The sequence below is a fragment of the Methylorubrum pseudosasae genome (assembly GCF_029504475.1).
Taxonomy (GTDB): Bacteria; Pseudomonadota; Alphaproteobacteria; order Rhizobiales; family Beijerinckiaceae; genus Methylobacterium; species Methylobacterium extorquens.
The window spans coordinates 3639901-3751891 of the sequence record NZ_JAQGDU010000002.1 but is presented as its reverse complement, the minus strand read 5'-3'; the positions used below and the strand labels follow the sequence as shown (position 1 = coordinate 3751891).

102 protein-coding genes and 12 pseudogenes (2 of these 114 running past the window's edge) are annotated in these 111991 nt (G+C 69.3%); 62 read left to right on the top strand and 52 right to left on the bottom strand.

The genetic code is table 11. The annotated features are described in order from the left end of the window. Positions 1 to 30, bottom strand: partial view of a 2-dehydropantoate 2-reductase gene (gene panE / locus M2437_RS18700; protein ID WP_253388336.1) — the start only. The gene continues 909 nt to the left of window position 1, outside the view; the window shows 30 of its 939 coding nt (coding positions 1–30); its start codon is at positions 28 to 30; its stop codon lies off the left edge, out of view. Between the two features lie 206 nt (positions 31 to 236). On the opposite strand from panE, the gene M2437_RS18695 reads away from it, so the two are divergent. Both M2437_RS18695 and M2437_RS18690 read left to right on the top strand, forming a co-directional pair. Then, a complete protein-coding gene (locus tag M2437_RS18695) occupies positions 237 to 1121 on the top strand; it encodes a hypothetical protein (RefSeq protein ID WP_253388335.1) in 885 nt (294 codons plus the stop codon). Positions 1122 to 1444: 323 nt separating this feature from the next. Beyond that, complete coding sequence (locus M2437_RS18690; protein ID WP_253388334.1) at positions 1445 to 2290, top strand: hypothetical protein; 846 nt, start codon at positions 1445 to 1447, stop codon at positions 2288 to 2290. A 528-nt stretch (positions 2291 to 2818) separates the two neighbouring features. On the opposite strand, the gene guaB is transcribed toward M2437_RS18690, so the two are convergent. Further along, positions 2819 to 4309, bottom strand: a complete 1491-nt coding sequence (guaB, locus tag M2437_RS18685) for an IMP dehydrogenase (protein ID WP_003602509.1) — start codon at positions 4307 to 4309, stop codon at positions 2819 to 2821. A 263-nt stretch (positions 4310 to 4572) separates the two neighbouring features. Between guaB and M2437_RS18680 the strand changes: the two are divergent. The 11 genes and pseudogenes from M2437_RS18680 (at position 4573) to M2437_RS18630 (ending at position 17421) form a co-directional block, all read left to right on the top strand. After that, positions 4573 to 5740: pseudogene (locus M2437_RS18680) on the top strand (FtsW/RodA/SpoVE family cell cycle protein). Further along, positions 5737 to 6846 (top strand): undecaprenyldiphospho-muramoylpentapeptide beta-N-acetylglucosaminyltransferase, encoded by a 1110-nt coding sequence (gene murG, locus M2437_RS18675; RefSeq protein WP_253388333.1) that lies wholly within the window; start codon positions 5737 to 5739, stop codon positions 6844 to 6846. The pseudogene M2437_RS18680 and the gene murG overlap by 4 nt, the downstream one beginning before the upstream one ends. Before the next feature lie 141 nt (positions 6847 to 6987). Then, the gene (murC, locus tag M2437_RS18670) at positions 6988 to 8394 is read left to right on the top strand and encodes a UDP-N-acetylmuramate--L-alanine ligase (RefSeq protein WP_003602503.1); all 1407 of its coding nucleotides are present in this window, start codon (positions 6988 to 6990) and stop codon (positions 8392 to 8394) included. A gap of 3 nt (positions 8395 to 8397) precedes the next feature. Continuing rightward, entirely contained in the window at positions 8398 to 8937 is a 540-nt protein-coding gene (locus M2437_RS18665; protein ID WP_253388332.1) for an endonuclease domain-containing protein, read from the top strand. Then, on the top strand, positions 8934 to 9863 hold the full coding sequence (gene murB / locus M2437_RS18660; protein ID WP_253388331.1) for a UDP-N-acetylmuramate dehydrogenase: 930 nt from the start codon (positions 8934 to 8936) through the stop codon (positions 9861 to 9863). The genes M2437_RS18665 and murB overlap by 4 nt, the downstream gene beginning before the upstream one ends. A 43-nt stretch (positions 9864 to 9906) precedes the next feature. Next, complete coding sequence (locus tag M2437_RS18655) at positions 9907 to 10830, top strand: D-alanine--D-alanine ligase (RefSeq protein WP_003602499.1); 924 nt, start codon at positions 9907 to 9909, stop codon at positions 10828 to 10830. Beyond that, on the top strand, positions 10797 to 11735 hold the full coding sequence (locus tag M2437_RS18650) for a cell division protein FtsQ/DivIB (RefSeq protein WP_253388330.1): 939 nt from the start codon (positions 10797 to 10799) through the stop codon (positions 11733 to 11735). The genes M2437_RS18655 and M2437_RS18650 overlap by 34 nt, the downstream gene beginning before the upstream one ends. A 62-nt stretch (positions 11736 to 11797) precedes the next feature. Next, positions 11798 to 13120: a cell division protein FtsA gene (gene ftsA / locus M2437_RS18645; protein WP_003602496.1), complete on the top strand. Its 1323-nt coding sequence runs from the start codon at positions 11798 to 11800 to the stop codon at positions 13118 to 13120. 205 nt (positions 13121 to 13325) lie between these two features. Then, on the top strand, positions 13326 to 15083 hold the full coding sequence (gene ftsZ, locus M2437_RS18640; protein ID WP_015823226.1) for a cell division protein FtsZ: 1758 nt from the start codon (positions 13326 to 13328) through the stop codon (positions 15081 to 15083). A gap of 349 nt (positions 15084 to 15432) precedes the next feature. Next, on the top strand, positions 15433 to 16380 hold the full coding sequence (gene lpxC / locus M2437_RS18635) for a UDP-3-O-acyl-N-acetylglucosamine deacetylase (RefSeq protein ID WP_253388329.1): 948 nt from the start codon (positions 15433 to 15435) through the stop codon (positions 16378 to 16380). A gap of 165 nt (positions 16381 to 16545) precedes the next feature. After that, complete coding sequence (locus M2437_RS18630) at positions 16546 to 17421, top strand: outer membrane protein assembly factor BamD (protein ID WP_004447588.1); 876 nt, start codon at positions 16546 to 16548, stop codon at positions 17419 to 17421. Positions 17422 to 17686: 265 nt separating this feature from the next. On the opposite strand, the gene M2437_RS18625 is transcribed toward M2437_RS18630, so the two are convergent. Further along, entirely contained in the window at positions 17687 to 18673 is a 987-nt protein-coding gene (locus tag M2437_RS18625) for a glycosyltransferase family 2 protein (protein WP_253388328.1), read from the bottom strand. 166 nt (positions 18674 to 18839) lie between these two features. Here M2437_RS18625 and recN point away from each other — a divergent pair, with 166 nt between their 5' ends. Beyond that, positions 18840 to 20540, top strand: coding sequence for a DNA repair protein RecN (gene recN, locus M2437_RS18620; protein ID WP_253388327.1), 1701 nt, complete (start codon positions 18840 to 18842; stop codon positions 20538 to 20540). A 55-nt stretch (positions 20541 to 20595) separates the two neighbouring features. Here the strand turns inward: recN and M2437_RS18615 are convergent, their stop codons facing one another. From M2437_RS18615 to M2437_RS18595, 5 genes and pseudogenes are all read right to left on the bottom strand, one after another. Further along, a complete protein-coding gene (locus M2437_RS18615) occupies positions 20596 to 20889 on the bottom strand; it encodes an RNA polymerase sigma factor region1.1 domain-containing protein (protein WP_012254285.1) in 294 nt (97 codons plus the stop codon). 83 nt (positions 20890 to 20972) lie between these two features. After that, entirely contained in the window at positions 20973 to 21245 is a 273-nt protein-coding gene (locus tag M2437_RS18610) for a YiaA/YiaB family inner membrane protein (protein WP_004447596.1), read from the bottom strand. Positions 21246 to 21276: 31 nt separating this feature from the next. Continuing rightward, on the bottom strand, positions 21277 to 21969 hold the full coding sequence (locus M2437_RS18605) for a PspA/IM30 family protein (protein ID WP_253388326.1): 693 nt from the start codon (positions 21967 to 21969) through the stop codon (positions 21277 to 21279). A 141-nt stretch (positions 21970 to 22110) separates the two neighbouring features. Then, a pseudogene (locus tag M2437_RS18600) lies at positions 22111 to 24430 on the bottom strand (FdhF/YdeP family oxidoreductase). A 102-nt stretch (positions 24431 to 24532) separates the two neighbouring features. After that, entirely contained in the window at positions 24533 to 25609 is a 1077-nt protein-coding gene (locus tag M2437_RS18595; RefSeq protein ID WP_253388324.1) for a hypothetical protein, read from the bottom strand. A gap of 345 nt (positions 25610 to 25954) precedes the next feature. Between M2437_RS18595 and dnaK the strand changes: the two genes are divergently transcribed. From dnaK to M2437_RS18575, 4 genes are all read left to right on the top strand, one after another. Then, positions 25955 to 27874 carry a molecular chaperone DnaK gene (dnaK, locus tag M2437_RS18590; protein WP_003603957.1) on the top strand — a complete coding sequence of 640 codons (1920 nt, stop codon included), beginning with the start codon at positions 25955 to 25957 and terminating at the stop codon, positions 27872 to 27874. A gap of 251 nt (positions 27875 to 28125) precedes the next feature. Next, a complete protein-coding gene (dnaJ, locus tag M2437_RS18585) occupies positions 28126 to 29283 on the top strand; it encodes a molecular chaperone DnaJ (protein WP_003603955.1) in 1158 nt (385 codons plus the stop codon). Positions 29284 to 29441: 158 nt separating this feature from the next. After that, a complete protein-coding gene (locus tag M2437_RS18580; RefSeq protein ID WP_003603953.1) occupies positions 29442 to 30098 on the top strand; it encodes a class I SAM-dependent methyltransferase in 657 nt (218 codons plus the stop codon). A gap of 265 nt (positions 30099 to 30363) precedes the next feature. Next, positions 30364 to 30690, top strand: a complete 327-nt coding sequence (locus M2437_RS18575) for a hypothetical protein (protein ID WP_076643438.1) — start codon at positions 30364 to 30366, stop codon at positions 30688 to 30690. 26 nt (positions 30691 to 30716) lie between these two features. On the opposite strand, the gene deoA is transcribed toward M2437_RS18575, so the two are convergent. From deoA to M2437_RS18555, 4 genes and pseudogenes are all read right to left on the bottom strand, one after another. Beyond that, positions 30717 to 32027: a thymidine phosphorylase gene (gene deoA / locus M2437_RS18570; protein ID WP_253388323.1), complete on the bottom strand. Its 1311-nt coding sequence runs from the start codon at positions 32025 to 32027 to the stop codon at positions 30717 to 30719. Beyond that, positions 32024 to 32812, bottom strand: a complete 789-nt coding sequence (gene deoC / locus M2437_RS18565; protein WP_253388322.1) for a deoxyribose-phosphate aldolase — start codon at positions 32810 to 32812, stop codon at positions 32024 to 32026. Before deoC ends, deoA begins: the two co-directional genes overlap by 4 nt. Before the next feature lie 9 nt (positions 32813 to 32821). Next, positions 32822 to 33635: pseudogene (locus tag M2437_RS18560) on the bottom strand (purine-nucleoside phosphorylase). After that, positions 33625 to 34038, bottom strand: a complete 414-nt coding sequence (locus M2437_RS18555) for a cytidine deaminase (RefSeq protein WP_253388320.1) — start codon at positions 34036 to 34038, stop codon at positions 33625 to 33627. The pseudogene M2437_RS18560 and the gene M2437_RS18555 overlap by 11 nt, the downstream one beginning before the upstream one ends. A gap of 144 nt (positions 34039 to 34182) precedes the next feature. Between M2437_RS18555 and M2437_RS18550 the strand changes: the two genes are divergently transcribed. Next, complete coding sequence (locus tag M2437_RS18550) at positions 34183 to 34407, top strand: DUF2093 domain-containing protein (protein ID WP_003607557.1); 225 nt, start codon at positions 34183 to 34185, stop codon at positions 34405 to 34407. Between the two features lie 82 nt (positions 34408 to 34489). Here the strand turns inward: M2437_RS18550 and lpxK are convergent. The 3 genes and pseudogenes from lpxK to M2437_RS18535 form a co-directional block, all read right to left on the bottom strand. Further along, positions 34490 to 35474 (bottom strand): annotated as a pseudogene (gene lpxK / locus M2437_RS18545) (tetraacyldisaccharide 4'-kinase). Positions 35475 to 35481: 7 nt separating this feature from the next. Further along, a pseudogene (locus M2437_RS18540) lies at positions 35482 to 36787 on the bottom strand (3-deoxy-D-manno-octulosonic acid transferase). Then, entirely contained in the window at positions 36784 to 37533 is a 750-nt protein-coding gene (locus M2437_RS18535) for a lysophospholipid acyltransferase family protein (protein ID WP_253388317.1), read from the bottom strand. The pseudogene M2437_RS18540 and the gene M2437_RS18535 overlap by 4 nt, the downstream one beginning before the upstream one ends. A gap of 236 nt (positions 37534 to 37769) precedes the next feature. On the opposite strand from M2437_RS18535, the gene M2437_RS18530 reads away from it, so the two are divergent. Beyond that, entirely contained in the window at positions 37770 to 38717 is a 948-nt protein-coding gene (locus M2437_RS18530; RefSeq protein WP_015951378.1) for a metallophosphoesterase family protein, read from the top strand. 15 nt (positions 38718 to 38732) lie between these two features. Here the strand turns inward: M2437_RS18530 and M2437_RS18525 are convergent, their stop codons facing one another. Then, on the bottom strand, positions 38733 to 39209 hold the full coding sequence (locus M2437_RS18525) for a response regulator (protein ID WP_003606671.1): 477 nt from the start codon (positions 39207 to 39209) through the stop codon (positions 38733 to 38735). Positions 39210 to 39591: 382 nt separating this feature from the next. Here M2437_RS18525 and M2437_RS18520 point away from each other — a divergent pair, with 382 nt between their 5' ends. After that, positions 39592 to 40431, top strand: coding sequence for a cold-shock protein (locus tag M2437_RS18520; protein ID WP_056500028.1), 840 nt, complete (start codon positions 39592 to 39594; stop codon positions 40429 to 40431). A 127-nt stretch (positions 40432 to 40558) separates the two neighbouring features. Further along, positions 40559 to 40804: a hypothetical protein gene (locus tag M2437_RS18515; protein ID WP_253388316.1), complete on the top strand. Its 246-nt coding sequence runs from the start codon at positions 40559 to 40561 to the stop codon at positions 40802 to 40804. A gap of 28 nt (positions 40805 to 40832) precedes the next feature. Here M2437_RS18515 and M2437_RS18510 read toward each other — a convergent pair whose 3' ends face one another. Next, positions 40833 to 42242 carry a leucyl aminopeptidase family protein gene (locus M2437_RS18510; protein WP_253388315.1) on the bottom strand — a complete coding sequence of 470 codons (1410 nt, stop codon included), beginning with the start codon at positions 42240 to 42242 and terminating at the stop codon, positions 40833 to 40835. A gap of 97 nt (positions 42243 to 42339) precedes the next feature. Between M2437_RS18510 and M2437_RS18505 the strand changes: the two genes are divergently transcribed. The 4 genes from M2437_RS18505 (at position 42340) to M2437_RS18490 (ending at position 46579) form a co-directional block, all read left to right on the top strand. After that, on the top strand, positions 42340 to 43188 hold the full coding sequence (locus tag M2437_RS18505; RefSeq protein ID WP_253388314.1) for a tetratricopeptide repeat protein: 849 nt from the start codon (positions 42340 to 42342) through the stop codon (positions 43186 to 43188). Positions 43189 to 43373: 185 nt separating this feature from the next. After that, entirely contained in the window at positions 43374 to 43679 is a 306-nt protein-coding gene (gene rpmB / locus M2437_RS18500; RefSeq protein ID WP_003599321.1) for a 50S ribosomal protein L28, read from the top strand. Between the two features lie 113 nt (positions 43680 to 43792). Further along, on the top strand, positions 43793 to 44722 hold the full coding sequence (locus M2437_RS18495; RefSeq protein ID WP_003599320.1) for an AEC family transporter: 930 nt from the start codon (positions 43793 to 43795) through the stop codon (positions 44720 to 44722). Positions 44723 to 44875: 153 nt separating this feature from the next. Further along, a complete protein-coding gene (locus tag M2437_RS18490) occupies positions 44876 to 46579 on the top strand; it encodes a lysine--tRNA ligase (protein ID WP_253388313.1) in 1704 nt (567 codons plus the stop codon). A gap of 147 nt (positions 46580 to 46726) precedes the next feature. Here the strand turns inward: M2437_RS18490 and M2437_RS18485 are convergent, their stop codons facing one another. Beyond that, positions 46727 to 47335: a ribosomal maturation YjgA family protein gene (locus tag M2437_RS18485; protein WP_277570364.1), complete on the bottom strand. Its 609-nt coding sequence runs from the start codon at positions 47333 to 47335 to the stop codon at positions 46727 to 46729. On the opposite strand from M2437_RS18485, the gene prfB reads away from it, so the two are divergent. After that, positions 47298 to 48426, top strand: a protein-coding gene (prfB, locus tag M2437_RS18480) for a peptide chain release factor 2 (protein WP_003599313.1) whose coding sequence is annotated in 2 segments (ribosomal slippage) — positions 47298 to 47366 and positions 47368 to 48426 — 1128 coding nt in all. Because the reading frame shifts where the segments join, the coding sequence is not laid out codon by codon here. The two genes, M2437_RS18485 and prfB, sit on opposite strands and share 38 nt — an antisense overlap. A 144-nt stretch (positions 48427 to 48570) precedes the next feature. On the opposite strand, the pseudogene M2437_RS18475 reads toward prfB, so the two are convergent. Together M2437_RS18475 and M2437_RS18470 are read right to left on the bottom strand one after the other, a co-directional pair. Beyond that, positions 48571 to 49750 (bottom strand): annotated as a pseudogene (locus tag M2437_RS18475) (M23 family metallopeptidase). Positions 49751 to 49924: 174 nt separating this feature from the next. Further along, positions 49925 to 50392: a peroxiredoxin gene (locus M2437_RS18470; RefSeq protein WP_003599311.1), complete on the bottom strand. Its 468-nt coding sequence runs from the start codon at positions 50390 to 50392 to the stop codon at positions 49925 to 49927. A gap of 150 nt (positions 50393 to 50542) precedes the next feature. Here M2437_RS18470 and M2437_RS18465 point away from each other — a divergent pair. Next, positions 50543 to 54005: pseudogene (locus M2437_RS18465) on the top strand (hypothetical protein). Between the two features lie 598 nt (positions 54006 to 54603). Next, complete coding sequence (locus M2437_RS18460; RefSeq protein WP_056456250.1) at positions 54604 to 55680, top strand: fatty acid desaturase; 1077 nt, start codon at positions 54604 to 54606, stop codon at positions 55678 to 55680. A 60-nt stretch (positions 55681 to 55740) separates the two neighbouring features. Here the strand turns inward: M2437_RS18460 and tyrS are convergent, their stop codons facing one another. Then, entirely contained in the window at positions 55741 to 57012 is a 1272-nt protein-coding gene (gene tyrS / locus M2437_RS18455) for a tyrosine--tRNA ligase (protein WP_253388309.1), read from the bottom strand. 140 nt (positions 57013 to 57152) lie between these two features. On the opposite strand from tyrS, the gene M2437_RS18450 reads away from it, so the two are divergent. Continuing rightward, positions 57153 to 58286 carry an anhydro-N-acetylmuramic acid kinase gene (locus tag M2437_RS18450; RefSeq protein ID WP_253388308.1) on the top strand — a complete coding sequence of 378 codons (1134 nt, stop codon included), beginning with the start codon at positions 57153 to 57155 and terminating at the stop codon, positions 58284 to 58286. A 9-nt stretch (positions 58287 to 58295) separates the two neighbouring features. Next, positions 58296 to 58877 (top strand): annotated as a pseudogene (locus tag M2437_RS18445) (DUF3578 domain-containing protein); the annotation flags it as partial. Positions 58878 to 58913: 36 nt separating this feature from the next. On the opposite strand, the gene M2437_RS18440 reads toward M2437_RS18445, so the two are convergent. Continuing rightward, the gene (locus M2437_RS18440; protein WP_253388306.1) at positions 58914 to 59207 is read right to left on the bottom strand and encodes an addiction module antidote protein; all 294 of its coding nucleotides are present in this window, start codon (positions 59205 to 59207) and stop codon (positions 58914 to 58916) included. Then, complete coding sequence (locus M2437_RS18435; RefSeq protein ID WP_003599302.1) at positions 59204 to 59506, bottom strand: type II toxin-antitoxin system RelE/ParE family toxin; 303 nt, start codon at positions 59504 to 59506, stop codon at positions 59204 to 59206. The genes M2437_RS18440 and M2437_RS18435 overlap by 4 nt, the downstream gene beginning before the upstream one ends. Positions 59507 to 59627: 121 nt before the next feature. Between M2437_RS18435 and aroC the strand changes: the two genes are divergently transcribed. Both aroC and ribB read left to right on the top strand, forming a co-directional pair. Then, entirely contained in the window at positions 59628 to 60728 is a 1101-nt protein-coding gene (aroC, locus tag M2437_RS18430) for a chorismate synthase (RefSeq protein WP_253388305.1), read from the top strand. Positions 60729 to 60856: 128 nt separating this feature from the next. Further along, complete coding sequence (gene ribB / locus M2437_RS18425; protein ID WP_182567991.1) at positions 60857 to 61936, top strand: 3,4-dihydroxy-2-butanone-4-phosphate synthase; 1080 nt, start codon at positions 60857 to 60859, stop codon at positions 61934 to 61936. A gap of 105 nt (positions 61937 to 62041) precedes the next feature. Here ribB and M2437_RS18420 read toward each other — a convergent pair whose 3' ends face one another. Further along, positions 62042 to 62971, bottom strand: coding sequence for a histone deacetylase family protein (locus M2437_RS18420; RefSeq protein ID WP_277570416.1), 930 nt, complete (start codon positions 62969 to 62971; stop codon positions 62042 to 62044). Positions 62972 to 63024: 53 nt separating this feature from the next. Then, positions 63025 to 63273 carry a hypothetical protein gene (locus M2437_RS18415; RefSeq protein ID WP_253388303.1) on the bottom strand — a complete coding sequence of 83 codons (249 nt, stop codon included), beginning with the start codon at positions 63271 to 63273 and terminating at the stop codon, positions 63025 to 63027. Between M2437_RS18415 and M2437_RS18410 the strand changes: the two genes are divergently transcribed. From M2437_RS18410 to M2437_RS18380, 7 genes are all read left to right on the top strand, one after another. Next, positions 63272 to 63910, top strand: coding sequence for a L,D-transpeptidase (locus M2437_RS18410; protein ID WP_253388302.1), 639 nt, complete (start codon positions 63272 to 63274; stop codon positions 63908 to 63910). The genes M2437_RS18415 and M2437_RS18410 overlap by 2 nt on opposite strands. 172 nt (positions 63911 to 64082) lie before the next feature. After that, positions 64083 to 64541 carry a hypothetical protein gene (locus M2437_RS18405; RefSeq protein WP_056456390.1) on the top strand — a complete coding sequence of 153 codons (459 nt, stop codon included), beginning with the start codon at positions 64083 to 64085 and terminating at the stop codon, positions 64539 to 64541. Positions 64542 to 64768: 227 nt separating this feature from the next. Further along, positions 64769 to 66772: an acetyl-CoA carboxylase biotin carboxylase subunit gene (locus tag M2437_RS18400; RefSeq protein WP_253388301.1), complete on the top strand. Its 2004-nt coding sequence runs from the start codon at positions 64769 to 64771 to the stop codon at positions 66770 to 66772. Positions 66773 to 66960: 188 nt separating this feature from the next. Further along, positions 66961 to 67392: a gamma-glutamylcyclotransferase family protein gene (locus tag M2437_RS18395; protein WP_056456234.1), complete on the top strand. Its 432-nt coding sequence runs from the start codon at positions 66961 to 66963 to the stop codon at positions 67390 to 67392. Between the two features lie 273 nt (positions 67393 to 67665). Further along, on the top strand, positions 67666 to 67950 hold the full coding sequence (locus M2437_RS18390) for an acylphosphatase (RefSeq protein WP_253388300.1): 285 nt from the start codon (positions 67666 to 67668) through the stop codon (positions 67948 to 67950). A 101-nt stretch (positions 67951 to 68051) separates the two neighbouring features. Next, positions 68052 to 68765, top strand: coding sequence for a DUF599 domain-containing protein (locus M2437_RS18385; protein ID WP_253388299.1), 714 nt, complete (start codon positions 68052 to 68054; stop codon positions 68763 to 68765). Beyond that, complete coding sequence (locus M2437_RS18380; RefSeq protein ID WP_003599281.1) at positions 68755 to 69018, top strand: DUF3253 domain-containing protein; 264 nt, start codon at positions 68755 to 68757, stop codon at positions 69016 to 69018. Before M2437_RS18385 ends, M2437_RS18380 begins: the two co-directional genes overlap by 11 nt. Positions 69019 to 69025: 7 nt before the next feature. On the opposite strand, the gene M2437_RS18375 is transcribed toward M2437_RS18380, so the two are convergent. The 4 genes from M2437_RS18375 to epmA form a co-directional block, all read right to left on the bottom strand. Beyond that, positions 69026 to 69823, bottom strand: a complete 798-nt coding sequence (locus M2437_RS18375; RefSeq protein ID WP_253389645.1) for a YdcF family protein — start codon at positions 69821 to 69823, stop codon at positions 69026 to 69028. Positions 69824 to 69886: 63 nt separating this feature from the next. Next, complete coding sequence (locus M2437_RS18370; protein WP_015951400.1) at positions 69887 to 70510, bottom strand: glutathione S-transferase family protein; 624 nt, start codon at positions 70508 to 70510, stop codon at positions 69887 to 69889. Next, positions 70507 to 71568 carry a lysine-2,3-aminomutase-like protein gene (locus tag M2437_RS18365; protein WP_253388298.1) on the bottom strand — a complete coding sequence of 354 codons (1062 nt, stop codon included), beginning with the start codon at positions 71566 to 71568 and terminating at the stop codon, positions 70507 to 70509. The genes M2437_RS18370 and M2437_RS18365 overlap by 4 nt, the downstream gene beginning before the upstream one ends. Beyond that, positions 71565 to 72623, bottom strand: coding sequence for an EF-P lysine aminoacylase EpmA (gene epmA, locus M2437_RS18360; RefSeq protein WP_253388297.1), 1059 nt, complete (start codon positions 72621 to 72623; stop codon positions 71565 to 71567). Before epmA ends, M2437_RS18365 begins: the two co-directional genes overlap by 4 nt. A gap of 123 nt (positions 72624 to 72746) precedes the next feature. Between epmA and efp the strand changes: the two genes are divergently transcribed. After that, positions 72747 to 73313 (top strand): elongation factor P, encoded by a 567-nt coding sequence (gene efp / locus M2437_RS18355; RefSeq protein ID WP_003599274.1) that lies wholly within the window; start codon positions 72747 to 72749, stop codon positions 73311 to 73313. Between the two features lie 176 nt (positions 73314 to 73489). Here the strand turns inward: efp and M2437_RS18350 are convergent, their stop codons facing one another. Further along, positions 73490 to 74476, bottom strand: coding sequence for a heparan-alpha-glucosaminide N-acetyltransferase (locus M2437_RS18350; RefSeq protein WP_253388296.1), 987 nt, complete (start codon positions 74474 to 74476; stop codon positions 73490 to 73492). A gap of 423 nt (positions 74477 to 74899) precedes the next feature. Between M2437_RS18350 and M2437_RS18345 the strand changes: the two genes are divergently transcribed. The 6 genes from M2437_RS18345 to M2437_RS18320 are packed head-to-tail and all read left to right on the top strand — an operon-like array spanning position 74900 to position 81253. Continuing rightward, on the top strand, positions 74900 to 75445 hold the full coding sequence (locus M2437_RS18345; protein WP_003599271.1) for a cold-shock protein: 546 nt from the start codon (positions 74900 to 74902) through the stop codon (positions 75443 to 75445). Further along, a complete protein-coding gene (locus M2437_RS18340) occupies positions 75442 to 75972 on the top strand; it encodes a DUF192 domain-containing protein (protein WP_015951404.1) in 531 nt (176 codons plus the stop codon). The genes M2437_RS18345 and M2437_RS18340 overlap by 4 nt, the downstream gene beginning before the upstream one ends. A 5-nt stretch (positions 75973 to 75977) precedes the next feature. Then, positions 75978 to 77726: a magnesium chelatase subunit D gene (locus tag M2437_RS18335; RefSeq protein WP_253388295.1), complete on the top strand. Its 1749-nt coding sequence runs from the start codon at positions 75978 to 75980 to the stop codon at positions 77724 to 77726. Positions 77727 to 77734: 8 nt separating this feature from the next. Next, on the top strand, positions 77735 to 78640 hold the full coding sequence (gene bchO, locus M2437_RS18330) for an alpha/beta fold hydrolase BchO (RefSeq protein WP_373691151.1): 906 nt from the start codon (positions 77735 to 77737) through the stop codon (positions 78638 to 78640). A 44-nt stretch (positions 78641 to 78684) separates the two neighbouring features. Further along, positions 78685 to 80211: a phytoene desaturase gene (locus M2437_RS18325; RefSeq protein WP_253388293.1), complete on the top strand. Its 1527-nt coding sequence runs from the start codon at positions 78685 to 78687 to the stop codon at positions 80209 to 80211. Then, entirely contained in the window at positions 80192 to 81253 is a 1062-nt protein-coding gene (locus M2437_RS18320; RefSeq protein ID WP_253388292.1) for a phytoene/squalene synthase family protein, read from the top strand. The genes M2437_RS18325 and M2437_RS18320 overlap by 20 nt, the downstream gene beginning before the upstream one ends. 76 nt (positions 81254 to 81329) lie before the next feature. Here the strand turns inward: M2437_RS18320 and ureG are convergent, their stop codons facing one another. The 8 genes from ureG to M2437_RS18280 all read right to left on the bottom strand — a co-directional run bounded on the left by ureG (position 81330) and on the right by M2437_RS18280 (position 88085). Then, positions 81330 to 81944, bottom strand: coding sequence for an urease accessory protein UreG (gene ureG, locus M2437_RS18315; protein WP_003600229.1), 615 nt, complete (start codon positions 81942 to 81944; stop codon positions 81330 to 81332). A gap of 15 nt (positions 81945 to 81959) precedes the next feature. After that, positions 81960 to 82634, bottom strand: a complete 675-nt coding sequence (locus M2437_RS18310) for an urease accessory protein UreF (protein ID WP_253388291.1) — start codon at positions 82632 to 82634, stop codon at positions 81960 to 81962. Further along, entirely contained in the window at positions 82627 to 83118 is a 492-nt protein-coding gene (locus M2437_RS18305; protein WP_253388290.1) for an urease accessory protein UreE, read from the bottom strand. Before M2437_RS18305 ends, M2437_RS18310 begins: the two co-directional genes overlap by 8 nt. Before the next feature lie 3 nt (positions 83119 to 83121). After that, complete coding sequence (gene ureC / locus M2437_RS18300; protein ID WP_253388289.1) at positions 83122 to 84834, bottom strand: urease subunit alpha; 1713 nt, start codon at positions 84832 to 84834, stop codon at positions 83122 to 83124. Positions 84835 to 84909: 75 nt separating this feature from the next. Beyond that, the gene (locus tag M2437_RS18295; protein ID WP_253388288.1) at positions 84910 to 85815 is read right to left on the bottom strand and encodes a DUF1003 domain-containing protein; all 906 of its coding nucleotides are present in this window, start codon (positions 85813 to 85815) and stop codon (positions 84910 to 84912) included. Positions 85816 to 85897: 82 nt separating this feature from the next. After that, a complete protein-coding gene (locus tag M2437_RS18290) occupies positions 85898 to 86458 on the bottom strand; it encodes an HD domain-containing protein (protein ID WP_253388287.1) in 561 nt (186 codons plus the stop codon). Further along, positions 86455 to 87075: an urease subunit gamma gene (locus tag M2437_RS18285; RefSeq protein ID WP_253388286.1), complete on the bottom strand. Its 621-nt coding sequence runs from the start codon at positions 87073 to 87075 to the stop codon at positions 86455 to 86457. The genes M2437_RS18290 and M2437_RS18285 overlap by 4 nt, the downstream gene beginning before the upstream one ends. 80 nt (positions 87076 to 87155) lie before the next feature. Beyond that, positions 87156 to 88085 (bottom strand): urease accessory protein UreD, encoded by a 930-nt coding sequence (locus M2437_RS18280; RefSeq protein ID WP_253388285.1) that lies wholly within the window; start codon positions 88083 to 88085, stop codon positions 87156 to 87158. A gap of 209 nt (positions 88086 to 88294) precedes the next feature. On the opposite strand from M2437_RS18280, the gene M2437_RS18275 reads away from it, so the two are divergent. Beyond that, entirely contained in the window at positions 88295 to 88813 is a 519-nt protein-coding gene (locus M2437_RS18275; protein WP_253388284.1) for a flavin reductase, read from the top strand. 158 nt (positions 88814 to 88971) lie between these two features. On the opposite strand, the gene M2437_RS18270 is transcribed toward M2437_RS18275, so the two are convergent. Continuing rightward, positions 88972 to 89220, bottom strand: a complete 249-nt coding sequence (locus M2437_RS18270) for a hypothetical protein (RefSeq protein WP_056118279.1) — start codon at positions 89218 to 89220, stop codon at positions 88972 to 88974. Positions 89221 to 89477: 257 nt separating this feature from the next. Here M2437_RS18270 and M2437_RS18265 point away from each other — a divergent pair. Then, positions 89478 to 89732, top strand: a pseudogene (locus M2437_RS18265) (hypothetical protein); the annotation flags it as partial. 100 nt (positions 89733 to 89832) lie between these two features. On the opposite strand, the pseudogene M2437_RS18260 reads toward M2437_RS18265, so the two are convergent. Further along, positions 89833 to 91198, bottom strand: a pseudogene (locus M2437_RS18260) (8-oxoguanine deaminase). 379 nt (positions 91199 to 91577) lie between these two features. Here M2437_RS18260 and M2437_RS18255 point away from each other — a divergent pair. Beyond that, the gene (locus M2437_RS18255) at positions 91578 to 92198 is read left to right on the top strand and encodes a hypothetical protein (RefSeq protein ID WP_253388282.1); all 621 of its coding nucleotides are present in this window, start codon (positions 91578 to 91580) and stop codon (positions 92196 to 92198) included. Positions 92199 to 92274: 76 nt separating this feature from the next. Here the strand turns inward: M2437_RS18255 and M2437_RS18250 are convergent, their stop codons facing one another. Then, complete coding sequence (locus tag M2437_RS18250; RefSeq protein ID WP_003600212.1) at positions 92275 to 92508, bottom strand: hypothetical protein; 234 nt, start codon at positions 92506 to 92508, stop codon at positions 92275 to 92277. A 555-nt stretch (positions 92509 to 93063) separates the two neighbouring features. Here M2437_RS18250 and M2437_RS18245 point away from each other — a divergent pair. Both M2437_RS18245 and M2437_RS18240 read left to right on the top strand, forming a co-directional pair. Further along, positions 93064 to 94077 carry an NAD-dependent epimerase/dehydratase family protein gene (locus M2437_RS18245; protein ID WP_253388281.1) on the top strand — a complete coding sequence of 338 codons (1014 nt, stop codon included), beginning with the start codon at positions 93064 to 93066 and terminating at the stop codon, positions 94075 to 94077. Between the two features lie 233 nt (positions 94078 to 94310). Continuing rightward, positions 94311 to 95630 (top strand): annotated as a pseudogene (locus tag M2437_RS18240) (UDP-glucose dehydrogenase family protein). 55 nt (positions 95631 to 95685) lie between these two features. Here the strand turns inward: M2437_RS18240 and M2437_RS18235 are convergent. Continuing rightward, positions 95686 to 96030 (bottom strand): hypothetical protein, encoded by a 345-nt coding sequence (locus tag M2437_RS18235; RefSeq protein WP_003600209.1) that lies wholly within the window; start codon positions 96028 to 96030, stop codon positions 95686 to 95688. A gap of 558 nt (positions 96031 to 96588) precedes the next feature. Between M2437_RS18235 and M2437_RS18230 the strand changes: the two genes are divergently transcribed. Together M2437_RS18230 and M2437_RS18225 are read left to right on the top strand one after the other, a co-directional pair. Beyond that, on the top strand, positions 96589 to 96816 hold the full coding sequence (locus M2437_RS18230; RefSeq protein WP_012254349.1) for a hypothetical protein: 228 nt from the start codon (positions 96589 to 96591) through the stop codon (positions 96814 to 96816). Between the two features lie 310 nt (positions 96817 to 97126). Continuing rightward, a complete protein-coding gene (locus tag M2437_RS18225; RefSeq protein ID WP_012254350.1) occupies positions 97127 to 97399 on the top strand; it encodes a hypothetical protein in 273 nt (90 codons plus the stop codon). 70 nt (positions 97400 to 97469) lie between these two features. Here M2437_RS18225 and ilvA read toward each other — a convergent pair whose 3' ends face one another. Next, the gene (gene ilvA, locus M2437_RS18220; protein WP_253388280.1) at positions 97470 to 99002 is read right to left on the bottom strand and encodes a threonine ammonia-lyase, biosynthetic; all 1533 of its coding nucleotides are present in this window, start codon (positions 99000 to 99002) and stop codon (positions 97470 to 97472) included. A gap of 100 nt (positions 99003 to 99102) precedes the next feature. Then, positions 99103 to 99678, bottom strand: a complete 576-nt coding sequence (locus M2437_RS18215) for a PilZ domain-containing protein (RefSeq protein WP_253388279.1) — start codon at positions 99676 to 99678, stop codon at positions 99103 to 99105. Positions 99679 to 100116: 438 nt separating this feature from the next. Between M2437_RS18215 and M2437_RS18210 the strand changes: the two genes are divergently transcribed. Next, on the top strand, positions 100117 to 100335 hold the full coding sequence (locus M2437_RS18210; protein WP_015823292.1) for a SlyX family protein: 219 nt from the start codon (positions 100117 to 100119) through the stop codon (positions 100333 to 100335). Positions 100336 to 100370: 35 nt separating this feature from the next. Further along, positions 100371 to 100679: a porin gene (locus tag M2437_RS18205; RefSeq protein WP_253388278.1), complete on the top strand. Its 309-nt coding sequence runs from the start codon at positions 100371 to 100373 to the stop codon at positions 100677 to 100679. Between the two features lie 21 nt (positions 100680 to 100700). Here M2437_RS18205 and dksA read toward each other — a convergent pair whose 3' ends face one another. From dksA to M2437_RS18190, 3 genes are all read right to left on the bottom strand, one after another. Further along, a complete protein-coding gene (gene dksA / locus M2437_RS18200) occupies positions 100701 to 101120 on the bottom strand; it encodes an RNA polymerase-binding protein DksA (protein ID WP_003600201.1) in 420 nt (139 codons plus the stop codon). A 253-nt stretch (positions 101121 to 101373) separates the two neighbouring features. Next, complete coding sequence (locus M2437_RS18195) at positions 101374 to 102393, bottom strand: hypothetical protein (RefSeq protein WP_253388277.1); 1020 nt, start codon at positions 102391 to 102393, stop codon at positions 101374 to 101376. A gap of 1 nt (position 102394) precedes the next feature. Then, positions 102395 to 103768, bottom strand: coding sequence for an MBOAT family O-acyltransferase (locus M2437_RS18190; RefSeq protein ID WP_253388276.1), 1374 nt, complete (start codon positions 103766 to 103768; stop codon positions 102395 to 102397). 387 nt (positions 103769 to 104155) lie between these two features. Between M2437_RS18190 and M2437_RS18185 the strand changes: the two genes are divergently transcribed. Then, complete coding sequence (locus tag M2437_RS18185; RefSeq protein WP_003600195.1) at positions 104156 to 104452, top strand: GCG_CRPN prefix-to-repeats domain-containing protein; 297 nt, start codon at positions 104156 to 104158, stop codon at positions 104450 to 104452. A 44-nt stretch (positions 104453 to 104496) separates the two neighbouring features. Here M2437_RS18185 and M2437_RS18180 read toward each other — a convergent pair whose 3' ends face one another. Further along, positions 104497 to 104937 (bottom strand): flagellar assembly protein FliX, encoded by a 441-nt coding sequence (locus M2437_RS18180; RefSeq protein WP_012254358.1) that lies wholly within the window; start codon positions 104935 to 104937, stop codon positions 104497 to 104499. Between the two features lie 254 nt (positions 104938 to 105191). Between M2437_RS18180 and M2437_RS18175 the strand changes: the two genes are divergently transcribed. The 4 genes from M2437_RS18175 (at position 105192) to M2437_RS18160 (ending at position 107703) form a co-directional block, all read left to right on the top strand. Continuing rightward, positions 105192 to 106334 (top strand): flagellar basal body P-ring protein FlgI, encoded by a 1143-nt coding sequence (locus M2437_RS18175; RefSeq protein WP_003606663.1) that lies wholly within the window; start codon positions 105192 to 105194, stop codon positions 106332 to 106334. A gap of 26 nt (positions 106335 to 106360) precedes the next feature. After that, positions 106361 to 106720, top strand: coding sequence for a rod-binding protein (locus tag M2437_RS18170; protein ID WP_253388275.1), 360 nt, complete (start codon positions 106361 to 106363; stop codon positions 106718 to 106720). Continuing rightward, entirely contained in the window at positions 106710 to 107189 is a 480-nt protein-coding gene (locus M2437_RS18165) for a hypothetical protein (protein ID WP_253388274.1), read from the top strand. The genes M2437_RS18170 and M2437_RS18165 overlap by 11 nt, the downstream gene beginning before the upstream one ends. A 337-nt stretch (positions 107190 to 107526) precedes the next feature. Further along, on the top strand, positions 107527 to 107703 hold the full coding sequence (locus tag M2437_RS18160) for a hypothetical protein (protein WP_003606666.1): 177 nt from the start codon (positions 107527 to 107529) through the stop codon (positions 107701 to 107703). Positions 107704 to 107930: 227 nt separating this feature from the next. Here the strand turns inward: M2437_RS18160 and flgH are convergent, their stop codons facing one another. The 4 genes and pseudogenes from flgH to flgF form a co-directional block, all read right to left on the bottom strand. Then, a complete protein-coding gene (gene flgH / locus M2437_RS18155; protein ID WP_003606667.1) occupies positions 107931 to 108683 on the bottom strand; it encodes a flagellar basal body L-ring protein FlgH in 753 nt (250 codons plus the stop codon). A 56-nt stretch (positions 108684 to 108739) separates the two neighbouring features. Then, positions 108740 to 109786, bottom strand: coding sequence for a flagellar basal body P-ring formation chaperone FlgA (gene flgA, locus M2437_RS18150; RefSeq protein WP_253389644.1), 1047 nt, complete (start codon positions 109784 to 109786; stop codon positions 108740 to 108742). Between the two features lie 14 nt (positions 109787 to 109800). Then, positions 109801 to 110592, bottom strand: a complete 792-nt coding sequence (gene flgG, locus M2437_RS18145) for a flagellar basal-body rod protein FlgG (protein WP_003606772.1) — start codon at positions 110590 to 110592, stop codon at positions 109801 to 109803. A gap of 26 nt (positions 110593 to 110618) precedes the next feature. After that, positions 110619 to 111360 (bottom strand): annotated as a pseudogene (gene flgF, locus M2437_RS18140) (flagellar basal-body rod protein FlgF). Between the two features lie 260 nt (positions 111361 to 111620). Between flgF and fliL the strand changes: the two are divergent. Next, on the top strand, positions 111621 to 111991 hold the 5' portion of the coding sequence (gene fliL / locus M2437_RS18135; protein WP_003606770.1) for a flagellar basal body-associated protein FliL. It continues 148 nt past the right edge of the window; only the first 371 of its 519 coding nucleotides appear in the window; it begins with the start codon at positions 111621 to 111623; its stop codon lies off the right edge, out of view.

Here is a 111991-nt window from a genome sequence, read left to right as displayed (position 1 = left end):
CGCGCCGGCTCCGACCACGAGAATCCGCATCGTCCTCCCTTTCCTGTTGCGTCCTCACATACGCCGAAGCCTCGCCGCCCGCACCCCGCCGAAAAGAGGATGCGGCTGGTGATTTTCGAGACGTCGGCGTGCCGCGCGCCACGAAGGAATCGTAACGATCCCGCGGCAAAGCTTGAGTCCACCAGACGGCCCCTGCATTCCGCACCGGCGATTGCTGGCTTTTGCGGATTTCACTCATGCGCACCCTGCCGACCCTCGCCGTTCTGGCGGCCGGACTACTTCCCGGCCTGTTCGCACAACCCGTCTCGGCCGCGGAACGCCAGCCTTTCGAAGTGGTGAAGGGTTGGGAAGTCGAGCGGACGGTCGGCGATACCAGTGCCAATCCTTGCATCATGACCCACGCCTACGAGGACAAGGACGACAACAACGCTGCCAATGCGGTCGTCTTCGCTCTTCGGGATTCCACGGCCGTGATGGTGCTGGTCTATCAGGGCTGGGACTTCGACAAGGAGCAGTCGGTCAAGGTGCCGCTGTTCCTCGACAAGAAGCCGATCAAGGTGAAGACGACCTGGATCGGCGACGGGAAGACCCTGCGCACCCAGCTGCCGGACAGCGTCGTTCCCGATCTGCTCGCGGCTAAAACCGTGATCCTGCGCTTCGAGGACAGCGACGCCGATTTCCGGATCCCGGATTTCGCGGCGGGCTACGAGGCTCTGCGGCGCTGCGATGCCACGCCGGCCAAACCCGCCGCGGTTGCGGCACCGCAGGCTGCCCCCGTCGGGCCCCCCGCGCCGTCGCAGCAGCGAATCGCGGCTTACGTGATCGGGGTGTCCGTGCAGCGCGTGCTGAAGGATTGCGACGTCCCCTCCACCGGCAAGCAGCGCGCCGGGGTGGAAGCGAGGATGGCCGCGCTCCAGCCGGAGATGGCACCGCTCGAAGCGCAGGTGCGCAGCGAATTGAAGCGCAACGGCGAGTCCTGCCCCGCGGCGGACAAGCAGGCGGACTTCCAGGAGATCCTGCGGAAGTTCGTCGAGCTGAGCCCCGAAGAGTTGGTCGCCGCCCTGGAAAAGCAGCCCGCGCCGGAGAAGAGCCCGAATACCCCGTCCGATTCGAAGCTGTAAGTCGGTTGCCACTCGATCGAAGCGGGACTGTATCACTCAGTCTGCGCAGCAGATGTGCCAAGCCAAATCCGCGCTCCCGAAAGGATCGACCGGATTTGGCATGAGGTTTCGCGACCGCAAATACCGTCCGGGGTTCGGCGCGACGGCGTGCCGAGCCCGCGGGTCGGACGAAGACCGTCTTCGCCTCTGCCCATAAAACGCTGTGAGAGACGCCGGCTTCGAGGCTGGTTGCGCCGGCGGGCTGCGGCTAGGCTTCCCCGGCCGGCTGGCCATCCCGCATTCCGCGGGCGGCGGGGGCCGGCCGTCCCCGCGGGAGTGTTCGCGTGCGCCTCTCACCCGTCACGGCAGCGATGCTGGCGACGCTCCTCGGCGGCCCGCTCGCCGCCGCGGACCGCGCGCCGTTCGAGACCGTGCGCGGCTGGACGGTGGAGCGCCGCGGCAGCGAAACCGGTTCCCCCGCCTGCCGGATGACCCACACCGAGAAGGATGCGCAGGGCGAACTCGCTGGCGTCGTGATCGTCTCAATCGATCGGGGCGGTCTCGCCCTGGCGGTCGCCGACCGGAACTGGGATTTCTCGGCGGGCGACCGGTTCAGCGTGCCGATACTGCTTGATGGAAAGCCGGCCGGCGCGACGCTGATCTGGACCGGCGATGGTCAGATCCTGCGCACGGCGTTTCCGGAGACGATCGTGCCGGCTCTGCTGGACGCGCGGACGCTGTCCCTGCGGTTCGCGGATGGCGATAAGCCGCTCGTGGCTCCCGATCTCGCCGCCGCTGTCGCCGCCCTGCGACGCTGCGCCGCGGCCCCTTCGAACGGGCCAGCGGTCGCCGCCGCACCGCCGCTGCCGCCGCGGGCACGGATGGCCACCTATACGGTCGGGCTGGCCCTGCAGGGGGTACTGCGGTCTTGCAGCGTAACGGCAACCGATGCGCAGCGCGCCGCCGTCGATACGAAGATGTCCGCGCTCCAGCCCGAAATGGCACCCTACGAGGCGGCGATGCGGGCGCAGGTCACGCAGTCCCGCGGCTTTGCCTGCCCCACCGCCGACAAGGATGCGGAGTTTCAGGAGGCTTTGCGCCGATTCATCACCTTGAGTCCGGACGAGTTCGCGACGGTGATCGACCAGCAAGCGGAAGCCGCCCCGGCGGTCTCGACCGTGAAACCGTAGCGTGTTGTCGAAGCGACTTCGCGCGGTTTGATCTACATCATTGAGCGTGCAGATACGGTTGTGAGAGGCTTCGGTTGCACCAGCCGAAGTCGCCGCTCGAGTTCCGGAGCGTCGGCGGACCCTCGCGGCTCGATGCATTCCTCCCAAGACTTCTCTCCGCGGCCACCCCCAGGCCTGCGGAGACTTTTTGCGGCCCGCGAGACTTTCACGGCCGAGATTGATCTTTATTAAAACGCCAAACCCTGGATTGCCCTACGCTTGTTGTCTCGCGGAGACCGACCATGGGGCGCATCCGTTCTCCGGACCCGACGGCAGCACAGGACCGCGCCGTCGCCGCCACGCTCTGCGTGCTGGTCTTCCTGGAATGTCTAACCCTGGTCGCGAGCCTGATCTGGCTCTAAGTGCCTCTTACGAGACGCCCGATGCGCCGCCGTGCCCGGAACGGAGACGATCGCTGATCGGGCGTTTCGTAAGGCACGCTGAATGCAGCGCCGCGCGATTCCCGAACGGAACCGCGCGGCTCCATCATCAGCGGCTGGGATAGTTCGGGCTCTCGCGGGTGATCGTCACGTCGTGGACGTGGCTCTCGCGCAGGCCGGCATTGGTGATGCGCACGAACTGCGCCCGCTCCTGGAACTCCGGCACCGTCGGGGCGCCGACATAGCCCATCGCCGCGCGCAGGCCCCCGGCGAGCTGGTGCAGCACCGCCGCGACCGGACCCTTATAGGGCACCTGCCCCTCGATCCCCTCGGGCACGAGCTTGTGGGTGTCGTTGACCTCGGCCTGGAAGTAGCGGTCAGCCGAGCCGCGCGCCATTGCGCCGACCGAGCCCATGCCGCGGTAGCTTTTGTAGGAGCGACCCTGGTAGAGGAACACCTCGCCCGGCGCCTCGTCGGTGCCCGCCAGCAGCGAGCCCAGCATCGCCACCGAGGCACCCGCCGCGATCGCCTTGGCGAGATCGCCCGAGAACTTGATGCCGCCATCGGCGATCACCGGCACGTCGGCGCCGTGCGCCGCCTCGACCGCTTCCATGAGCGCCGTGAGCTGGGGCACGCCGACGCCGGCGACGATGCGGGTGGTGCAGATCGAGCCCGGTCCGATGCCGACCTTGATCGCGTCGGCACCTGCATCGATCAGGGCGCGGGCGCCCTCGGCGGTGGCGACGTTGCCGGCGATGATCTGCACGGCGTTGGAGAGCTGCTTCACCCGGGCGACGCTGTCGAGCACCTTGCGGGAATGGCCGTGGGCGGTATCGACCACCACCACGTCGCAGCCCGCATCGATCAGGCGCTCGGCCCGCTCGAAGCCGGCATCGCCCGTAGTGGTCGCCGCCGCGACCCGCAGCCGGCCCTGCTCGTCCTTGACGGCGTTGGGATAGGTGACCTGCTTCTCGATGTCCTTGACGGTGATGAGGCCGATGCAGCGGTAGTGGTCATCGACCACGAGCAGCTTCTCGATGCGGAATTGGTGCAGCAGCCGCTTGGCCTCGTCCTGCGTCACGCCCTCGCGCACGGTGATGAGCCGGTCGCGCGTCATGAGCTCGGCCACGGGCTGGCCGGCATTGGTTGCGAAGCGTACGTCGCGGTTGGTCAGGATGCCGACGAGCTTGCCGCGCGAGCCGTTGGGACCGCGCTCGACCACCGGGATGCCGGAGATCCGGTTCCGTTTCATCACCTCGAAGGCGTCGGCAAGGGTCTCGTCGGGGTGGATGGTGATCGGGTTGAGCACCATGCCCGACTCGTACTTCTTGACGAGACGGACCTGCTCGGCCTGCTCGGCCGGCTCGAGATTGCGGTGGATGACGCCGAGACCGCCGTTCTGCGCCATGGCGATGGCCATCGGCGCCTCGGTCACGGTGTCCATCGCCGAGGCGATGATCGGCATGTTGAGCCGGATCGTGCGGGTGAGGCGGCTGGCGATATCGACCTCGCCCGGCATCACCGAAGAGGCGGCGGGGCGCAGCAGCACGTCGTCGAAGGTCAGGCCCTCGATGATCGAGTCAGCGCTGATACGGGCCATGGAAACCAACTCCGGAGACGAGTGTTGCGCCGGGCCGGAAGGTCGCGGCCAGCGGGATCGGGTTGGCAGGGGCCAGTATCATGGGCGCCCCGCGCACGCAAAGCCGCCGCATCCATTCGCGGTGCATGGCTGACCGGCAATCGGCAACGCCCGGCCGATCTCGTCGCGAACCGCAAGACACCATTAACCCTTACGTTCCACCATCCGGGCTGGCCATCCGCGTCTCTTCGCGGGACCGGCCGGCTGGAGACGAGCCCCTCGCCATGATGTCGCGCGCCGAACGCAGCCCCCTCGCGGATTGGTGGTGGACGGTCGATCGCGGCCTGCTTGCGGGCCTCGGCTGCCTGATGGTGGCCGGTCTCGTCTTCCTGATGGGCGGCGGACCGCCGGTGGCCGAACGCATCGGCCTGCCGACCTTCTACTTCCTCAACCGGCAGGCGATGTATCTCGCCCCCACCGTCCTGCTCATCATCGCCGTGTCGTTCCTGTCGGTGCGCCACATCCGGCGCTTCGCCCTGGTGACGTGGCTGCTCGGCGTGGTGCTCTGCATCCTGGCCGGCAAGTTCGGCCCCGAGATCAAGGGTGCGCACCGCTGGATCCAGTTCGGCTCCTTCGGCCTCCAGCCGTCGGAGTTCGTGAAGCCCGCCTTCGTGGTCGTCACCGCCTGGGCCTTCTCGGAGGGCGCCAACCGCCGCGACATGCCCGGCGTCATCTTCGCGTTCATGCTGCTGCCGATGACCATCGTGCCGCTGATCCTCCAGCCGGATTTCGGCCAGACCATGCTGATCACGATGGTGTGGTGCACCCTGTTCTTCGTCGCCGGGCTGCACTGGTTCTGGGTGGCGGGTCTCGGATTTGCCGGCATCGTCGGCGTCTTCACCGCCTACACCTTCCTCCACCACGTCCGCGAGCGCATCAACCGCTTCATGGATCCCGAATCGGGCGACAGCTTCCAGGAGGTCTGGTCGCGCGAATCGTTCAATTCCGGCGGCTGGTTCGGCACCGGCCCCGGCGAGGGCGTGGCCAAGCGCCACCTGCCCGACGCGCATACCGATTTCATCATTCTCGGTGACCGGTGAGGAATTCGGCGTGCTGGTCTGTCTGGGCCTCGTGGCACTCTTCGCCTACATCGTCATCCGCGGGCTGAAACTCGCGCGCCGCACCGACGACACCTTCACGAGGCTCGCCATTACCGGTCTGACGACGCTCTTCGGCCTGCAGGCCTGCATCAACATGGCGGTGAACACGCAGCTCATGCCGGCCAAGGGCATGACTCTGCCGTTCGTCTCCTACGGCGGCTCCTCGCTGATCTCGCTGGCGCTCGGCATGGGCTTCCTCGTGGCGCTCACCCGCAAGCGTCCCCGCACCACGGCGGTCAACCAGCGCCCGCCCGGCACCATGCCCTCGGCCGTTCCGGGACTGATGCAGTGACCGTCTTCACCCCCCTGGTTCTCGTCTGCGCGGGTGGCACCGGCGGTCACCTGTTCCCGGCCCAGAGTCTCGCCTACGCCCTGAAAGATCGCGGGATTCGCGTCGCGCTCGCCACCGATGCCCGCGTCGATTCGATCGCGGGCGATTTCCCGGCGGAAGAGATCATCACCATCGCCTCGGCCACGCCCTCGGGCCGCTCGGTGCTGCGCCGGGCCGGTGCCGTCGTCACGCTCGGGCGCGGCTTCGGTCAGGCCGCCCGCGCCGTGCGGCGGCTCAACCCGGCGGCGGTCGTCGGCTTTGGCGGCTACCCGACCGTGCCGCCGATGCTGGCGGCGCAGCTGCTGCGGGTGCCGACCATCCTGCACGAGCAGAACGCGGTGATGGGCCGGGCGAACGCTTTCCTCGCCAAGGGCGCGCGCGTTATCGCCACCGGTTTCAAGGAAGTGCGCGGCGTGCCCGAGAAGGCGACCGCGCGCCGCGTCCATACCGGCAACCCGATCCGCCCCGCGGTGCTGGCCGTGGCCGAGACGCCCTATCCGTCCCTCGATGCGGACGCGCCGCTCCGGCTCCTCGTGTTCGGCGGCAGCCAGGGCGCCCGCGTGATGAGCGAGGTGGTGCCGGCAGCGATTGAAAAGTTGCCGCAAGACCTTCGCGCCCGCCTCCACCTCGTGCAGCAGGCGCGGCCCGAGGATCTGACCGCGACGCAGAACCGCTACCTTGCCATGGGGCTCGGCGGGATCGAGGCGGCCCCCTTCTTCAAGGATCTGCCCGGCCGCATGGCGAGCGCCCATCTCGTGGTGGCGCGCTCCGGCGCCTCGACGGTCTCCGAACTCGCCGCCATCGGCCGGCCCGCCATCCTCGTGCCGCTGCCCGGAGCGCTCGATCAGGATCAGGCGGCCAACGCCGCGACACTGTCCCAGATCGGCGCCGCGCTCTCGATTCCGCAGAGCGCCTTCACTCCCGATCGGCTCGCCGCCGAGTTGGTGGATCTGTTCGAAGCGCCGCGGAAATTGACCCAGGCCGCCGCTGCAGCCAAAACCGCCCGCATCCTCGACGCGGCCGACCGCCTCGCCGCGCTCGTCGCCGAGACGGCGGCCGCGACCTGAAATCAGCGGCAAGCCCGAACGGCTTGCCGCGTCCGGCCGACGGTCGCCCCGCACGCGCGGAGTTCGACGATCTGTGATCGTCGGATTCCGGAACGAGACGGCCGGGGCTCGTCAGCGCCCCGGACTCAAAAGGTTTTCGATATGAAGTTGCCCGAAAAGCTCGGCCCCATCCACTTCATCGGCATCGGCGGCATCGGCATGTCCGGCATCGCCGAGGTCATGGCCAATCTCGGCTATACGGTGCAGGGCTCGGACGCGAACGACAACGCCAATGTCCGCCGGCTGGCCGAGAACGGCATCCGCACCTTCGTCGGCCACCGGGCCGAGAACGTCGAGAACGCGGCCCTCGTCGTGGTCTCCACCGCGATCCGTCGCGACAACCCGGAGCTGATCGAAGCCCGCGAGCGCCGCCTGCCGGTGGTCCGCCGCGCCGAGATGCTGGCCGAGCTGATGCGGTTCAAGTCCTGCGTCGCGGTGGCCGGCACCCACGGCAAGACCACGACGACCTCGCTGGTCGCCACCCTGCTCGACGCCGGCAACCTCGACCCCACCGTCATCAACGGCGGCATCATCAACGCCTACGGCACCAATGCCCGCATGGGCGCCGGCGACTGGATGGTGGTCGAGGCCGACGAATCCGACGGCACCTTCCTCAAGCTGCCGGCGGATGTCGCCATCGTCACCAACATCGACCCCGAGCATCTCGACCATTTCGGCTCGTTCGAGGCGATCAAGGATGCCTTCCGGCGCTTCATCGACAACATCCCGTTCTACGGCTTTGCCGTGATGTGCATCGACCACCCGATCGTGCAGGATCTGGTCGGCCATATCGAGGACCGGCGCATCATCACCTACGGCGAGAACCCGCAGGCCGACGTGCGCCTCATCGACATCGACCTGAAGGGCGGCCAGAGCCGCTTCCGGGTGATGATCCGCGACCGCCGCCCCGGCTTCCGCATGGAGATCGAGGATCTCGTCCTGCCGATGCCCGGCCGTCACAACGCGCTCAACGCCACCGCGGCTTTGGCGGTGGCCCACGAACTCGGCGTGCCGTCGGATGCGATCCGCAAGGCGCTCGCCGGCTTCGGCGGCGTCAAGCGCCGCTTCACCCGCACCGGCGAGTGGAACGGCGCGACGATCTTCGACGATTACGGCCACCACCCGGTGGAGATCCAGGCGGTGCTGCGCGCGGCCCGCGCCTCGACCGACGGCCGGGTCATCGCCATCGTGCAGCCCCACCGTTACACCCGGCTTCAGTCGCTGTTCGAGGATTTCTGCACCTGCTTCAACGACGCCGACACGGTGATCGTCGCCCCCGTCTACGCGGCGGGCGAGGCGCCGATCGAAGGCATCGACCGCGATTCGCTGATTGCCGGCCTCAAGGCCCGCGGCCACCGCGACGCCGTCGCCCTGGAGCGCCCGGAGGATCTGGCCCGCCTCGTCGCCGGACGCGCCGGCTCGAACGACTACGTCGTGTGCCTCGGCGCCGGCACGATCACCCAGTGGGCCTACGCGCTGCCGGGAGAGCTGGCGGCTTTGCAGGGGTGAGATGTGCGCTCCGCGGACGACGAGCGGAGACAGTTTCGCACACGGCTTCGGCACGACCAGACCGAGGCCGAACGCCGCCTCTGGCTTCGTCTCCGCGACCGCCGTCTCGCCGGCTTCAAGTTCGTCCGGCAGGAGAGCATCGGCTCCGACGTGGCGGATGTCTGCTGCCGCGAGGCGAGGCTGATCGTCGAGCTCGACGGCAGCCAGCATGCAGACAGTGCCTATGACGCCGCAAGAGATGCGTGGTTGATCGAGCGCGGCTACCGAGTCTTGCGCTTCTGGAATGCCGAGGTCATGAGCAATACCCTTGGTGTGCTCGACACGATCCTCGCCGCGCTTCCCCCCTCTCCCCGCACACGGGGAGGGGGTCGCGACGACCTCGTCGTCGGCGCGACGAGCCCGCAGGGCGATGGTGAGGGGGCTTCTCAAGCGGAGCCTCCTCCTGATCCGCCCCCTCACCCTCGGCTGCCGCCTCGCTTTGCCGACGACGAGGTCGGCAAAGCCCTCTCCCCGCCTGCGGGGAGAGGGGGGAAACGGATATGACCGAGCACTCCCTCATCGACGCGATCCGCGCCGCCGCGCCCGATCTTCGCGGCCGCCTCCTCGAAAATCAGTCGCTCGCCGACCTGACGTGGTTCCGCGTCGGCGGGCCGGCGCAGGTGCTGTTCAGCCCAGCCGACGAGGCGGATCTGTCCGCCTTCCTCGCCGCCCTCGGTCCGTCCGTGCCGGTCACGGTGATCGGGCTTGGCTCGAACCTGATCGTGCGCGACGGCGGCATTCCCGGCGTGACGATCCGGCTCGGCGGAAAGGCCTTCGGCTCGGTCGAGATCGACGGCGAGACGATCCGCTCCGGCACCGCAGTACCCGACATGCGGCTCGCCAAGGCGGCGGCGGAAGCCAGCCTCGACGGGCTCGCCTTCTTCCGCGGCATCCCCGGCTCCGTCGGCGGCGCGCTGCGCATGAACGCCGGAGCGCATGGCGGCGAGACCACCGACGTGCTGGTCGAGGTCCGCGGCATCGACCGGAAGGGCGAGGTCCGCCGCTTCACCCATGCCGAGATGGGGTTCCGCTATCGCCACTCCTCGGCGCCGGACGACGTGATCTTCACGGGCGCGACCTTCCAGGGCCGCCCCGGCAACCGCGAGGCGATCGAGGCGGAGATGGAGCGGGTGACCGCCGCCCGCGAGGCCGCCCAGCCGATCCGCGAGCGCACCGGCGGCTCGACCTTCAAGAACCCGGAGGGCGGCAAGGCCTGGCAGCTCATCGACGCCGCCGGCTGCCGCGGATTGATCCGGGGCGGGGCCCAGGTCTCCGAGATGCACTGCAACTTCCTGATCAACCGCGGCGGCGCCACCGCCGCCGACATCGAAGGGCTCGGCGAGGAGGTGCGCCGCCGGGTGCGCGAGCATTCGGGCTTCGAGCTGCACTGGGAGATCAAGCGCATCGGCGTCGAGGCCTCGCCCGCCTGATCGCTCTGCCCCCGGAATCGACCTTCGCCTACGGAGCCCCACCATGTCCAAGCACGTCGCCGTCCTGATGGGCGGCTGGTCTTCCGAGCGGGAAATCTCGCTCCGCTCCGGCAATGCCTGCGCCGAGGCGCTGGAAGGGGAGGGGTATCGCGTCACCCGCGTCGATGTCGGGCCTGACATCGCGACGGTGCTGACCGAGCTGCGGCCCGACGCGGCGCTCAACGCGCTCCACGGCCCGGCCGGCGAGGACGGCACGATCCAGGGCCTCCTGGAGATCCTGAAGATCCCCTACACCCATTCCGGCGTGCTGGCCTCGGCGCTCGCCATGCACAAGGAACGTGCCAAAACGGTCATGCGCGCGGCCGGTGTGAGCGTTCCGGAGGGCCGGGTCGTTAACCGTCATGATGCGGCGAAGTCACACCCGTTAACCCCTCCCTATGTCGTGAAGCCGATCGCCGAGGGCTCCTCCATGGGGGTCATCATCGTGCGTGACGAGCGCTCGCATCCGCCCCAGATTCTCGCCTCCGACGAGTGGGTCTACGGCGAGGAAGTCCTTGCAGAGACTTACGTTGCGGGCCGCGAGCTGACCTGCGCGGTGCTGGGCGACAGGGCCCTCGGAGTGACCGAGATCAAGCCCGTCTCGGGGGAGTGGTACGACTTCGATGCGAAGTACGCCGGAGGGGGGTCGATCCACGTCCTCCCCGCGGATCTTAAACTAAATATTTACCAGCGTGTCCAAGAGTTGGCGTTAACGGCGCATCAAGCACTGGGATGTCGTGGCGTCAGCCGTGCCGACCTTCGTTACGACGACACGCCGGGTGGAACCGGCGCTCTCGTCGTCCTCGAGGTCAACACGCAGCCAGGGATGACCCAGACGAGCCTTGTGCCGGAGATCGCGGCCCACGCAGGCCAGAGTTTCGGTGAACTCGTCCGATGGATGGTGGAGGACGCTTCTCTCAACCGCTGAACGCAGCCGGTAACCCCGGCAGCGGCGGGATCCTTGCGGGGCTGCGGCTCCCGAAGATCCTCAGGCGGTTCTCGTCGGCACGTCGGCTCCGGCCGGCGGTACCGATCGAGGCACGCGTGCCGCGGCTCGCGGGCACGGCGCTGGTCGCCGGGCTTGCCGGCACCGTCGCGCTGACCGGCTTCGTCATGAGCGGGCGCTATGATAGCTTCGTCGCCGAGAATGGCCGGCCGCTCGACATCCTCGCGCGGATCGCCGGCTTCGGCGTCGAGCGGGTGACCATCACCGGCCTGTCGCGGATGTACGAGCGCGAGGTGCTGAGCACCGCCGGTATCGACTGGCGCTCCTCCGTGCCGTTCGTCGACGTCGACGGGGTGCGTGATCGCCTGCTTGCCGAGAAGCTGATCGCCAGCGCCTCCGTGCGGAAGCTCTACCCCAACGAGATCGTCATCAATCAGGTCGAGCGCGAGCCCGCCGCGCTCTGGCAGCAGAACGGCGAGATCCAGGTGATCGCCGCCGACGGCAAAGTGATCGATGACCTGCGCGACGAGCGCTACGTCAACCTGCCGCTCGTCGTCGGCGCGGGCGCCAACGAGCGCCTCAAGGAATATCTCGCGCTGATCGAGGCGGCCGGTCCGCTCGGATCGCGCATCCGCGCCGGCACCTACGTCTCCAGCCGGCGCTGGACGCTCAAGCTCGACGGCGTCGACATCCGCCTGCCCGAGGCCGACCCCGCCGAGGCGCTCGCTCGGCTGGTGCGGCTCGAGCGGGAGAGCAAGATTCTGGAGAAGGACATCATCGCGGTGGACCTGCGCATGGCCGACCGCGTCGTGGTGCGCCTGACCGAGGAGGCTGCGGCCGCCCGGGCGGAGAGCCGCAAGAAGCCGAAAAAGGGGACCGCGACATGAGCGCGTTCCGCCCCGCCGCACTCTCTTCCGTGCCCTGTCGCGTATCCGCCGAGTAGCGTCCGATGCAGACCCATCACGGCCTCACGCCGCGCCTGAAACCGCTTTCCGCCCGCCGGAGCGCGACGATGTCGGTCCTCGACATCGGCACCAGCAAGGTCGTCTGCCTCATCGCCGAGCTGCAGCCGGCCGAGGCGATGTCGACGCTGCGCGGGCGCACCCATCTCGCCCGCATCATCGGCATCGGCCACCAGCGCTCGCTCGGGCTCAAGGGCGGCGCCATCGTCGATCTGGAGGCCGCCGAGGGCGCGATCCGTCAGGCGGTCCACGCCGCCGAGCGGATGGCCAAGGCCGAGGTCCAGTCGGTCATCGTCAACATTTCCGGCGGGCGCATCGCCTCGCAGCATTTCGAGGCGCGGGTGAACGTCCGCTCCGGCACCGTCACCGGCTCCGACGTCGAGCGGGTTCTGGAGACCGCGAGCGCCCACGGCGTCAGCCCCGGCCGGGCGGTGCTGCACGCTCTGCCGACCGGCTACGCGCTGGACGGGCAGGGCGCGGTGATCGACCCGTCCGGAATGATCGGCAACGCGCTCGGCGTCGATCTCCACGTCGTCACCGCCGAGGCGGCCGCCGCGCGCAACCTGATGCTGGCGGTCGAGCACTGCCATCTCGGCGTTGATGCGGTGATCGCCACGCCCTACGCCGCCGGCCTCTCGGCGCTGGTGGACGACGAAGCCGAACTCGGCTGCGCCGTCGTGGACATGGGCGGCGGCACCACCAGCGTCGGCGTCTTCATGGGCGGCCACCTCGTCCATTGCGACGCGGTCGCGGTCGGCGGCCACCACGTCACCATGGACATCGCCCGCGGGCTCTCGACCCGTGTCTCCGTCGCCGAGCGGCTGAAGACCCTCTACGGCTCGGCCATCGCCACGGCCTCCGACGAGCGGGACATGATCGCCGTGCACGGCGTCGGCGAGGACGAGGGCGAGGCGCCCGGCCACGTGCCGCGCTCGCAGCTCGTGCGCATCGTCAAGCCGCGGGTCGAGGAGGTTCTCGAACTGGTGCGCGACCGCCTGCGCAATGCGGGCTTCGGCGCTCAGGCCGGTCGCCGGGTGGTGCTCACGGGCGGCGCGAGCCAGCTCGTCGGCATGCCGGAGACGGCCCGCCGCATCCTTCAGGGACAGGTCCGGATCGGGCGCCCGCTCGGCATCCGCGGCCTGCCGGAAGCCGCCAAGGGGCCCGCCTTCTCGGCCTCGGTCGGCCTGCTGGTCTACCCGCAGGTGGCGCATGCGGAGCATTTCGAGCCGCGGGGGCAGGGCGCCTTCGCCGGCACGGGAACGGACGGCTACTTCTCGCGGGTCGGTCGCTGGATCCGGGAAAGTTTCTAGAGCGATGTCGCGCGGCGGGTTTCCGCTTCGCGTGAAGACATCGCGCTAAAACAACGACTTGGAGGCGTCCCCGACCTGACGGGACGGGGAACGGCTCCAACAGAACGACCCCGCGCCGCCGCGAGGCCAGCGCGGGACAAGCAAGACAGGGCAGGCGTCACAAGGCGTCGTTCAGGCAATCGAAAGTCACGAAGGGTTCGACCACATGGCCATCTCTCTTCAGGCTCCGGACATCCGGGAACTCAAGCCCCGCATCACGGTGTTCGGCGTCGGCGGCGCGGGCGGTAACGCCGTCAACAACATGATCGAGTCGGGGCTGCTCGGCTGCGAGTTCGTCGTGGCCAACACCGACGCCCAGGCGCTCACCTCCTCGAAGGCCGAGCGCGTGATCCAGATGGGCATCGGCGTGACGCAGGGCCTCGGCGCCGGCTCGCACCCCGAGGTCGGCTCGGCCGCCGCCGAGGAGGTGATCGACGAGATCCGCGATCAGCTCTCGGGCGCGCATATGGCCTTCATCACCGCCGGCATGGGCGGCGGCACCGGCACCGGCGCGGCCCCGGTCATCGCCCGCGCGGCGCGTGACATGGGCATCCTGACGGTCGGCGTCGTGACCAAGCCCTTCCAGTTCGAGGGCATGCGCCGGATGCGGACGGCCGAGGCCGGCATCCAGGAGCTTCAGGCGGCGGTCGATACCCTGATCGTCATCCCGAACCAGAACCTGTTCCGGGTCGCCAACGAGAAGACCACCTTCGCCGACGCCTTCGCGATGGCCGACCAGGTGCTCTACTCGGGCGTCGCCTGCATCACCGACCTGATGGTCAAGGAAGGCCTGATCAACCTCGACTTCGCCGACGTGCGCGCGATCATGCGCGGCATGGGCAAGGCGATGATGGGAACCGGCGAGGCGTCCGGCGAGAACCGCGCCAACCGCGCGGCGGAAGCGGCCATCGCCAACCCGCTCCTCGACGACGTGTCGATGAAGGGCGCCCGCGGCCTGCTGATCTCGATCACCGGCGGCTCCGACCTCACCCTTTACGAACTCGATGAAGCCGCCACCCGCATCCGCGAGGAGGTCGATTCGGATGCCAACATCATCCTCGGCGCCACCTTTGACGAGAGCCTCGACGGCATCATCCGCGTCTCGGTGGTCGCCACCGGCATCGAGCCGGCGCTGATCTCGGCCGATTCCCCGAACAACCCGGAAATCGCCCAGACCGAGCAGCGCATCGCCGAGGTCGCCGAGCGTCTGCGCTCCGAGGCCCGCGCCCGTGCCTCCGCCGCCCTGAGCCCCGCCTCGACGCATCAGGCGGCGCAGCAGAACGGCCATCAGCCGTCGCACCGCCCCGGCCCCGAGCCGCTGCTCGCCCCGAACGCCGGCCCGCGGGCCATGCTGTCGGAGCCGGTGGCGCCGGAGCCGATGCGTGCCGAGCCCGCCCCGGCGATGCACCACCACGATGTCGTGCTGACCCAGGCCCCGGCCCGCGCCGCCGTCCCGGCTTACGAGCAGCCGGCCCCGGCCCAGGCCCAGGAGCCCGCCCAGGCCGCGAACGGCCCCTACGTGCCGCCGCGTCCGCAGCTCGCCCGCCCGCCGCGCATGCCGCAGATCTCGGACCTGCCGCCCCACACCCAGGCGCAGATCCTCAAGAGCCGCGGCGAGGAGCCCCAGCCGGAGCCGAACCAGGATTCCAAGCGCATGACCCTGCTGCGCCGGCTCGCCACGGTCGGTTTCGGCGGTCGCCGCGAGGAAGCCGAGGCCGCTCCGGTGCCGGCGCCCCGCGCCGCCGCTCCGGCTCCAGTCGCCGCGCCCCGCGTCGAGCCGGCCCTGCGGGCGCCCGCGCCCCAGGCGCCGCAGTACCGCCCCGCTCAGGGCAATCTGGACGCGCAGGGCCGTGCCCTGCCGCCGCGGATGATGGAAGACGACCAGCTCGAGATCCCGGCCTTCCTTCGCCGTCAGGCGAACTAAAACCTGGATTGCCTGTGGATCGATGGGGGCAACTCGGCCTCCATCGACCCTCATTGGGGTATTTCGGCCACAGACCCGGAACCGCAAGGTTCCGGGTTTAGCTACTTGTTAAGACCCTGATCAGAAAATGCTTTTCAAAGATCGTGGCGAAACCGTGGCTGTAACAGATCGTAAGAATCCGTGATTTGGCCGGCCTGATTGCCACAGCTATACACGCTTCCGGAACGACAGAAGGCGCGGCCGGTCGATGACTGCCAGCGCTCGCAGGGGCTTCAAGCAGCGGACGGACTTTCTCATACCGCCCCCCGAAACGGGGTGCGCGGGAAGGATCCTGGCCGAGGGCTAAGGTATGCGGACGAACCAACAGACAACACTCAAAACGTCCGTGACGCTGACCGGAATCGGAGTCCACTCCGGCAACCCGGCGGAGATCACGCTCCACCCCGCCAAAGCCAACCACGGTATCGCCTTCCTCCGGACGGGCACGACCACCGGCAACGACCGGATCATCAAGGCCCACTTCGCCTGCGTCTCCGCCACCGAGCTGTGCACCGTCATCGGTGACGTCGAGACCGGCGCCGTCGCCACCATCGAGCACCTGATGTCGGCCCTCTACGGGCTCGGTGTCGACAACGCTCTGGTCGAGATCGACGGCCCCGAGATGCCGATCCTCGACGGCAGCGCCCGCCTCTTCGTCCAAGCCATCGACAGCGTCGGCCTGGCCCTCTGCGGCGCCCCGCGCCGCTGGATCAAGGTGCTCCAGCCCGTCCGCATCGAGGCCGGCCGCGCCTTCGCCGAACTCCGCCCGATCGACCGCGGCTTCCGCCTCGACGTGGAGATCGACTTCGAATCCCCGGTGATCGGCCGCTCGCGCAAGGCGATGGACCTGACCCCGGCCGCCTACCGCCGTGAGATCGCCCCCGCCCGCACCTTCGGCATGATGAAGGACGTGGAGCGCTACTGGAAAGCGGGCTTCGCGCTCGGCGCCTCCCTCGACAACACGGTCGCCGTCGGCGAGACCGCCATCGTCAACCCGGAAGGCCTGCGCTTCGCGGACGAGTTCGTCCGTCACAAGTTCCTCGATGCGGTCGGCGATCTCGCGCTGGCCGGTCTGCCGCTCCAGGGTGCCTACCGCTCCTATTGCGGCGGCCACCGCATGAATGTCGGCATCCTCGAAGCCCTGTTCGCCGACCGCGCGAACTACGCCATCGTCGAGGGCCAGGGCACCCGCCGGGAGACCGCCCGCGCCGACTTCGGTGCCGGCCTGGGGCTCGCCGCCTTCGCCGCCGAACTGTAACCCGGACGCCACATCGGCCCTCGATCCACGTCGCAGGCGGAATACCTTAAAGGTTCCCTACGTCCTGCCGTTTTGACGCCCGAATCGACCGCCAACCGTAAAAGCCTGCGCGTAGGTCGCGCGCCGCTCCTCAAGCGGCCGGGCCTGACAGGGAAATTGACCGCGATGCCTGTGACCTTCCCGACCCGTGGCGCGATGGCGGCCGTGCTCCTCAGCCTGGGCATCGGGCTCGGCGGCTGCGATGCCCTCGATCCGACCAACCTCTTCGCCGAAAAGTACAAGCCCGAGGCGATCCCGGATACGCCCGCGGACAAGCTCTACAGCGAGGGCTTGGCGAAGATGGAAGACAGGGATTACGAGAACGCCGCCAAGCAGTTCGACCAGCTCGACAAGCAGTACACCTATTCCGACTGGTCGCGGAAAGGCCTGCTGATGACGGCCTACGCGAACTACGAGGGCGCGAAGTACGACGACGCCATCAACGCCTCGAAGCGCTACCTCCAGCGCCACCCGGCGAGCAAGGACGCGGCCTACGCCCAGTACCTGATGGCGATGTCGCAATATAAGCAGATCCCGGACGTGACCCGCGATCAGGAGCGCTCCGAGCGCGCCCTCATCGCCCTCCAGGAGCTGGTGCAGAAGTACCCGACCTCCGAATACGCCGCCGACGCCAAGGCCAAGATCCAGATCACCCGCGACCAGCTCGCCGGCAAGGAGATGGAAGTCGGCCGCTTCTACCTCGAGAAGCGCGCCTTCCCGGCGGCGATCAACCGCTTCCGCGACGTGGTCAGCAAGTACCAGACGACCCGCCACGCCGAAGAGGCGCTGGAGCGTCTGGTCGAGGCCTACATGGCGCTCGGCCTCACCGGCGAGGCGCAGACCGCCGCGGCCGTGCTCGGCCACAACTTCCCCGACAGCCCCTGGTACCAGGATGCCTACAAGCTCCTGCAGACCGGCGGCCTGGAGCCGCGGGAGGAGAAGTCCTCCTGGATCAGCAAGATCTACCGCGGCGTGATCGGGCGGACCGCTGCTGCGGAGTAGGACCTCCTCACAGCGCTTGCGCGAAACAGGCGAAGCCTTCGAACAGCGTCCCGGATCTGAGATCCGGGACGCTGTTTTCGTTTCCGTCCCTCCGCCGTCTCCGCGACGCGGAGTTGACTGCGAACCGTTCGGAGATGGTGCGCCGCAGATCGCTTGGCGGACGCTCGCGATGGCGGCGGACGAACCTCGGCGTCCGAGACGGAGCCAGCGCCATCACGCCGGACGGATCGGGCTTGGCCTCGGCCTTGGGCCGGGCGAGCACGCTTCAAATGAGCCGGTTGATCCGCCGCTCGATTCGCTCGGAATAGGCCCTTGCCACGGGCAACGCATCGGTAAGTTCGCCGTAGCGGGTGCACACCTCCGAGAGGAATCCGACGAGCGCCCGGACCGACTGCATCTCCGGATCGTTCGGGGGCGTATACCGAAGGGGACCGCCGCGGTAATCCATCGGGTCGTGGATGGCGCTTCTTTCCTCGTTCTTTCTCTCGAGGAACCCGTCGGACCTCAGCAGCGTCTCGGGATGGTCTCTGAGAAGCTCGAACGGTCCGCGGTAATGGGCCGAGAAGCCCCGATCCTGGCAGGCCTGCCCGGCGGTGAGGATCTTCGCCCACCCTCTCACGAATTTGGTGACGTACTGCGCCGCGTTGCGCTCGGAGAAATGTGCGATCCAGAGACGCCGCTCAGCGACCACCGTGCCGCGGCTGCCCTCCGGCAGATGCACGTCATGCTGTCCCTCCAGCACGAGGCCCTTCTCCTTCGCCAACCGCCAGCTCGCGATGATCTTGCCGTCGCTGGCGATCTCCGTGCGATGGGTGATGCGGCGCGGGACGAGGTTTTCTCCTGCATCATCTCGGGTCGTATAGTTGTAATGAGCCCAGGGAACCCGGACGGCGACGACGTTCCCGCCGGCGTTTTCCAGCTCTTGGAGGTAGTTCCGCAATCCTCCCGGCAGCTGACGCTCGTCGTAGAACTCGTCGCTGTCGAGACAGGCGACCCAATCCGCGTCGTGCCGGTCGACCGCCTCGTTGTAGAGCCAGTTGTTCATGTCCCGCTCGGAGAAGCAGATCGACGGCGACTGATAGACCGTGAGCGGAAGCCCCTCTTCGGCGAGTTTTCGGATGATTTCGACCGTCCCGTCCCGGCTGCCGTTGTCGAGAATGATGTGATGATCGACGAAGGCCGTCGCGTGCCGAATGAACGCCTCGATGACATCGACCTCATCGAGCACCCGGCTCACCGCGACCACACGCATGCAATGGCTCTCCAGACGCCTTCAGCCGGATGAACGAAGCGGCCTGCCGCGGGGCCGCCGCGCGGCCGATCGTCGGTCGCGGGTCCCACAGCACTTTCCGGATGAAGTCCTCTCCGCTTACGGCTAAACCCGCGCACAATCCAATAAGGGGCTCTGGCGCCGCTTCATGCTCGTCCAGCTCGCGATCCGCGACATCGTTCTGATCGACAAGCTCGAATTGACCTTCTCCGGGGGGCTCACCGTTCTGACGGGCGAGACCGGTGCGGGCAAGTCGATCCTGCTTGACGCGTTCGCCCTGGCGCTCGGGGGGCGCGGCGATGGCGGTCTCGTGCGGCAGGGGGAGGCGCAGGGCGGCGTCACCGCCGTGTTCGACGTGGCCCTCGACCATCCCGCCCGCGCCGTCGCGGCGGCGGCCGAGATCGACACCGACGGCGACCTGATCCTGCGTCGCACGCAATTCGCCGACGGGCGCACCCGCGCCTTCGTCAACGACCAGCCGGTCGGCGTGCAGACCATGCGGGCGATCGGCACGGCGCTCGTCGAGATCCACGGTCAGCACGACGACCGGGCCTTGGCCGACCCTACCACCCATCGCAGCATCCTCGACGCGTTCGGCGGGCTTCAGGGTCCGCTCGCGCAGGTAGCCTCGGCCGCCAAACGCGTGCGCGCCGCCCGCTCGACGCTCGCCGAGCAGCGCGAACGCGTCGAGGCCGCGCAGAAGGAAGCCGACTTTCTCCGCCACGCGGTGGAGGAACTGGGCGTCCTCGATCCGCAGGCCGGCGAGGAGGCCAAGCTCGCCGAGCGCCGCACGTTGATGCAACAGGGCGAGAAGGTCGCCCGCGAGTTGAACGAAGCGCTCGACCTCGTCGGCGGCTCCGGCTCGCTCGTGCCGCATCTCTCCTCCGCCGTGCGCCGCCTGGAGCGGCGTAGCGCCACGGTGCCGACCCTGGTCGATCCGAGCATCGCCGCCCTCGATGCGGCCCTCGTCGCGCTGGACGAGGCACGCGCCGCCCTCGATGCCGCGGTGCTCGCCGCCGAGTTCGATCCGCGCGAGCTGGAGCGTGTCGAGGAACGGCTATTCGCCCTGCGCGCCGCCTCGCGAAAATATTCGGTCCCGGCCGACGACCTCGCCGACCTGCGCAGCCGCTACGATGCGGACGTGGCCGCCCTCGATGCCGGCGAGCAGGCGCTTGCCGGGCTCGAAGCCGAACTCACGGCGGCGGAGGCGGCCTATGCCCAGGCCGCCAAGCGGCTCGGCGATGGGCGCCGCAAGGCGGCCAAGGCGCTCGATGCCGCAGTGCAGGCCGAGTTGCCGCCGCTGAAGCTGGAGGGCGCCCGCTTCATCACGCAGATCACTGTGGACGAAGCCTCGCGCGACGCCGCCGGCACCGAGCGGGTCGAGTTCTGGGCGCAGACCAATCCCGGCACCCGTGCCGGCCCGATGATGAAGGTTGCCTCCGGCGGCGAGCTGTCCCGCTTCATGCTGGCGCTCAAGGTTGTGCTCGCCGGCAAGGGCTCGGCGCCGACGCTGATCTTCGACGAGATCGATACCGGTCTCGGCGGCGCGGTGGCCGACGCCATCGGCGCGCGGCTCGGCCGTCTCTCGGAGCAGGTTCAGGTCGTGGCCGTGACCCACGCGCCGCAGGTCGCCGCCCGCGCGGTGACGCATTTCCGCATCGCCAAGGACAGTGTGAAGGGAAAGGCGGCCAAGGGCGCGGAGAAGAGCGCCGAGCGGGTGACGACCCGCGTGGTCGGGCTCGCGGCGGAAGCGCGCCGGGAAGAGATCGCCCGGATGCTGGCCGGCGCCACCGTCACCGACGAGGCGCGCGCGGCGGCGGCACGACTGCTCCTGGGAGCCGAAGGCTGAGCCTTCGACGCATCGTCTCGTCCCAAAAGCCGGCGACCACCCTTTGGGACGGTGCCTAATCGCCCTCGTCGAGTTCGATCCCGTATTCCGCCAGCACCCAGAAGATCGCTTCCAGATCGTCGGCGGTCACGTCGCGCGGCGGCAACGCCTCTTCGAGGTCGTCGTAGGTCAGCGAGCGGCGGCGCTCAGCGTCCGCCTTGGCGAGCAGGCGATCGACCGTCATGCGGATGTCGGCCGGCAGGGCATCGTGGCTCGGCAGCACGATCCCGCCGGCCGGGCGCAGGGCGTCGCTGAGCAAGCGATCGATGATCGCCTGCCGTCGCGCGTGAGCTCCGTCCGAACTGTCCATGCCACGGAATATGGACCGTCGCGGGCGCGCGTCGAGTCTCCCGAGGCCGCCGTCTTAAATGACTCCTTGCATGGCTCCTTGCGTCACTCCTTGCCGACCGACATCAGCAGGCGCTCGGTGCGGGCATCCTCCAGGCGATTGACCATGCGGCGGCCCTCATGGACGTCGCGGAGCGTCTTGGTGGCAGTGATGCAGGACTGGACCAGCATCACCGTGCCCATGGCAAGATAGCCCTTCATCCAGAAGTCGAGGGGCATGAAAAGGATGCCGAAACCGACGAGTGCGGCGGAGGCGACGAAGGAGGCTTGGGTGAACACGACCCAGGCGCCGGTATGCTGTGCAGTCTCTTGGGACATGGCTGAATTCCTTGGAACGCGGGAGGGCGGATCAGACGGAAGCGGTGCGGGCGGCCTCGGCGCGGCTTCGCAGGCGGGCGAGCACGTCGTCGGAGGAGGGGCGCGTCCGGGGCCCGAAGCCCTCCCGTTCGAGGCGCTCGGCAAGGGTCTCCTCGGGCGTCTCGATCGCGGCCAGCGCGTCGTCGGTATCCGTTGCCTCGGCCTGGATCCGCTGAAGCCGGGCCAGCGTCGCCTCGGCCTCCCGCAACGTCGCGCGATCGCGCACGCCCTCCGTCCGGCGCAGACGCCGGACCGCTTCGGACGCCGCCGCGACCCGCCGCCCGCGCTCCAGGGCCGCCTGTCGCCGGGTCGCGTCGGCGAGCACCGCGCGCATCCGGACCACCTCGGCCGCGAAGGTCGCCCGTGCGGCGCGCAGAGCGTCCCGCTCAGCCTCAAGGCTCGTGATCGCCTCGGCCGCCTCACGGGCCAGATCCTCGCGGCCCGCCGCAAGCGCGGCCACGGCGCGGGTCTCCAAGTCGGCGGCGCGGGCCTCGACCTGCGTGAGACGCCGCGCCTCCGCGCTGTCCCCGGCCATGGCCGCGGCCAGCATGCGCCGGCCGCGCTCCAGATCGGCGGCGGTCTCGCGGATCTGCTGATCGAGCACGAGGAGGGCGTGGCGGTCGTGGACCTCCTCGCAGGCTTGGGCGGCAGCGCCGCGGGCGAGGGTTCGCAACAGCGTCAACATGGCAGCACTCCGAGGGCGTGACCGCGTCGTCACGCCCCTAGGGATGAGCCTGTTTTGCACAGCGTACAAGTGATGATTTGCACGTCGTACAATCTTGATCGCCGTCGGGCGCCGAGCCGGCGGAGCCGGACGAGCCCCTGCTCAGTCCCTCACGGCCAATGGCGCCGCCTTGGCGATCCGCACGGGAATCGCCTTGGCCGCCGGCACCTTGGCCTGGGCATCATGGTGCCAGAGCGGGATCAGCACGTTCAGCTCCGGGTAGTAGCCGGCGCAATTGCCGGCGGGGATGTCGTATTTGACGATCCTCAGGCCCTTCACCTCGCGGGCGAACTCGTCGGCAGCCTCGGTCACGACATCGACGGTCTCACCATCGGCGAGTTGCAGCCGCTCGATGTCGTTCTCGTTCATGAACAGCACTTGGCGGGTGCCTTTCACCCCGCGGAAGCGGTCGTGATAGCCGTAGATCGTGGTGTTGAACTGGTCGTTCGAGCGCAGCGTGATGAGGTCGAGCACGTCGCGCCGGTCGCTCTTCATGTCCGGGTCCATGTCGAGCCCGTCCGGTGGCACGATGAAGTTCGCCTTGCCGGTGGGCGTCTCCCATTTGCGCTCGCGCGCGGCGATCGGCTTGTGCTGCCCGCCGGGCTCGAACAGGCGCGCGTTGAAGTCCTTGAACTTCTCCGGATAGGTCGCCTCGATGGCGTCGCGCACCCGCGCGTAATCGCCGACCCAGGCGTTCCAATCGACCTTGGGGTTGGCCGGCAGCGTCGCCTTGGCCAGTTGCGCCACGATCCAGGGCTCCGAGCGCACATGGTCGCTCACCGGCCGGGCGACGCCGCGCGAGCCGTGGAAGCAGGAGGTCGAGTCCTCCATCGACACGGCCTGCGGCCCGCTCGCCTGTTCGTCCGTCCACCTCGATCCGGCCGAGGCAGGGCAGGATGTAGGCGACCTCACCATGCACGAGGTGGGAGCGGTTGAGCTTGGTCGAGACCTGGACGGTGAGGCGCAGCGAGCGCCACGCCTCCTCCATCCGCTTCGTGTCGGGCACCGCGCGGATGAAATTTCCGCCGAGCCCAACGAAGGCTTTCACCTTGCCGGAGAGAACGCCTTCGCAGGTCTCGACCGTGTTCATCCCCTTCTCGCGGGGCGGCTCGAAGTCGTACATCTCCTTGAGTTTATCGAGCGGCACCAGCGACGGCTCGTCGGCGATGCCGACGGTGCGCTGGCCCTGCACGTTCGAGTGGCCGCGCACGGGGCAGATGCCGGCGCCGGGCCGCCCGATATTGCCGCGCAGGAGCAGCAGGTTGACGAACATCTGCACCGTCTCGGTGCCGCGGCGGTGCTGGGTCAGGCCCATCCCGTAGATGCCGATCACCGCCCGCGCGCGGGCGTAGACGGCGGCGGCCGCCTCCATCCCCTCGCGCCTCAGCCCGGACTTGGTCTCCAGCGCCGGCCATTCGAGCCGGTCGCAGAACTTCTCGAACTTTTCGAAGCCGTGGGTGTGCTCGGCGATGAAATCGATATCGAAAACGCGCGGGCGCCCTTCCGCCTGCGCCTCTCGATCCATGGCGAAGAGCGCCTTGCAGATGCCGCCGAGCGCCGCGATGTCGCCGCCGGCCTTCACCTGATGGTACTGAGTCGAAATCTGCGTCGAGGAATGGGTCAGCATCTCGACGGGCGATTGCGGGTTGGTGAACCGCTCCAACCCGCGCTCCCGCAGCGGGTTGAAGGTGATGATGGGCACGCCCCGGCGGCGGGCGTCCTGCAGCGGGTGGAGCATCCGCGGCGAATTCGAACCGACATTCTGTCCGAAGAACAGGATCAGGTCGGTGGTCTCGAAATCCTCCAGCACCGTCGTGCCGACGGGGACGCCGATCGATTGCGGCAGCGCCTTCGAGGTCGATTCGTGGCACATGTTGGAGGAGTCGGGCAGGTTGTTGTTGCCGTACATGCGCGCGAACAGCGCGTACATGTAGCTCGTCTCCAGCGAAGCCCGACCCGACGAGTAGAACACGGCCGAGGTCGGGTCCGTCTCACGCAGAGCCTTCAGCTCGCGTCCGATCTCCGCGAAGGCCTCCTCCCAGGAGACGGACACGTAGCGGTCGCGCTGCGGATCGTAGCGCAGGGGGTGCGTGAGCCGACCCTTCTCCTCGAGGTCGTAGTCCGGCCACGTCAGCAAGTCGGTGACCGAGTGGCGCTCGAAGAAGTCGGGGCCGATCCGCTTGCGGGTCTGTTCCCAGGCGGTCGCCTTGGCGCCGTTCTCGCAATACTCGAACGTGGACGGCTTGGCCGGCTTCGACCATGCACAGGACACGCACATGAAGCCGCCCGGCTTGTTCTGCTTCATCAGCATCGCCGCGCCGGAAGCCGGGATCTCCTCGCGGGTCAGGATGTCGATGAGCGAGCGGGCCGACCCCCATCCGCCGGCCGGGTCGGTATAGGCTTCGATCTTCTCGTCGGGCATGGCCAGGCTCGCTTCGCGTGAACCTCCGGCCAACATCCGCGCCAAACGCAGAGTTCCGCCCGTGCGACGATGCCTACGGCCCTGTGAGAAGCGCCACGCGGCCTATTGGTCGGCGAACGGTTCCGCCCCCTGGGCGTCGGGGTTCATCCCCTCCACCGGCGCACGGCTGCGGCGGGGTCGTGCCGGAGCGTTCGCCGCCGTCGGCGTCGTGGTGTTGGCGCCGAGCCGGGTTGCGAGCGCGATCGCCCGCGCCTCGGTGAAGCGCAGGTGACAATAGCCGTGCGCGCCCTCGCGGGCATAGGTCCGGCAGGCCTGCTCGCGGTCGGAGGAGAACGCCGCCTGCTCCTGCACGATCGGGCGGACGTCGCCGCCCCGGGCCCGCTGCGTCATGATCTTGTAATTGTCCCGCACCGCCTTGTCGGCGACGCCGCGGGCGGTGTCGAACTCGCCCGCCTGCGAGAGCAGCGCGGCGGCGTTCGGTCCCCACAGGCCTGACGGCGTCGTCTCGCAATCCGCCGCCGTGAAGGTGCAGGCCGACCCCGAGCCGAGCGGCGTGGCGAGCACGCTGCCATCGAGAATCTCGAAGCGCAGCGGGCATTCGGCGCTTGCCGTCGAGAAGCGGGAGACGCCCTGCGCGCGGCCCTCGGCGCTCAGCGGCATCGGCCTGCCGCCGTCGAGCTTGACCGTGCAGTTCTCGGTCGGCTGCGAGATCTTGGTACCCGGCAGCGTCATCTGGGCGGTAAAGGCCGAGCCGCTCCGCTCGATCTTCAGTGATCCGTTCAGCCCGTTCAGCAGCAGGTCCTGACCCGCGACGTTGTCCTCGGCCGGCACCCGCAGCACCACGGGCTGGCGGGGCTGGGCCGGCGCGCTCGGCCGCGTCTCGGCGCCTTCGCCCGGTACCGGAGCGCCCGGCTCCATAGGCTGCGGCGGCGGCTGGACGGGCACGTTGCGCGGCGGCTGCGGGGGACGGGCCGCCCGCCCGATGCCGAACAGCTCCTCGAAGAAGTTCTGCGCCCGCGCCGGGGTGGCCGGGACCACGGCCAGGCCGGCGAGCACGAGCAACGCCCCCGTCGCGACGCGCCACGGGCGAGGCTTCTTCGCGAAAACCCTTTCGGACACGGGCAGGAACATCAGGCGGTCGGCCTCCCGGTTTGCCGCCACTTCACGGGCGGTATGCATGAGCCATATGCCGGTGTCCTAGCACGTCACCCGTGGCGCGGACGTGGCAGCCTGGCAACAAACAAGCCTTCCTCTCGGTGTCGCGCCTCGAAAAGCGGCCCCGGCGCGGCGAAGGATGACGTCCGCCCCTCAACCGTTGGGCGCCGTTCTTGCGGCCGTTCTTGCGGCGGCGTAGCCGTCTTCTTATATGCGGCGGGACACGGGACGAGGCCTGGGAAGCACAGCCCGCCAGGGCGATGCGCTTCGGACCATCCCGTTCTCAAACCAGACGTTTTCAACCGCCATGGGTCGAGCTGCTTCGGGGCTCGGCGGTCTGCTTGAAAAATCCAACAGAGGGATCCCACCATGGGTAAAGTGATCGGTATCGACCTCGGCACCACCAATTCCTGCGTGGCCGTCATGGAAGGCACGCAGCCGCGGGTCATCGAGAATGCGGAAGGCGCCCGCACCACCCCGTCCATCGTCGCCTTCACGGACGACGGGGAGCGCCTCGTCGGCCAGCCCGCCAAGCGGCAGGCCGTGACCAATCCTGAGCGCACCTTCTTTGCGATCAAGCGTCTGATCGGCCGGACCTACGACGATCCGCTGACGCAGAAGGACAAGGGCCTCGTGCCCTACAAGATCGCCCGCGGCGACAACGGCGACGCCTGGGTCGAGGCCGACGGCAAGAAGTATTCGCCCTCGCAGATTTCCGCCTTCACCCTTCAGAAGATGAAGGAGACGGCCGAGTCGCATCTCGGCCAGCCGGTGACCCAGGCCGTCATCACGGTGCCCGCCTACTTCAACGACGCCCAGCGTCAGGCCACCAAGGATGCCGGCAAGATCGCCGGCCTCGAAGTGCTGCGCATCATCAACGAGCCGACGGCGGCGGCGCTCGCCTACGGCCTCGACAAGAAGAAGGCCGGTACCATCGCGGTCTACGACCTCGGCGGCGGCACCTTCGACGTGTCGATCCTTGAGATCGGCGACGGCGTGTTCGAGGTGAAGTCAACGAACGGCGACACCTTCCTCGGCGGCGAGGACTTCGACAACCGCGTGGTCGAGTATCTGACCGCCGAGTTCAAGAAGGAGCAGGGCATCGACCTGACCAAGGACAAGCTCGCCCTCCAGCGCCTCAAGGAGGCCGCCGAGAAGGCCAAGATCGAGCTGTCCTCGGCGACCCAGACCGAGATCAATCTGCCCTACATCACCGCCGACGCCTCCGGGCCGAAGCACCTCGCGCTCAAGCTCAGCCGCGCGAAGTTCGAGTCGCTGGTCGATGACCTCGTCCAGCGCACGATCGAGCCGTGCCGCAAGGCGCTCAAGGATGCCGGCGTCTCGGCCTCCGAGATCGACGAGGTCGTGCTCGTCGGCGGCCAGACCCGCATGCCCAAGGTGCAGGAGGTCGTGAAAGCGTTCTTCGGCAAGGAGCCCCACAAGGGCGTCAACCCGGACGAGGTCGTCGCCATCGGCGCCGCGGTCCAGGCCGGCGTGCTCCAGGGCGACGTGAAGGACGTGCTGCTGCTCGACGTGACCCCGCTCTCGCTCGGCATCGAGACGCTGGGCGGCGTGTTCACGCGGCTCATCGACCGCAACACCACGATCCCGACCAAGAAGTCCCAGGTCTTCTCCACGGCCGAGGACAACCAGAACGCGGTCACCATCCGGGTCTTCCAGGGTGAGCGCGAGATGGCGGCGGACAACAAGCTGCTCGGCCAGTTCGATCTCGTCGGCATCCCGCCGGCGCCCCGCGGCATGCCGCAGATCGAGGTGACCTTCGACATCGACGCCAACGGCATCGTCAACGTGACGGCCAAGGACAAAGCGACGAACAAGGAGCACCAGATCCGCATCCAGGCCTCGGGTGGCCTGTCGGACGCCGACATCGAGAAGATGGTCAAGGACGCCGAGGCCAATGCCGAGGCGGACAAGAAGCGGCGCGAGCTGGTCGAGGTGAAGAACCAGGGCGAGAGCCTGATCCACGCCACCGAGAAGTCGGTGTCGGAATACGGCGACAAGGTCTCGGCCGCCGACAAGGGTGCAATCGAGTCCGCCATCACCGCTCTGCGCTCCGCGCTCGAGGGTGAGGACGCCGAGGGCATCAAGGCCAAGACCAACGACCTGATGCAGGCCTCGATGAAGCTCGGCGAGGCGATGTACGCCGCCTCCCAGACCGAGGGTGCACCCGGCGCCGACGGTGCCGCGTCCACGGACGAGAAGAAGGACGACGTCATCGACGCCGACTTCCAGGAAGTGGACGAGAACGAGCGCAAGAAGCGCGCGTAAGTCCGCAAGGACGGTTCGGGAGCGGTGCGCCAGCGCCGCTCCCGATATTATTTTCATCGTCATCGGCGCGGACGGCTTGATCCTCGGGCAAGGCTCGGGGATCAACCATGCCGGGCATCCGATAGAAGCGAAGGTCGATCCGGCCTGTCCCGTTCGAGTCGGGAGGCGGATCGCGGCGCGGCCACAATCCGGCAGGAATGCCGGTCAGCGAGCCGGCAGCCGACGCGAACGAGAGGCTCCAGGGGCCGGGAATGTCGAAGCGGGACTATTACGAGGTCTTGGGCGTCGCGAAGACGGCCTCGGAGAGCGAGCTGAAGGTCGCCTTCCGCAAGCTGGCCATGGTGCATCACCCAGACCGCAATCCCGGCGACAAGGAAGCCGAGATCAAGTTCAAGGAAGTCAACGAGGCCTATCAGTGCCTCTCCGACGGCCAGAAGCGCGCCGCCTATGACCGGTTCGGTCACGCCGCCTTCAGCCAGGGCGGTGCGGGCGGCCCCGGATTCGGCAACGAGTTCGGCGACTTCATGTCGGACATCTTCGAGAATTTCTTCGGGGACGGGCGCGCGGCACCTGGCGGCGGGGCGGGGCGCGGGCGCGGCGGCGCACCGGGCCGTGAGCGTGGCTCGGACCTGCGCTACAACCTCGAAATCAGCCTCGAAGAGGCCTTCGCGGGCAAGACCGAAACCATCCGCATCCCGACCTCAATCGCCTGCGAGACCTGCTCGGGGACGGGGGCCAAGGCGGGCTCGAAGCCGCGCACCTGCTCGACCTGCGGCGGCTACGGCCGGGTGCGGGCGGCGCAGGGCTTCTTCGCCATCGAGCGGACCTGCCCGAACTGCCACGGCCGCGGCGAGGTGGTGGACGATCCCTGTACGGCCTGCTCCGGCGCGGGTCGGGTCAACCGCGAGCGCACGCTGTCGATCAACGTGCCGGCGGGCGTCGATGACGGGCTGCGCATCCGTCTCGCGGGCGAGGGCGAGAGCGGCATGCGCGGCGGGCCGGCGGGCGACCTCTACGTCTTCCTCTCGATCAAGCCGCACCCGTTCTTCCAGCGCGACGGAGCCGACCTGTTTTGCCGTGTGCCGATCTCGATGGTGACGGCCGCTCTGTCGGGCGAAATCACCGTGCCGGTGATCGACGGCTCGCAGACGCAAGTGCGCATCCCGGCCGGCACGCAGACGGGCAAGCAGTTCCGCATCAAGAGCAAGGGCATGCCGGTGCTGCGCTCGCGGGAGGTCGGCGACCTCTACATCCAGGTCTCGGTGGAGACGCCGCAGAACCTCACCAAGCGCCAGCGCGAACTGTTGCAGGAGTTCGACCAGAGCGCCTCGGACGAGAACCACCCGGAGAGTGCCGGGTTTTTCTCGAAAGTGCGTGACTTCTTCGTGAGCGGCGCGACGCGGGCGTGATCGCTCACGGCGGATGGGATCAAACCCCGCCTTCCACCGGTTATGACCGCGGCCCGCCGCCTCGGTCCCACGCCCAGCCCATTACGGCGAAGCTTGACTGCTTACGGGTTTTCGTCGTCTAGCCTGTTCGATCCATGATGAGCCGAGGACCTTCGGACGTGCCGCCGCTTCGCCGTTCCAGTGCCCGCGCCGTCTCCGCCGCACGCACTGTCCGTGAGCGCAAAGATCCCTTGGAGGACGAGGCGCGCTTTCTGCGCTCCTGGTTCGAGCGTCCGCTCGTCACGGGCGCGGTGACACCCTCGGGACGGATGCTCGCGCGCACCATGGCCGCCTATGCCGACCCGAATGTCAGCGGCCCCGTGATCGAGCTTGGACCGGGCACCGGCCCCGTGACCGAGGCCCTGATCCGCCGCGGCTTTGATCAGGACCGGCTCGTCCTCGTCGAGTTCAATCCTGATTTCTGCACGCTGCTGCGCCGCCGCTTCCCCGGCGTGACCGTGATCTGCGGCGATGCCTACCGGATCCGCGAGACTTTGCGCGACCGGCTCGGCAGCCTCTGCGCCGCCACGATCTCCAGCCTGCCCCTGTTCACCAAGCCGCTGGAGCAGCGGTTCGAATTGCTGCAAGGCGCCCACGACCTGATGCATCCCGGTGCGCCCTTCGTGCAGTTCACCTACGCCGTCGTGCCGCCGATCCCGGCGAAGTGCGAGGCGGGCAGCTACACGGCGAGCCGCTCCAACCGCGTCTGGCTCAACCTGCCCCCGGCCCGCGTCTGGGTTTATCGGCGTCCGGAGCCGAAGGCCGGCACGGTCTGATTCTGGTCACTTCGCGAGGCCGAGCCGGGAAGAGCCGGCTTCACCGCACCAGAACATCTTTGAAAAGCCGCTGACCTTATCCGGATGTTCTCGGGCGCATGTCCGGTGCAATCCGGACGATTCGGCCTAGCTTTCCAAGTGTGTCCGCTGGGCTCGAACGGACTTGTTTCCGATTGTTCGGATCGTGCTCAGTGCGCGTTCATCCGCTGGCTCCTAGCTTCGTCATCAAGGCTGTTGGGACAGCCCGATGAACGGAGGTCACACGATGTCGGACACATCCTTGGGGCGTCGAACCCGCTTCGCCTTCGCTGCACTGGCCCTGATGGCCGGTGGCCTGTTCGGCGCGAGCGCCGCCAACGCTGCTCCGCTCGCGCCGGCTCCGGAAGCGGCTCTCGCCTCGGAGGCGACGGTCGAGACGGTGCAATGGCAGCACCACCATTTCGGCCACCGTCACCATCCCCGCCACTGGGGTCACCGCCACCACCATCACGGCCATTGGGGGCATCACCGCCGTCACTGGGGCCACCGCCATCACCATCACGGCCACTGGGGCCACCACCGACGGCACTGGGGCCACCGCCATCACTGGTAGGGCGTGAAGCGGGTGAAGCCGCTCTTTCAGCCCAAGCGCTCCCCTACGGCCTTGCGCGGCTCCGGTGGCGTTGCGCCGATCCGATAGGCCGCCCGGAGCGATGCCGCCGCCCACTCGGCGGCGGCCTCGTCCGCGGCGTGGACGAGGCCGATCGGATCGTTCGGTGACAGTTGGTCGCCCGGCCGCGCGAGGCCGGTGAAACCGACGCGGGCGTCGATGGCGTCCTGCGGCCGGGTGCGCCCGCCGCCGAGGCCGATCACCGCGAGCCCGATGGCGCGGGTCTCCACCGCCTCCACCACGCCCGCTTCCTGCGCCGGCACCGGCCGCACGACCGGCGCCCGGGGCAGGTGCCGGTCCGCCGCCTCGACGAAACCGCCGGGGCCGCCCAGCGCCGCCACCATCCGCGCGAAGGCCTCGCAGGCCCGGCCCGATTCGAGCGCCGCCGTCAGCCGCCCCTCCGCCTCCGCGATGTTTGCAGCCAGCCCCCCGATCACCAGCATCTCGGCAGCCAGCGCCATCGTCACGGCGTGGAAGCGCGGTTCGCGGGCGCGACCGGTGAGGTAATCGACGGCATAGGCCACCTCGACCGCGTTGCCGGCGCAGGAAGCCAGCGGGGCATCCATGTCGGTGATGAGCGCGCGCGTGCGCAGGCCCGCCGCGTTGGCAACCGTCACGATGCTCTCGGCGAGCGCCCGCGCATCCTCGCGACGGGCCATGAAGGCGCCGGAGCCGGTCTTCACATCCATGACGAGGCCCTGGAGCCCCGCCGCGAGCTTCTTCGACAGGATCGATGCGGTGATGAGATCGAGCGATTCCACCGTCCCGGTGACGTCGCGGATCGCGTAGAGGCGCCGGTCGGCCGGCGCGAGCTCGGCGGTCTGGCCGATGATGGCGCAGCCGGCCTCGGCCGTGACCTTGCGGAACCGGTCGAGGCCCGGCGTCACGTCGTAGCCGGGAATGCTCGCAAGCTTGTCCAGCGTGCCGCCGGTATGCCCCAGGCCGCGGCCGGAGATCATCGGCACGTAGCCGCCACAGGCCGCGACCATCGCGGCGAGCGGAAGGCTTACGGTGTCACCGACGCCGCCGGTGGAGTGCTTGTCGAGGACGGGGCCGGGCAGATCCCACGCGAGTACCGTCCCCGAATGCGTCATGGCGCGGGTCAGCGCCACGCGCTCGTCGAGCGAGAGGCCGCGGAAGAACACCGCCATGGCAAACGCCGCGGCCTGCCCCTCGGTGACCTGATCCTGCGTCAGCCCCTCGATGAAGCCGGTGATGTCGGCCTCCGACAGGGCATGTCCGTCGCGCTTGTCGCGGATAATCTCCTGGGGGAGCCTCATCGGGCAGCCTCTCCGGCGCGCGGGAGTTCGACGCGGACAAGTTCGGCGTGGAGCGCGCTGGCGCCGAGGCGGAAGGTGTTCGGGCTCGCCCAATCCGGCCCCATGATCCGGTCGGCGAGCGCGAGATACGCGGCGGCGTCCTCGACCCGGCGCAGGCCGCCCGAGACCTTGAGCCCCACAGGCCGGTCGCCACCGTGTGCGCGGATTGCCTCCAGCATGATCTCGGCCGCCGGCAGCGTCGCCGAGACCGCGGTCTTGCCGGTGGAGGTCTTGATGAAATTGGCCCCGGCTTCGAGCGACAGGCGGCTCGCCTGCGCGATCAGGCCCGGGTCTTCGAGTTCGCCGGTCTCCAGGATCACCTTGAGAAGCCGGTCCGCGCAGGCCGCGCGCACGGCCTCCACCATGGCGCGGGCGCTCTCCGCGTCGCCCCGCATCAACGCGCGATAGGGCAGGACGAGGTCGATCTCGTCGGCGCCGTCCGCGAGCGTGGCCTCGGTCTCCGCGACCGTGCGCGCCACCGCCTCGCCGCCCTCCGGAAAGTTGACGACGGTGGCGACCCGAACGCTACTTCCGCGAAGCCCACGGACGGCATCGGCGACGAAACGCGGCCAGACGCAGACCGCCGCGACCCCGCTCGCGCGGGCCTTGCCGCACAGCTCTTCGACGGCGGCGGCGGTGCAGGCGTCGCTCAGATCGGTGAGATCGAGCAGCGACAGGGCGCGTCGCGCCAGATCCGCCCTGACTCGGGCCGCATCCTGCGGGGTGAGGGGGGCTGAAGCGGTCATCCGTGTTCCCTATGCTTCGGGCAGCCGGCCGACGAAGCCGGCAGCCAGCCGGGCGAGATCCGGCCCCGGCGCGGGCGGCGACCGCCTTGGTTTCGGCATGGTGCGGGTCTCCGCCCGCGATCCCCGCCGCGAGGTTCGTCACCACCGAGATCGCCGCCACCGGCATGCCGAGGAACCGGGCGATGATCGTCTCCGGCACGGTGGACATGCCGACGAGGTCGGCGCCGAGAATCGCGGCCATGCGCACCTCGGCCGGTGTTTCGAAACTCGGGCCCGAGAACCATGCGTAGACGCCCGTAGGCAGCGGCAGCCCGATCGCCTCGGCCGCCGCACTCAGGTGAGCGCGCAGGCCCGGATCGTAGGCCTCCGTCATCGGCACGAAGCGGGCGTCGCTCGGCTCCCCGATCAGGGGATTGAGGCCGGACAAGTTGATGTGGTCGGCCAGCATCACGAGGCGGCCAGGGCCGATCTCCGGGCGCAGCGAACCGGCGGCGTTGGTGAGCAGCAGACGCGCAGCGCCGAGCGCCCGCGCGGCGGCGAGCGGCACCCGCATGGCGGCCGCGTTGCCGGTCTCGTAGGCGTGGGTCCGTCCCTCGAACACGAGCACCGGCCGCCCCGACAGGCGCCCGCGATGCAGCCGGCCGCCATGGCCGCTCACGCCGGGGGCGGGAAAGCCGGGAATCGCCGCGTAATCGAGGCTGACGCGATCCGCGACCGCCTCGACCAGGGCGCCGAGCCCGGTCCCCGTCACGATCGCCAGGGCATAGGGCCCGGAGAAGCCTGCCGCGCGCAGATGGGCGATGGCCGCGTTTTCAGGTGTCATGGACGAAATGCTCCGGGCCGAAGGAGGCGGGCAGCAATTGCTCCAGCGTGTGGCGCGCCCGCGCGCCGTCGGGACCGGCCGAGACGATCGGCGTATCGGGACCCGCGAATTCCCGGATGCGCTGGCGGCAGGCGCCGCAGGGCGTCACCGGGGCGGGACTGTCGGCCAGGACGAGGATCGCCCGGATCTGCCGGCCGCCGGCCGCGATCATCGCGGCGATGGCGCCAGCCTCGGCGCAGGTGCCGACGGGGTAGGCGGCGTTCTCGACGTTGCAGCCGGCATGGACGCCGCCGGCGTCATCCACCAAGGCGGCGCCGACGGCGAAGCCCGAATAGGGAGCATGGGCCCGTGCGCGCACGGCGGTGGCCGCCGCGAACAGGGCGTCGAAATCGGGCTCGGTCACGGATGAGGCCTGAGCGGTTCGCGGTGCATCCTGCGGTTTGGCCCGAGGAAAGGGGCCGTGTCGAGGGGGCAACGGTCGACAGAGGCGCGCACGGCTTCTAAGGCAGGCCGAGCGCGCGCGGGCGCGGCACCGGGAGCCCACACAATGCTCGGACGCTACGATCGGGGATCGACCGGCGGCGAAGCCAAGGTCGAGTACGGCGACGGCACCATGCGGGTGGTCAAGCCCGGCACCTACGTGCGCTGCGCCGTGACCGGCGAGCCGATCGCCCTCGACGCCCTGCGCTACTGGAACGTCGATCGCCAGGAGGCCTATGCCACCCCCGAGGCGGCGATGCAGCGCCTCAAGGAGACCGGCGCGGCGCGTTGACGGCAGGACGGGCCGTCCGCCGCCCGACCTCGACCGACGGGGTCGGACCGCCTTCGGTTCCTGCCGGTGAACGGCGCCCGCGTCAGGCGTGCGGGAAGGCCGCTGCGAGCTGTTGGCGAAGACGGGTTTCGTCGGCAAAAGCGAGGGCGACCCGCAGCACCGCCACCGCCGCACGCGCCTCGGCCGGCAGGCGCACCGCATCCTTCTCCGTCGTGACGAGGCTTGCGCCCTCGCGCGCAGCAAGCGCCGACAACGCCACCCAATCCCCCAGCCGATAGGGATGATGGTCGGCGAAGGCCCGTTCCGCCACGATCTGGGAGCCCAGGCCCCGCAGCGTCTCGAAGAACTTCTGCGGACGGCCGATCCCGGCAAAGGCGACGACGCGGCGACCGGCCCAGTCCGACCCGGCTTCGGGAACGAGACGGGCACGGTGGACCGGCAGGCCGTGGCTTTCCGCCTCGGCCGCCGCCGCCTCGCCGGGGCCGCCCTCGCCGACCAGCACGAGGCCGGCGACGTGGGACCATTGCCGGGCCAGCGGCGCGCGCAGCGGTCCGGCGGGGAAGGGCAGGCCGTTGCCGAGGCCAGCGCCCGCATCGATCACCGCGAGCGCGAGCGTCTTGGTCAGGCTCGGATTCTGCAGGCCGTCATCCATGACGATCACGTCGGCACCGGAGGCGGCGCAGAGGCGGGCGCCGGCCGGGCGGTCGCGGGCGACGATGGTGGTCGCCACCTGCGCCAGAAGCAGCGGCTCGTCGCCGACTTCCGCCGCCGCGTGCCGCGCGGGATCGACGATCAGCGGACCGGCGAGCCGGCCGCCATAGCCCCGGCTCAGCAGGGCGGGCGTCCGGCCGAGATCGCGCAGCAGGCGGACGAGAGCGAGGGCCGTCGGCGTTTTGCCGGCGCCGCCGAGGGTGAAGTTGCCGACGCACAGGACGGGGCAGGGCGGTGCCGCGCCGGGCCGGTCCATCGCGGTTGGCGGTCAGGCCGCCATAGACCCGGCCGGCGGGGGCCAGCAGCCGGGCGAGCGGATGCGTGGGCGGCCGGGACCAGAAGCCGGGCGGACGCATCGCGGCCTCAGTCGCGCTCGCGCGCGGAGAGCTTCATCTGCGCGACGTAGGGTTCGAGCACCGCGAAAGTGCGCGCCACTGCGCCCTCGAAGGGCAGGAGCGCGGCCTGGCCCTTGGCCCACATCGCCGCCAGCGCGCGCGGGTCGGCGACCAGTTCGCCGACGGCTTTCTGAAGCTCCGCCTCGTCCGCGACCCTGCGCGCGCCGCCCGTGGTGTCGAGCGCGCCGTAGGGTTCGTGGAAGTTGTGAACATGCGGCCCATGCAGGATCGCGCTGTCCAGGCGCACCGGCTCGATCGGGTTCTGGCCCCCGTGCGGCACCAGCGAGCCGCCGAGGAAGACCAGGGGGCAGAGCCGGTAGAACAGGCCGAGTTCACCGATCGTATCGGCGACGTAGAGGTCGATCGAGGGCAGCGGGCGCCCGCCCTTGGCGCGTCGGCTCACCCGTAGGCCGGCGGCGGTGGCAATCCGCGCCGCCTCCTCGCCCCGGCGCGGATGGCGCGGCACGATCACCGTCAGCAGGCGCGGGAACCGCGCCTTCAGGCCGGCATGGACACGGGCGACGACCTCGTCCTCGCCGGCATGGGTGCTGGCCGCGACCCAGACGGGCCGATCGCCGATCATGTCGCCGAGATAGGAGAGTTGCTGCGAATCGGCGGGCGGCACGGCCGAATCGTATTTGAGATTGCCGACGACGTTGATGCGCGGCGCGCCGAGCCGGGCGAAGCGCTCGCCGTCCTCGCGGGTCTGGACGAGGCAGACCGCGATCCGCGCTAGCAGCGCCCGAGCGGTGTCGGGCGAGCGCGTCCAGGCCTTGAACGAACGCTCCGACATCCGGCCGTTGACGAGCACCAGTGGGATGCCCCGGCGGTGCAGCGACACGATGGTGTTGGGCCAGATCTCGCGATTCGGCGACGATGGCGAGATCGGGCTGCCAATGCGCGAGGAAGCGCTCGATCCAGCGCGGCGCGTCGAGCGGCATGTATTGATGCACGGCGCCGGGGGGCAGGCGCTTGCTCAGCAGATCGGCGGCGCTGCGCGTGCCGGTGGTGACGAGAACCGAGCAGCCGCGGGCGATCATGCCCTCGATCAACCCGACGAGGGAAAGCGCCTCGCCGATGCTCGCCCCGTGCATCCAGACGAGATGGCCCACCGGCCGCGCCCGGCCGGGCAGGCCGCGACGCTCGGACAGCCGGACCGGATCCTCCTTGCCCCGGCGCGAGCGCCACGCCAGCAGCCCGGCCACGGCGGGTTCGCCGAGATAGAGGCCGTAGCGGTAGGCGCGCAGGGCGACGGGAAGCTTCGGGACCCTCACGCCGGACTGCCCTGCGATGCGGGAGCGGACATGCCGCCGACCCGGTCCGGCCGGCCGACGAGGGTGTAGGCCCGGTCGTGGACGCGGTTCAGCTCTTCTTGCACCCGCTGCCGCAGGGCATCGACCTCCTCGGGCGTGACCTCGCGGGGGACGAAGGTCGCCTCGCCGAACACCATGGCGCCGCGGCCGAAGGGCAGGCCGAGGCAGGCCCGATCCCAGGAATTGAAACGGATGTGTCGGCTCGTCACCACCGCCACCGGAACGATGGGCGCGCCGGAGAAGCGCGCGAGCAGGATGATACCGGCGTCGCACACGCGGGAGACCTTGGGCACGTCGGCCGAAAACGCGACGGTCTCGCCGCCCTTCAGCGCCTTGACCATGGCCCGCAGACCCTCGGCGCCGCCCTTGGCGCGGGCGTCCTTGACCGCGCGACCGCGGGCGCCGGAGGCGCGCATCACCCGCACCCCCATCCGCGTCAGGGCCATGGTGTTGATGTTGCCGTCGGGCGAGCGGGAGATGATCGTGGCGACCCGGTCCTGCGGACGGCTCATGAACGAGATCATGATGTGCTGGCCGTGCCACATGGCCGCGATGAACGGGCCGAACGCATCGAGCCGCGCATAGGCGTCTGCCGGCTCCAGGGTGAAGCGGTTGGTGCGCCGGACGAGCCGGAGATAGCCCGAGGCCAGATGGCTGAGCGCCCACTGGACACTCGGCTTGCGGCCGATGGTCTTGATCAGGCCCATGGGTTCTGACCGCTCTGTCCCGATTCGCTTTTCGACCGACCGTCGGCCTCCCGCGCCGACATGCGGGGTCGGCGGCTGTCTAGACCCGACCGTACGGTGGACGCAACGGAGCCGCTCTCAGATATTAACTTGTGTTATACGAAGCCAGCAACGCAAAGCCAAGTCGGCATCGGGGTTGATGCCGCAGGATGCCGGATATTGACGCCGGCCCGCGTTGCCGCGATGCGGGGTCGCGTATGTTCCGTCTTGCTCATCTCACCGATCCCCATGTCGGACCGCTGCCGCGGCCGCGTCTGCGCCAGCTTCTCAGCAAGCGGGCGGCCGGCTACGTGAACTGGCGTCGGGGCCGCAGCCGCCACCACGACATGGACCTGCTCGGCGCCCTCATCGCCGACCTGCACGGCCAGGGCGTCGACCATGTCGCCTGCACCGGTGACCTGTGCAATCTCGGCCTTCCGGACGAATGGGAGAGCGCGCGGGTGTTTCTCGAAGCGCTGGGTCCGGCGGACCGCGTGAGCTTCGTGCCGGGCAACCACGACGCCTATGTCCGCGGCTCGCTGGAGGGGCTGCTCGCCGCCTGCGGCGGCTGGACCGAGGCCGACGACGGGCAGATCCGCCTCTTTCCCTATCTGCGGCGGCGGGGGCCGCTCGCCCTGGTGGGCCTGTCCTCGGCGATCCCGACCAAGCCGTTCGTCGCGAGCGGCCGGCTCGGGCCGGTGCAGATCGAGGCGGCCGAGCGCGTGCTGCGCGACCTCGCCACAGCGCCGGATCGGCCCTGCCGCGTGGTGATGATCCACCACCCGCCCCATCCGGGCGGGGCGGCCTCGGGACGCGAATTGAAGGATGCGGCCGCCTTCGCCGCGATGATCGGCCGGGCCGGGGCGGACCTGATCCTGCACGGGCACAACCATGTCGGCACCGTGGCGCGGATCACCGGTCCCGACGGGCGTCCGGTGCCGGTGGTCGGCGCGCCCTCGGCCTCGGCGCGCACGCTGCTGACCAACCGGCGCGCCTCCTACTACCTCTACACGGTCACGCCGGGTGAGAACGGCTTCCGGATCGCGGTGACCGAGCGCGGTCTCGACGAGGCCGGCGGCATCGGCGAGCTATCGGGCTTCGACATCGAGACACCGCCCGCGGACCGGATCGGACTGGTCCATCGGCGGCGCCAGCGCCATACCTGAGCCGACCCGGTCGGGTCAGAGCGCACCCATCTTCGACAGGCCGTTGGCCCGGGGCAGGGGACGCAGCAGGCTCTTCACCTGGGAGAACGGCCGCGGCCGGTTGATCACCTCGTCGAGGCGCGACCACAGGGTCTTGGGCGAGAACGGCTTGGAGATGATCTCATTGACGCCCAGCGCGATCGCCCGATCGACCACGTTGCGGCGCGGCTGGGCCAGCATGAGGATGATCGGCACGGTCGGCGAGGGCGAGGTGGCCGGGGTTCTGGCGAGCCGGATAAACTCCTCGCCCGACAGGATCGCCAAATCCCAATCGATGATCGTGAGGTCGGGCTTGCTCTCGGCTAGCACACCGAGCGCTTCGGCCCCGTCAGGCGCCTCCAGCACGCGCTTGATGCCGACGCGCATCAGCATGTCGCGCACGATGCGGCGGATGTAGAGGCTCTCGTCCACGACGAGGGCGGAGAGATCCGGAAAGGTCGGAGTTGCGATCATCGGCAGCCGGCGCCCGGCTCGAATCCGGGCCGTTTCGCGGCGAAACTAACCCCGTTGGGTTTGCGTTTTCCTAAAGCGCGGCCGAGTGCGCGGGAATCAGAAGCGAGAATCGTCCCCCTCTGCCTCCCCTGCGTGCAAGCGTGATTCGGAACGGACGGGATCCCAAAGGGGGGTACGTACGCAGTTTCACCGCGAAAATGCGGAGCCTACAGCACGGATCGGTTAGAAGAACCTTGCGGTATGGGCGGGATTGCGTCAGACCTGAGGCATCGCTCCCGGTAGCCGCAGCCGGGGGGATGATAGTGCGGCGCGTCGGCTGTCTCGAGATAGCGCGCACGCGGTATTCGAGACTTGGCGGGCGGACGGTTTTTGCGAGCTTTCAATGGGACGTGGTCGTGATTTCAGGGGGCCGCAGAAGCGCGGCTTCGACGAGGGTGGTTCCGAGCCGCGTTGGCCCGATGAACTGCCCCCGAGCGGTGGTGACCGCTTCGGCGGCGGCGGTAGCGCCGGCGGCAACCGCTTCGGCGGCGGTGGTGGTGGTTACGGCGGCGGCGGCGGTGGCGGCTTCGACCGCGGCCCGGCGCGCGCAGCGGCTGCACCGACGGGACCGGAGCGTGATGCGACGGTCAAGTGGTTCAACAAGGAGAAGGGCTTCGGCTTCGTGGAGCTCGGCGACGGCTCCGGCGATGCCTTCCTCCACATCCGCGCGGTCGAGGCCGCCGGTCACGACGACCTCCTTCCCGGCACACGCCTGACGGTCCAGACCGCCCAGGGCCAGAAGGGCCCGCAGGTCACCGCAGTGAACAGCGTCGACACCTCCACGGCCGAGGCGGCTCCGCCCCGGCGCGAGGCCCCGCGCTTCGGCGGCGGCGGTGATCGCTTCGGTGGTGGCGGCGGTGGCGACCGCTTCGGCGGCGGCGGCGGCGACCGTTTCGGTGGTGGCAGCCGTGATCGCTTCGGCGGCGCGGGTGCTGGCGGCGGTGGCGGTGGACGCTTCGCTTCCGGCCCGTCGGTCGAGATGACCGGCACCGTGAAGTGGTACGACCCGGCCAAGGGCTTCGGTTTCGTCTCGGTGAACGACGGCGGCAAGGACGTATTCGTGCACCGTTCGGCGCTCTCCCGCGCCGGCCTCGACTCGCTGGCCGAAGGCCAGCAGGTCACCCTCGGCGTGGTCGAGGGCCAGAAGGGCCGCGAGGCCTCGAGCATCACCGTCGAATACTAATCGACGCGGGCCGCCCGGCGGCCCGAACGGAAGCTTACGAAACGGCGGCCTCAGGGCCGCCGTTTTCGTTTGTCGGGTTGGCCATCTCGGCTGGCTTCGGCCGGCAACGACGATGAGGGGAAACGCGATGCGTCGGACCGTCAGTGCGCTCGGCCTGCTCCTCCTGGGCACGGCACCCGCCGCGGCGGAGGATTTCTCCGGCTTCTACGCGGGGGTGAATGCGGGCTGGACGTTCGAACGTGGTGGTGACTGGGATCTGTCCGTACCGGGGGCACCGGGGGCGACCAAGCCGGAGGAGGGGCTTCCGCCGAGTGTCGCACGGGTTCAGGAGCGGCAGTTGCCGGCTCCCGCGCATCCGGCCGGGCGCCGCTGAACAGCGAGCGCCGGCCCCTTGAAGGCCGTCAGACGTCGCGGCCGTACCGCTCGGCCACCAGGGCATAGGCGAGGCGGGCGGTCTGGACCTCCCCGCCCTCCGGCCGGCCCGGCTTGGTCGAGGGATTCCAGCCGTAGAGGTCGAAATGTACGTGCGCCTGGGTCCGGCGCACGAAGCGGCGCAGGAACAGAGCGGCGGTGATCGCCCCGGCAAAGCCACCGCCCGGCGCGTTGTTGAGGTCGGCGATCTTCGAATCGAGCAGGCTCGCATAGGGCAGGTGCAGGGGCAGGCGCCAGACCGGATCGTTGACGCGCAGGCCCGCTTCCGCGACCGCATTCGCCAACCCCTCGTCCTCGGTGAAGAAGGCCGGCAGATCGGGACCCAGCGCCACGCGGGCGGCGCCGGTCAGCGTCGCGAAATCGAGGATGAGGTCGGGCGCCTCGGCATCGGCCAGCGCCAGCGCGTCGGCAAGGATCAAGCGCCCCTCCGCGTCGGTGTTGCCGATCTCGACGGTGAGCCCGGCGCGGGAGCGGATCACGTCGCCGGGCCGGAAGGCATCGCCGGCAATGGCGTTCTCGACGCTCGGCACGATCAGCCGCAGCCGCACGGGCAGGCCGGCGCCCATGATCATCTCGGCCGCCGCCAGGGCCGCGGCAGCGCCGCCCATATCCTTCTTCATCAGCAGCATGTTCGAGGCCGGCTTGATGTCGAGCCCGCCGGTGTCGAACACGACGCCCTTGCCGACCAGCGTCACGCCAGGCGCGTCCTCGGCCCCCCAGGTGAGATCGATGAGGCGGGGCGCCCGCGGCGAGGCGGCGCCGACGGCGTGGACGAGAGGAAACTCTTTCTCGAGATCCGCGCCGACGGTCACGGAGACCGTCGCCTCGAACCGCTCGCCCAGCGCCCGCACGGCGGCCTCGACTTCGGCCGGTCCGAGATCGTTCGCCGGGGTGTTGACGAGGTCGCGTCCAGCCGCGACCGCAGCCGCGAGCCGTTCGATCGCCGCCACGTCGATTCCGTCCGGGGCGACGAGGCGTGGGCGTGGCTCGCCCGGCTTGCGGTAGCGCTCGAACCGGTAGCTGCCGAGCAGCCACGCCAGCGCCGCCTCGCTCTCATCGAAACCGTCGGAAGGCTCGAACCGGTAATCGCCCGGGGGCAGGGCGCCCGGCAGCTTTCCGGCGAGAAAGCGGTCGCGACCGCCCGCCTTCGCGTCACCCAGGCCGAACAGAACGCGGCCGAGCCCGCCGTCGTCGCCGGGTAGGAGGGCGACGCGACCGGCCTTGGGGGCAAAGCCGGTGGCGTCGGCAAAGCTGCGCTGGAGCGGGGGCAATCCGGCGGCGACGGCGCCCCATCCTTCCTGCGTCACGCAGCGGATCGGGACGGCATCCGCGCCTGCATCGAGAAGGGAGGGGCCGTGCTGCGAGAGAGGTGCGGACATGGAAAATAAGCTTAACCGGCCATTAGGGTTAACGCTCTATCACCCCGCCATCGGTACGGCGCAAGCGCCGGCCGTGGCATTGGGGGGAGAGGACACCATGACCGGCATTTGCAGCGCGGCTCCGAGCCAGCCTGGAATGGTCCGGACACGCCGTCTGCTCGCCCTGGCCCTCGTCGGCCTCGGGCTGGCCGGCTGCCAGAGCCGCTCGCCCGAGACGACCGGCTCGATCGGCGGCCTCAACCTGCTCGGCACGAACCGTGCCGAACGCTCGCCCCGCGCCGAAATCGATGCCCTGGCAGCGCGCTACAACGCGGACCCGAACGACGTGCGCGCCGCCATGCGCTACGCCGCGGCCCTGCGCGCGACCGACCAGAAATCACAGGCCGTGGCGGTGCTGCAGCAGGTCGCCCTGCGCAACCCGAAGGACAAGGTGGTGCTCGCCGCCTACGGCAAGAGCCTCGCCGATGCCGGCCGCTACCAGGAGGCTAACGAAGTCCTTCAGAACGCCCACAGCCCGGCCCAGCCCGATTGGCGCGTGCTCTCGGCGCAGGGGATGGTGGCCGACGAAATCGGCGACCACGCCAGGGCACAGAACCTTTACGACACCGCCCTCAAGATCGCGCCGAACGAGCCGCGGATCCTGTCGAATCTCGGCCTGTCCTACGCGCTCTCCCGCCGCCTCGACGAGGCCGAGACGACCCTGCGCCTCGCCGTGGCCCAGCCGAAGGCCGATGCCCGCGTGCGCCAGAACCTCGCCCTGGTGCTCGGCCTCAAGGGCCGCTACGACGAGGCGGAGCAAGTGCTGGCCCAGGATCTCGGCCCGGCGGAAGCGGCGGCCAACATGCGCGAGATGCGCGCCATGGCGGCCCGCCGCGCGGCACCGAAGACGGCCCAGGCCGCCGCTGCGACGCCGGGGCGGCAGCTCGCACGGTCGGCGATCCAGTAAAGCCGGGATCTTGGCCCGCCGACCTTGACGAAACCGGCGCATCTCCCCTATAGGCTCGCCACTTCCATCGGACTCCGCCGGTATCGATTGTCGCGAGGGTTCGACGCCCTCGGCGCGAGAGCCGTGTGGCATTGCCGAAACGCTTCAGCGCCGAGACCCGGCCTAACGTTGACAGGACTGTAACGATGTCGCGTCGCTGCGAACTCACGGGCAAGGCCGTTCAGGTCGGTCACCTCGTGAGCCACTCGAACCGGAAGACCAAGTGCCGGTTCCTGCCGAACCTCTGCAACGTCACGCTGCAGTCGGACACCCTCAACCGCCGCGTCCGCCTGCGGGTGACCGCCCACGCGCTCCGCTCGGTCGAGCACCGCGGCGGCCTCGACGCCTTCCTCGTGAAGGCTCGTGAGATCGAGCTGTCGCAGACGGCCCGCCTGCTCAAGCGCGAGATCGAGAAGAAGATCGCCGAGCCGGCCACGCCCGCCGCCGCGTAAGTCTTGTCGGGCCGGCTCGCGGCCCGAACGATCGTCCAACCGAATCAGAGAGGCCACCGGATGCGCGAATCGCGCCCGGTGGCCTTTTCCGTTCGACAGGGTCCCCCCGGCCGATGACGGCGCTCACCCTCATCATCCCGATCTTCGGCCTCGTGCTGGTCGGCTGGCTCGCCTCGCTCACCAAGATCATCTCGGAGCGGGTCGGCGACGGGCTGTCCGAATACGTCTTCTCGCTCGCGGTGCCGGCGCTCATCGTCTCGACGCTGACGCGGCCGGGCCTGTCGGGCGAGATCGCCTGGGGCTACTGGGCGAGCTATTTCGGCGGGGCCGCCATCGCCTGGGCCACCGGCTCGCTGATCGGGCGCCGGACCGAGGGCGTGGATCGGCGCGGCGCCGTGCTGCACGGCTTTGCCGCGAGCCAGTCGAACACCGTCTTCGTCGGCGTGCCGATGATTCTCCAGGCCTACGGCGAATCGGGCGCCTTCCCGCTCTTCATGCTGCTCGCCGTCCACCTGCCCTTGATGATGGGCGCGGCGACCTTCCTGATCGAATCGGAGGGCGGGCGCCCCATGGGCCAGCGGCTGAAGGCGCTCGGCCTCGCGCTCGGCAAGAACCCGATCTTCCTGGCGCTTGCCGTCGGCATGGCGATGAAGGCCGCCGGCCTCTCCTTTTCGGGCATCCCGAAGGCCCTGGTCGATTCGCTGGCCGGCACCGCCTCGACCTGCGCGCTGATCGCGCTGGGAGCCGGCCTCACCCGCTACAAGGTGCTGCACGACCTGCGCGGCGCGAGCATCGTCGCGGCCTTGAAGCTCGGCCTGCACCCGCTCGCGGTCTATCTCCTCGCCTTCCACGTCTTCACCATGCCGCCGGCCTATGCCGGCGTCGCCGTGCTGTTCGCGGCGATGCCGGTGGGCATCAACGCCTACCTGCTGGCCGTGCGCTACAAAAGCGAGCAGGGCTTGGTTGCCGCCGCCGTACTGGTCTCGACGCTGGCCGCGACCGCCACGACGGTGGGCTGGCTGATGCTGCTCGGGCGCGGATAGTTTTTCGGACTTCGCTCTCAAGCGGGATCTCGGGTCGTCGCATAGGATGGCTGCGTTGACCCCGGCCCCCTCGCTCCATAGGTTGCCCGCTCTTGCGCCCCGGCCCGAATGGCCGGCGCGGCACTTGTCCAGACCCCGAAAAGCTTGCTTGTGATGTCCGCGCCCCTCCGCCTCGACCCCGACATTCTGGAGGCCGCTGCCTCCGCCGCCGCCTGGCCGTTCGAGGAGGCGCGCAAGCTCGTGGCGCGGCTGGAGCGCAAGCCCAAGAGCGAAGTTCTGTTCGAGACCGGCTACGGCCCCTCGGGCCTGCCGCATATCGGCACCTTCGGCGAAGTGGCCCGCACCTCGATGGTGCGCCACGCCTTCCGCGTGCTGACCAAGGACGCTGTGCCGACCCGGCTAATCGCCTTCTCCGACGACATGGACGGGCTGCGCAAAGTCCCGGACAACGTACCGAACCGCGAGCGGCTGGCCGAGGCGTTGAACCTCCCGCTGACCCAGGTCCCCGACCCGTTCGGCACGCATGACAGCTTCGGCGCGCACAACAACGCCGAGCTGCGCCGCTTCCTCGACGCCTTCGGCTTCGACTACGAGTTCCGCTCGGCCACCGAGTGCTACAAGGCCGGCATCTTCGACGACACGCTGCGCCTCGTCTTGGAGCGCTACGAGGCGGTGATGGCGATCATGCTGCCCTCGCTGCGGGCCGAGCGCTCGGCGAGCTACTCGCCGTTCCTGCCGATCCACCCCGTCACCGGCCATGTCATGCAGGTGTCGATCGACGAGGTGCGCCCGAGCGCCGGCACCATCGTCTGGCGCGATCCGGCGACGAACGAGGTCTACGAGACGCCGGTCACCGGCGGCCACGTCAAGCTGCAATGGAAGCCCGACTGGGCGATGCGCTGGGTCGCGCTCGGCGTCGATTACGAGATGGCCGGCAAGGATCTGATCGATTCGGTCAAGCTCTCGGGCCAGATTGCGCGCGCCCTCGGCGCCGAGCCGCCGGAGGGGTTCAATTACGAGCTCTTCCTCGACGAGAAGGGCCAGAAGATCTCGAAGTCGAAGGGCAACGGCCTGACCATCGACGAGTGGCTGACCTACGCCACGCCCGAGTCGCTCGCGCTGTTCATGTACAACAAGCCGCGCGAGGCCAAGCGCCTGTTCTTCGACGTGATTCCGCGCAACGTCGATGAGTACGACAACTTCCTCGGTCGGTTTGCCGGCCAGGAAGCCAAGCACCGGCTCGGCAACCCAGTGTGGCATCTGCATGCAGGCGCGCCGCCGGCCGTCGAGACCATCGACGAGGCCGGCACCACGCTCTCCTTCGGCATGCTCTTGAACCTCGTGGCGGTGGCCAATGCCGAGGACGAGGCGGTTTTGTGGGGCTTCATTCGCCGCTACGCCCCGAATGTCGGGCCGGAGACGCATCCGCGGCTGGCCGGCCTCGTGACGCGGGCGCTCGCCTATTACCGGGACTTCGTGCGGCCGCAGAAGCAGTACCGCGCCCCGACCGAGGAGGAGGCCGCGGCCCTGCGCGACCTGTCCGAGACGCTCAAGGAGCACGAGGCCTCGACCGACCCGGAGGCGCTGCAGGCGATCGTCTACGAAGTCGGCCGGCGCCACTTCCCCGACCTGTCGGGCAAGGCCAAGAGCCCGGACGGGCGGCCCGGCGTCTCGAAGACGTGGTTCGCCTCGATCTACAACGTGCTGTTCGGCGAGGCGCAGGGGCCGCGCTTCGGCTCGTTCATCGCGCTCTACGGCGTGGCGGGCACCCGGGCGCTGATCGAGAAGGCGCTGAGCGGCGCGCTGGTGGCCGAGCACGCGGCCTTCCTCGAGAGCCGCAAGGCCGCCGCGGCCTAAGCAGGGGTGGGGCCGATGCGGAGGATGCGGGCGTTGGCTGGCATCCTCCGCACCCTCGCTGCCCTGATCGCGCCGAACCGGGCGGTGGTGCGGGCCGTGTCGGGAGGCTAAAGCCATGCCGATCGGCTCGTCGCCGGCCACCTCACATCACGAAAAATCAGCCGGTCGGCGAGAGATCTTCGCGCGAGGCGGCTCGAAATCGATCTCCGCGACGCCCGGCATCGCCAGCGCATCGGCAACGTTCTGCCGCCCGTCGAGCCGCCGTGCGCTCCAATCAAGCACCGACGCCAGCCCGATGCCGACGGCATAGGCCGCGACGTTCCACGGTGAGAAGACGCGGCCGAGCAGCAACTGCCCCGCCAGCGTCAAGCGGAACGTGTCGAGCCCCGGGGTGTGGACGAGGCGGAACAGCTCGACCAGCACGGCAACGATCAGGGCGATCGCCGCCAGCCGCGCGACCGGGGCGGCGGGCCGGGCAAGGGCGACGAGCCCGTAGACCATCGCGCCCCACAGGACGGAGCCCGCATACTTCACGACCTCCTTCGGTAGGCCGAGCGGTAGATAGCGCACGCCTACGCCTGCCGCGATCACGGCGAGGATGGCGGCGAGCAGGCGCAAGCGGCGGGATCGTAGGCTGGGCATCGCGGTGCGGCGGTTTACAGGGCGGGAGGCGCCCGGTATCACCCCGGACCACACCGACATACGAGTTTCACACCAGATGCGCGCCGAGATCGAACAGGCCTCGGATGCCGCCAAGCAGTCTATAGGGCTGCTGAGGAGGCATCTTTGACTGGGACACCGTCGATAAACGTCTCGCGGAGCTGAACGCGGCTTCCGAGAACCCCGACCTCTGGAACGATCCGGAGGCCGCACAGAAGGTCATGCGCGAGCGCCAGGAGCTCGACGAGGCCGTCACCGCGATCAAGAAGCTCGAACGCGATCTCGAGGATGGCGCGACGCTGATCGAACTCGGCGAGATGGAGGGTGACCAAGCCTCCATCAGCGAGGGCGAGGCCACGATCAAGGCGGTCGAGAAGGAAGCCGCGAGCCGGCAGGTCGAGACCCTGCTCTCGGGCGAGGCCGACGGCTTCGACACCTATCTCGAAGTCCATGCCGGCGCGGGCGGCACCGAGAGCCAGGATTGGGCCAACATGCTTCAGCGCATGTATGCCCGGTGGGCCGAGCGCCGGAAGTTCAAGGTCGAGATCGTCGAGATGACCGACGGCGAAGAGGCCGGGATCAAGGGCGCCACGCTCCTGATCAAGGGCCACAACGCCTATGGCTGGCTCAAGACCGAGTCGGGCGTACATCGGCTCGTGCGGATCTCGCCCTACGATTCCAACGCGCGGCGGCACACCAGCTTTGCCAGCGTCTGGGTCTACCCGGTCGTCGATGACCGGATCGAGATCGAGATCAAGGAATCGGACTGCCGCATCGACACCTACCGGTCGTCGGGCGCAGGCGGCCAGCACGTCAACACGACCGATTCGGCGGTGCGCATCACGCACAACCCGACCGGCATCGTCGTGGCCTGTCAGCAGGAGCGCTCGCAGCACAAGAACCGGGCCACCGCCTGGAACATGCTGCGCGCCCGCCTCTACGAGGCCGAGCTGAAGAAGCGCGAGGAAAAGGCCAACGCCGAGGCGGCTTCGAAGACCGACATCGGCTGGGGCCACCAGATCCGATCCTATGTGCTTCAGCCGTACCAACTCGTGAAGGACCTGCGCACCGGCACGCAATCGACCGATCCGGACGAGGTGCTCGACGGCGACCTCGACCCGTTCATGGAAGCCTCGCTGGCGCAACGCGTGTTCGGCGGCAGCGAAGACGTCGCCGACATCGACTGACGCCCCTTAGAGCATCGTCCTGGACATCAGATCCAGGACGATGCTCTAAGCACTTGCTTTTGCATCATCTTTTCCGAAAGCCGGCAACCACCTTTCGGGACGACGCTCTAGTCTCCTCCCCTCACGGGGAGGGGACAGCCGGCCTCAATCGGCGAAGACGAGCTGCGCCCCGGCCCGCAGGAACCGCTGCGGATCGACCGGCTCGCCGTCGATGCGGGTCTCGTAATGCAGGTGGCTGCCGGTCGAGCGGCCGGTCGAGCCGGCAAACCCGACCACACTTCCCGCCTCGACCCGCTGGCCGACCGCGACCGCGGTGCCGGAGAGGTGCGCGTAGCGCGTGACGAGGCCGCGCCCGTGATCGACCTCGACCATGTTGCCGTAGCCGCCGGCATACTCGGCCGCCGTGATCCGCCCGGCGGCGGTGGCCCGAACCGGGGCGCCGGTCTCGGCGCGCATATCGACGCCCGTATGGAGCGCGTAGCCGCGGGTGAACGGATCGAGCCGGGCGCCGAAGCTGCTGGTGAAAGCGAGCTCGCCCGGAAGCGGCTGGCGGAAGGGGAGGGCGGCGGTCACCCGGCGCAGATGCGTCTCCTCCTCGACCTGGCGCCGGGCCTCGGCCAACGCCTGCTCGAAGGCGTCGGGCCCGAGCGGAACGAGGGGGCCGCCGACGCCGCCCGCAGGCGGATCGAACCGGGCTGGTGACAGACCCGTGCGAGCGATCAGATCGCGGAACCGTTCGGCGCTGCGCCCAGCCTGCTGGGCGATACCGGCCGCAGCGCGCGACTGCGCCTCGGCGACACGATGGAGCGCATCCTCCAGGTGCGACAGGCGCGCGGACGCGGCGCGGCCGGCGGCCTCGGCCCGGTCCTCGCCGCCCATGCGCAGTTCCGGCGTCGGGAACGGCTTCTGGACACGCGCTGCCGGCTCCGCGACCGGGATCGGGGCAGGGCGGCGTCACATCATCGATCGGCGCGGCGGCCCCACCCAGACCGGAGAGCAACCCCTGGCGCTTCTCGATCAGGGCCTGCCGCTCAGTCAGGGCGGAAAGCCGGTTCTCGACGCTGCCGCGCTCCGCGTTGCGCTCGGCCGCCGCGCGGTCGAGGGCGCGTTGAAGGGTGCCGATCCGCTCCTCGTAGGTAAACTGCATCGCGCTCTGGCGCGAAACGAAGCGGGCCAGCATCTCGTCGTGGAAGACGAGGTAGTAGCTCGCGGCCGCCGCCCAGAACGTCGAGACGGCGAGCCCGAGGCCGAGCGCCCGGACGAGACGGCTTTGGGAGAGAGGGGAAAGGCCGGCTTTGCGGCGGGCCTGAGCAGTCGATGGCATGGCACGTCGGACGTTCGAAGACGGGCCCGATCACAGACGATTAAGGTTAAGGAAGCCTAGCGTTTGTTAGTGATCCGCGGCCCGCATCGAAACACGAGGCGCCGGTTCAACAGTTCACGTCATCCCGAAAGCCAAGGGCCGTCTCTCGGAATGACGCCGGCGTGCGATCCGTTGTCAGGCCAGGGCTTTGACGGCTTCCAGAACTTCCTCGACATGGCCCGGCACTTTCACCTTGTGCCAGACCCGCGCGATCTGTCCCTCACGGTCGATCAGCACGGTCGTGCGCTCCACGCCCATGTATTTTCGGCCGTACATGCTCTTCTCGACCCAGACGCCGTAAGCTTCCAGCATCGATTTCGCCTCGTCGGAAGCGAGCGGGAAGGTCAGGCCGTACTTCGCCCTGAACTTATCGTGGCTCTTGACCGAATCCGGCGACACACCGACCACCTTCGCCCCGGCTGCCGCGAAGGCCTCGCTCTGGGCGTTGAAGTTCTGCGCCTCGAGGGTGCAACCGCTCGTATCGTCCTTGGGGTAGAAATAAAGCACGATCTTGTGACCGCGCAGGCTCTCGAGAGAGATGGTCTCGCCGCCCGCTCCGGGTAACGAGAACAGGGGCGCGGCATTGCCGGTCTCTAGCGGCATTTCGCCTTCCTTTCGGCCGATTGATGGTGTGCCTGATCCCATGCACGCAGACCTCCGGGGACGCCATGCCGGAGTGGCTTGAATCCTGAGGAAAGCCGCCGCGGCAAACGGACCTTCGCCCGAACCTACGGGTGTAGCAGCGAACGAGTGATGGATCAGGAAACGGCCAGGACCCTGCTCCAGCAGGCGGTCGAGGCGCCTGCAGCTGCGCCGCGCAAAGCGCGTCGCCGTCGGCGGCGGCCGGTGCTCTGGTGCGCGCTGCTCGTCGTCTTCCTGCTCGGTCTCGGCGGCGGGCTCGTCGCCCTGCGGCTGTCCCAGGGGCCGCTGCGCATCGACGGACTGACGCATCAGGTCGCCGAGGCGGTGGCGGGCCGCTTCGGGCCGGGCTGGCGCGTAGCGCTGCGCGACTCTGCGCTCGAACTCGACAGCGAATCCTCGCTGGCACTCCGGGTCGGCGGGCTCGACATCTTCAACCCAGAGGGCGCGCTGGTGGTGCGCGCCCCGCTCGCGGTGGTCAGCCTCGATACGTGGAGCCTGCTGCGCCTCTCGGTCCAGCCGCGCTCCATCGAATTCCGCGACATCGAGATGACCGCCCTCGTCCACGACGACGGGTCCATCGCCTTCGCCGCCTCGTCACCGACGCAGGGGGATGGAGCAGGGGAGGCGGCCAAGCCCCATACCCTGCCGAGCGTGGACGCCGCCCGCGGCACCGTCTCGCCGGTCTCGGCGGCGGTCGCCTCGATCTTCGGCGTGGTGCTCGATCCGGCCGGTGTCATCGGCGCCCTCGACCGGGCGCGGATCACCAACGGACGCCTGACCCTCGTCGACGACGCCCGGCACCAAGCCACCTTCGAACGGGTGAACGGCCTGTTCCGCCGCGGCACCAGCGACGATTCGCGGGTGTTCGAGCTGCGCATCGACGGGCCCCACGGCGAGTGGCGCTTCGGCGGGCGCGTCCACGAGGCGGGGGAGGGGCGGCGCGCGGGCGTCATCACCCTGGACGACCTGCCCATCACCGATCTGCTGCTGCTGTCCGGCCATTCGAAGATGCCGGTGGAGACCGACCTCAAGCTCTCGGCCCGAGCCGACGTGGCGCTGTCGGGCGGCCGCATCGAGACGATGAAGGCCGAGGTGAAGACCGGCGGCGGCACGCTCCTCATCGACGAGAAGGACTTCAACCCGGTCGTCATCGACGAGCTGCGCGCCGAGGCGAGCTGGGACGAGGCGCGGCGCGCGCTCGCCATCTCCGCCATCGACTACAAGGGCGGCGGCAACGACGCCCACCTGACCGGCGCCTTCGCCATCGGTCCGCCTGATGCCGTGGACGCCTGGACGCTCGATTTCGCCGGCAAGGATGCGCTGCTGCGCGGCGCCGCCCGCAGCGACCCGTCCTTCCGCATCGGCGAGATCAGCGGGCGGATCACCGGCCGGGCGGGGGGCGTGAACATCGAGTCGATCGCGCTGGCGGGCGACGGCCTGCACGCGCCGCCTAAGCGGGACGGTCGGCACGCGGGCCGACGACGAGGGCATCACCCTGCACATCGTCGCCAGCAACACCGACGGCCGCAAGGCCATGCGGCTCTGGCCCGAGAACATCGCGCCGGGCGTGCGCAACTACCTCGTGGACGAGCTGCGCGGCGGACGCCTCGATCAAGCCGACATCCAGATCGACATGAGCGGACCGGAACTCGCTGCGGCGACCCGTGGCGACCCGATGCCGGATGCCGCGCTCAACGTGACCTTCGCGGTCTCGGATGCCGGCCTGACCATCTCTCAGGACGCGCCGCCCCTGAGCCACGGCCGGGTCACCGGCACGATCACCGGCCGCACCACGACGATCCAGAACGCCACCGCCGAGATCCGCCTCTCCGACACGCGGGCCCTGACGATCTCGGACGCGTCCTTCCTGATCCGCGATCCGCAGCCGGACAAGATCATCGCCCAGCTCGGCCTGCGGCTGTCCGGCTCCGTCGATTCGCTGGCCGCGCTCCTCGAAACCCCGATGTTCAAGGGAATCACGGGCGCCGACATCGATCCGGCCACGCTGAAGGGCAAGGCGGATCTGCGCATCGACGTGCCGATCAACCTCAAGCACGTGCCCGATCTCGCCGAGATGCCGGTGACGCTCACCGGCTCGATCACCGAGTTCAGCATGGACAGGGCGGTCGGCAAGGACCGCTTCGAGGCGGGCCGCTTCACCCTCTCCTTCGACCGCAGCGGCTTCGCTCTCAAGGGCGATGGGCGGCTGCTCGGCGCCGCCGTGGCCATCGACCTGAAGCAGCCCAAGCCCGGCGCCCCCGGCGAGGCGGTGGTGAGCCTGAACCTCGACGACGCCTTCCGGGCCAAGCGCGGCCTGCCGACCGCGCCACAGCTCGGCGGCGTCATCCCGGCCCGCGTCGTGTTGCCGGTGGGGCGCCCCGCCTCCGCCGGCAAGCCGCCGGCCCGGGTCGAAGCGGACCTGACCCGCGCCTCGATCAACGGTCTGATGCCCGGCTGGAGCAAGCCCGCGGGTAAGGCCGGGCGCCTCGGCTTCACCCTGGTGGAGGCGGCGGGCGGCGGCATAGAGCTGCGCGACATCACCCTCGACGCCGCCCCCGCGCTCGCCCGCGGCAGCGCCACGATCTCGGCCGAAGGCAATCTCGAACGGGCGGACCTGACCGCGCTCAAGCTCTCGCCGGGCGACGACATGCGCGTCAGCCTCGACCGGGCCGGCTCGACCTACAAGGTCGCAGTGAAGGGCGCCGTCGTCGATGCGCGGCCCTTCCTCAAGGGCATGACGAGCGGCGACGACAAGGGCGGCAAAGAGCCTGGCAAGGACATCGAGGCGGATGTCGCCGCCAACATCGTCTCCGGCTTCAATGGCGAGTCGCTCACCAACGCGACGCTGAAGGCGAGCTTCAAGGGCGGTGATCTGCGCGCCGCCCAGTTCAAGGGCCGTTTCGGCGGTTCCCCGCTCAGCGCCGTTGTCCGAAGCGAGCGCGGCGCACCGCTGCTCACCCTTGATTCCGCCGATTCCGGCGCGACGCTGCGCTTCCTCGACATCTACAAGCGGATGTATGGCGGGCGGCTCGCGCTCAACGTCTACCTCAACGACGGCCCGCAGGCCGGCGTGGTCCAGATCAAGGACTTTGCCCTGCGCAACGAGCCGGCCCTGTCGAGCATCGTCGCCCAGGCCCCGCCGCCCTCGGACGGACGGCGCGCCGCCCCGAACGCCAACGATGTCGGCTTCGACAAGATGCGCGCGAACTTCACCCGCAGCGGCCCGCGGGTGAGCTTTTCCGACGCGGCGATCTCGAACGCGGCGATGGGCTTCACCGCAACCGGCTGGCTCGACACGGCCAAGGAGCGCACGCAGATCGACGGCACCTTCGTGCCGCTCTACGGGCTCAACAACGTGGTGGCGCAGGTGCCATTGTTCGGGCCGCTGCTGGCGGGCGGCAGCAACGAAGGCCTGTTCGCGGTGAACTTCAACGTCTCGGGACCGATCGCCAAACCGACCGTCAACGTGAACCCGCTCTCGGCGGTCGCCCCCGGCTTCCTGCGAAAACTGTTCGGCGCCGGAAGCGGCGACACGTTCGCCAACGGCGCCGGGCCGGGCGGGCCCGAGCGGTAGGGTTCGGAAACTCCGCCGTCCTGACCGTAGGGAGAGGCCGGCCGGGCTTGGGAGCGGATGATCGAGCGGACGATATCCGAACTGCGCCGAGAGCCGGCTTTGATCGGGCCCGCTGCGGCACAACAGCGCTCGGCGGCGTCGCACCCTCAGTGAGAGCGTTGAGCCGGATGACGCACGCGACAGAGCCCACGAAGAGCCCGTATCGAAAATCCGCGCGGGGCGGATCGGCGGTGGGACGGTGCTTCAAGTCGCGCCTTTTCAAGGATCGGCCTTTCGCATACGGCCTTGAGGCCAACCGGTTCGAACGGCCTGACCGGTGACGGCTCCCGCGTCCAAGTCCTCCATCCACGTCCGGCGCTCATCGCAGCGTCCTTCGAAGGGCGGGGAAAGTCATCCTTCCGTCCCAATCCCCGTGAGATCACGGCGCAGGGCCGAGCGGGTCGCACCCTCGGACCGGCTTGGCCGGAACCTCAATCAAGACCCGTTCGGACCGTGGAAGCGGGACCGACCGCAGCGGCCCGGTCGCATCACGCGATCGGCTCCTTTTCACGCCTATCCCGCCTCGCAAGGCGCTCGACGAACAGGATTGCCGGTCGCTGTGATCGCCGCACCATTGAACCCGACCGCGCAAGGCCCGCTCGCGGACGAGGACGCCCGAACCGAGGACGCGAAGCTCGCGCGGGAGGTGGCCCGACACTGCGCCGCGTTCCGCGAACCGATACCCCGGATGGCTTTTCGGCAGGTGGCCGATACGCTGCTGCCCTACCTGATCCTCTGCGCGGTAATGCTCGTCGCGGCGGCGAACGGCTACGCCCTTCTCGCCCTGCCGCTGGCGGTGCCCGCGGGCGGCCTCCTGGTGAGGCTCTTCATCATCCAGCACGATTGTGGGCACGGCTCGTTCCTGCCGTCACGCCGGGGCAATGATTGGCTCGGCCGCGCCCTCAGCCTGCTGACGGTGACGCCCTACGACAGCTGGAAGCGCGCGCATGCCCTGCATCATGCCACGACCGGCGATCTCAGCCGCCGCGGCACGGGCGACGTCCACACCTTGACCGTGCGCGAATACCTCGCGCTGCCGCGCTGGGGCCGGCTGCGCTACCGCCTCTACCGCAATCCGCTCATCCTGATCGTGCTTGGCTCTCCGATCAACTTTCTCATCTTGCAGCGCCTGCCCACCGGCGTCGGGCTCCCGTGGCGGACGGCATGGCGCGATGTGCTGGCGCTCGACGCCGTGCTCCTTGCGGCCTTTGCGGTACTGGCGCTGGCCGTCGGCGGCATCGGGCCGGTGCTCTGGGTGTTCCTGCCGGTGATCGCCGTCGCCGCCTGGGTCGGCGGCTGGCTGTTCTATGTCCAGCACCAGTACGAGGAGACCGTCTGGGAAGAGGCCGACGCCTGGGACTTCCATCGCGTGGCGCTCGGCGGCAGTTCCTACTACGCGCTGCCGCGGGTTCTTCAGTGGTTCACCGGCAATGTCGGCCTGCACCACGTCCACCACCTCAACAGCCGCATCCCGAATTACCGGCTGCAGGAATGCCTCGACGGCCACGAGGTTCTCGGTCGGGTGGGCCGCCTGACCCTGCGCGACAGCCTGCGCTGCCTGAAGCTGGCGCTCTGGGACGAAGAGGCACGCAAGATGGTCGGCTTCGCCCGTGTGCGCGGGCTTCAGGCCGCCTGAGGCGCGGGACGCGGAAGCGATCAGGGGCCCGTGGTACGGGCCCCTAGCTGGGCGAATCAGCTATTCCGGCCGCAGCAGCACGTGCTTCTTGCGCCCGAACGAGAGCTTGACCACGCCCTCCGCCGTCAGGTCTTCAGTTCGCAGCACCGCCTTCTCGTCGCTCACCTGCACGTCGTTGATCCGCAGGCCGCCGCCCTTGATCTGGCGGCGCGCCTCGCTGGTCGAAGGGACGAGCTTGGCGTAGTCCGGCCCGAAGGCGGTGAGAACGCCGAGGCCCGCCTCAAGCACCGCGGGCGGCACGGGAATCGTCGGCAGCGACTGCGCCAGCGTGCCTTCGACGAAGGTTTTCCGGGCGGTTTCGGCGGCGGCGGCGGCGGCGTCCGGGCCATGCATCAGCGCCGTCGCTTCCGTGGCGAGGACCGTCTTGGCCTCGTTGATCTCGGCGCCCTGGAGCGCGGCGAGGCGCTCGATCTCGGGGAGCGGCAGCAGCGTGAACAGCTTGAGGAAGCGGCCGACATCGGCATCCTCCGTGTTCCGCCAGAACTGCCAGTAATCGTAAGGGCTGAGCATCCCGGCATCGAGCCAGACGGCACCGGCCGCGGTCTTGCCCATCTTGGCGCCCGACGACGTGGTCAGGAGCGGGCAGGTCAGGGCGTAGAGCTGCGGCGTGCCCATGCGGCGGCCGAGATCGATGCCGTTGACGATGTTGCCCCATTGGTCGGACCCGCCCATCTGCAGGCGGGTGCCGAAGCGGCGGTTCAGCTCCACGAAGTCGTAGGACTGCAGGATCATGTAGTTGAATTCGAGGAACGACAGCTCCTGGTCGCGCTCCAGGCGCATCCGCACGCTGTCCATCGACATCATGCGGTTGACCGAGAAGTGCCGGCCGATGTCGCGCAGCATCTCGATGTAGTTGAGCTTCGTCAGCCACTCGGCATTGTCGACCATGACCGCGCCGTTTCCGCTCTCACCGAAGGAGAGGAAGCGCGAAAAGGTCTGCTTGATGCCTTCCTTGTTGGCCTCGATCTGCTCCAGCGTCAGGATCTTGCGCGTCTCGTCGCGCCCCGAAGGATCGCCGACGCGGGTGGTGCCCCCGCCCATCAGCACGACCGGCTTGCCACCGGTCTTCTGCAGCCAGTGCAGCATCATGATCGAGAGCAGGTGGCCGACATGGAGCGAGGCCGCCGTGCAGTCGTAGCCGGTATAGGTCGTCAGCCCCCCTTCCGCCGCCAGGGCGTCGATGCCGGCAAGGTCCGAGGCCTGATGGATGTAGCCGCGCTCCTGCAGCACCCGGATGAAGTCGGATTTCGGCGCGAAGCTCTCGGCGGTCATGGTGATCGGTCTCGGATGGTTTGGCGGCGCGACAGGGGCGCGGCCGCAATGCTATCCCGCGAGGGGAAGCGCTCGCGCGCGCTCTTAGCAGGGCAGGCCGCGAAAGGCACGAGCCCGGATTTTGGGGAACAGGGGCGGCCATGGCGATGAAGCGCGCGATCGGCTTGATGAGCGGCACGTCTCTCGACGGGATCGACGTGGCGCTGATCGAGAGCGATGGTGCGCGCATCCGCCTCGTCAAATCCGCCAACGGTCTCGTCGCGCCGCTCGGGCCGACGGGCTATCGCGGCTACGCGGAGGCCGAGAAGGTGCTGCTGCGGGAGGCGACCCGTGACGCGGAAGGGCTGCGGGCACGCACCGACCGGCCGGGACGCCTTGCGGAGGCGGAAGATTTCGTCACCCGCGCCCATGCCGAGGCGATCGAAGCGTTCCTGGCGCAGAACGACCTTCGGCCCGCGGATATCGACGTCGTCGGCTTCCACGGTCAGACCGTGATTCACCGGCCGAAGCTCGGCCTCACGGTCCAGATCGGCGACGGCGCGACTTTGGCCAAGCGTCTCGGCATCCGCGTCGTGTCCGACATGCGCGCCAACGACGTGGCGCAGGGCGGCCAGGGCGCGCCGCTGGTGCCGGTGTTCCACAAGGCGCTGGCCGAGGCCGCGGGCTTCACCGGCCCGCTCGGCATCCTCAATATCGGCGGCCTCGCCAACGCCACCCTGATCGATTCCGGCGGCAACATGCTCGCCTTCGATACCGGGCCGGGCAACGGGCCGATCAACGACTGGATGAAGGAGCGCACGGGCCAGGATTTCGACGAGGACGGCGCCACCGCCGCCCGCGGCACGGTGGATGAAGACCTGCTCGAAAACCTGCTCGGCCATCCGCTGATCCTGCGCGCGCCGCCAAAATCGCTGGACCGCAACTGGTTCTCGCATCGGCTCGCCGGCTATCTCACGGTCGAGGACGGCGCGGCGACGCTCACCGCCTTCACCGCCCACGCCGTCGCCCGCAGTCTCGCCTTCGCCAGCGAGCGCCCGACCCGCTGGATCGTCGGGGGCGGGGGCGCGAGGAACCGCACGCTGATGGTGATGCTGGAACGGCTCCTCGCGGCGGAAGTCCTGAACGCCGACGCGATCGGCTGGTCGTCGGATTTTCTGGAGGCCCAGGCCTTCGCCTACCTCGCGCTGCGCTCGTTGGAAGGCCTGCCGCTAACCTACCCGACGACCACGGGCGTCGCTGCGCCGGTCACGGGTGGGATCGTCTCCGAGCCCTGAGTTCTTCTCGTGAGCCTTGGCCACGCCTTGCGCCGCATCGTCGAGGAATACCCGCTCGCGCGTACCGACCCGCCGGCCGGACATCCGCTCGCGCACGTGATCCGAAAAGGCGCGCCGGACGAGCTGCGCCGGGTCCTCGCGCCTCTCGACGGGCCGTTCCTCGTCAAGGGTAGCCCCGGCCGCGGCAGCCATTGGGCCGCGGTGCCGTGGCTTGCGGTGTTCGACCCCGCCGTTACGACGAGCGCCACCCGTGGCTACTACCTCGTCTACCTATTCCCCGCGCACCGGGAGGCGGTGCATCTCTCGCTGGCGCAAGGAACCGTGGCAGCGATCCGCGAGCACGGGCCGCGCTCGGGCGATCACCTGCGCGCCTGCGGGGCGCGGCTGCGGGAACGGCTCTCCGATTTTTCAGATGTCCTGCCGGCCTCGGCGATCACCCTCGGCAGCGCGGGTGAATTGCCCGAGGGCTACGAGGCCGCCCACATCCTCGGCCTGACCTACGATCTCGCTGACCTCGGCGATGAGCGGCGCCTGCGCGCCGACCTCGCCACCGGCCTCGCCGCCTATCGGGCACTGAAGGCACGGGGCGGGGCTCGACGGCAACGTCTCGGCGCAATGCCGAGCCGATCAGTGAGGAGAGGTGACCGATGCCGTCAGGCGGACGTTCAAGGCATTGAGGACGCGCAGAGCCGTGTCGAGGCTCGGGTTGCCGTCGTCCGACAACGCCCGATAGAGGCTTTCCCGCGATAAACCTGTCTCGCGAGCGATCTGGGTCATGCCACGCGCGCGGGCCGCGACACCGAGCGCCCGGCGAAACAGCGCAGCGTCTCCTTCTTCGATGGCCGCAGCCAGATACTCGGCAACCGCCTCATCGCTTTCCAGGAATTCGGCCGAGTCGTAGGGGCTGGTTTCCGTCATCATTCCGTTCCGTCCAGCATCGTCGCCAAGGTCTTCGCTCGGGAAATGTCGCGCTTCTGGCTCGCCTTGTCCCCGCCGCACAGAAGGACGACCAGGGTCTTGCCACGATACGTGAAGTAGATCCGGTAGCCCGGTCCGTAGTCGATCCGCAATTCGCTGACACCACCGCCGACAGCTTTCGAATCACCCTCATGGCCGAGTGCGAGACGATCGATCCGCAACGCGATCCGTGCCTTTGCGCGATCGTCCCGAAGCCCCTTGAGCCAATCCGCGAACGTTCGGGTGCGGATGATGTCCGGCATATCGAAATGTAGTCCATAGGCTACGAACCAGCAACACCGCGATACGCAGGTGGCTTCTCGGTGGCTCGGCAATCGGCCGAAATTTGTGCCGCCCCGCAACCCGCGCTAAGGCACGCGCGCCATGTCGCACAACACCTTCGGCCACCTGTTCCGCGTCACCACCTTCGGCGAGAGCCACGGGGTGGCGCTCGGCTGCGTGGTGGACGGGTGCCCGCCCGGCCTCGCGCTGGAAGCCGAGGACATCCAGGCGGAGCTCGACCGGCGCAAGCCCGGCCAGTCGCGCTTCACCACGCAGCGGCGCGAGCCCGATCAGGTGAAGATCCTGTCCGGCGTGTTCAGCGACGACCGCACCGGCGGGCGGCAGCTCACCACCGGCACGCCGATCGCGCTGATGATCGAGAACACCGATCAGCGCTCAAAAGACTATTCCGAGATCCGCGACAGCTACCGCCCCGGCCACGCCGACTTCACCTACGACGCCAAGTACGGCATCCGCGACTATCGCGGCGGCGGACGCTCCTCCGCCCGCGAGACCGCCGCGCGGGTCGCGGCCGGCGCGGTGGCGCGCAAGGTCATCCCCGGCATCACCATCCGCGCTGCCCTGGTGCAGATGGGGCCGCACGCCATCGACCGCGCGAACTGGGACTGGGAGCAGGTCGGCCAAAATCCGTTCTTCTGCCCTGACGCGAAGGCGGCGGCGCTCTACGAGACCTATCTCGACGCAATCCGAAAGGACGGCTCCTCGGTCGGCGCGGTGATCGAGGTGGTGGCCGAAGGCGTGCCGCCCGGGCTCGGGGCACCGATCTACGGCAAGCTCGACGCGGATCTGGCGGCGGCGATGATGTCGATCAACGCGGTCAAGGGCGTCGAGATCGGCGATGGCTTCGCGGCCGCAGCCCTCCGCGGCGAGGAGAATGCCGACGAGATGCGCGTCGGCAATGATGGCCGCCCGCGCTTCCTCGCCAACCATGCCGGCGGCATCCTGGGCGGCATCTCGTCGGGCGAGCCGGTGGTGGTGCGCTTTGCCGTGAAGCCGACCTCCTCGATTCTGACGCCGCGCCAGAGCGTGAACCGCGACGGGGCTGAGATCGATCTCATCACCAAGGGCCGCCACGACCCCTGCGTCGGCATCCGCGCCGTCCCCGTCGCCGAGGCGATGATGGCCTGCGTGCTGGCCGACCACACTCTTCGCCATCGCGGGCAGAACGGCGAGCGCCCGTGAGAACGCACGATCTCCCATCGATCCCCTCACCCTGAGGTGCCGCGAAGCGGCCTCAGGGTGAGGCGGTGGATGGGGGATCGTCGATTGGTGTAACGACTCTTTTCGAACCGCTGAACGAGACGAAGCCCGTGCCCCATTGCAGCGTCACCGAGGCCATCGAAGCCTTCGCCCGCGGCGAGATCGTCGTCGTCACCGACGACGACGATCGTGAGAACGAGGGCGACCTCGTCGTCGCCGCCTCGCTCTGCACGCCGGAGAAAATGGCGTTCATCATCCGCAACACCTGCGGCATCGTCTGCGCGCCGATCACCCTGGACGAGGCACGCCGTCTCCATCTCGACCCGATGGTGGCCTCGAACGACGCGCCGCTCGGCACCGCCTTCACCGTCACGGTGGATGTCCGCCACGGTCTCACCACCGGCATCTCGGCCGAGCAGCGCTGCAACACGGTGCGCGCGCTCGCCAACGGCAATATGGGCGCGGGCGACTTCGTGCGGCCGGGCCACGTCTTCCCGCTCATCGCCCGCGACGGCGGCGTGCTGATGCGCTCCGGGCATACGGAAGCCGCGGTCGATCTGTGCAAGCTCGCGGGTCTGCCGCCGGTCGGCGTGATCTGCGAACTCGCCAACGACGACGGCACCGTGATGAAGGGGCCGCAGATCGACGCCTTTTCCGAGCAGCACAGCCTCAAGCGGGTCTCGGTGGCCGATCTCATCGCCTACCGCCAGGCCCGCGACCGGCTGGTCGAGCGGGTCGGCACCTTCCCGGTAAAGACCGAGTTCGGGGCGATGACCGGCTACGCCTATGTCACGCCGTTCGAGCCGATCCAGCAATTCGCCTTCGTCCACGGCGCCATCGGCGACGGCCGCAACATGCCGGTGCGCCTGCACCGCTCCAACGTCGTCGCCGACGTGATCGAGGGCGGGGGGCAGATCGAGAGCGTGATGCGCCGCTTCGCCAAGGAGGGCCGCGGCATCCTCGTCTATCTGCGCGACGGCACCGCGGGCGTGCCGCTCAACCGCTACGCGGAGGAAGAGGGCGCCGAGGCGCAGCGCGTGCGCCAGTGGCGCGAAGTGGGCTTAGGCGCGCAGATCCTGCGCGATCTCGGCGTCGTCTCGATCCGCAACCTGTCCTCGTCGGCGCGCTCCTATGTCGGCCTGTCGGGCTTCGGCATCGAGCTGGTCAGCGACGAGCCGCTGGAGGGCTGAGGGCCGGCGCTGAGCCGCGTCGCCGGAACTTTCTGTCCGCCAACGCCGTGCTCATCACCCTGATCCCGGTGCACGGGGTAGGCTATCCGGCCGGGGCGGTGCCCGTCACCGCCCCATCAACGCATCCATGTGCGCGGCAACCGAGCGGGCGAGGCCGTCGAGGCTGTAGCCGCCCTCGAGGATCGACACGACGCGACCGCCGGCATGGCGGTCGGCGACCTCCATCAGCCGCCGCGTCGCCCAGCCGAAATCCGCCTCGTCGAGCTGGATGTTGGCCAGTGGATCGAGCTTGTGCGCGTCGAACCCCGCCGAGATCACGATCAGGTCGGGTGCGAAGGCATCGAGCCGCGGCAGGATGCGCGCCTCGAAGGCTTCGCGAAACAACTCGCTGCCGTCGAACGCCTTGAGCGGCGCGTTGACGATGGTGTCGTGGTCGCCCCGCTCACCCGTGGCGCCGGAGCCCGGAAACAGCGGCATCTGGTGGGTCGAGGCGTACATCACCGTCTTGTCGGCCCAGAAGATGTCCTGCGAGCCGTTGCCGTGGTGGACGTCGAAATCCACCAGGGCGACGCGGGTGGCGCCGAACGCCTTCTGGGCGTGGCGCACGGCGATCGCCGCGTGGTTGAACAGGCAGAAGCCCATGGCGCGGTCGCGCTCGGCGTGGTGGCCGGGCGGGCGCATGGCGACGAAGGCGTTGGCGCACTCGCCCTTCATCACCGCATCGACGGCGTGGTTCGACCCGCCGATGGCGTGCAGGCAGGTGTTGAGCGAGCCCGGCGACATCAGCGTGTCGCCATCGATCTGAAAGAAGCCCTCGTCGGGCGAGGCCGCGACGATGGTCTCGACGTAGGACGCCGGATGGACGAGTTCGGCGACCGCAGCCTCCGCCCTCGGGGCGTGGCAGCGTACCAGGGCGGCGAAGCGCTCGTCCTCGAGGGCGCGCTCGACCGCCTGCATGCGGGCCGGTCGCTCTGGATGGCCGGTCGGGACCACGTGTTCGACCGCGCTCGGATGGGTGACGTAGAGGGTGCTCAGGGCCGTTTCTCCCGGTGCCCAAGACGGTGATGCCTTTTGGGCGTCCCGCCTCGTCACGTGCCGCCCTGCGAAAGCGGGGCGAGCGTGTTGTTGCCGATGCGGTGCGCCCGATCTTGCGCCGGACCTGCCACCGCTCTTGTTTTCTCGAACTTGTCGATCTTGGCGCCCGCGCGCAACAACGCAAACCGGGACAGGGACTCGGATCGATCTCGTCCACAACCGGCCGTATCGCGGTCCAAGCTTGGCCACAAACGCGCCTTCAACCTGCGGTGGCTTTCTTCGAACGACCGGCCACCCGTCATGCGCCCTTCGCCCGCCCTCGCGCTTCTCGTGGGCCTCATGCCCCTGGCGGCCTGCCAGTCACAGACGGCACAGGTCGCACAACCCGTCCCCATCGTCGCCGAACTGCCCGCCGTTCCACCGCTTCCGCCGGGGCCGGAGCGGGATGCCGCCTGGATGAAGCTCGCGCCGAAAGCGCCCCTCGATCCGGCGCTGACCCGCACCACCGTCGATTTCGCGACCCGGGAGCCTGTGGGCACCCTCGTCGTCGAAACGGCCGAGCGGTGGCTCTACCTCGTGCAGCCCGACGGCAAGGCGATGCGCTACCCCGTCTCGGTGGGGCGGGCGGGTCTCGCATGGACCGGCCGGGCCGAGATCGACCGCAAACTCGAATGGCCGGACTGGAACCCCGCCCCGGACATGATCGGCCGCCACCCCGATCTGCCGTCGCGCCTGGAGGGCGGCCCGTTCAGCCCGATCGGCGCCCGCGCGCTCTATCTCGCGCAGAATCGCAAGGACACGCTCTACCGCATCCACGGCACCAACGAGCCGGAGACGATCGGGCAGGCGGTCTCCTCGGGCTGCATCCGCATGCTCAACGAGGACGTGATGGACCTCTACGAGCGCGTGCCGGTCGGGACGAAGGTCGTGGTTCGCTGAAGAGAGTCTTACTTCGGTCCAGCAAGCTTTTCGAAAGGCTTAATCGTGAGCAGCCGTTTACCTGAACACGGGTTCAGATTTGGCCATTAACCTCTTCGAGCGTTGTCGGTCCGTAATGTCAGCACAGACACGGACGAACACCGGCGACAACCAGCTCGAAAGGCACCAGACCATGACCAACACTGCGCTTGAACTGTTCTGCACCCGCATCGTCGACGCCGGCAGCCTGAACCAGGACGACGTTCGCGAACTCGCCCGCGACATCCTCCCCGACGGCATCATGGGCCGCGAAGAGGCCGACCTGCTGCTGGCGCTCGACCGCGCCGTCGCCGACACCCACGAGGGCTTCTCCACCTTCGTCACGGTGGAAGTCGTGAACTTCGCCGTCTACGGCGAGCGCCCCACCGGCATCATCACCCGCGAGATGTCCGCCTGGCTCTCCGCCTCCATCGCCGGCCGCAAGGGCCCGACTGCGCTGGGCAGCCGCATCGCCATGGAGATCGTGCGCGAGGCCGAGACCAGCGACGAGACGCTGATCGCCTTCGCCCTCAAGGCCAAGAGCGCGACGACGAAGAGCGCAACCGCCAAGGCCTCCGCGTGCAGCACCGGTCGCATGCCCTGCGCTGCATGATGAATTCAGTTTTGAGCCCAGATGCGCCAACGGCATCGGCCCCACGGCTAGCATCCGAGCCCCATCGAAATTCGAATTGACGGCCCTTCAATCGGATTTCACCGAAGCTGGCCTTTTGGGGAGTGCAGCACAGCTTCCGTCTCTCGCATAAGTGCTTTATCGGGATGCGTTCGGGCTTGCCTTCGGGAGGGGCAGGCCGGGACAGTCACCCTCAAGAAGCGGCTGCGATGTTCGATAAGATCCTGATTGCCAACCGGGGCGAAATCGCCTGCCGTATCATCAAGACGGCCCAGAAAATGGGCATCAAGACGGTGGCGGTCTATTCGGACGCCGACCGTGATGCGGTCCACGTCGCGATGGCCGACGAGGCGGTGCATATCGGCCCGGCACCCGCCGCGCAGTCCTACCTTCTGATCGAAAAGATCATCGACGCCTGCAAGCAGACCGGCGCCCAGGCGGTCCATCCGGGCTACGGCTTCCTCTCCGAACGCGAGTCCTTCCCCAAGGCGCTGGCGGAAGCGGGCATCGTCTTCATCGGCCCCAATCCGGGTGCCATCGCCGCCATGGGCGACAAGATCGAATCGAAGAAGGCCGCGGCTGCGGCCGAGGTCTCGACGGTGCCCGGCTTCCTCGGCGTGATCGAGAGCCCCGAGCACGCCGTGACGATCGCCAATGAGATCGGCTATCCGGTGATGATCAAGGCGTCGGCGGGCGGCGGCGGCAAGGGTATGCGCATCGCCGAATCGGCCGGCGAGGTCGCCGAGGGCTTCGCCCGCGCCAAGTCCGAGGCCTCGTCCTCCTTCGGCGACGACCGCGTCTTCGTGGAAAAGTTCATCACCGACCCACGCCACATCGAGATCCAGGTGATCGGCGACAAGCACGGCAACGTGATCTATCTCGGCGAGCGCGAGTGCTCGATCCAGCGCCGGAACCAGAAGGTCATCGAGGAGGCGCCGTCGCCGCTTCTCGACGAAGAGACACGCCGCAAGATGGGCGAGCAGGCGGTCGCGCTGGCCAAGGCCGTGAATTACGACTCCGCCGGCACCGTCGAGTTCGTCGCCGGCCAGGACAAGTCGTTCTACTTCCTCGAAATGAACACCCGCCTGCAGGTGGAGCACCCGGTCACCGAGATGATCACCGGGCTCGACCTCGTCGAGCTGATGATCCGGGTGGCCGCCGGCGAGAAGCTGCCGCTGACGCAGGATCAGGTGAAGCTCGACGGTTGGGCGGTCGAGAGCCGCGTCTATGCCGAGGATCCGACCCGCAACTTCCTGCCCTCGATCGGCCGGCTAACCACCTACCAGCCGCCGGAGGAAGGTCCGCTCGGCGGGGCGATCGTACGCAACGATACCGGCGTGGAGGAAGGCGGCGAGATCGCGATCCACTACGATCCGATGATCGCCAAGCTCGTAACCTGGGCGCCGACCCGGTTGGAGGCCATCGACGCGCAGGCGACCGCGCTCGACGCCTTCGCAATCGAGGGCATCCGCCACAACATCCCCTTCCTCGCCACCCTGATGGCCCATCCCCGCTGGCGCGACGGCCGGCTCTCGACGGGCTTCATCAAGGAAGAGTTCCCGGAAGGCTTCATCGCGCCCGAGCCCGAGGGGCCGGTGGCCCATCGGCTCGCGGCGGTGGCGGCGGCGATCGACCACAAGCTCAACATCCGCAAGCGCGGCATCTCCGGCCAGATGCGCGACCCGAGCCTGCTGACCTTCCAGCGCGAGCGCGTGGTGGTGCTCTCCGGCCAGCGCTTCAACGTCACCGTCGATCCTGACGGCGACGACCTCCTCGTCACCTTTGACGACGGCACGACAGCCCCCGTGCGCAGCGCGTGGCGCCCCGGTGCGCCGGTCTGGAGCGGCACGGTCGGCGATCAGTCGGTCGCGATCCAGGTGCGTCCGCTCCTCAACGGCGTGTTCCTGCAGCATGCGGGCGCGGCGGCGGAAGCGCGGGTCTTCACCCGCCGCGAGGCCGAACTCGCCGACCTGATGCCGGTCAAGGAGAATGCCGGCTCCGGCAAGCAGCTCCTTTGCCCGATGCCCGGCCTGGTCAAGCAGATCATGGTCAGCGAGGGCCAGGAGGTGAAGAACGGCGAGCCACTGGCTATCGTCGAGGCGATGAAGATGGAGAACGTGCTGCGCGCCGAACGCGACGGCACCATCTCCAAGATCGCCGCCAAGGAAGGCGACAGCCTCGCGGTCGATGCCGTGATCCTGGAATTCGCCTGATCGCAGGACGCGCCTGCCGGCGTGAGCCAAGCGGTCGGGCAGCGCGACGATTTCGCGATCTGCACGACCGCTCCCCCTCCGCCGAACGTCCGGGCTGGAAACGCACGACAAGGATCGGGGGTGGAGCACCTCGGTCTTCGACCGCATCCGCCGGAGCGCGGGCACGCCACTCCATCCGCCCCGAAGACATGCCGCTCTACTTCGCCTACGGCGCCAACATGGACGCCGCCGCCATGGCCCAGCGCTGCCCGGCCTCGCAGCTGATCGGGCGCGGTCGCCTGCCGCGGCACCGCTTCATCATCATGCGGGAGGGCTGGGCTTCCGTGATGCGCGCGCCGGGCGCCACGGTGTGGGGCGTGCTGTGGGAACTGGCGCTCTCCGACGTGCCGGCCCTCGACCGCTACGAGGGCGTGGCCGGCGGCCTCTACGTGAAGGCCTATCAGCCGATCGTCACCGATGGCGGCACGAAGCGCGCCCTGATCTATCTCGGCCGCAGCGGAGCCGGTGGCCTGCCGCGGCCGGGCTATCTCGAAGCCGTGCTCGCGGCGGGGCAGGCGGCCCAACTGCCGGGGCCCTACCTCCAGGAAATCCGCGGTTGGCAGCGCCGCACTCCGGCTTGACCTGCGCGACGCGCACGGCCGAAGCGCCCCCTGGCACTTGAACTGCGCAGATTTCGGCTGGAACCTCCTCGGCGGCCCGCTCTCCGCCGTGCTGCTTCGGCAACGTCGGCGGCGACGTGCTCTTCATCTCGCCGGCGTGGTATCTCACCGACCATCCGCAGGCGGCAGCCGCGCGCCGCACCGAGGCCGCGCCGGACTTCGCCGCCATAGCCACCCACTAGCCGGAAGCGCGAGGCTCCCGGCTCCGGCACGGAATCGGGAGTCCCCTCCATCGTGAGCACCGACGACAAGACCATCCGCATCGTGATCCGCGGCCGCGTGCAGGGCGTGTCCTACCGCGCCTGGACCAAGAAGCAGGCGGACCGGCACGGCGTCGCGGGCTGGGTCCGCAACTTGCCCGACCGCACCGTCGAGGCTTTGTTCTCGGGCCCCGCCGAGGCCGTCGATGCGCTGCTCGCCGCCTGCCGGCGCGGTCCGTTCGCGGCGCGCGTCGACGGCATCGCGGTGAGCGAGGAGGCCGAGCCTGCTCCGGGCGCGGGTTTCAACATCCGCGCCTAGACAGGTCGAGGGCTTGCTCGCCGGGCCGCCGGCCTGTAGCCGCCGGGGCAGCACGCCCACCCGGACCGGCGAGACGACACCGCGATGACGACGCCCTGACCATGTGGGACCTTCACGCCTTTTCCCCGCTCGACTTCGCGGCGCTCCTCTTCTTCGTGGCGTCCTGGGCCAGCTACAGCTTTGCCGTGCAGCGGCGACGGGGCGACCGGCTGAGCCTCAGCCAGATCATGAATCGGCAGCGGCACAAATGGGCCGTCCAGATGATCACCCGCGACAACCGCGTGGTGGACACAACGATCAACGCCTCGCTTCAGAACGGCACCGCCTTCTTCGCCTCGACCTCGCTGATCGCACTTGGTTCGGTGCTGACGCTCTCGCGCTCGGGCGACGACGTGCTCAACCTGTTCTCCGCGCTGCCCTTCGGCGCGGGGACGACCCGCCAGACCTGGGAGATCAAGGTCGCCGGGCTCGCCGTGGTGTTCGTCTACGCCTTCTTCAAATTCGCCTGGGCCTACCGGCTGTTCAATTACGGCGCGATCCTGATTGGTGCGGTCCCGCCCAAGGGCTCGGGCGCCTCCGAGGCGGTGATGCTCCGCGCCGCCGAGCGGGCCGGCGCGATGAACGTGGCGGCGGGCTCGCATTTCGCCAAAGGCCAGCGTGCTTTCCTGTTCGCGCTGGCCTATCTCGGCTGGTTCGTGAGCGCGCCGGTGATGATGCTCGCCACCGCCAGCGTGGTCTGGGTGATGTGGCGGCGCCAGTTCTCCTCGCGGATTCGCGCCTTTCTGCTCGCCGAGGAAGACCCAAATGGCCGATGAAGCCGCAATCGAAGAGACGATGCTGCGGCTCGTGAGCGAGCGCGGGGCGGACAAGACCTGCTGCCCCTCCGAGATCGCCCGCGCGCTCGGCGGCCCGCATCCGGATGGCTGGAGCCCGCTGATGCAGCCGGTCCGCCGCGTCGCCGTGCGGCTGACGAAGGCGGGCCGGGTGCAGATCCTGCGCAAGGGCAAGCCGGTGGAGGATCCGGACGATTTCCGCGGGATCTATCGCCTGAGCCTGCCGCGGGCGTGACGGCGGTTCACGGCGCCGGCAGCACCGCGTCGGTGTAGCCGGTGAGCCGGTAGGCGATCATCCCGATCCACTCCTTCACGCCGATATCGAGCTCCCCCAGACCGGTGGAGGCGAAGCTGGCGAGGCGGTAGGCGTCGCGCGGCCAGTTGGTGCGGTAATCGACCGGATAGGCGGTGACGTCGAACCCGGCCTTGCGGAAGCAGCCCATCGAGCGCGGCATGTGCCAGGCGGAGGTGACAAGGAGCCAGCGCTCGCCCGGCTTCGGCTGCACCATCCGCGCGGTAAACACCGCGTTCTCGTGGGTGTTGCGCGATTGCTGTTCCAGGATCAGGCGGTTGCGCGGCACGCCGAGCGTGTCGGCGTAACGGCTGACGATCTCGGCCTCCGAGACCGCGTCCTCGCGCGTGCTGCCGGCGCCGCCGGAGAAGACGAGACGCGCCTGCGGGTAACGCCGGGCGAGGTCGGCCAGCGCGATGGCCCGCTCGCCCGCCTCGTTGACGGTGATCTGGTCACGGCCGATCGAGGTATCGGCCTCGACCGTCCCGCCGAGCACGACGATGCCGGTGACGGGCGTGCCGTCATCAGTGAAGCTCGGAAACCGGTTCTCCAGCGGCGCCAGCGTCCAGGCCGAGAGCGGCGAGAGCCCGGCGACGAGGAGCCCGACGAAGCTAGCGACCGTGAGCACCCGTCCGATCCCGCGGCCGGCCTCGGTGAAGAGCAAGAGGCAACCGAGGAGCCCGAGCAGGATCAGGAAGTTCGACGGCGTGAGGACGAAGAAGATCAGCTTCGAGAGCGGGAAGAACATCGTCTTCTTTCGTCCGGGGTTCGACACGGCATCCGTCACGGGCTGAGCTTCGCCGGGGAAAAATCAGGTGAGCGGCAGCGACAGAACGGCCGAGGCGGCGGGCCGTTGCGCGAGTGTGCCCAACCAGCGGCGGATGTTCGGGCGCTCCTCCCGCTCCAGCGGCAGTTGGAACCAGCGATTCGCGGCAAGCCCCACGGCGATGTCAGCGATGGAGAAGTGCTCGCCCGCCACGTGGGCCGTGTCCGCGAGATGCTGATCGAGCAGGGCGGCACAGCGCTCGGAAGCCGCCCGCGAGGCCTCGATCACCCCCGCGTCCCGCTTGTCGGGGGCGACGCGCACGAGTTGGAGAAAGGCGTCGCGCATCGCCGGGGTGAAGGTGGTGGCCTGCCAATCGAGCCACTGGTCGATGAGCGCGCGGGCGCGCGGCGCCTCCGGCAGGGCCAGCGGGCCGCCATGGGCATGGGCGAGGTAGCGCAGGATCGCGTTCGACTCCCAGAGGACGAAGCCATCCTCTTCCAGCGTCGGCACGAGGCCGTTGGGATTCATCGCGCGGTAGCGGGCATCATTGACGATGCCGTGCGCACCGCCCGCCTCGATATGTTCGTAGGCCAGACCGAGTTCGTCGAGCGCCCAGAGCGCCTTCTGCACGTTTCCGGAGCTGGCCCGCCCCCACAGCTTCAGCGTCATCCTCGGTCCTCGTCGTCGCTCTCGGGGGGATAGGCGTGAACGGCCCCGCTCGGATCGGTTACCCGCCAGGACTCGTACGCCGCGTCAAGATAGCCCGGCCCGACCGGCACTTTGCCGTGGCCGCCGGGAATGTCGAGCACGTAGAGCGGCTGGGCGAGGCCGGAGAGGCGACCGCGCAAGGTTCGCATCAGCGCCTGCCCCTCCGGCAGCTCCGTGCGCAGATGCCCGGTGCCCGGCGCGAGGTCGCCGTGGTGGAGGTAGTAGGGCTTGATCCGGTTCTCGACGAAGCCGCGCATCAGGGCTTCGAGCGTTTCCGCATCGTCGTTGACGCCGCGCAGGAGCACGCTCTGGCTCACCATCGGGATGCCGGCATCGACCAGCCGGGCGATCGCCCCGCGCGCGGCCGGCGTGAATTCGCGCGGATGGTTGGCGTGGAGCGCCACGAACACCGCGCCGGAAAACCCCTTGAGGGCGGCAACCAGGGCCGCGTCGACGCGAGCGGGCTCGACCACCGGTACGCGGGTATGGAAGCGCAGCACCCGCACATGCGGGATCGCGCCGAGCGCCTCGGTGATCGCCGCGAGCCGCCGGGGCGAGAGGGCGAAGGGGTCGCCCCCGGTCACCACCACCTCCCAGATCTCCGGATGCGCGGCGATGTAGCGGTAGGCCACCGCCAACTCCGCCTCGCTGAGCGAACCCTGGCCGGCGGGCCCGACGCGCTCGCGGCGGAAGCAGAAGCGGCAATAGACCGGGCAGATGTGCAGCGGCTTCAGCAGCACCCGGTCGGGATAGCGGTGGACGATGCCGGGCACCGCCTCATGCGCGTCGTCGCCGATCGGGTCGGCGCGCTCTTCCGGACGCGTCTCGATCTCTTCCGCGCGGGGGATGAACTGTCGGGCGATCGGGTCGGCGGGATCGCTGGCGTCGATCAGCTCGGCCATGTCGGCGGTCACCGAGACCGCGTAGCGCGCCGCGACCCGCTCAAGGGTGGGGAGGGCAGCTGCGTCCACCAGCCCGGCGCGGGCCAGCGCCGTGGCACTCTTCAGGGCGTGGCTCACCGCGACCGGTTCCGGGGGACCGGTGTCCAGATCACGTCGTCGATGCGGGGTGCGCCGGTGGCGAGCATCACCAGCCGGTCGAAGCCGAGCGCGATGCCGCTCGCCTCGGGCATGATCGCCAGCGCGTCCAGGAACTCCTCGTCGATGGGATAGCGCTCGCCGTAGATGCGGGCCTTCTCCGCCATCTCCGCCTCGAAGCGGCGGCGCTGCTCGGCCGGATCGGTGAGTTCGCCGAAGGCGTTGGCGAGTTCGACGCCGCAGGCATAGAGCTCGAAGCGTTCGGCGACGCGCGGGTCGCGCGGGCTCGGCCGGGCGAGCGCTGCCTCGCTCACCGGATACTCGCACAGGATGGTCGGGCGCCCCTGGCCGAGATGCGGCTCGATCAGCCCGACGAGGACGCGGCTGAACAGGTCGGCCCAGGTGTCGTCCGGGGCGACCCGCAGGCCGCGGGTCATCACTGCGTCGGCCAGTGTATCCCGGTCGGTGCCGCCATCGGGCGAGACCGTGGCGAGGAGATCGATGGCGGCATAGCGCTGGAACGCCTCCGCCAGGGTCAGCCGCTCGAAGGGTGCGAACGGATCGGCCTCGCGCCCACGAAAGGTCAGGCGTCGCACGCCCGCCGTCTCGGCGGCGAGCGCGAGTAGCGCGGCGCCGTCCTGCATCAGCGCGTCGTAACCCTCACCCGCCCGGTACCATTCGAGCATCGTGAATTCGGGATGGTGCAGCGCGCCGCGCTCGCGATTGCGGAAAACGTGAGCGAGGCTGAACAGGCGCGGCTCGCCCGCCGCCAGCAGCTTCTTGCAGGCGAATTCCGGCGAGGTGTGGAGGTAGAGCGGCTCGCGGCCGCCATCGGGCAGAATCGCCTCCGTGGCGAACGCCGAGAGATGCGCCTCGTTGCCGGGAGAGACCTGCAGCGCGGCGGCTTCGACCTCGACGAAATCGCGCTCGGCAAACCACGCGCGAAAACCCGCGAGGATGCGGTTGCGGGTGAGCAGCAGCGGCCGGCGATCCGCATGGAGGCCGGGATGCCACCAGGGCGAAGACTCGTGACTCACGCGAAAACAGCCTCCGGCTGGCAACCGAGCCGCGGATAGGGTAGGGCCTCGCGGATGATTCCGCTCATCCGGCCGAGACGCCGGTGAAGAGCCGCCGTTCTCGTCAAGCCAAGGTCCACGCTCGTGAAAGTGATCGCCAGTACCCTTCGTAAGGGCAACGTCGTCGATAAGGACGGCAAGCTCTACGTCATCCTGACGGCGGAGAACATCCACCCCGGCAAGGGCACTCCGGTGACGCAGCTCGATATGCGCCGCATCACCGACGGCGTGAAGATCTCCGAGCGCTACCGCACCACCGAGCAGGTCGAGCGCGCCTTCGTCGAGGATCGCGACCACACCTTCCTGTACCAGGACGGCGAGGGGTATCACTTCATGAACCCCGAGAGCTACGAGCAGATCGCCGTCCCCGCGGACGTGGTCGGCGACGCCGCCCCCTACCTGCAGGAGGGCATGACCGTCACCCTCTCGACCCATAACGGCGTGCCGCTGACCATCGAGCTGCCGCAGCGCATGACCTTCGAGATCGTCGAGACCGAGCCGGTCACCAAGGGCCAGACCGCCTCCTCGTCCTACAAGCCGGCGCTGCTCTCGAACGGCGTGAAGACCTCGGTGCCGCCGCATGTCAGCACCGGCACCCGCGTCGTCATCATGACGGCGGACGGCTCCTACGTGGAGCGCGCCAAGGACTGATTGTCTCTCGGTCGGCGGCTCCCCCATCCACTCCTCATCCTGAGGTGCCCGCGATAGCGGGCCTCGAAGGGTGCTCCAGATCCCGCGCGGCTTCTGGAACACCCTTCGAGGCCTCCGCTTCGCGCCGGCACCTCAGGATGAGGGAGAGGCTTGGGGTTTCGGATCGAAAAATCCGCTCACGGCGGGGCCGCGGTGCCTTCCGCGGCCTCGTAGCAAAGCTGCGAGAGACCCTGCGCCTTGGCCCGCTCCTCCGCGGAATAGGGCTTGCCCGAGCCCCAGAGCCCGTCGCGCCGCAGGGCATCGGCCGTGCAGCGGGCGGCGATCCGGCAGGCCTGCGCCTCGCCGCCGGTGCGGGTGCAATTGCCCACGTAATCCTTGCGGAAGCTCGCGAGCCCGGCCTTGGGATGCGGCCCGGTCAGCGTGACGAGGCCGGTGAACAGGGCGAGCAAAGCCGGCTGGTGAACGAGATAGACGGCGAGGCTGTGCCGCCCGGCAAAGGCTGCCCCGCGCGCCACGGCGTTCCGGGTCCGCCAGCGGGCGAGCCACGACGCGGCCAAAGCCGGCCGCGCGATCCGGGCGAGCGCGATCCCGGCCAGCACCATCCCGAACCAGGGAAACAGCGGCACCCAATCGTTGGTGTCCGGCAGCCCCCGACCGAGGCCGAGGAAGTAGAGTTCCGGCGCGTCGAGCAGGGGATGGCCCACGACGTGCGGCGCCGCCAGCACGAGGGCGGCCGCGAGCGCCGTGACCGGGACCGGCAGGAACACGAAGGGCAAGCCGAGCACGCTCGAGACGGCGATGCAGTGCAGGATGCCGAAGAAGATGTAGCTCTGCGGAAACGCGATCCAGGTCGCCAGGGTGATGAGGAGCGCCGCCCCGCCGATCCGCGCCAGCCGCAGGGCGAAGGGCCGCCAGCGCACGCCGTCGCCGTTGGCGAGAACGAGGCCGACACCCACCAGCAGCAGGAACGCCCCGGCGATGCCGTGGGCCGCCAGCCGCCCCGCAGGGGTCAGCGCGAAGTTCTGCGGCGTGAGCTGCAGGAATCCGAGATCCCACAGCCCATGATAGGCCGCCATCGCCGCGAGCGCCGCGCCGCGGGCGAGGTCGAGAGCATCGATCCGCCGGCTCGAACGAGGGGGCGTGGGCGCGGGGGAGGCAGGCATGGCCGCGCCCTATCACCGTTCCCCGGTCGAGGCGAAGGGCAGGCGCAACGAGACACGACCGGTCGCTCGGACGGCCTTGCGGCCAATCGAATCAGCCCGGCATGAGACCTAAAAGGCACTGAAATCGGTACGGATGATCCTAACCCGTTGTCCGGCCACGCTCTCGCGTCCCGGAACGGCATTCAAATCAATTGAGAGGACGGGCAACCCGGCGCATGCGAGATGCGACATTGTCGCCATGCTTCTGAAAAATGATCATTTGAAGTGTCCCGTTGCCGACCAAACGGGCTTTCCGCGTAATGTGACTTTGTTAACGTAGCTCCGGGATTGCGCCGCGCGATTCGGCACGGGTTGCTTACATGTCGAACGAACACGAACTAAGTGCCGTCGGGCTTCGTATGACCGGAGACGCGAGACCGCGCGATGGAGCGGGAGACCGAGGAGGAACGTCCGGCCGAACTCTTGGAGGTCGCCGGGCGCATCAAGTGGTTCGACGTCTCGAAGGGCTTCGGCTTCATCGTGCCGGATGACGGCTCGGCGGACGTGCTGCTGCACATCACCTGCCTGCGCCGGGACGGGCACCAGGCCGCGAGCGAAGGCGCGCGGATCGTGGTCGAGGCAGTGCAGCGCGCCCGCGGCTGGCAGGCCTTCCGGGTGCTCTCGCTCGATCAGTCCACCGCGCTCCACCCCTCCGAACTGCCGATGGCGCGCACCCACGAAGTCGTCACGCCGACGAGCGGCCTCGAGCGTGCGGTGGTGAAGTGGTTCAACCGCCTGCGCGGCTTCGGCTTCCTCAGCCGCGGCGACGACACGCCGGACATCTTCGTCCACATGGAGACCCTACGCCGCTACGGCATCGCCGAGCTGAAGCCCGGCGAGGAGGTGATGGTGCGCTACGGCGACGGCTCGAAGGGTGCTATGGCGGCGGAAGTCCGCCTCGTCGACGGGGCGCTTCCGGCTTCCCATTGACGGTGATCCGCGTGCCCGTGTTTCCCTCCGCGACAAAGCTGCTTCCCTTCGCGACAAAGTTCTTGCGCCTCGCCGCCTGCCTCGCCGCGCTGGCGGCCTTGCCGGCGCTTCCGCTCCGCGCGCAGGAGGCAGCGCCCGCCGCCCAGGCCGCGACCGAGCCGCTCGGCATCGTCGCCAAGAACGGCCGCCATGCCTTCCAGGTCGAGGTGATGCGCACCGACGCGCAGCGCGCCAAGGGACTGATGTACCGCCGCTCCATGGCCGCCGACCACGGCATGCTGTTCGACTTCGAGCGGCCGGCGCCGGCCACGATGTGGATGAAGAACACCTATCTCTCGCTCGATATGGTGTTCATCCGCTCCGATGGCTCGATCGCCCGGATCGCCCCGGATACTGAGCCGCTCTCGACCAAGGTGATCCCGTCGGGCGAGCCGGTTCTCGCGGTGCTCGAACTTAACGCGGGCACCGCCGCCAAGCTCGGCATCCGAGCGGGTGACCGGGTCGAGCACCCGATGTTCAAGCGCTAGCGGTGATGGCCCCGGAGCCCGACGATCCGGCCGGGGTCTGGAACGATGCGCTGCGTGCCGCCGACCTGTTCGCCGCCGACTCGCACGGTCTCGGCGGGATCGTGCTGCGCGCCGGGGCCGGTCCGGTGCGCGACCTCTGGCTCGATCATCTCCGCGACAGGCTGACGGGCCCGGTGCGGCGGATGCCGCCAGGCATCGCCGACGACCGTCTGATCGGTGGGCTCGACCTGCCCGCCACCCTGCGGGCCGGCCGCCCGGTGATCCAGCGCGGCCTGCTGGCGGAGGCCGATGGCGGTGTCGTCGTGGTGCCCATGGCCGAACGCCTGGAGCGCGGCACCGTGGCCCGGCTCGCCGGCGCCCTCGACACCGGCATGCTCGCGCTGGAACGCGACGGCCTCGCCGCACGGCTCCCGGCCTGCTTCGGCCTCGTGCTGCTCGACGAGGGGCAAGAGGACGAGACCGTCGCCGAGGCGCTGGCCGACCGCCTGGCACTCCGCATCGACCTGTCCGGCGTGAGCCTGCGAGACGCGAGAACCGCCTCCTCCCATACCGCTCGCGGAGCGGACGCAGCGGCAGGCCCACCCGCGCCCGACGCGACCGCCACCCTCTGCGCCGTGGCGGAGGCCTTCGGCATCGCCTCGCTGCGGGCGCCGCTTCTCGCCCTGCGGATCGCCCGGCTCATCGCGGGGGAGGCCGGGCGCGACGAACCGAGCGAGACCGACCTGATCGAAGCTGCGCGTCTCGTCCTGGCGCCGCGGGCGACGCGCCTGCCCGCTCCGCCGCAACCGGCCGAGCCGGAACCGGCGGACCCGCCGCCGCCGGAGCCGCAGCCCCCACAGGACGCCGATCGCCCCCCCGAGGACGCGGCCGAGCGGGCGGATGCTACGCCGAGAGAAGCCGACGAGACGGTGCTCGACGCAGTCCGTGCCGCCCTCCCGAAGGACCTGCTCGCCCGGCTGCTGGCCGGTGGCCCGCCGCTGCGCGCCGGCGCGGCCGGACGGATGGGGGTAGCCTCCGCCTCGCCGCTCGCGGGCCGCCCGGTCGGCAGCCGTCCCGGCGATCCGCACCGGGGCCGGCTCGACCTGATCGCGACCCTGCGCGCCGCCGCCCCGTGGCAGCGCCTGCGCCGGGGCGAGGCCGATCCGCGCCGCGTCCTCGTCACCTCGGAGGATTTCCGGATTCGCCGGTTGAAGCGGCGCAGCGAGACGACGACGATCTTCTGCGTCGATGCCTCCGGTTCGGCGGCGCTCGAACGGCTGGCGGAGGCGAAGGGCGCCGTCGAACTGCTCCTCGCCGAGGCTTACGTCCGGCGCGACCGCATCGCCCTCGTCGCCTTCCGCGGCGCGCGGGCCGAGACGGTGCTGCCGCCGACGCGCTCCCTGGTCAGGGCCAAGCGCGCGCTCGCGGGCCTACCCGGTGGAGGCGGCACGCCGCTCGCCGCCGGGCTCGACACCGCCGCCGCCCTGGCCCTCGGCATCCGTCGCGCGGGCGGAAGCCCCGTCATTGTCCTGCTCACCGACGGGCGCGCCAACGTCGCCCGCTCCGGCCTCGGCGGCCGGGCGCTGGCCGGCGAAGAGGCTTTGGCGGCCGCCCGCGTGCTTCAGACGCAGGCACTCCCGATCCTCGTGATCGACACCGGCGCCCGGCCCGACGGGGCGCGCAGCCTCGCCGAGGCGGCGCAAGGGCGTTACTGTCCGCTGCCCCATGCCGATGCGGGCAGCGTCAGCGCGGCGGTGCGCGCTGCCACAGCCTGAGGCCTCCTTTGCCCTTGCCCTCCAAAGACGACCGGCCGGATTGGGAGCGCGACGGCCGCGATTGGCCGCATCGGGCGGCGAGTCGCTTCGTGGAGGCCGCAGGCCTGCGCTGGCACGTCCAGGAATTCGGCGAGCCGGATGCGCCCGGCCTGCTGCTCCTGCACGGCACCGGCGCCGCGACCCATTCCTGGCGCGGGCTGGCACCGCTCCTCGCCGAACGGTTCAGGATCGTCGCGCCCGATCTACCGGGCCACGGCTTCACCGATCCGCTGCCCCCCCGCCGGCTCTCCCTACCGGGAATGGCCGAGGCGGTGGGCGGCCTCGTCACCGCTCTCGGCCTGAACCCGCGGCTCGCGATCGGCCATTCGGCCGGTGCGGCGGTACTCGCGCGGATGTGCCTCGACCGGCGCATCGATCCCGACCTGCTGGTGGCGCTCAACGGCGCGCTGACCCCGTTTCCGGGCGTTGCCAGCTTCCTCTTCCCCGGCATCGCCCGGATGCTGTTCCTGAACCCCGTGACCCCAAAAGTCTTCGCCTGGAGCGCCGACCGGGCGGCGGTGCGCCGCCTCATCGACGGCACCGGCTCGCGCCTCGACCCCCAGGGGCTCGACCTCTACCGGCGGTTGTTCACCCGCCCCGGCCATGTCTCGGGCGCCCTCGGCATGATGGCGAACTGGGATCTTCCGGCGCTCGCCCGCGACCTGCCGCAGCTCGAAACCCGCACGTTGCTGGTCGTCGGCGGGGACGACAAGGCGATCAAGCCGGACGATTCCTTCGCCTTGCGCGAGCGGCTGCGAAGCGCCCGCGTCGAGTTGCTGCGCGGGCTCGGCCACCTTGCTCACGAGGAGGCGCCGGAGCGGGTGGCGGAAATCATTCTGGCGGAAGCGGACGCCCTTCGCGCCTCGGCAATCTGAGACGCCTCTTGCGCTGACGAAAATCCCAGCCATAGTGTCAACCTATGTTGACACTGGCCGTCAAACCGACTGTCACGTCCGACCCCGATGCCCGGCCGCATGCGGTCGTGATCGGGGCCGGCTTCGGCGGGCTGGCCGCGGCGGTTCGGCTCGGCGCCCGCGGCTATCGCGTCACCGTGTTAGAACGGCTCGACCAACCGGGCGGCCGCGCCCGCGTCCACCGCCAGGACGGTTTCACCTTCGATGCGGGGCCCACCATCGTCACCGCGCCGTTCCTATTCGAGGAGCTGTGGCGGCTGTGCGGGCGGGAGATGCGCGAGGACGTGACCCTCGTGCCGATGCAGCCGTTCTACCGCATCCGCTTCGAGGATGGGCAGAGCTTCGCCTATAGCGGCGACCGCGCGGCGATGCGGGCCGAGGTCGCCCGCTTCTCGCCGGACGACGTGCCGGGCTACGAGCGCTTCATGGCCCATAGCGAGGCCGTGTGCCGGATGGGCTTCGAGGAACTCGGCCACGTCCCGTTCGGCAGCCTCGGCTCGATGCTGCGCATCGCGCCCGATCTGCTGCGCTTGTCGGGCCACCGCAGCGTCTACGACGTGGTGTCCCGCTTCATCCGCGACGAGCGGCTGCGCACCATCTTCAGCTTCCATCCCCTGCTCATCGGCGGCAACCCGTTTCGCGCCAGCGGCATCTACTGCCTGATCGCCCATCTGGAGCGGCAATGGGGCGTCCACTTCGCCATGGGCGGCACCGGGCGGCTGGTGGACGGGCTCTGCGGGCTGATTCGGGGGCAGGGCGGCCGCGTCCGCTGCGGCGAGGAGGTTTCGCGCATCCGCGTCGAGGACGCGCGGGCGACGGGTGTGGTGCTGTCGGGCGGCGAGGTCATCCCCGCCGACATCGTCGTCTCGAACGCCGATTCCGCCTTCACCTACGGCACGCTGCTCGGCGGCCGAACCCGGCGCTGGAGCGCGCGGCGTCTGGCGCGCGCCTCGTCCTCCATGGGGCTGTTCGTCTGGTATTTCGGCACCCGGAAGAAGTACCCGGAGGTCGATCACCACATGATCCTGATGGGCCCGCGCTATCGCGGCCTGCTGCAGGACATCTTCGACCGCAAGCACTTGGCGGACGATTTCAGCCTCTACCTCCACCGCCCGACCGCGACCGACCCGCTGCTCGCCCCGCCGGGACACGACGCGTTCTACGTGCTCGCCCCGGTGCCGAACCTCGACGGCGGCCAGGATTGGGCACAGCTTGCCGAGCCCTACCGCCAGCGGATTGCGCGCTTCCTCGAAGGCTCGGTACTGCCGGGGCTGTCGGACGCCCTCGTCACCTCGCGGGTGACGACGCCGCAGGACTTTTCCGACGACTTCCTGAGCTTCCGCGGCTCCGGGTTCGGGCTGGAGCCGGTGCTGACGCAATCGGCGTGGTTCCGTCCGCACAACCGCTCGGAAGACGTGGCCAACCTCTTCCTCGTCGGCGCGGGGACGCATCCCGGCGCCGGTCTGCCGGGCGTGCTGTCCTCGGCGCGTGTCCTCGATTCCGTGGTGCCGGATGCCCGTGTTTGCGCCTGACCCTTTCGCCGCCAGTGCGGCGGACCGCTCTGCCTGCCGGGCCGCGATCCGCGCCGGCTCCAAGAGCTTCTTCGCGGCCTCGCTACTGTTGCCGCCCTCGGTGCGGGTCTCGGCCTACGGCCTCTACGCCTTCTGCCGCCTCTCCGACGACGCGGTGGACGAGGCAGGGGGCAACCGCGCCGCGGCCCTCGCCCGCCTGGAGCGACGGCTGACGGCGGCCTGTGCCGGCCGGCCCGACAACCACCCGGCCGACCGGGCGCTCGCCGAGGTGCTCGCCCGCCACGCCATCCCCGAAGCGCTACCGCGGGCGCTGCTCGAAGGGCTGGCCTGGGACACGCAAGGCCGGCGCTACGACACCCTGTCGGAGCTGGCCGCCTATGCCGCCCGGGTCGCGGGCGCGGTCGGGGCGATGATGACGCTGGTGATGGGGGGGCGCGACGGCCCCGCGCTCGCCCGCGCCTGCGATCTCGGCGTCGCCATGCAATTCACCAACATCGCCCGCGACGTCGGCGAGGATGCCCGCGCCGGGCGCCTCTACCTGCCTCGTGAGTGGCTCGACGCGGCCGGCATCGACGCGAACGCCTTCCTCTCCGAGCCTCGGCTCGGTCCCGGCCTGCAACGGGTGGTGGCCGATCTGCTGGCCGCGGCCGACGAACTCTACGCCCGCGCCGAACCCGGTATCGCCGCGCTCCCGTTGAGCTGCCGCCCGGCGATCCGCGCCGCCGGCCTGATCTACGCGGAGATCGGCCGTGCCGTGGAGGCGAACGGGCTCGATTCGGTGACGCGCCGCGCGCGCGTGACCGGCGCGCGCAAGGCCGGGCTTCTGGCCACCGCCATCCTGCCCGCGGGCGGCGGCCAGGGGCTATCGGCGCCGCCTTTGCCCGAGACCGCCTTCCTCGTGGAAGCCGTGACGCACCATCCGGTCCCGGCCGCGCGCCGCCTGCCACCGTGGTGGAACGTGTCGGGACAGGTCGTGCGGGTGCTCGACCTGATCGAGGTGCTGGAGGAGCGCGACGCCTTCCGCCGCTCGGCCGCGTCGTAAGGAAAACGAGCGGGTTCCCCTCTCCCTGCGCGGGGAGAGGGCATGCACTGACTTGATCAGGTTTTCCGAAGCACCCTCAGCCCAGCCCCCCGGCCTCCACGATGAAGCGGGCGACCGTGTCCGCTCCGTGCCCTTCGCGCAGGGAGGCGAACACGTAGGGCCGCGTGCCGCGCATCCGCTGGGTGTCGGCCTCCATCACCGAGAGGTCGGCGCCGACGAGCGGGGCGAGGTCGGTCTTGTTGACGATGAGCAGGTCGGAGCGGGTGATGCCGGGGCCGCCCTTCCGCGGGATCTTCTCCCCGCCCGCCACGTCGATGACGTAGAGGGTGAGGTCGGCCAGTTCCGGCGAGAAGGTCGCCGCGAGGTTGTCGCCGCCGGATTCGATCAGCACGAGGTCGAGCTTCGGGAAGCGGCGGCGCATCTCGGCCACCGCCGCGAGGTTGATCGAGGCATCCTCGCGGATCGCCGTATGCGGGCAGCCACCGGTCTCGACGCCGAGGATGCGCTCCTCCGGCAGGGCACCGGCCACCGTGAGGATGCGGGCATCCTCCTTGGTGTAGATGTCGTTGGTGATCGCGCAGATCTCGTAGGAATCGCGGAAGCGGCGGCAGAGCTGCTCCATCAGCGCGGTCTTGCCGGAGCCGACGGGTCCGCCGATGCCGACGCGCAGGGGTCCGTTCACGGATGCCATGACTTCCAAAAATCCTTAGGAGCGGAAGATGCGGGAATACTGCGTCTCGTGCCGGAAGGAGCCAAGATCGAGCCGCAGGGTTGCGCTGCCGAGCGCGTCGAGTCCGGCCTCATGCAGCGCCTCGGCCAGTCCGGCGACGCGAGGGGTCAGCGCGGCGAGAATCGTCGTGCCCGCACTCTGGCCGACCGGCGCCACCCGCAGCGCGGCCGAGACGAGGTTCTGGAGGAAGGCGAGGCCGTAGGCCGCCACCGTCGCCTCCCGCGCGACGCCGTGCGCCCCCGCCGCCGCACCGACGGCGACGGGATAGGCGACCTCGGCATTCAGCCGGTCGGAGACCGTCGCGAGGGCAGGGCAAGGCCAGGCTCGCAGCGTCGCATCCAGGAAGCTGCGCCCCTGCTGGCTCGTCTCCAGATGAAGCTCGCGGGAGGGGGCGAGCGCCAAGGCGAGGTCGTTGATCTCGGCCAATCCCGTATCGTCTCCGGCCTCGGTGGCGCGATGCGCGGCGGCGCAGAGGATCATGTCGTTGCGCCCCGCGCCCCGCTCCAGCACGTCGGCGAGCCAATCGCCGAGGGTGGCGGCGTCGCGGACGTCGCCGCACTCCACCGCCCATTCGAGCCCGTGCGAATAGGCGAAGGCGCCGACCGGATAGGTCGGCGAGAGCCACGCCATCAGCCGCAGGGCGTCAATCATGGGCGTGCGGGTGATCGTGCGAATGTCCGTGACCGTGGGCATGGGCATGACCGCCGGCATAGGCGCCGCCCTCGGGCCGGAACGGCCGCGTCACCGGCTCGGCGCTGCCGCCCAAACCCCGCACCATCTCGGCGAGCACGTGGTCGTGACCGATCCACACCGCCGCCTCGCCGATCTCGGCGGGGATGTGCCGGTTGCCGATATGCCAGATCAGCCGCTTGAGGGCGTGCGGAGTGGGCGCGCGGATTTCCAGCAGCGCCTCGGGCGCCGCCTCGACCCAGACGAGCCGGCCGTCCTCCAGCGCGAGGGCGTCGCCGTCATCGAGCACGGTGGCCTCGGTGAGGTCGAGCAGGAACGCGGTGCCGCCGACGCCGCGCATCGCCATGCGGCGGCGATGCCGTTCGTTCGAGTCGAGCACGATGCGATCGACGATCTCGCCGGAGCCGAGATGGTCGCGGCGGATGACACGGGTGGCGCGGATCATGGTTCAGAACAGGAAGTAGCGCTGCGCCATCGGCAAGACCTCTGCCGGCTCGCAGACCAGCAATTCGCCGTCGGCGCGCACGTCGTAGGTCTCCGGGTCGATCTCGATGTTCGGGGTCGCGTTGTTGAGGATCATGCTCTTCTTCGAGATGCCGCCGCGCACGTTCTCCACTGCCACCAGCTCCTTGGAGACGCGCAGCTTCTCCTTCACGCCGTCCTCGAGCGCCGCCCGCGAGACGAAGGTGAGCGCGGTGGCATAGGGCGCCCGGCCGTAGGCGCCGAACATCGGCCGGTAATGCACCGGCTGCGGCGTGGGGATCGAGGCGTTGGGGTCGCCCATCGGCGCGGTGGCGATCATGCCGCCCTTGAGCACGAGGTCCGGCTTCACGCCGAAGAAGGCGGGCGTCCACAGCACGAGGTCGGCGAGCTTGCCCGGCTCGATCGAGCCGATATGGCGCGAGACGCCATGCGCGATGGCCGGGTTGATCGTGTATTTCGCCACGTAGCGCCGCGCGCGCAGGTTGTCGTTGCCCGACGCGTCTCCGGGCAGGGCGCCGCGCTGGCGCTTCATCTTGTCGGCGGTCTGCCATGTGCGGATCACGACTTCGCCGACCCGGCCCATCGCCTGGCTGTCGGACGACATCATCGAGAGCGCGCCGATGTCGTGCAGGATGTCCTCGGCCGCGATGGTTTCCTTGCGGATGCGGCTCTCGGCGAAGGCGAGGTCTTCAGGGATCGACGGGTCGAGGTGGTGGCACACCATCAGCATGTCGAGATGCTCGTCGATGGTATTTTTTGTGTATGGGCGCGTCGGGTTCGTGGACGACGGGAGCACATTCGCGAGGCCGGCGACCCGCATGATGTCCGGCGCGTGACCGCCGCCGGCGCCCTCGGTGTGGAAGGCGTGGATGGTGCGGCCCTTGAAGGCGGCGATGGTGTCCTCGACGAAGCCCGACTCGTTGAGCGTGTCGGTGTGGATCATGACCTGCACGTCGAAGGCATCCGCCACCGAGAGGCAGGTATCGATTGCGGCGGGCGTGGTGCCCCAATCCTCGTGCAGTTTCATCGCGCAGGCGCCGGCGCGGATCATCTCCTCCAGCGCGCCGGGCACCGAGGCGTTGCCCTTGCCGGCGAAGGCAAGGTTCATCGGGAAGGAATCTGCCGCCTCGATCATCCGCGCAATGTGCCAGGGGCCGGGGGTGCAGGTGGTGGCGAAGGTGCCGTGCGCCGGCCCGGTGCCGCCGCCGAGCATCGTCGTCACACCGGAGCAGAGCGCCTCCTCGATCTGCTGCGGGCAGATGAAGTGGATATGGCTGTCGAAGCCGCCGGCCGTGAGGATCTTGCCCTCGCCCGCAATCACCTCGGTGCCGGGGCCGACGACGATGTCGACATTGGCCTGAACGTCCGGGTTGCCGGCCTTTCCGAGCTTGAAGATCCGACCGGCGCGGATGCCGACATCGCATTTCACGATGCCCCAATGGTCGAGCACCACCGCGTTGGTGATGACGGTATCGACGGCGCCCTCGGCGTTGGTTGCCTGCGACTGGCCCATCCCGTCGCGGATCACCTTGCCGCCGCCGAACTTCACCTCCTCGCCGTAGGTCGTGAGATCGCGCTCGACCTCGATCTCGAGGCTGGTGTCGGCCAGCCGGATACGGTCGCCGGTAGTGGGCCCGAACATGGCGGCGTAGGCGGCGCGGGGCAGGCGGGCGGACATGGCAGAGACTCGAATCGTGGGTCGGTCGATGGGAGAAGCAGGGTTGGTGCCGGAAGCGGCGTGCGGCCGTCCCGATCAGCCAGCCGGTCCGGGTGGCGGCGCACCGGGGGCCGGCGCGGCGTCCGCGGAAGGAGCGGGATCCGAGGCTGATCGCGCCGTCGCCTTCGGGCGCTTCTTGCGCATCACCTTCTTCACCTTGACGACAGGCTTGCGCGTCACGCGGGCGCGCATCTCCTGAAGCATCTCGAGCTGGATCTGCTGGATCTCGGCGAGCCGCTGCCACTGCTTGGTGACGAGGTGATCCATCTTCTCGTGCAGATGCCGGATCTCGAGTTCCGCCTTCAGGTTGACGCGGTAGTCGTTGTTCGAGCGAAGGCGGTCCTTCTTGTCCTGCCGGCTCTGGCTCATCATGATGATCGGCGCCTGGATCGCCGCGAGGCAGGACAGCACGAGGTTGAGCAGGATGAACGGGTAGGGATCGAACGCCTTCAGCTGGCCCATGGTGACGTTCACCACCATCCAGGCGACCAGCACCAGCGCGAAGCTGATCAAGAAGCCCCAGGATCCGCCGAAGGCGGCGAGCCCGTCCGAGACCCGCTCGCCGAAGCTGCGGTGCTCGTCGTAATCCTCCTCGATGTTCTCGGCGATCGTGTCCTGCGCGGCGATGCTCTCGGCCACCTGCCGGTCGAGGTCGGAATACTCGCCGTGCTCCTCCGCCAGTAGCTCGGCGACGAAGCGCGTCCGGTAGCCGGCGAGCGCCTTGTTGCTGATGAGCGCATCCTCGCTCAAATCGGGATAATCGACCCGGATGTGCTCGGCCAGCGCCGGCCGCAGGCTCGCCACCGAAACTAGGTTCCGGCGGTTCATCTCGACACCGGTGATCGCACAGACGGCCCGCTTTTTCGCGGACGCCGGATGCGCCTTCGCGTCGAGCGCCATCGGCGCCGGATCGTGCTCGTGCACCTCGTCGGTCAGGCTCACAGGCTACCCACGCCATCGCTGCGGAAGCGGCTGCCCGTGCGCCTACCCGAGAGTGCGAGCGGCGTCACGTCCCCGTCGACCATCAGAGCGTCCCTCGCGCCTCGGCGACGGCGCGGTCGAAGCGATCTTCCAGGGCGGCGTTGGTGCCGCGGCAGCCCGCCACGACCTCTTGCGCCCAGGCGATGTAGTCGGCGATCCGCTGCCGCTCCCAGCCTTCCGGCGGGCTCGCCGTCAGCGAACGGAGATTGCTGGTCTTGTCGGCGAGCTTGATCGCCTTGGCGCCCGCCGACTTGTGCGGCGCCGCCTCGACCTGCCGCCGCTTGCGCTCCGCTTTCGGGAGAGACTTGTCGTCCGTCACCTCCGCGACGAGACTGGCGACGCGCGGGCCGAACAGGCGCTCCAGCTCTTCGCGGTCGGTCTGCGTGTCTTCGACCGTGTCGTGTAGCCAGCCGGCGGCCACGAGGGCGGCATCGGGCTCCCCCATCGTCTCCGCGAGAAGGCTCGCGACTTCCGCCAGATGGTTGACGTAGGGCTCGTGCGCGGCGCCCTTCCTCTTCTGGTCCGCGTGCCGGCGGGCGGCGAAATCGGCCGCGCGCGACACGAGCGCGACGTCCCCCTGACGATCCAGATCGAGCCCGCTCACAGCGGCCCCATCACGTCGCCGCGGAAGCCGTAGACCTTCCGGTCGCCCGAGAGCGGCACCAGCGCGACCTCGCGGGTCGAGCCGGGCTCGAAGCGCACCGCCGTGCCCGGTGCGATGTCGAGGCGCTGGCCGCGGGCCTTCTCGCGGTCGAACACGAGGCCGGGATTCGCCTCGAAGAAATGGTAGTGCGAGCCGACCTGGATCGGGCGGTCCCCGGTATTGGCGACCTCGATCACCGTGCGCGGCGCGCCGGCGTTGAAGACGATCTCGCCGGGCAATGTCGTCACCGTGCCCGGCACGTCCGCCGAGGGTGCGCCGCGGATCGGGTGGTGGACCGTGACGAGCTTGGTGCCGTCGGGGAAGGTCGCCTCGACCTGAATGTCGTGGATCATCTCGGGCACCCCCTCCATCACCTGGGAGGCATCGAGGACGCGGGCGCCGGCCTGCATCAACTCAGCGACCGAACGCCCGTCGCGGGCGCCCTCGACCACGAAGTCGGTAATGAGGGCGATCGCCTCCGGATGGTTGAGCTTCACCCCCCGCGCCAGCCGGTTGCGGGCGACCTGCGCGGCCATGGCGACGAGGAGCTTGTCTTTCTCGCGGGGCGTAAGGAGCAAGGCGTGCGTCCTGAGGTGAGAGTCGGGCGGGCCTGAAGGTGGGCCGAGCAAGGATCATGCTCGGCTCAAGGTCAAGCTGGTCAGGTCTGCCACACGCGCGGCATGGGCTGCCCGCGCCATGCGGCGAGGAAGCGGGCGGCGGCGGCGCGTAACGGAGCGACGGTGGGGGCCAGCATCCGCACGGCGAGGTGGCCGTTCCAGGCGCTCGCCCCGGCCTCGACCTGCACCGGCAGGGCGTCGAGGAGGGCACGGGCCTCGTCGAGCCGGCCTTCCGCACGCGGCGAAAGGTCGAGGATCGTCGCCAGCGCGTGGGCCCCGCCGCCGATCGCCCAGCGGTCCATGAGGGCCGTGACCGCGCCGTCGAGGCGCAAGCTGTCGGCATAGACGAGGCGGCCGTCGCGGCGGATGCGCCAGCGATCCTCGAACAGGGCCTCTTCCAGGTTTTCGCCGCGGGCGGCACGGCCGAGCACCGCGATCTCGGCGACAAGCAGCGACGCGTCGGGGGCAAGATCCGCCTCGAAGCGGCGCACCAGCCGGGCGCGATCGAACAGGATCGTCTCCTGCGGCAGCCAATCGAGCCGCCCGCCCGCGCCGACGCTCACCCGGTTGACGATCTCCGCGCAGGGTCCGTCCGAGCGGTAAATCTTCTCCGCCGCGGTGGTGGTCAGCACGCAGGCCCCACCCGGCTCGACCGTCACCGACACCGTGAACACATCGCCGCAGGCGATGCCGCCGCCGGTATTGACCAGCACGCCCTCCAGCATCCGCTCGGCCCCCTGGCGGGGACAGCGCAGGCGCAAGGGGCCGCTCTCGGCGAGATCGACGATCCGCGTCGGCGCATCCGCGGCTGTTCCGGCCGGGGCGACGCGCAGATGCACCGCGCCCTGCGAGCGCTGGCGGGACAAGGCGGGGCGGAGCGGTTCGGCGGCAGGGATCGGACGGCCTCCGGCGGAGCGGGTGCCGGCTTCATCGGCCACCGGAGCCCCGTTCCGCAAGGTGGTGGGCCCCATCGGTCGGGTGCCATCCCGCACCGATCTTTGGCAGCGATGGCACAGGATGCGGGCAGCGACGGCTGTTCTTGACCGTGAGGTGGTCACTCTTCCCCTTGACCGCAGCGGCCGGAACGCCCACCGCGTCATCGTTTCAAGGGCGTTCAACCGAGCCTTGCGACGTCCTGCTCAACGATCGGGACCTCATCCGGCCCCGAGAGGCGATCGTCATGATTTCATCCGACCCCGAGGCCGTCTCCGCCTCGGCCTACCGCGAAGCGATGGCTCAGCTCGCGAGTGCGGTGCATCTCGTGACCACGGACGGGCCCGGCGGCCGTGCGGGTCTGACGGCGACGTCGGTGTGCAGCGTCAGCGACGGCCCGCCGACGCTGCTGGTCTGCCTCAACCGCAATTCATCGGCCTATCCGGCTTTCCTGCGCAACGGCGTGCTCTGCATCAACACGCTCACGGCGGCGCATGAAAGCCTCGCCACCGACTTCGCCGGCCGCGTATCGCAGGCCGAGCGCTTCGCGGGACCGGACTGGGGCCGGTTGCAGACCGGCGCTCCGGTGCTGGCGGGTGCCCTCGTCGCCTTCGATTGCCGGATCGTCGATCGCCACGAGGTCGGCACGCATGACGTGCTGATCTGCGCGGTCGAAGCGCTCGCCGAGATCAGCGGCGCCGAGAGCCTGCTCTATGCCGGGCGGCATTATCGCGTCCTGCCGCGTCCGGATTCCAAGGGCGATTGATCACCCCCGCAGAGGCGGAAAGCCAGCCGCGGCGCTGAGGGCCGAACCGGCTTGTTTCGCAACGGCCCTCGATCGAGGCGCTGCGCCCGCAGCCTCGAAGCCCGGCCGCTCGGTAGGGAGCGGCCGGATGCACCGAAGCAATGTCGCCTGATAGGCGCTCAGCGCTCGTAGTGGCGCGCGCGGGCGGTGTTGGCGTTGAAGGTGCTGCGGGTCTGACGCTCAGGCGCGACCAGGCGGGGATCGCGCTCCGGGACGCCGAACAGGTTCAGCGGCTCGGCCGAGCGGGAAACGCTGCCGGTCGCCTCCGGCTGCGGCGCCCCGGCCATCCGGCCCCGGTCTCCCGCGAAAGCGCCACCCGAAGAGACCGCGAGCGCGACGAGTGCGGCGGAGAAGATGCGTACGGACATGTTCTTGTCTCCCGAACGAGGTGTTTCGGTCAGGGAGATAAGCACGGCGCGGGCACGATGCTCACAGAATTTGTGCATCGAAGCCCTCAGAATAGCCATCGAGTGCATACGATGCGGGCACATACAGAACGCTTCAAAGACTCCAAGCGGCAGACCGCAGCCTCGCTGTATAATATTTTCTATGTTTTTCAGCAATTTAGATGTTTTCAGAAGAAATGTGCCTGCTCGCATAGCATGTGGCATGATCCTTTCCCGACATGTGCGCGTGGACACGGCGCGCGTTTCTGCCGGGACTAAACGAGCGGCATCCCTTGAAGGAGTACCGCGACCGCCTCTCCCAGCCGATCGTCGAGGGCGAATCGGTGACGGTCGCCCGGGCCGTGACCAATGCGGACGGGCGCACTGATGCCCCGCTGATCGGCGGTTGCCCGGTACCGGCGACCTACGGACTTCGCTTCCGCACCGGCGAGCATTTCCGCCGCGCGGGGTCGACGCTGCCGGAGTACGCTTTCCTCGACGTGGTGCAGATCCGCTTCGGCGTGGCCGAGCCGGAGGGGCCGTATCACGCCCCCTCGTCCCCAGCCCCTGGAGCGACCAAACCGATCGCGGACGCTAAGTGTCGCCGAAGAGGTGCCGAGCGAGCCGCGAATGCTCGTCGCGCAGGCGGCCGGTCTCGATGCCGAGCGGCTGCCCGTCGATCACCCGCCACGTGCCCGCGACCATCACCCGGTCCGCCCGGTGAGCGCCGCACAGGACGAGCGCCGCGAGCGGGTCGTGGGCGCCGGAGAAGCGAAGTTCGTCGAGGGTGAACAGCGCCAGATCCGCCTCGCGGCCGGGCTCGATCCGGCCGATGTCCTTGCGGTTGAGGCAGGCGGCGGAGCCCTCCGTCGCCCAGCGCAGGGCGTCGAGATGGGTCACGGCTTCCGCGCCGCAAGTCAGGCGATTGATCATCAGGGCGTGGCGCACGCCCTCCATCAGGTTCGAGCTGTCGTTGGAGGCCGAGCCGTCGACGCCAAGGCCGACGGGGGAGCCCGCCGCCTCCAACTCGCAGGTCCGGCAATGGCCCGAGGCCAGCACCATGTTCGAGGTCGGGCAGTGGCACACGCCGACGCCGGCCGCGCCGAGGCGGCGTACCTCGTCGTCGTTGAAGTGGATGCCGGTGGGCGAGCCAAGCCCGCCGCGTCATCCAGCCGACCTCTTCGAGGTAATCGACCGGGCGCTGGCCGAACGCCTCCAGGCAGAAGGCGTTCTCGTCGCGAGTTTCGCCGAGATGGGTGTGAAGCGGGCAATCGTAGCGCTCGGCCAGCACGGCGCTCTCGCGCATCAGCCGCTTGGTGACGGCGAAGGGGGAGCAGGGGGCCAGCCCGATCCGCACCATCGCGCCGGGCTCGGGATCATGGAACAGGCGCAGCACCCGCTCGCTGTCGGCGAGGATCGTGTCGTCGTCCTGCACCAGCGCCTTTGGCGGAAGGCCGCCTCCCTCCTGCGACAGGCTCATCGAGCCACGGGTGACGACGGCGCGGATACCGAGGCTGCGCGCCTCCTCGACCTGAATGTCGACGGCGTTCTCCAGCCCCTGCGGGAACAGGTAGTGGTGGTCGCCCGCCGTGGTGCAGCCGGACAAGAGCAGCTCGGTATAGGCGAGCCGCGTCGCGAGCCGGAACGCCTCCGGCGTCAGCCGACCCCAGATCCCGTAGAGCGCCTGCAGCCAAGGAAAAAGCGGCTTGTTGATCGCCGCCGGATGGGCCCGCGTCAGCGTCTGGAAGAAGTGGTGATGCGTGTTGATGAGCCCGGGGATGACGACGTGCCGCGAGGCGTCGAACGTCTCGTCCACCGGCGCGGCGGGCTGCCCGCCGGCCGGCACCCGCTCGGCGATGCGGCTGCCCTCGACGACGACGCCCCCGGCGGCTCCCTCCGCCAGGATCGCGAGAGGATCGCGTATCCAGAGCCGCCGCGCGACCGTGCCATCCGCTGCCATGCCGACTCCTGAGATCGATCGAAGGTGAGACCGGACCCGTGACCGCTCCGGTTGTATCGGACAGCGAAACGAGAGCGCATTCGGACGAAGTGGTCACCGGTTCATCGATCGAATGCGTGTCGAAACGAAGACCTGGAGAAGACGGCCTGATGCGATCAGGTCGGATACGGCTTTAGGGGTGGAGCCGCCGAGGCGAAAGCGTCTTGCCTGAGACTTGTGGTGGAAGCTTCGCAGAACTTCGCGTTTTGATACATGGATCTATGGACGCCGTGCGGAGGCGCCCCTATCTTTGCTGAAAGCTTCCGCAGCGGGTGCCGATGCACGCGATGCGAAAGCCCACGGCCGGCGTTGTCCTTCTCCGACCCCGAGAGGATTTTCCATGTCGCGCGGCAGCCGCTTTCCGACCTTTCTCCTCCTGCTCGGCACGATCCTGGCGGCGCCCTCTGCAGGCGCCGAGGAGAAGGCCGCAGGCCAGTGGACTGATCCGCCGGCCAAGGTGAACACCCCGGCGATGAACGCCGCCGCGGCAAAACCGGCCGCCGCTCCTGCGAAAATTGAAGAGCCCAAGGTCTCGGCCCGCGCCGAAGCCCGGCCGACCCGACGCGCGGCCAAGGCTCGCCCGGAGCGGGTTCGAACGGCCACGAGCCGCGCCCGGCCGATCCGCCAAGTACGGGTGGAAGTGTCACGGAAGGTAGAGAGTCGACCGAGCCGGCGGGTCGTGGCCCGGATGATGCCGCCAACAAGGACGGTCAGGGCAACGGGACGGAGCCTGAGCCCGGTCTACGGGTACATCGCACCCGATGCCCCGGCCGAGGCCTATTACGAACAGCGCCGGATTGGGACCGTCGGGAACAGACCGGGCGAGCTCGGCCTCCCGTCGGACGGCGGACCGGCTTATCGCACCGTCGGGATGCGTGGGGATGGCCACCTCGTCATGCGCTGGCGAGGCCCAGGCGTGCCGACCGGCCTCGTGAGCAGCCAGCCATCACCGTTCGACTGATTCGACGCGGCATAGGTGATCGACTCCGCCTTTCGACAGAGGCGGGGCCGTCAGATACCGGAGACGTGAGAGGTGTTCAGCGAGCGCGGCCGGGACGAGCCGGCTCGAACACGATGCGGCGGTGATAGGCGCACCAGCTCTTGCCATCGGCGACCGGAGCCCCGCAGCACACGGCCTGGTCGCTCGGCTCACCGATGATGAACTTGCAGACGAAAGTGCCGGATTGCGCGAAGGGGACACGAAGATCGGCGGACGGTTCGGCAATCGCATCGGCCTCACCGACTTGCGGCAGGCGGAAAAGTTGGTTCATCGTGCGGACACTCGGTGTTCGGACTCGCTGGACCCAAGCGAGGGGCGGCACAGCGCCCTGGGCCTGGACGGATGTTTCGGCCGGCCCGCGCGTCTCACGCGATCCGTACGACGACGGTCAGTCCCGACGGAATGCGGGACCGGCGTCGCGAGCGGGCGCGAGACGAAGGTCGGCTGATAGTCTGGTGTAAGTATACCTGATTCCCCGACAAACAACCCCTGAGCCGGCGCGACAGCTGCGCGCTGGAAGCAGGGTTAGCTCGTTCACCGGGCGAAAGGCGGACGGACACCTGCCTGAAAAACCCTGTGAAATCGATAATCGAAGTTGAGACACAACGTTCCCGATCCGCCCGGCGACCGGCCTCCTGACGGCTGATTGCGTTCCTTGCGACGCGGGCGTGCGGACGCTATCCCGTTTCAGAGTGCGTCATGAAAATGCCGGCTACTGATCACCGCTCCAATCGCCTCTCCTCTTGGCACGGCTCTTGGCACGGCGGCGCAGCGGGAGTTGAGTGAGAGACACGGATTCTCTGGAAGACGGCGCACCGGGCCTCGCATGCATGCTCTCGTCACGGGCTCGGCCGGCTTCATCGGCCACGCGCTGAGTCGCCGCCTGCTGGCGGCGGGCTTCGGCGTGACGGGGTTTGACGGCCTCTCGCCCTATTACGATGTTGGGCTGAAGCGCGCCCGGCACGCGGATCTCGCCCAATCTCCCGGCTTCGAGGCGGTGGAGGCCCGGCTCGAAACGCCCGGCGCGCTCCTCGACGTGATGGCGCGGGTCAAGCCGGACCTCGTCTTCCATCTCGCGGCGCAGGCGGGCGTTCGCTACAGCCTCATCGACCCCGGCGCCTATGTCGAGGCGAACCTCGTCGGCTTCGCCAACCTGCTGGAGGCGGTGCGCGCCCACCCCGTCAAGCACCTGCTCGTCGCCTCGACCAGTTCGGCCTATGGCGGCAATGCGAGCGTCCCGTTCCGCGAGACCGACCGTGCGGTCTCGCCGCTCACGCTCTACGCCGCCTCGAAGCTCGCCAACGAGGCGATGGCGCATTCCTACGCCCACCTGTTCCGCGTGCCGACGACGGCGTTCCGCTTCTTCACGGTCTACGGACCGTGGGGGCGGCCGGACATGGCCCTGTTCCTGTTCACCCGGAAGATCCTGGCGGGCGAACCGATCGAGGTGTTCGGCGAGGGCGCGGCGGAGCGCGACTTCACCTTCATCGACGATCTCATCGACGCGATCGTCGCGCTGTCGGAGCGCCCGCCGCCGATGCCGTCCGAGGGCGGCCCGGTCTCGGCGGACGACACCCTGAGCGCGGTCGCGCCCTATCGTCTGGTCAATATCGGCGGCGGCCGCCCGGTTCGGCTCGATGCCATGATCGGCGCCCTGGAGGCGGCCCTGGGACGCAAGGCCGAGCGCGTGCTGAAGCCGCTCCCGCCCGGCGACGTGATCCGGACCCATGCGAGTCCCGACCTGCTGCGCGACCTCGTCGGCCGGTTGCCCGAGACGCCGCTGGAGACCGGCATCCCCGCCTTCGTGCGGTGGTATCTCGACTATTACGGGGACCAGTAGAGCCCTTGCGGGCCAGCGTCTTGGGGGCAGAGGCCCTGGACGGCGCGTCGCTCGATCCTCGTTCCCGAAAACGGATCACAGCCTTTCGGGACCTCACCTTCCCCCGGATGCGCCCGCGCCGGCCACGCTGAGCGAATTGCCTGCATCGGAAAATATGCCGACCCTCGTGGCGGGCGGTCTCCTCGACAGTTCTTGAGGATCAGGGTCCGCCACTGCAGGGAGACGGACCACCGATGCGCATCGCGATGATTGGCTCGGGCTATGTCGGCCTCGTGTCGGGCGCCTGCCTCGCCGATTTCGGCCACGAGGTCGTCTGCATCGACAAAGATCCCGGCAAAATCGCCGCCCTCAACGAGGGCCGCATGCCGATCTACGAGCCCGGCCTCGACACTCTCGTCGCCGAGAATGTGCGGGCCAAACGCCTCTCCTTCTCCACCGACCTCAAGCCCGCCGTGGCGCAGGCGCAAGCCGTGTTCATCGCCGTCGGCACCCCGTCCCGCCGCGGCGACGGCTTTGCCGACCTGTCCTACGTCTATGCCGCAGCCCGCGAGATCGCCGAGGCGCTGACCGGCTACACCGTGGTCGTCACCAAATCGACCGTGCCCGTCGGCACCGGCGACGAGGTCGAGCGCATCATTCGCGAGGCCCGCCCCGACATCGATGTCGGCATCGCCTCGAACCCCGAATTTCTGCGCGAGGGCGCCGCCATCGGCGATTTCAAGCGGCCGGACCGCATCGTCATCGGCGCCGAGGACAACCGCGCCGCCGCCGTGATGCAGGAGGTCTATCGACCGCTCTACCTGCAACCAGGCGCCGATCCTGTTCACCGGACGACGCACGGCCGAGCTGACCAAGTATGCCGCCAATGCGTTCCTGGCCACCAAGATCACCTTCATCAACGAGATCGCGGATCTGTGCGAGCAGGTCGGGGCCAACGTGCAGGAGGTCGCCCGCGGCATCGGGCTCGACAACCGCATCGGCGGCAAGTTCCTGCATGCGGGGCCGGGCTATGGCGGCTCATGCTTCCCGAAGGACACGCTGGCGCTGGTGAAGACGGCGCAGGATTACGGCACGCCGGTGCGGATCGTCGAGACGGTGGTGGCGGTCAACGATCAGAGGAAGCGCGCGATGGCGCGCAAGGTGATCGCGGCCTGCGGCGGGTCGGTGCGGGGCAAGCGCGTGGCTTTGCTCGGCCTGACGTTCAAGCCGAACACCGACGACATGCGCGACGCGCCCTCGCTGTCGATCATCGCCGGCCTGCAGGATGCGGGGGCACAGATCGTGGCTTACGATCCGGAGGGGAGATGGAGCAGGCGCGGCCGCTGCTTCAGGGGGTCGCTTACGCCGAGGATGCCTATGCCTGCGCGGAAGGGGCCGACGCTCTGGTGATCGTGACGGAGTGGAACGCGTTCCGGGCGCTGGATCTCGCCCGGCTCAAGGGGCTGATGCGCGCGCCCGTCCTCGTCGATCTCCGCAACGTCTACGCGCCGGAAGAGGCCCGCCGCCAAGGCCTGCGCCATGTCGGCGTCGGCGCCCTGGCCCGCTACGACTGATCCGACCGTCAGCTCGTCGGTCTCGAGAGACTCGTCCCGAGAGCCGGCGGATGGCCTAACGCACCGCGCGGCGGGTGAGCAGGAGATGCATCCCCTGCGCGGCGAGCCCTCCGGCCAGAGCCGCGCCGCCTTTCACCAGAAAATCGATGAGTCGGCCATGCCGGCTCACGGTCAGGCCCTGTGCCGCCTCGAGCCCCCCGGCGAGGGCGACGGCCACGAGAAGCGCCCATCCCCAACGCCGCGGATACGAGAGCACGAGCAGGAAGCCGAACAGCGCGTAGGCGCCGGCCCGCTCAAGGGTCGGGGGCGCCAGGACCGGACGCGCCTCGAGCGGCGAAAGCGTCACGGCGACGAGGCCGATGGCCACGACCCATGCCATCAGGCGAACAAGCGTCAGCATAAGATCTCGTGCGCGCAAGCCGGCACCGAGGTCAAGCGCGCCGGTCGAGCACGCCGCCCGAAGCCCCGGCGCCAGCCATCAGGCTCGCTCCACCGACGCGGCGATCAGTGAGAAGACCAGCCCGAGGGCGAGGTTGCAGGCGAGCAGGATCGCAAACAGGGTCATGGCCGCATCACGCCGTGCAGGTCAGGACGATCGCGGCGACGCGGGCGGCGGCGACGATCTTCGGCATCATTCCCCTCGCGGAATCTCACATTTCGCAAGAAGCGGGCTAGCGTTGGCGGTTTGCCGGCATGTTGCGTCGATTGTTGCGTTGAATGCACGGCCGGCCGGATGCGGTGACGGAAGGTGCGTCATGCGCTGTGAGGCTTAAAAATATCTTTGAGGATGCCTGAGACTACTTAAGTGCAAATGATGCCGGATATCCCTAATTTGGAGGATGCAATTGTCCCGAAATCATTGCCTGCTACGACCCGAGGGGGCCCAGGCCGCAGTGAGACCGGGGCGTGCCAAGGGGGCGCTGGCTGCGGCGCGGCGCCCCCCCGAGGGGGACGGGTCATGGTGAGGAATGGGGCGGTTCATCCGCGCTGGGTCTTGCGCAGGGACGAGCGGCGGACCGGGCGATACAACGGCGACAAGGTGGTGCGGTGGATCGCACGCCCGACGCTGATGAAGGGGCGCAAGAAGGGATCGGCCGATGCCGATGCCGAGGACGGCACGGGAAGCTACGCGCCGCCGTCCCGCCCGAACGGATACGGGGGCCTGCGGCTCGTCTCCGACACGTGATGTGACGGGAGAGGTCGGGGGCATCGCCGGGGCCATCGGGCACACGCTCGATTCCCTCGCACGAGGCCCCCGGCGCACGATCACGCCACCGCCTTGCGGTCGCTTCGCAACCAAGGTCGGCGTGCGATGCTCATGTCGGCGCTGGCAGCAGACCGGGCTGGTTCTTGCGCAGGTTCCGAGAGAGTTTGCGCAAGATCCGTGAGGATTGAGGCTGCTCTCGACCCGGGGATCCCTTGGCAACGTCTTCGGCGCGGTACATGCTCGCTGTCGAAAGCCGCCGGACAACGCGGCGGCATCGGAGGGTCGTCCCATGCTCGCCGCCAACCGCTTGGTCAAATCGGCCTGGATCGCCGTCGATGTCACTAAGGAGCGCACCGAACGGGTGCTCGTGGTCGAGGCCTATATCGCCGTCAGTCCGCTCGAGAAAAATTTCGACGCCCACCGCTACGACAAGGTCGTGGAGGATGTGCGCCGCGTTCTCGCCGAGCATCCCGAGATCGATCGTGCCTCGATCCTGAGCATGCATCGGGATGCCGGCTGCACCGCCCTGTTCCGCAGCCAGCCCGCTCACGCCACGGCGTGACGCGATCCGGTCCGCGCCGGAGGACCGGCAGAGGCCCGCGTGACGGAGGCGAGCCGGGCGCGACGGTGCGTCAGTGGTCGGTCGCTCCGATGCCGTTGTCGAGAAACAGCCGGTAGGCCGGGTTGTCGGTCTCGTCGACATAGGGATAGGCGAGCGCTTCGAGGGCGGCGTCGAAGCGGTCGCGCTCCGCTGCCGGCACCTCGATCCCCGCGAGCACACGGCCATAATCGGCGCCGTGATTGCGGTAGTGGAACAGGCTGATGTTGAAGCCGTCGCCGAGCGCTTCGAGGAACTTCATCAGCGCGCCCGGCCGCTCGGGGAACTGGAAGCGGTAGAGCCGCTCGTCGGCGAGCCCCGCCGCGCGCCCGCCCACCATGTAGCGGACATGCACCTTGGCCATCTCGTTGTCGCTCATATCGGCGACGCGATAGCCGGCGCTCTCCAGGGCGGAGATCAAATCGCGCTTCTCGGGCTTGCCGCCGGGCAGGTTGATGCCGACGAAGATGCGCGCGTCGCTGCCTTGCGCGTAGCGGTAGTTGAATTCGGTGATCGCGCGGGGCCCGAGCGCGCCGATGAAGGCACGGTAGGCGCCCGGCCGTTCGGGGATGGTGACGCCGAGCAGCACCTCGCGTTCCTCGCCGATCTCCGCCCGCTCGGCGATGTGGCGCAGGCGGTCGAAGTTGAGGTTGGCACCCGACGAGATGGCCACCAGCAGCCCGGCACCGGGATTCTTCGCCGACCAAGCCTTGGCCCCGGCCAGACTCAGCGCGCCCGACGGCTCGGAGATCGCGCGGGTATCGTCGAAGATGTCCTTGACGGCGGCGCACATCGCGTCGGTATCGACGGTGATGACCGCGTCGAGATGCTCGCGGCAGAGCCGGAAGGTCTCCTCGCCGGCCTGCCGCACCGCGACGCCGTCGGCGAACAGCCCGACGCTCGGCAGCATCACCCGGTCGCCCGCCCGGAGCGCCTCGGACATGGTGGCGGCGTCGTCCGGCTCGACGCCGATCACCTTGGTCTCGGGGCGCAGATATTTCACGAAGGTGGCGATGCCGGCGGCCAAGCCACCGCCGCCGATCGGCACGAAGATCGCCTCGATCGGTCCGGTATGCTGATGCAGGATCTCCATGCCGATCGTACCCTGCCCGGCGATCACCTCGGGATCGTCGAACGGGTGCAGGAAGGTCAGGCCCCACTGCGCTTCGAGGCGCCGAGCCTCCGCCAGAGCCTCGTCGAAGGCGTCGCCGTGCAGCACGACCTCGGCACCGCGGGCTCGGCAGGCATCGACCTTGATCGCCGGGGTCGTGCGCGGCATCACGATCACTGCCCGCACGCCGAGCTTGGCCGCCGCCAGGGCCACGCCTTGCGCGTGGTTGCCGGCCGAGGCGCAGATCACGCCGCTCTCGAGCCGCTCTTGGGGCAGCGAGGCCATCTTGTTGTAGGCGCCGCGCAGCTTGAACGAGAAGACCGGCTGCAGATCCTCGCGCTTGAGCAGCACGGGACGGCCGAGCCGCTTCGTCAGGCGGGGCATCGGATCGAGGGGGCTCTCGATCGCCACGTCGTAGACGCGGGCGGAGAGGATCTTCTTGATGTAGTCGGTCACGGGCAGGCTTTCGGCCGCGGCATCGGGCAGGGCACGCCCGGGACTTAGTCCTTCCGCGGCCGGGATGCGAGGGCGGGATGCAAGGGGAAGGGCCGCACCGTCAGAGCCGGATCCCGGCATGGACCTGCCCGGGATCGAGAGGAAAGGCGAAGGCCGCGCCGATGCCGTCGCGGAAGACGCGCACCACCTTCGCTGCCGTGTCGCCGATTGTGATGCTCGCCCCGTGCGAAAGCGTGTGGTCGATCGCGAGCGCCGCGCCGGACGACGAGACGTTGATCAGCCGACCGGGCAGGACGCGACCGTCTTCGAGGGTCACGAGCACGTCCTTGCGCGCCGGGTTGATCCGCGGATGCGCCCGCGCCGACTCGAAGGTCCGCCCCTGCTCGCGGGCCAGCGCCAGCATGGTGCGGGCGACCTCGGCCGCCCGCTGCCGGGATGCCATCAGGCGCACGACGAACTGGTTGTCGCCGCTGCTGACGACGCGGGCCTCGACCTGGCCGATGTAGCGGATGCTGCAGGTGAGCGGCTCATTGACCGCCGGATCGGAGGCCGACCGGAAGGTGATGCCGGTGCGGGAAAGATCCTGCGTCACCGCGTAGAAATCGGGCTGCCGCCGGCTCCAACACAGCGCAGGGAGGAACACCGTATGGAGGTTGGAGGCTGGGCGCTCGATCATGGTGCCGCGTGTCATCGTTGCGCGACACTGGCCTTGCACCCCTGAAGGGAAAACGCCGAAAATCCCTCGATTTTTCCGAAATTTTTCGCGGGCGAGCCGCCGGACCAAACGCCCGAATGTGACGACGACCGCCTCGCCTCACCGCCAACCCAATCCTGGTCTCGCCCCTGTCGAACAGGTTCGAATTCAGAGGACGTCTCTCGGCTCCCTAGCTTGGAACCGACAAAGATTTTTACATGACATTTCTCTCGGCGAACGAAAGCGCCGGCGCCAATACGAAACGGAGTTCGACAGCGCGCCTTCAGGCCGGATGAATTCCGAACCCAGCCGATCGCCATTCCAGGGGAGCATATCGCTCATGCTCAGATACGATGGCAAACGGGGAGTGTTGATCACAGCCGGTTGTCAGGAAGCGGCCGCTCCGGGCATGGTCGGGCGATGAGCGACCTGCCGCCCGACACCGATCGCCTTGCACGCCTCGAGATTCGGCTGACCGAGCAGGAGGCCGTGATCGAGGATCTGAACGCGGCCATCACCGCGCAGTGGAAGGTGATCGACCGGCTCACCCGGCAGCTCGGCCGGTTGCAGGAGCAGGTCGAGGACAGCGCCTTCCGGAGCGCCAGCGGCGCGCCGGAGCCGCCGCCACCGCATTACTGAGGCGCGTTGGTCTCGTGAGGGCAGGGGAGAGTGTAATGCGGAGCGTGATGCGCTGCCTCGGCCTGTGCCTCGCACTGGTGCCGTTCTCCGTGGGCGCGTTCGAGCGCGCACCGCATCCTTCCGAGGCGCCGATGGAACCCTGCCCGAGCCAGGGGGCGGGCTTCTTCCGGATTCCGGGCACGGCGAGCTGCATCCGACTGTCGGGCCGGGTGACGGCCGGTGCCGATGTCGGCCAGCGCCATCGTGCCGCCCCTGTCCAGGGCCGCATCGCGGTCGATACACGAACCGATTCCGCCCTGGGGCCCGTCCGCAGCTTCGTCCGGATCGAGGCGGGACAACGCTGAGGAACGCCGAAGCGGCCCGGGTCAGTCGTCGCGATAGACGCGCTCGCGGCGCTCGTGGCGTTCCTGCGCTTCCAGCGACAGGGTCGCGATCGGCCGCGCATCGAGCCGCTTAAGCGAGATCGGCTCGCCGGTCTCTTCGCAGAAACCGTAGGAGCCGTCCTCCAGCCGGGCCAGGGCCGCGTCGATCTTGCTCGTCAGCTTGCGCTGACGGTCGCGGGCGCGCAGCTCAATCGCCCGGTCCGTCTCCGAGGAGGCGCGGTCGGCGATATCCGGATGGTTCTCGTTCTCGCTCTGAAGCGCGGTGAGAGTCCCCTGCGCCTCGCGCAGGATCTCGCTCTTCCAATTGAGCAGCTTGCGCCGAAAGTACTCGCGCTGCCGCTCATTCATGAAGGGCTCGTCGTCGGAGGGCCTGTAGCCGTCCTCGATCGTGACCTTCGCCATCGTCTTATCCTCGCGCTCCCTGCCGGTCAGCGGCGATCGTCGGCGAGGCTATAATCGAGCCGGGCAAGCTCTACAACGCGCGGATGCCGCCTTGCACCGTCTCGCGTGAAAAGCTCTCGCGATGCGGCATAGACGACACGCTCAAGTGGCCCCCGACCCGACATCAGGTTGAGCCGGTGGGTCCGCTGCCACAGGCGCGCGATGGAGGCCGCCCACGGAGGCAGGGACTGCTCCTCCATGAGACCATCCCGGTTCAGGGCGTACCGCGCAGCCGGACGAGGGCGGCGGCGATCTCGTCGGCCAGGGGGCGGGCGAGGGCGTGCCGGTAATGGGTCTGGTCGAAGAACAGGCCGGGATCGTGCAGGGCCGGCCGCTCACGCCGCGCATCGATGAGCGCGCTGCGCCTGTGCCGTTGCAACGCCGCCGCCGCCGCGTTCCGGCAGGCGGCCTCGGCCTGGGCCCGCGGCGTGCCGGGCCGGGGGAGGCCGGCGGCGTAGACCGGCGGGAAGACCAGGACCACAGCCGTCTCGGCCGGCAGCGCGGCGAGGGCGGTGCCGAGACGGTCCGCGGCGGGAAAGTCCGGCCCTGCTTTGCCCGGAGCCGCCGCGTCGGGGACCGGTGTTTCGCGCATGACGCGGAGGCGTTCGTCGTCGAGCGTGCCGCGCTTCAGGAAATCTAGCTCATAGTCCGACCAGCCGTCGGCGACCGCCCGCTTGCGGCGCGCGCCGACGAGCCAGCCGATGCGGCCGACGACTTCCTGCGCCACGGAAAAGCGTAGGAGACCGCGCAAATAGGCAAGCGGATCGGGGCTGTAGAGCCAGAGCGGGAACGGCTTGTCGTTGGGCAGCGCCGGATCGTCGGTGCACCAGAAATCGTCCACCGAGAGGATCACGGCCTGCGGCGCCGGATGGTGGCGTAGGAACCAACCGAGCAGCGCGAGCTGCTCTCCGGGGCCGGTCCCGGGCACGGAGAGCTGCACGAAGGGAATACCGGTCGCCGCCGTGAGCCGCGCGGGCTCGATCAGTTGGATGTGCGAATTGCCGAACACCGCCCCGGCGAAAGCCGGGTCGCGCCCGCGTAACGCGGCGGCGGTGCGCGGGCCCTGCGGGCGCACGGCGCCGGCCGAGAACAGCGTCGAGCGCCCGCTGTCGTAGGGATCGATCAGGACCGCGAGCGTGAGATATCCGGCCAGCAGGCCGATGGTGGTCCCCAGGAACCGGCGCGCGAAGGCCGCCCAGTCCTGCCGCGCAACGCTGCCGGAGGCGGGTCCCATCTCAGAACTGGAAGTAGATGAATTCGTAGTTCGCATCGTCCCCGATCTTGAGGAGCACGACGACGAACAACAGGGCGCAGGCGGCCGCGAGCCAACGGTTCGGCGGCAGGCGGTGCACGGCGGCCCAGGCGGTCGGGCCGATCATCGCGACGGCGGCGGCGATTGCAATGGTGCGCCACTTGAAGCCCGCCCCCGTGGGCGCCAACCCGAACAACCCCTTGTAGATCGCCAATGCCGCCTCGAACGAGGAGGCGCGGAACAGGACCCAGGTCAGGATCACGAATCCGGCCGTCAGCGCCCAGCCGAGGAGATGCGGCAGCCGTCCGCCCGCCCGGCGCCAGAGCACGCCCGCCCCGAGGCCCACGCCGTGGGCGGCGCCCCAGGCGACGAAGGTCAGCCCCGCCCCGTGCCAGAGGCCACCGAGCGTCATGGTCGCGAACAACGCGCCGACCTGGAGCGCGAGACCGCGGCGGTTTCCGCCCATGGCGATGTAGAGGTAGTCGCGCAGGAAGCGCGACAGCGTCATGTGCCAGCGCCGCCAGAAGTCGCGCAGCGAGGTGGCGCGGTAGGGCACGTCGAAATTCTGCGGCAGCACGATCCCGAACAGCAGCGCGAGGCCGAGCGCCATGTCGGTGTAGCCGGAAAAGTCGAAATAGATCTGGAAGGTGAAGCCGAGCGTCGCCTGCCACGCCTCGGCCATCGTCACCGCCTTGCCCGCGGCCGCCGCCTGGAACACCGGGTTGACGTAGACCGATAGCGGATCGCCGAGGAACACCTTCTTGGAAAGCCCGACGGTCAGCAGCATCAGTCCGCGCCCGATCCGCTCGGCCGCGTCGGGACGCGCATAGGGGCGCTCCTCGAACTGGTGCATGATCTCGCTCCAGCGCACGAGCGGGCCGGCGAGAACCTGCGGGAAGAAGGCGATGTAGAGGGCGTAACGGGTCAGCCCGAATGCCGGCGCGCGCCCGGCCCTCAGGTCCGTCAGGTACATGATGTGATGGAAGGTGAAGAACGAGATCCCGAGCGGCAGGGCGAGGTCGATCCGCGGAAGGTCGATGCCGGGGATCATGTCGGCGAGATCGGTGAGGAATCCGAGATACTTAAAGGCGCCCAGCACCGCGAGGTTGCCGGCGAGTGCCACCGGAAACAGCCAGCCGGTGCGATCCCGCGTCAGGGCGCGGGCCACGAGCCAGTTCACGCCGATGGAGGCGAGAAGCAGCGGCAGGAAGCGCCAGTCCCACCACGCGTAGAAGACGAAGGACAGCCCGACGAGAAGCGGCAGCCGCGCCTGCGGCCGATAGCGTTCGGCGGCGGCGTGCAGCAGCAGCGCGGCCGGCAGGAAGGCGAGCAGGAAGACGAAGGAGTTGAACAGCATCGCGGCGCGGACGATTCCCCTGGCGATCCGGTCTCTTGGCGATCCGGTCTCTCGGCGATCCGGCTCCGCTGGCGATCCGGTGAGACCGGCGCGCGCCCGCTCACGCGGCCAGCCTTGTCGAGGATCGAAGCGGAACCGTCAATCGCGCCGAAGCGGCCCGGCGCGCGGCGGAATCATCCTCGCCCCTGGGGATACCGTGAGGGGGCAGACGGAAATACCGGCAAGCAACCAGGGTCCGGACTACGGATGACCTGGATATGTGCAAGGCTCACCGGCAGTGGTCGTGCAGCATCGCGAAGGAGACGCCTCAGTCAGCTTCGGTTCATCGAGGCAGACCTAGCTTCCGGCATCGGCCGTATGGTCCGGCCGCAACGGAGAAATCGTACGATGACGCACGCGAAGGCGTTCGCATTGGCTGCGGTAATCGCCGGCAGCCTTGGTGTTGCGGGCAGCGCCCAGGCGGCGCCCTTCAGCCCCGCTCCCCTCGCGACCGCGACGGACAACGCGCTCGTGGAGCGCACCGCCGGCGGCTGCGGGCCGGGCTTCCACCCTAATCCCTGGGGCATCTGCCGCCCGAACTGGGGTCCGCGGCGCTACTGGGGCGGCCCGCCCCCCGGCTATTATCGCCCGCGGCCGCTCTACCGGCCCTACGGCTATTACCGCCCACGGCCCTATTACTGGTGATCGTACGGGCCGGACCTCGCAAAGGGGTCCGGCCCTTTTCGTGTTCAGGCGCCGCGCGCCGCTTCGAGCTTGGCGAGTTCCACCGCCGCGCGCAGCTCGATCTCGGCCACCAGCCCGTCGAGACGGGGGTCGCCACTCTCCGCGTTCCGCTCGGCGAGACGGCCGGCGATGGCCTGAAGGTCGCGCGTCGCCACCCGCCCGCCGATCAGCGCGGCTTTCAGGCGGTCGAGCCCGTCGAGCAGGTCGTGCCCGCGCTGCACCGAACGGCGGCGGCGCTCCTTCTGCGCGTCGGCCCCGTCCTGTCCCTGGAGCGTGAGGAGGGCGTCGAGCCCGGTGAGCATGCCGGTCTGGCTCGCGCCCGCGGTCGCCGCCCGGGGCGTCTCTTCCGCTCCCGACGTCGGGGCGAAGGCGCCCGGCGCGGCGGCGCGGCGGGTGGCGTTGAGCGCACCCGCGGCGGCCGCGGCAAAGCGTGTGTCGACGCGCATGATCGTCCGAAACCTTTTCGCACCCGACGATGCACGGCGGGTGCCGATCTCCGAAGACATCGGCCGACAGGGTTAAGCGCGAGTAAACAGCCCGGCAGAAGCTGCCGGGGCGGCAGGAAACGCTCTCATTCCCCAGGCCACTCCGGCGGTACCGAAAAAGAGAAACGGTCTCATCTTCAGTGGGTTAGTGTTTGGCACGGCCCTGGCAGAGATCGAACCGGCGTAAAGTCGCCTGGTCCGGCTGCCGAGTTCCGATGCCCCTGCCTCGTCCCCTGTCTCCTGCCCTGTTCGCCCGCCGTCTCGTCGCGGTGCTCGCCTGCCTCGCGGTCCTGCTGCCGCCGGCCCCGGCCAGCGCCCTGTCGCGGGTCAAGGATCTCGCCGCCGTCGAGGGCGTGCGCTCCAACCAGCTCGTCGGCTACGGCATCGTGGTCGGCCTCAACGGCACCGGCGACACGCTCAACAACATCCCGTTCACCAAGCAGTCCCTGCAGGCGATGCTGGAGCGGCTCGGCATCAACACCCGCGGCGCGACCATGCGCACCCAGAACCTCGCGGCGGTGATGGTGACGGCCAACCTGCCCCCCTTCGCGACCCAGGGAACGCATATCGACGTGACCGTCTCCTCGCTCGGCGACGCCAAGTCGCTTCAGGGCGGCACCCTGGTGGCGACCTCCCTGCTCGGCGCCGACGGTGAGATCTATGCCCTGGCGCAGGGCTCGGTGGCGATCGCCGGCTTTTCGGCGGAGGGCGAGGCCGCCAAGATTACCCGCGGCGTGCCGACCAACGGGCGCATCTCCAACGGCGCGCTGGTCGAGCGCGAGATGGCGTTCAAGCTCAACGAGGCGCGGTCCCTGCGGCTGTCGCTGCGCAACCCCGACTTCACCACCGCCAAGCGGATCGCCTCGGCGATCAACGACTTCATGGGTGCCGACACCGCCGAGCCGACCGACCCGGCGACGATCACCCTCCAGATCCCGGCCAAGTACCGCGGCAACATGATCCGCCTCATCACCGAGGTCGAGCAGCTCAAGGTCGAGCCCGACCAGACCGCGCGAGTCGTGGTGGACGAGCGATCCGGCATCATCGTGATGGGCCGCGACGTGCGGGTCTCCACGGTCGCGATCGCGCAGGGCAACCTCACGGTGACGATCACCGAGCAGCCGATGGTGAGCCAGCCCGCGCCGCTGTCGAACGGCCAGACTGCGGTGGTGCCGCGCACCGGCGTGAAGGTGGATACCGGTGACGGCAACAAGCTCGCCCTGGTGAAGGAGGGCGTGAGCCTGCGCGAACTCGTCGACGGCCTCAACGCGCTCGGGGTCGGCCCGCGCGACCTGATCTCGATCCTTCAGGCGATCAAGACGGCCGGCGCGCTCCAGGCCGATATCGAGCTGATGTAATTTCTTTCCCATCGGGAGACCGCACCATGCTGCCCCTCGCAACCTTCGCGGCCTCCGCCGCCGTCGGCGTCGGCAAGAACCTGCTCAACACGCTCGCGAAAACCGATGCGGACACGATGGACACGGCCAAGTCCACCGCCTCGGTCAAGGCGCGCAAGACCGCCGACGACTTCGAGAAGATGTTCCTCGAGGACAGCTTGGAGAAGCTGACGCAGAGCAAGGGCACGGAAGGGCCGATGGGCGAGAACGGCATTGGCGGCGGCGTCTGGCGCTCGATGATGACCAAGGAATACGCCAACGCCATCGTGAAGACCGGTGGCGTCGGCATCAGCAATCAGGTCTATTCCGAGATGATGCGGATGCAGGAGGCGGGCAATGGCCGCTGATCGGACCCTCGCCCTACGCCTCACCGACCGCCCCTCGGCCCAGACTTTCGTGCGCGGGCTGCTCGCCACCATGATCGAGCTGGAAGCGGTGCTCACCCGCGAGAGCGACGGCGTGCGGGCCGGGCGGATCGCCCAGGCGCTGACGGACTCCGCATCGAAACCCGAACTCGCCTCCGCCTACATGAACGGCCTGGAGGCCGCCAAGGCCAACGCGATCGCGCTCGCCCGCTTCGCGCCGGAGGGGCTCGAAGCCTTGAAGGCGGCCCAGCATCGCTTCGCCGCCGTGGTGGAGACCAACCAGCAGGTGCTCGCCACCGCCCGCGCCGTCTCCGAAGGGCTGATCAAGGCGCTGGCCGAGGAAGTCGCCAAGGCGCGCACACCCACGGTCTACGGCCGTCCCTCCGTCTCGCCCTCGCCCTACGGCCGGGGTGCCCAGGGTGGGCCGCTGGTGTTCTCGCGCAGCCTTTAAACATCGGCGACACGATCCGGGGCTACGGCGCCCCGGCGGCCCCGTGACATCGGGCGCCACCGGCCTCGCATGGCCGTGCATCGATGGCGCGCGAGAAAAGCCGCGAGCGAACCACGCTGCCTCGACCGCGCCGGGCCATGAGCGCGCCTTCCCGAAGCGCTACGGCCGGCTCACGAACGCTTTCCGCTCGCGAAGCCGTGAAGTCGCACCGTTGCGAATCCCATCAAAGACTTGCGAAAACTGGCCGCACCGCAGCGGAATAGCCAAGCACGATCTGCCGGAACCTTTTCATCCGCGCGCCGCTTGCCCCCGAACACAATCATCGGAGGAAATGGCGATGTCGAACGACGTGCTCATTCCGCTGCTCGCCATCGTCACCATTGTCCTCGTCGCGGCCTTCGCGATCTGGCAGCGGGCCCGGGTGGCGCAATCGAAGAACGACCCGCACCGCTCGGCCTTCACCCAGGCCCACGGCGAAGCGCCTCGCCCGAACCGGCCCGGCACCGAGCACTGACGCCTCCGGAGCGGCGCCCCGATAGGGGGTCCCGGCTTTCGGAAGAAGCTGATGCAGAACAACAGGCAAAAGCCTCGTCCGGGACCCGACACCCAGGACGAGGCTTTTGCTGTTTGCCGGGTGAGAGCGCCTGCGCCGTCCGGTTTGGAAGTAACTCACCGAACGCTCCGTCACCGCTCGTTTCCCCTTCGGGCACGGGCGGTGGAGCGGGCGTTTCGCGGGAGCCGTTAGAACGGCAGCAGGATGTCCACGAGTTGCTGGCCGTAGCGGGGCTGCTGCACGTCGGTGATCTGGCCGCGGCCGCCATAGGCGATGCGGGCCTGGGCGATCTTGCTCGAATCGATGGTGTTGTCGGACTCGATGTCCTCGGGCCGCACCACGCCGGCCACGATCAACTCGCGCACCTCGAAATTGATGCGGATCTCCTGCTTACCCTCGACCACGAGGTTGCCGTTGGGCAGCACCTGCGTGACGACCGCGGCGACGTTGGTGGTCACCGTCTCGGCCCGCTGCACCGAGCCCGCTCCGTCGCTCGACGAAGTCGAGGTGCCGTTGATGAGCTTGTCGGGGGCGATGCCGGCCGCGGCCACGCCCGCGCTGTTCTCTAGGCCGAAGGCGTTGGGCAGGCCGAAGCCTTCCGCATTGGTCCGCGAGCGCTTGGTCTCGTTGTTGAGGTTGGCCCGGTCGGTCACGTTGACCTTGATGGTGAGCAGGTCGCCGATCCGCGCGGCGCGCTGGTCCTTGAAGAAGGCCCGCGAGCCCGTGCGCCAGAGGGAGTTCGGCGCGTAGGAGACGGGGCTCGTGTCGGGCATCGCCATGCGCACCGGCCGGTAGCCGGGCTGGGCGGTCGGATCCTCGATCGCCGAGAGCGTCGGCGTGGCGCCGACCTGAGAGAGGCGGTCCACGGTGTTGCAGGCGCCGAGCGGCGCGAGTGCCAGGATCACGGCAAGGCGGGAGAGGCGGGGACGGCGAGCGGTCATCGGATGGGTCCGGCGCTAGCGGGAAGGGGAGAAAGACGGAAGGGACGCGGCGCGGCTTACGGGGCGGCGCTGGCCTGAAGGATCGGCTGAGGCTGCGGAGCCGGGCCGACCGAGACCCGCCCCGGGGCGATCACCACGGCTTGCAGCACCTTCTTCGAGGCGGCGTTCGTCACCGAGACGCTGGCGCCGAGGCGGCCGCTCTCGTTGGCGATGCCGCGCAGCGACAGCGACACGCCGGGGGTCTCGAACACGATGGCGACGCTGTCGCCGCGGGCGACGAGATCGGGCGGCGCCACGTCGCCCGAGCGCAGGACGGCGCCGGCGCTGAGGGGACGCTGCGCCACCTGTCCGACGACCGGGGTCGGCGCGCCCTGCACGTCGTTGGGCACGCCGTCGCGCGGGCGGCGCTCGACGGTGAGGTCGGCACTGGCGATCGCCTCGCCGCGATTGAGGCTGCGGGTCAGCACCGCCACCTCGCGGGTCTCGACCGCCACACCGGCCACCCGCAGCGAGGCCTGACGCTCGCCGAGCACCACGAGGCCGGCGACCCGGCGCGTGCGCGGATCGTAGGTGATGTCGACCGCCGCCGCCTGCCCGTCGAGGTCGAGCGGGGCGAGCAGCATCGGCGCATCGCCGTCGAGGCGCACCGAGAGGGATTTCGGATCGAGGCCGTAGCCGGTCTCCAGCGCGCGCTTCAGCGCCGCCTCGATCTCCGTCGCCCCGACCCGGCGGGCGGCGCGCTGCACCGTCACCTGGAGCCGCCCGCCGGTCTCGATCCCGGTCAGACCGAGGGAGGCCGCCGCCTCGATGATGCGGCGGGCCTGGATCGTGCCGACCGCACCGAGGGCCGGGGCGCGGAACAGCGCGCGGGCGGCGAGATCGGCGGGGGCGCCTTCCACGAGGTCGCCGAAGCTGAGCGTGTCGCCGCGGGCGGTGACGTCGCCCCGCAGGCGCAGCGTCGTGCCGGCGGCCATCAGCGGCAGGGTGAACAACGTCACCGTGAGGAAGGCGGCCAGCGCGAGGACGGTCCGGCCGATCATGCCGCGCGAGAGCGGGGTGACGGCGAGCGGGACGGGACGACGGATCGGCCGGAGGGCGTGCATCACGGGTCGAATCCTCAACCGCGGAACATCTGCGAGGTGGTGGAGAGCATCTGGTCGGCGGCGGTGACGACCTTGGAGTTCATCTCGTAGGCGCGCTGCGCCGCGATCAGCGACGAGATCTCGGTGACCGCGTTGACGTTGGCCTCTTCGAGGTAGCGCTGCTGCAGATTGCCGAAGCCTTCCGAGCCCGGCAGGCCGGTGATGGCGGGGCCCGAGGCGGCGGTCTCGACGAACAGGTTGTCGCCGATCGATTCGAGGCCGACCTTGTTGACGAAGCGGGCGAGCTGGAACTGGCCGAGCGCCTGGGGCGCGGTCTGGCCCGGCATGGTCGCCTGCACCGCGCCGGTGGCCGAGATCGTCACCGAGGTCGCGGTGTTCGGCACCGTCACGCCGGGATCGAGCAGGTAGCCGTCGCGGGTGACCATCTGCCCTTGCGCGTCGAGGTCGAACGAGCCGTCGCGGCTGTAGGCGGTGCGCCCGTCCGGCAGGCGGACCCGAAACAGGCCCTCGCCACGGATCGCGACGTCGTAGTCCTTCTCGGTCTGCGCCAGCGGCCCCTGACTCATCGCACGGGCGGTCGAGGTGGTCTTCACGCCCGAGCCCAGCGCGAGGCCGGCGGGCAGCATCGTGTTCTGGTCCGAGGTCGAGGAGCCGGAGCGGCGCAGGTTCTGGTAGAGCAGATCCTGAAAATGCACCTGCTGGCGCTTGTAGCCAGTGGTGCGCAGGTTCGCGATGTTGTTCGAGATGACCTGAACGTTGAGTTCCTGGGCGGCCATGCCCGTGGCGGCGGCGTAGAGGGCGCGCATCGGCGTCGGTCCTTAGAGCCGGGGTGTCAGGCGACGTCGGCGAGACGGCGGATCGCCGTGCCGCGCAGGTCGTCGAGGCGCGAGATCACGCTCGAGACCATCGAGTAGGTGCGGTTCACGTCCATCAGCCGGGTCATTTCGACCACCGGCTTCACGTTGGAGCGCTCCAGCGCGCCGGGCTCCAGATGGGCACCGGGGCCCGCGGGCCGGGCGGGCGCCTCGGACGAGAACAGGTTGGCACCCTCCGACTTCAGCGCCTGAGCGTTGGCGAAGGTGACGAGGCGCAGCCCGGCCGCGGATACCGAGATTGGTCGAGATCGTGCCGTCGGGGGCGATGGCGAGCCCCGTCTCCTGCTGGCCGATGGTGATCGGGCCGCCGTCGCCCTGCACCGCGTGGCCGTCCGAGGTGACGAGGTTGCCCGTGGCGTCGAGTTCGAAGGCGCCGTTGCGGGTGTAGCGCAGGCCCTGCGGCGTCTGGACGGCGAGGAAGGCGTCGCCGCGCAGGGCCACGTGCATCGGGTTGCTGTCGGGCTCCACCGGCCCCTGCGTCAGATCGAGCGGGGTGCCCTGGTCGATGACGTAGGAGAGGCGGCGGTCGGTCCGCTGGAAGCTGTCGGCGGAGGCCACCGGCATCAGATATTCCTGGAAGCGGGCCGAGCGCGCCTTGAAGCCGGTGGTCGAGACGTTGGCCATGTTGTTGGCGATGACGTCGAGTTCGCGAGCCAGGGCGGTCTGGGCGGAGACTCCGACGAAGAGCGCGTTCTGCATGGTGTGCCTCGGATGGCGACGGGTTCGCTCCCTCCACCGCAGGGGCCGTGCCAAACCCGGAAACTTCTCTTTTACCCTAATATTCAGTAGTTTGACTGAAGCGGAGCCTTACGTCGGCACCGGCCCGCCGAGGGACGGCGGCAAGTCCGACCCGGCAAGTTCTGCCGCCTTAACCGAGGGTTAACCACGTCGGCCGAGAACGGAAGGCAAGGGGAGCGCGTCACGCGCGAGCCCCGATCCGGTTTGCCGACGAGCAGCACATGGCCAAGAAGCCGAAGAAGGCGCCCGCGGCCGAGGGCGAGGAGGGCGCGGCGGAAGCGCCGAAGTCCAAGAAGAAGCTCATCATCATCGCCGCCGCGGTGCTGCTGCTCGGGGGCGGCGGGGGCGGGTTCTTCTTCATGAAGAGCCGGGCGGCGCATGCCGATGCCCACGGCGAGCACGGGGCCGAGAAGCTCGACCCGAAGGCGCAGGCCGTGTTCCTCGACATGCGCGACATGCTGGTGAACCTCAGCCCCGATCCGGGGGCGACCAAGTCCAACGTGCTCAAGCTGCGCGTCGCGCTGGAGCTGAAGGACGCCAAGGTTGAGGCGACGGTCAAGCCGCTGATGCCGCGGGTCGAGGACGCCTTCCA

Bases quoted from the DNA above. Each gene is read 5' to 3' on its own strand.
- M2437_RS18695 (WP_253388335.1), top strand. From the start codon at position 237: ATGCGCACCCTGCCGACCCTCGCCGTTCTGGCGGCCGGACTACTTCCC.
- guaB (WP_003602509.1), bottom strand. From the start codon at position 4,309: ATGGCCCGTATCAGCGCTGACTCGATCATCGAGGGCCTGACCTTCGAC.
- murC (WP_003602503.1), top strand. From the start codon at position 6,988: ATGAAGTTGCCCGAAAAGCTCGGCCCCATCCACTTCATCGGCATCGGC.
- murB (WP_253388331.1), top strand. From the start codon at position 8,934: ATGACCGAGCACTCCCTCATCGACGCGATCCGCGCCGCCGCGCCCGAT.
- M2437_RS18655 (WP_003602499.1), top strand. From the start codon at position 9,907: ATGTCCAAGCACGTCGCCGTCCTGATGGGCGGCTGGTCTTCCGAGCGG.
- M2437_RS18650 (WP_253388330.1), top strand. From the start codon at position 10,797: ATGGATGGTGGAGGACGCTTCTCTCAACCGCTGAACGCAGCCGGTAAC.
- ftsA (WP_003602496.1), top strand. From the start codon at position 11,798: ATGCAGACCCATCACGGCCTCACGCCGCGCCTGAAACCGCTTTCCGCC.
- ftsZ (WP_015823226.1), top strand. From the start codon at position 13,326: ATGGCCATCTCTCTTCAGGCTCCGGACATCCGGGAACTCAAGCCCCGC.
- lpxC (WP_253388329.1), top strand. From the start codon at position 15,433: ATGCGGACGAACCAACAGACAACACTCAAAACGTCCGTGACGCTGACC.
- M2437_RS18630 (WP_004447588.1), top strand. From the start codon at position 16,546: ATGCCTGTGACCTTCCCGACCCGTGGCGCGATGGCGGCCGTGCTCCTC.
- M2437_RS18625 (WP_253388328.1), bottom strand. From the start codon at position 18,673: ATGCGTGTGGTCGCGGTGAGCCGGGTGCTCGATGAGGTCGATGTCATC.
- recN (WP_253388327.1), top strand. From the start codon at position 18,840: ATGCTCGTCCAGCTCGCGATCCGCGACATCGTTCTGATCGACAAGCTC.
- M2437_RS18615 (WP_012254285.1), bottom strand. From the start codon at position 20,889: ATGGACAGTTCGGACGGAGCTCACGCGCGACGGCAGGCGATCATCGAT.
- M2437_RS18610 (WP_004447596.1), bottom strand. From the start codon at position 21,245: ATGTCCCAAGAGACTGCACAGCATACCGGCGCCTGGGTCGTGTTCACC.
- M2437_RS18605 (WP_253388326.1), bottom strand. From the start codon at position 21,969: ATGTTGACGCTGTTGCGAACCCTCGCCCGCGGCGCTGCCGCCCAAGCC.
- M2437_RS18595 (WP_253388324.1), bottom strand. From the start codon at position 25,609: ATGCATACCGCCCGTGAAGTGGCGGCAAACCGGGAGGCCGACCGCCTG.
- dnaK (WP_003603957.1), top strand. From the start codon at position 25,955: ATGGGTAAAGTGATCGGTATCGACCTCGGCACCACCAATTCCTGCGTG.
- dnaJ (WP_003603955.1), top strand. From the start codon at position 28,126: ATGTCGAAGCGGGACTATTACGAGGTCTTGGGCGTCGCGAAGACGGCC.
- M2437_RS18575 (WP_076643438.1), top strand. From the start codon at position 30,364: ATGTCGGACACATCCTTGGGGCGTCGAACCCGCTTCGCCTTCGCTGCA.
- deoA (WP_253388323.1), bottom strand. From the start codon at position 32,027: ATGAGGCTCCCCCAGGAGATTATCCGCGACAAGCGCGACGGACATGCC.
- deoC (WP_253388322.1), bottom strand. From the start codon at position 32,812: ATGACCGCTTCAGCCCCCCTCACCCCGCAGGATGCGGCCCGAGTCAGG.
- M2437_RS18550 (WP_003607557.1), top strand. From the start codon at position 34,183: ATGCTCGGACGCTACGATCGGGGATCGACCGGCGGCGAAGCCAAGGTC.
- M2437_RS18535 (WP_253388317.1), bottom strand. From the start codon at position 37,533: ATGGGCCTGATCAAGACCATCGGCCGCAAGCCGAGTGTCCAGTGGGCG.
- M2437_RS18530 (WP_015951378.1), top strand. From the start codon at position 37,770: ATGTTCCGTCTTGCTCATCTCACCGATCCCCATGTCGGACCGCTGCCG.
- M2437_RS18525 (WP_003606671.1), bottom strand. From the start codon at position 39,209: ATGATCGCAACTCCGACCTTTCCGGATCTCTCCGCCCTCGTCGTGGAC.
- M2437_RS18520 (WP_056500028.1), top strand. From the start codon at position 39,592: ATGGGACGTGGTCGTGATTTCAGGGGGCCGCAGAAGCGCGGCTTCGAC.
- M2437_RS18515 (WP_253388316.1), top strand. From the start codon at position 40,559: ATGCGTCGGACCGTCAGTGCGCTCGGCCTGCTCCTCCTGGGCACGGCA.
- M2437_RS18510 (WP_253388315.1), bottom strand. From the start codon at position 42,242: ATGTCCGCACCTCTCTCGCAGCACGGCCCCTCCCTTCTCGATGCAGGC.
- M2437_RS18505 (WP_253388314.1), top strand. From the start codon at position 42,340: ATGACCGGCATTTGCAGCGCGGCTCCGAGCCAGCCTGGAATGGTCCGG.
- rpmB (WP_003599321.1), top strand. From the start codon at position 43,374: ATGTCGCGTCGCTGCGAACTCACGGGCAAGGCCGTTCAGGTCGGTCAC.
- M2437_RS18495 (WP_003599320.1), top strand. From the start codon at position 43,793: ATGACGGCGCTCACCCTCATCATCCCGATCTTCGGCCTCGTGCTGGTC.
- M2437_RS18490 (WP_253388313.1), top strand. From the start codon at position 44,876: ATGTCCGCGCCCCTCCGCCTCGACCCCGACATTCTGGAGGCCGCTGCC.
- M2437_RS18470 (WP_003599311.1), bottom strand. From the start codon at position 50,392: ATGCCGCTAGAGACCGGCAATGCCGCGCCCCTGTTCTCGTTACCCGGA.
- tyrS (WP_253388309.1), bottom strand. From the start codon at position 57,012: ATGACCGCCGAGAGCTTCGCGCCGAAATCCGACTTCATCCGGGTGCTG.
- M2437_RS18450 (WP_253388308.1), top strand. From the start codon at position 57,153: ATGGCGATGAAGCGCGCGATCGGCTTGATGAGCGGCACGTCTCTCGAC.
- M2437_RS18440 (WP_253388306.1), bottom strand. From the start codon at position 59,207: ATGATGACGGAAACCAGCCCCTACGACTCGGCCGAATTCCTGGAAAGC.
- M2437_RS18435 (WP_003599302.1), bottom strand. From the start codon at position 59,506: ATGCCGGACATCATCCGCACCCGAACGTTCGCGGATTGGCTCAAGGGG.
- aroC (WP_253388305.1), top strand. From the start codon at position 59,628: ATGTCGCACAACACCTTCGGCCACCTGTTCCGCGTCACCACCTTCGGC.
- M2437_RS18410 (WP_253388302.1), top strand. From the start codon at position 63,272: ATGCGCCCTTCGCCCGCCCTCGCGCTTCTCGTGGGCCTCATGCCCCTG.
- M2437_RS18415 (WP_253388303.1), bottom strand. From the start codon at position 63,273: ATGACGGGTGGCCGGTCGTTCGAAGAAAGCCACCGCAGGTTGAAGGCG.
- M2437_RS18405 (WP_056456390.1), top strand. From the start codon at position 64,083: ATGACCAACACTGCGCTTGAACTGTTCTGCACCCGCATCGTCGACGCC.
- M2437_RS18400 (WP_253388301.1), top strand. From the start codon at position 64,769: ATGTTCGATAAGATCCTGATTGCCAACCGGGGCGAAATCGCCTGCCGT.
- M2437_RS18395 (WP_056456234.1), top strand. From the start codon at position 66,961: ATGCCGCTCTACTTCGCCTACGGCGCCAACATGGACGCCGCCGCCATG.
- M2437_RS18385 (WP_253388299.1), top strand. From the start codon at position 68,052: ATGTGGGACCTTCACGCCTTTTCCCCGCTCGACTTCGCGGCGCTCCTC.
- M2437_RS18380 (WP_003599281.1), top strand. From the start codon at position 68,755: ATGGCCGATGAAGCCGCAATCGAAGAGACGATGCTGCGGCTCGTGAGC.
- M2437_RS18375 (WP_253389645.1), bottom strand. From the start codon at position 69,823: ATGTTCTTCCCGCTCTCGAAGCTGATCTTCTTCGTCCTCACGCCGTCG.
- M2437_RS18370 (WP_015951400.1), bottom strand. From the start codon at position 70,510: ATGACGCTGAAGCTGTGGGGGCGGGCCAGCTCCGGAAACGTGCAGAAG.
- M2437_RS18350 (WP_253388296.1), bottom strand. From the start codon at position 74,476: ATGCCTGCCTCCCCCGCGCCCACGCCCCCTCGTTCGAGCCGGCGGATC.
- M2437_RS18345 (WP_003599271.1), top strand. From the start codon at position 74,900: ATGGAGCGGGAGACCGAGGAGGAACGTCCGGCCGAACTCTTGGAGGTC.
- M2437_RS18335 (WP_253388295.1), top strand. From the start codon at position 75,978: ATGGCCCCGGAGCCCGACGATCCGGCCGGGGTCTGGAACGATGCGCTG.
- M2437_RS18325 (WP_253388293.1), top strand. From the start codon at position 78,685: ATGTTGACACTGGCCGTCAAACCGACTGTCACGTCCGACCCCGATGCC.
- M2437_RS18320 (WP_253388292.1), top strand. From the start codon at position 80,192: ATGCCCGTGTTTGCGCCTGACCCTTTCGCCGCCAGTGCGGCGGACCGC.
- ureG (WP_003600229.1), bottom strand. From the start codon at position 81,944: ATGGCATCCGTGAACGGACCCCTGCGCGTCGGCATCGGCGGACCCGTC.
- M2437_RS18310 (WP_253388291.1), bottom strand. From the start codon at position 82,634: ATGATTGACGCCCTGCGGCTGATGGCGTGGCTCTCGCCGACCTATCCG.
- M2437_RS18305 (WP_253388290.1), bottom strand. From the start codon at position 83,118: ATGATCCGCGCCACCCGTGTCATCCGCCGCGACCATCTCGGCTCCGGC.
- ureC (WP_253388289.1), bottom strand. From the start codon at position 84,834: ATGTCCGCCCGCCTGCCCCGCGCCGCCTACGCCGCCATGTTCGGGCCC.
- M2437_RS18280 (WP_253388285.1), bottom strand. From the start codon at position 88,085: ATGGGGCCCACCACCTTGCGGAACGGGGCTCCGGTGGCCGATGAAGCC.
- M2437_RS18275 (WP_253388284.1), top strand. From the start codon at position 88,295: ATGATTTCATCCGACCCCGAGGCCGTCTCCGCCTCGGCCTACCGCGAA.
- M2437_RS18270 (WP_056118279.1), bottom strand. From the start codon at position 89,220: ATGTCCGTACGCATCTTCTCCGCCGCACTCGTCGCGCTCGCGGTCTCT.
- M2437_RS18255 (WP_253388282.1), top strand. From the start codon at position 91,578: ATGTCGCGCGGCAGCCGCTTTCCGACCTTTCTCCTCCTGCTCGGCACG.
- M2437_RS18250 (WP_003600212.1), bottom strand. From the start codon at position 92,508: ATGAACCAACTTTTCCGCCTGCCGCAAGTCGGTGAGGCCGATGCGATT.
- M2437_RS18245 (WP_253388281.1), top strand. From the start codon at position 93,064: ATGCATGCTCTCGTCACGGGCTCGGCCGGCTTCATCGGCCACGCGCTG.
- M2437_RS18235 (WP_003600209.1), bottom strand. From the start codon at position 96,030: ATGCTGACGCTTGTTCGCCTGATGGCATGGGTCGTGGCCATCGGCCTC.
- M2437_RS18230 (WP_012254349.1), top strand. From the start codon at position 96,589: ATGGTGAGGAATGGGGCGGTTCATCCGCGCTGGGTCTTGCGCAGGGAC.
- M2437_RS18225 (WP_012254350.1), top strand. From the start codon at position 97,127: ATGCTCGCCGCCAACCGCTTGGTCAAATCGGCCTGGATCGCCGTCGAT.
- M2437_RS18215 (WP_253388279.1), bottom strand. From the start codon at position 99,678: ATGATCGAGCGCCCAGCCTCCAACCTCCATACGGTGTTCCTCCCTGCG.
- M2437_RS18210 (WP_015823292.1), top strand. From the start codon at position 100,117: ATGAGCGACCTGCCGCCCGACACCGATCGCCTTGCACGCCTCGAGATT.
- M2437_RS18205 (WP_253388278.1), top strand. From the start codon at position 100,371: ATGCGGAGCGTGATGCGCTGCCTCGGCCTGTGCCTCGCACTGGTGCCG.
- dksA (WP_003600201.1), bottom strand. From the start codon at position 101,120: ATGGCGAAGGTCACGATCGAGGACGGCTACAGGCCCTCCGACGACGAG.
- M2437_RS18195 (WP_253388277.1), bottom strand. From the start codon at position 102,393: ATGGGACCCGCCTCCGGCAGCGTTGCGCGGCAGGACTGGGCGGCCTTC.
- M2437_RS18190 (WP_253388276.1), bottom strand. From the start codon at position 103,768: ATGCTGTTCAACTCCTTCGTCTTCCTGCTCGCCTTCCTGCCGGCCGCG.
- M2437_RS18185 (WP_003600195.1), top strand. From the start codon at position 104,156: ATGACGCACGCGAAGGCGTTCGCATTGGCTGCGGTAATCGCCGGCAGC.
- M2437_RS18180 (WP_012254358.1), bottom strand. From the start codon at position 104,937: ATGCGCGTCGACACACGCTTTGCCGCGGCCGCCGCGGGTGCGCTCAAC.
- M2437_RS18175 (WP_003606663.1), top strand. From the start codon at position 105,192: ATGCCCCTGCCTCGTCCCCTGTCTCCTGCCCTGTTCGCCCGCCGTCTC.
- M2437_RS18170 (WP_253388275.1), top strand. From the start codon at position 106,361: ATGCTGCCCCTCGCAACCTTCGCGGCCTCCGCCGCCGTCGGCGTCGGC.
- M2437_RS18165 (WP_253388274.1), top strand. From the start codon at position 106,710: ATGGCCGCTGATCGGACCCTCGCCCTACGCCTCACCGACCGCCCCTCG.
- M2437_RS18160 (WP_003606666.1), top strand. From the start codon at position 107,527: ATGTCGAACGACGTGCTCATTCCGCTGCTCGCCATCGTCACCATTGTC.
- flgH (WP_003606667.1), bottom strand. From the start codon at position 108,683: ATGACCGCTCGCCGTCCCCGCCTCTCCCGCCTTGCCGTGATCCTGGCA.
- flgA (WP_253389644.1), bottom strand. From the start codon at position 109,786: ATGCACGCCCTCCGGCCGATCCGTCGTCCCGTCCCGCTCGCCGTCACC.
- flgG (WP_003606772.1), bottom strand. From the start codon at position 110,592: ATGCGCGCCCTCTACGCCGCCGCCACGGGCATGGCCGCCCAGGAACTC.